Raw genomic sequence first — 115343 nt, 5'->3', positions numbered from 1 at the left:
ATTACTCATTTGGGCGGCTCCCAAATAGGATACAGGCTAAGCGCAAACTTTGATCCAGCTCTTCCAACCCTTGTGCTTATAAACTCCTTTACTACTTCATCGGAGCTTTTTTGCGCGCAGTTTTCAGATAGTAGCTTGAGCGGCAACACAAACTTGCTCGCCATTGAGCCTTATGGACATGGAGCGACTCGTACAAACAGCGAGCAGTTCACCTATTGGGATAGTGCAGCCGCTAACCTTCAAGTTCTGGAAAATCTCGAAATTCGCTCAGCGTTTGCCCTAGGCACATCGCAGGGCGGATGGATTGCGGCGCGCATGGCACTGCTCGCGCCAACCAAAATCAACGGGATTATTTTGCTTGGCACCTCGATGGATTATGAAAGCGCCGAAAGCCGAGAGATCGGCTGCTGGAACGCAGATCAATTCTGCAGTCCGTGGATATCGGAGTTAGCTGAGCAAGTCGGTACTGACTGGGCGTTGTCCGACCAATACTGCAATGACCTCATTGATCCAGCGTTCGGCGCAACCGTAGATGCGGAGATGCGTTCATTTTGGACGGCTCGCTTGAAAGAGAATTACAAGGGCGACGATGGTAGAGCGCGCCTACGCATGTGCACAATCAACTTGCGCGACCGAGATAGTTTGCGGGGTCGTCTGGATTCGATAACTTGCCCAGTCTTGTGGCTGCATGGCACAAACGACGTCGTATACTCTGTCTCGCATGCTGAAAAGGAAATCAAGATGTTCTCTCGTTCGCGCAACGCAGAACTGGCTTCTGTAGAAGGTGGACACCATTTTTTGAGCGCCACGAACCCCAACGAAGTTAATAAGCTTACTTTGGAATTTATCAATCGTTGGCAAGCGCATTTGGCGTAATCATTTGATAATAGACGGGGCAGTGTCTCAAGTGCTCTTAAAGTCATCTGTTAACGGGGCGCTTCAATTTGAGACTCAAAGGCTGCTCTGTACTTATCGACCAGGTAATCAACTTTATAGGTTTCCAGTGCTGGCTGTAGTGCCGAAGTAATTGCGCATACTGGCTCGTGCCAAGATACCAATGCCATGCAAGGCCAATATCAGAATGTATTAAGTTTTTTGCCCCCCCCCAAATGGGTGAGGGTCGTGCGCTCGAAGCGTAAAGAAGCATTTGAGTACGGGAATTTGAGAATGGACATTGATTGGCCGGATCTGTGTGAGCTGGACAGCGCGACGCTATTGGCAGCTTATAAAAGTCGGCATCTGTCACCTGTTGACGTTGTGCGTGCGGCGCTTGATCGTTGCACAAAAGTTCAAGATGCGTTGAACGCCTTTACATATATTGATTTCGATGGTGCGCTGACAGCAGCCAAGGCGTCTGAAAAGCGTTGGCGGAATGGGAAGCCGCTTTCGCTTATCGATGGTATCCCGACGACCCTTAAGGACATCTTCCACGTTGAGGGATGGAGCGTCCGCTATGGAAGTATGACAACGCCGGGAACGCCGAGCAATCAAGATGCACCGTCCGTTTCTCGGCTGCGCGAAGCCGGGGCAGTGTTCATCGGCCAAACTGCCGCTCCGGAATACAGCTGGAAAACGGTTACTGACAGCCCAGCGTTCGGTGTAACGCGTAATCCGTGGGATCCAACATGTACACCAGGTGGCTCTTCGGGAGGGGCGGCTGTAGCGGCCGCCTGCGGGGCGGGTGTGTTACACCTCGGTACGGACGGTGGTGGCTCCATCCGGATACCAGCGTCCTTCACCGGAGTTTTTGGGCTAAAGCCCAGTCACGGCCGCGTGCCTGTCTACCCGCCTAGTTCGTTCGGCACAGTTGCGCACATCGGTCCAATTACGCGTACTGTCGCTGACGCTGCGGCGATGCTTGGGGTTCTATCAGGTCGAGATTTACGTGATTGGACGCAACCGCCGATGGCGTTCCCGAACGTTTCTTTGGCGCCATTCACATGGAGAGGCAAACGAATTGGATACTGGCGTACACCCTGCATCGGAAACGTGGATGGCCAAGTGGCCACGGCTATTGAAGCAACACTCGTAGGTTTGGAAGCGGCAGGGGCGTCGGTGACTGAGATGCGGCTCCCTTATCAGGATGAGCTCCTCGAGATGTACAACCGACACTGGTATATCGGGGCGGCAAATCTTCTGACATCAATCAGCACGCGAAACCATGCCAACCTTGACCCAGGACTCGTCCGGGCCGCTATCGTTGGGCGCAGATACAGTGGGGTCGAGAGGCTGGAGGCAGAGGTTTGGCGGAACAGATATGGCTCGGCGATGGATAATTTACTTTCTGATTTCGACTTTATCATGTCTCCATCCGTCCCAATCCTTCCCTTTGAGGTGGGTAGAGACGTCCCTAGGTCCAGCGATGCAAAAAGTTGGACTGAATGGTGCTCATTTAGCTTCCCCATCAATCTCAGTCAGCAGCCAGCCTGTTCTGTGCCATGTGGCTTGAGCAAGGAGGGGCTGCCAATTGGTTTGCAAATCATTGGATCACGTGGAGCGGACTCAGACGTCCTCAGTGCAGCGCTCTGTTACGAGAGAGCATTTCCCGACCGACTTATACGATGAAAAGGACTATGTGCAATTGGACCCGGTCGTCAAAAAGGCGCGGCTGACCCAACTGCCCTTTGTCTGGGAAAGTACACTGCTCGAACAGGAACCCTGCTTCTGGAAGGAAGCGGGTGACGCGGGCCTGAGGGTGGGCTGGACATGTTCCAGTATCAGCAGCAGCGGCACCTTCAGCATGTTGACGCTCGCCCGCAACGAAGAGCCGCTCACCTTCAGCGAATTGAATGACAAAGAGCTGAAAATGCGCTGGCTGGCCGATGCCACTCACGTTGCACTGAGCCGCCTGTTCAAACCGCAGGAACTCGAGGAATCCTACTGGCGGTTGACCGCCCGGAAAATCGAGATCCTGCGCTGGACAGTCGACGGAAAAACCCAGTGCGAGATCTCACAAATTCTCTCGGTATCTTTCGACACTGTGAAGTTTCACAGTAAAAATGCTATCGCCAAGCTGGGCACTACCAATAAAACCGCAGCCGTGGTGAGAGCGACCGTTCTGGGCGTGCTGGGCTAAAGAGCCTGCTATCCTATCATCAGGCCGCATGGCGCTCATCCCGAAAGCCCCGGGGCGGGCTCCCAAACACAAAAGGAGAATAATTGTGTTCCCATTGGATATTTGGCTGACCTATACCGCCGCCTGTCTTTTACTGGTGCTTTCCCCAGGGCCAGATAACCTGCTGGCAATCGCCAGGGGGCTCAGCCAGGGAAGACTGGCGGCTGCCATCTCAGGCATGGCTTCGGGCACCGGAATCCTTTTTCACGTGACAACCGCCTCCCTGGGGTTGACGCTCTTGATGCAGACCTCAGTGCTGGCCTTCTGGATCGTCAAGGTGATCGGGGCCAGCTACTTGCTTTGGCTCGGTATCAAAGTCTTGCGCTCGCGTAGCCTGATCAACTTTCAGCCTGCCGCGCGCCAGCCCTTGAAAAAAATATTCCTCACCGGTTTTCTGTCTGCAGCACTGAATCCCAAGCCGGGCCTCTTTGTACTCGCATTCATTCCTCAGTTCGTCAACCCAAAGCTGGGCTCGGTCACGTTGCAAATGATGGTATACGGCGCCTGGTTCGCGGGTATAACCGCACTGGGCTTCGCCCTCATGGGGATTTTCGCGACGAGCCTTTCGACGTGGCTGCAACGCAAGCCCAAAGTGATCAACGGGTTAAACGTGGGGGCAGGATTGACCTTCGTTGTTTCCGGTTTTTCGATAGCAACCCTGACCCAAAAATAACGTGCTAATTTAGCTTGTCTGCCCATCGACACTTTATCGAGCTGAGCTCTACGAGGCGGAGCTTGCCTATTTTCGGAGTCGTTACTATGCCGACGGTGAATTGAGTGACCGTTTCCCTCACCTGCAACTCCGGCCCTCAGACCACCTTGATCTCGTTCAGGCAGTTATTGAAGGGGTGAACGACACCCCACGCGACCGAATGTTGGCTCTCCTGATGATCGTCTGGCGCCTACGCAACAATCTCTTCCACGGCGAAAAATGGGCCTATGAGCTTCGCGATCAGAGAGAGAACTTCAGTCATGCGAACAGCGTTTTGATGCGAATACTCGAACGCCATGGCCGGCTTGGCTAAGAGTCCAGCCGTCCTTGAGGACCGTTTCCTAGCCAAGTTGAACCAGCCCCCGCGCTCGATCCAGGCTTTAGGACCCCCGAATGCGCAGCGGGGTACCGTAAGCCTAGTGTGTCCAGCGCGGCTATTTCGGGTCGCCCTTCTAAATCCCCTGCCCCCTGCCATAAAGGCCTCCAGCATGTACGGAATGAGAGTCGCCGCATCGACAGTCTCGCCATACGCTTGACCGTGCAATGCCGCATAGCGGTCCAAGTCGGCTTTCAATCTCGCTGGACACAAGATGGTGCTTGACGCTCTCGGTCTTAGGGAGCGGCCCCAGTCGGAGCTTGGGCGACGTGCTCATCTTGAGATTCCCCGATCAAAGAACAGAGGCTGATACGGCCTCAGAATCAAATCGCGATTGATAATGACGCGGATCGGCAATCCGGGACGCTCAGTGAGCGCTGGCTGGATGCGGAGGTTGCGTCGGGTCATTTCCTGCCCGACGTCATTCACGCTGTCCTGCATGCTGTCACGCCCTGCGATGATGACGCGACCACCGTTTTGGCGATTCTCCGGTGCAGCCAACTCCGCGCCGACACCCAGCAATGTCGTCAACGCGGCACCTGCAAAGATGCGATCCCAGTGCCAATCGACACCATCCTTCAGGCCAGCGTAACCAGCCGGATCATACGGTTGTCTATCGACTATTTGGCCCCAGGACCAATCAGTGAGCTTTCGATCTGAACACCTGGCATCATTTGCTGCAGTCCTTCGATCAGCCTGTCCCCCGCTTCCGTCAAAGCTTCAAGCGGCATCGCTGGCAGACTCTCCAGAATGAACCACATGCTCTTCGCGTCAGCACCGAGACGGGTCCTGACACCTTGCCGCCAATTCCAGCGACGGCAGGTCACGCCTTGGTCATCGCGCCAGACAACCTCGCCGGCATCTGGATACTCGAAAGCAGGAGCACCCTCTTTCATAGTGTCAAAAGGTTCGGTGCCATCGGCGACTACCAGTCGTGGGGAGCCCACATAGGCTTCAATGTTTTCCCCGCCAACCGGGATGGCGTACTCAATGCTGATTGCGTTGTAGAGATCGACGATGGGATCCAGGCTAGGCAAGCTGCCGTCACGTAAAACTCGTTTGCGCAGCGCCTCTGCTGAACAAGGCGTGCGCTGCGGCTTGGCGCCAAACTTTCGGAACGTGTCAGTCCATGCGACCAAATGGGCTTCTCCCCAGCTCGGCCCGCCTTCCTGCACAGCCTTGCAAGCACGGTCCAGCGCAGCCTGGGCCACCTCAGGATGAGCCAGTGGTGCAGCTTCCACCACGATGCTCAGGGCCCTGAACTCCGGCGCCAGCTCGGCAACGGCTTGATCGATTAACGGCAGTACGGACAGCATCAAAAACCTCCAGGAATCTAAATGTCATTTCATGCTAGTCAGCGACGACCAGAAAAGTCAATATAATGACCAGTCTACTATAACGGCTGAGCCGATTGACGGAGCTGCTGATAAAGGTCGAGAATCCCAGCACATTTTTCCCATAACCCTCATCAATGACCGCGAATACCAGCTTGTCGACTACCCCAGGTGCTGATGCTCAAGCTGTCAGCCTAGCCGTTGCGCGCACGCTCAAACAGGCGCGCAAAGCCCAGAAGATCACGTTGGATGAGCTTTCCCGCCGCGCTGGCGTGAGCAAAGGGATGGTTGTCGAAATAGAGAAATGTACGGCGAACCCCAGTATCGGCATCCTTTGCAAAATCGCCGCAGCGTTGGGCCTGTCCGTTGCAGACTTCGTCAATGTGACCGAAGCCCCATCCGCCCATATCATCGACAGTAAAGATATTCCCACCCTCTGGACCGGGGATCAGGGAGGCACAGCGCGCCTTCTGGCGGGAACCTCCGGACCAAATATGATCGAGCTGTGGCGTTGGGAAATGCACCCAGGCGAATCTTACGCTTCACAGGGGCATCCTCAGGGCACGCTTGAACTGTTTCATGTGGAAAAAGGCACGCTGAAATGCGTGGTAGGAGAAACAGAGTTGGTCATCCCTTCGGGAAGCTCGGCAGTGGCGAAAACCGATGTGCCTCACTCCTATTCCAACGCTGGCAGATCCAAGTTGGTGTTCACCATGTCCGTGACGGAGCTGCATCAGTAGATACCGGCAGACTGGCAGCCCGTGAGCATCTGCAAAGTGGGCGAACCAGCCAACGCTGCTACTCCCATAACAGTGATGACACGCCGGTATTCAATCATCTCTCTCTTGGGCGCGTCGGGGATAGCGCAGTGCTTCAACCAAAAGGCTGAACGCCGGAGAGGCTTGAAGGCGACTGGGGTAATACAGGTGAAATCCGGCGAACGGCGGGCACCAGTCGTGCAACACCCGAATCAAGTCGCCCTTGGCGATATGCTGGTGAACAAGTGTTTCCGGCAGATACCCTACTCCTGCCCCGCTCCGGCAGGCATCGAGCGTCTGATAAACACCATTGACGACGAGTTGCCCGCTGACCTGAACATTCTTGGTGACACCTTCTTTCTCGAACTCCCAGGTATAGATACCGCCATGGGTGGGGAAACGCATGTTGATGCAGTTATGGCCGACAAGTTCGTCGGGTTCTCCAGGGGGCACATGCACCGCGAAGTAATCTGGCGTTGCTACCACGGCCATGCGCATGTCAGGGGCAATCCGTGTAGCAATCATCCCCTCTCCCACCGTGTCGCCATACCGAACGCCTGCGTCATAACGGTCGGCAACAATGTCGACCAGTCGTTAATCACAGTTCACCTCAACGTTGATGTCTGGGTACCGAGCCAGAAAGGTTTCCAGCACTGGCCATAACACCGTATGAAAGCTGAAGTCTGCGGCAGTGATCCGTAGGGTGCCAGCCGGCTTTTCTCGAAGCCCCAGCAGCTTCTGGAAATTGGCTTCCATGGCCTCAAAGTGAGGGTTCATGCCGTCGTAGAGCGCCTGCCCGGCATCGGTCAATGTGACACTGCGTGTGGTGCGGGTTAGAAGCCTCATCCCTAACCGTTCTTCGAATGCCTTGATGGTATGGCTCATCGCAGATTGAGACACGCGTAGTTGTGAAGCTGCCTTGGTGAAACTTCTTTCTCGCGCAACCGCAATGAAGACCAGTAGGTCGTTGGCGTTCTCACGCAGCATTTTGCTACTCCTTGACTATGGCGCTGATACCCCCTCGATCAAATAGACATCTGTCTTGGCTGAACGAGACCGACCAACCCCCTCCGGAAAATCGATCATCGAGGCGGCTGGGCGCTGAGTTGAACCGGATCGGTTTCAATCAGCACTCTGGACAGGATCATCGGCTGGGTCGTTGTCACATACTTCTGAAAATGCGCGGACGCAATATGGCTTCGATATGCCGCCTCATCGGCGTATATCTCGAAGAAGTGCAGCCGATTCGGATGATCCTTTTCCGCGACCGAATAAATCGCCAACACGCCGGGCTCAAGACGAACGGAGTCAGCCATTTCCTCTTTGACTGCAGCGTGATATGCCGCCAGTTGCGCCGGATCAATCACCAATTGCGCAATACGCACGACTTTTTCTGCCGGCGGTGCGGCGAGCACCGATCCCATCCAAAGACAACTCACAACAACAGTGGCGTGCAGGGCTGAAATCCGCATACATAGTTCTCTGATGGTTATTAGCGAAGTCATGCTACAGCGCACGCGCCAAAAGCATTCATGAGCAGACCAGATAACTGTTATGAGCCCAAAACATTTCGCGGGCAGCCTGAGCCCAACCTAGGATTGAAAAGTGTGAAGAGGCCTACCCTGCACGCTCAGGAGATCACCGCTTGGGATTCTTTGTGATTCACGATCCGGCGGGCTACGAAGCGCCGGTGCATGCCGACATACCCCACCAGGAGGTCATCTTCCTGGATGAAGTAGATTTGACCGCACCCGTCTGAGGTGCCCCTACAAATAAAAGTTCGGAGTCATCCATGCAGCTAAGCCGCACGAACCTGGCAGATATCATTTACTTTCTGGCCATCGCCCGGCATCAAAGCTTCAGAAAGGCCGGCCTGGAGGTAGGGATCAGTGCATCAGCACTTAGTCACGCCATGAAAGGCCTTGAGACGCGACTTGGCGTGCGATTGCTCAATCGTACCACCCGGAGTGTGACGCTTACGGCCGCTGGCGAGGAGTTGCAAGAACTGATCAGTTCTCCTGTCAACGCTATCGGGCAGGCGTTTGAGACCCTGAATCGACTGCGCGATGAGCCCGCCGGGCGTATCCGTCTAAACGTCTTGAGCGACGGTGCCAAACTGCTACTGGGGCCCGTCCTCCCGGTGTTTGTTGAGCGATACCCGGATATTGAGGTCGACCTCACCGTGACCAATAAAATGGTCGATATTATTGGCGATGGCCATGATGCAGGTATTCGTTTTGGCGGGACGGTTCCCGAAGACATGATCGCTCAGCGGCTATCGCCCGACGTGGCATGGGCCGTCGTGGGCGCGCCGGGTTACCTTGAACGATTCGGCACCCCGACGCACCCAAAAGATTTGCACGGGCACCGTTGTCTGCGGATACGACTGGGGAATTCGCGTCTCTATCACTGGCAATTTGCGAAAGATGGCCAGCAGATTGAGATTAACGCGCCGGGTGCTATTACGCTGGATGAGACGCGCATCGGTGTGGCTCTGGCAGCGCGCGGCGCAGGGCTGATGTATGTTCCAGCATCCATTGTCGAACCTCATGTCGAACAAGGTTCGTTGAAGCGCGTGCTGGAGGACTGGACTCACTACGACCCAGGCTTTCACATCTACTACTCAAGCTCCAGGCAAGTACCTGTCGGCCTTCGCCTGCTGATTGAGCTGATTCGCGAACTGGATCCCATGGGGCCACTCCCCTAGCGGCGTCAGCTCTCTTGTCGTTTAGTAAACACGTCGCCAAACACCGGTACCGCCGAAAACGCGTTGGGCCAGCCGGCATAGAACGCCAGATGCGTCAGCAGTTCGCTAGCCTCGGTCTGTGTCAGGCCATTGTCCATCGCGCGATTGAGGTGGTAACCGATCTGGGCAACCTGACCGTTTGCCACCAAGGTAGTGACGGTGATCAGGCTACGGTCCCTGGGCGCGAGCCCCGGCCGTAACCAAAGGTCGTTGAATAGCGCGCTGGTGGTGTACTGCACTAACCCCGGGGAAATGGCCCCCACGGATTTGTCGACATTCGCTGCACGTGAGTTTTCGGCAACCTGATCAATGGGTAGCAGCACGGGCGACACCGGCGCCAGTTGATCAGCGCCTATGCCGTGCCGGTTTAACACTTCCCTGGCCGCTGGCGCTGCGCCTGCGGCATTGCCCCAGCCCGAGTAGAACGCAAGGTGGTTGATTGCTTCGGACAGCTCCAAAGGCGTCACGCCATTGTTCAACGCCAAGTCGAAATGCGCGGCCATCTCTGCTGTTTGACCTCGCGCAACCAGTACAGCCACCGTTGCCAAGCTTCGGTCGCGGGGCGACAACTCGGGGCGTTTCCAGACGTCGCCGAGGAGTAACGAGTCGGTATTGTGCGCCATTATCGGTGAAGTGGCGCGTATGTCAGCTGATGTTGGCACGTTGGAAATCTCCTTGGTCAGCGCCGCTTCGTGGCTGGCGCAGGCAGTTAAACATATCGCGATGGCCGCTATTGAAACGGTCCGTACACTCATAATGAAGCCTCATGTTGGGCTTCGATAACAGGCTCCAGCCACTCGACATTTTTGCCGTCAAATGACTCTTGAATAGCCATGTGGGTCATGCCCGTCGTGCTGTTTACCCCATGCCAATGCTTGACCCCAGGGGGCGTCCAAATCACATCGCCAGGCTTGATCATCTGTTTCTCAGCCCCTTCTGCTAAACCCAACCGGCCCCCGTCGTGACGACCAATCCCTCTAACCAAACTAATGCACGGGGGTTAATTCAACTACCCGTTCCTCGGTTGATGTAACGATGAGCGTGGCTCAGCAATGCGTGCGTAAAACTAAATCGAATGCTGATCGGATGGTGACAAAAACTGACCGCCTTGGGCTGTAGATTCCGCCCCGTGACTACCCCAATCGTATGCCGGAGTTTGGAGACGCAATATGAAACGCATTGAGTACAGCAGCTATGGCGGGCCAGAGGTCATGCAGGTCCAGAACTTTGAGCTGCCTCCCCCTGGCGAAGGTGAAGTCGGTGTCAGCGTCAAGTATTCAGCGATCAATCCAATTGACTGGAAGCTGCGGATTGGACAAATGAAGATCGTTACTGGCAGGAAGTTCCCTCGCGCGATGGGAATGGACTTCTCTGGCACGGTTATATCCCTCGGCGCAGGCGTGACGCGGTTTAAAGTCGGTGACCCCGTGTTTGGCCTCGCCCGATTTAAAGAAAGCGGAGCGTTCGGCCACGCCGTTATCACAAAAGAGGCGTTTTTAGCCCATAAGCCGGATGACGTGTCATTCGAGCACGCCGCCTGCCTGGGCACCCCAGGTATAACTGCCTGGAACGGGCTTATAGACAAGGCCAAGCTGCGAGCCGGCCAGCATGTCTTCATCAATGGATGTGCCGGAGCAGTAGGCGAAGCGGCTGTACAAATAGCTCTGATGCAGGGGGCCGTCGTCTCGGGCAGCTGCAGCGACAGGGACATGCAGCGAGCAAAGTCGCTGGGTGTGCAGAATGTTTATGATTATCGGAACATGCAGCTATCGAGTGTTGCTAATCGATTCGACGTGGTTTACGACACTGCGGCAACGCTGCCGGTATCTAGAGGCGTTGCGACGCTAAAATCAGGAGGCGTATTTCTTGATCTGAACCCCGGCCCTGGCAAGTTTGTCCGCGCTTTTTTTGATCGCAGACTCAAAATGATCATAGGCTCACCGCGCGCCGAGATATTGGATAAGCTTGCCAAGGCTGCCAGCGAGAGGCACTACAACGTCCGAGTAGCGGAAACCGTTTCGATGTCCGAGGCGATTCGACTTATCACTGAGCTTGAGAAAGGCCTTAAGCTCGGCGGTAAAGGTATCATCGCGATGGAGTAGGCATGGCTAGGAGTCACCGTTTGTTTGAGCTAATGCAAGTGCTGCGCCGACATCGTAGAACGGTGTCGGGTCAGACACTTGCGCTGGAGTTGGGCGTTTCATTACGCACCATACGTCGCGATGTGGTGACCTTGCAGGGGATGGGCGCTGACATCGAGGGTGAGCCCGGCTTAGGTTATATTTTGAAACCTGGCTTTCTGTTACCCCCGCTTGCATTTACAGAAGAAGAAATTCAGGCACTTGTAGTCGGTGCCCAGTGGGTCAGTCGTCAGACTGACGATAAATTTGCCTTCGCGGTGAAGAACGCGCTGGCCAAAATTGACGCCGTGTTGCCTGCGGATATGCGTCACACCTTTGACGACGAAACGTTCTACGTGGGCGCCCACTCCCACCTTCCCACTTCAATCGACCTGAGTGAAATTCGGTTTGCATTGCGCGAACAGCGCAAACTGCTTATGACCTTGTCAATTCCCCACGCACCTGCAGATAAACAAATTGTCTGGCCGATCATGCTGGGCTTTATTGACGCAAAGCGCTTCCTGTCGGCGTGGTGTGAAGCAGACAACCGGTTTCGCGTGATTGCTATGGACGACATCGCAAAACTGGAAGTGCTTGCCGAGCGCTACAGTCGTACCCGGCGCCAACTTATTAAGGAATGGCGGGCTCATGAGGTCTTGCCTTGTAACCGCTCTGGCGAGGTATGCTGATCGGAGGAATAAAAGACGTCGGATGGTGCGCCTCTGGCGATAATGGCCCATCTGAGGGCATGCTTTGGATGGTTTGAAAAGAATGCCCCAGCATAATGCCCAATCAAAAAGTCGCGGCGTATTTGCCTGCCCCAATGAGCTGACTCTGGCGCCATGATGAGATCGGATAACCCCGTATCCTTCACCTGACCGGCAGATGGATATCCCTGATAGACGTAAGAGAAACGCCATGCTGAGCGCTTAGCGCCACTTCATCGAGCAACTGATCGGGCGGCAGTTGCAATGTCAGGATCTGTTGCTTCAGCCGTTCGTAGAGACCCTGCTCGCGCTTCACGACAACTCCGTCGGTTGCTTCCCAGCTCGCCCCAGCCCTTTACTGCCTCGAAATTGCCCCAGTCCCGCGACTGGGGCGATAAGGCCGTCACGCCCTCTGCAGCACTCAGGAGGCGTCGATCCAGATGGTTTTTATCTCGGTGTATTGGTCGTGCGCCCAGATGGATTTGTCCCGCCCACCGAACCCCGACTCCTTGTAACCACCGAAGGGCGTAGACGCATCCCCCTCTCCAAAACAGTTGACGGTCACAATGCCGGCGCGAATGCCGCGTGACAGCTTCAATGCATTGCGCAGGTTGCCGGTATACGCCGACGCAGCCAAACCGTAGGCCGTATCGTTGGCCAGTTCGATGGCTTCATCGAGGGTATTGAAGGTGGTGACACTCAGCACAGGGCCGAAAATTTCCTCTTGGAACAGGCGACTGCTACGCCCTACTCCGTCCAGGATAGTCGGCTCTACGAAGATATTATCAACGGTATTTCCGCCCGCCAGAACAGTCAGCTTTTCGTCCTTGGCATGGTCGATGTAGGACTGCACTTTCTCAAAATGCGCTTTGCTGACCATAGAACCCAAACGGTTGTCCGGGTCAAGGGGGTCGCCCATTTTCCAGTCTTTGAGGTGCACCTGAATACGCTCAAGCAACACGTCCTTGATGTCGGTATGAACGAGCAAGCGCGAAGATGCCGAGCAGTTTTCGCCCATGTTCCAAAAGGCGCCGTTCACGACGTGTTGCGCAACCTGGTCGATGTCCTCGGCGTCATTCATCACCACCGCTGGGTTTTTTCCGCCACATTCCAGCACGATGCGCTTGAGGTTGGATTCACTGGAGTACTTGAGGAAAATCCGCCCCGTTTCGGTCGAGCCGGTAAAGCTGACCATGGCCACGTCACCATGCCGGCCCAACGGTTCACCTGCCTCCTTGCCACCACCAGGCACCACGTTGAACACGCCGGCGGGAACGCCAGCTTGGTAAGCCAGCTCAGCAACTCGCAGCGCGCTCAGGGTGGTTTCCTTTGCCGGCTTGACCACGATAGAGCAACCTGCAGCCAACGACGGGCCGATTTTCCAGGCGAGCATAAGCAGCGGGAAATTCCACGGCAGCACCAGGCCCACCACGCCGATAGGCTCGCGTACCACCATAGTCACAGCGCCCGAACCCACCGGCGCAGTAGCGTCGTAGATTTTGTCGATCAGTTCGGCGTGCCAACGCAGCGTGTGGATCGTCTCCGGTACATCAACGTTCTGGCACTCGCGGATGGGTTTGCCGCTGTCCAGGCTTTCAAGTACCGCCAGTTCGTGCGAGTTGTCTTCCAACAACTGGGCAAAACGCAGCAGCACGCTTTTACGTGCAGCAGGTGAAAGACCCTGCCAGCGTGCATCTTCAAACGCTGCCTTGGCAGCCGCCACCGCCACGTTTACGTCTTGGGCATCACAGGCCGAAATCTCGGCCAGTACGTCACCGGTGGCCGGATTGGTGGTGGTGAACGTGCGGCCCGATTTCGCGCTGCGAAACTGGCCGTCGATAAACGCCTGAGTGCGAAACTCAAGCTTGCCGGCCAGTTCGCGGTAGGCTTCTTTACTCAGCAGACCAGCCATTTCAAGCACCTCCCACAATGTGCGCGACGTTTTGCTTAAGCGTTTGGATCACCGCTTTGAGCGCCTGCTTCTCGGACTCTTCCAGCGCCTGCAATGGCGCACGGACACCACCGGCACGCAAGCCGCTCAGTTCACTGCCATGCTTGATCGATTGCACAAACTTGCCGCCTTCAAGGAGGTCCATCAACGGCAGCAGGGCCGACATGATGCGGCGGCCTTTGTCGAAGTCTTTTTCAATCACGCAGGCCTCATACATCGCAACGTGTTCGCGAGGAATGAAATTGGAGCCGGCGCATACCCAGCTGCGAGCGCCCCAGGCGAAGAACTCCAGGGCTTGATCATCCCAACCGCACGAGATCTGGATCGAAGGATGGGCGCAGGCCAGGCGATGCAGCCGATTCATCTCCCCGGAGCTTTCTTTGATCGCTTCAATGTTCTTGCACTGCGCAATCGCTTCGAAGAACTCATCCCCCATGGCCACCCCCATACGCGCCGGGTAGTTGTAGAGCATGATGGGGAGGCCTGCTGCCTTGTCTACCGCCAGCACATGGGCGGCGATTTCTTTTTGAGTGGGCAAGGCATAAGGCGGAGAACCCACCAGGATCGCATCTGCCTTGATCGCCTTGGCTTGTTCAGCGAAGTACACCGAATCCTCGGTTCTGATCCCGCCAGTGCCGACAACCAGCGGCAGACGACCTTGCAGGACACTCTTCGCACGTTCAGCCACCGCCAGACGTTCAGCAGGCGTATGAGCGTAATACTCACCCGTGGAGCCGCCGATAATGACGCCGTGAACCTTGGACTCGACCAGGTATTCAAGCACTTCATCAAAGGCCGAATAATCAACTTGACCATCCGAAGAGAGCGGAGTTATTGCGGGGGTAAAAATGCCGTCAAAGTTCATGCTGTTTTCTCCAGTAATTCCAAGGTTGATCCAGGGATTGCTAATTTAACGAGGCGGCTTGTTGCAGGTTGAGTGACCGCGTTTCAGGCGCCAGCACCCAAGACAATACGAGCCCCACCAACGAAATGGCGGCGGCGACATACAGGGTCTCGGCGATCCCTAACTTGCTCAATGAGATAGGCACCAAGTAAGTGCCCGCGGCGGCACCGATGCGTGAGAGCGACGTGCCTACGCCGACCGCAAATGCGCGAATTTCTGTGGGAAACAGTTCATTGGGATACACCAGTGTGAGCACTTGTGCGCCGCCGATAAACAGGGCGTAAACAACGAAAAAGAACAGCACCAAAAGGCTCGGGCCCGCATGGCCGATGGCCAGACCCAACAACGCCAAACCTGAACACAGAAAACTGTAAATAAGCAGATTTCGCCGACCGATCGAATTGATTATCCGGGTGGAGATAATGCAGCCGATGACGAAGAACAATGTGATCGCAACCGAGCCCAGCGAGGCTGAATCACCGCTTATTTTCAGCGCCGCCAACACTTTGGGGGCGAATGCATAAACAGCGAACAGCGGCACGACGGAGCAGGTCCAGAACACCACCACAAACAACATGCGTTTACCGTAACCGGAATGCACAAAGTTTAAGATCGTGATCTTTTCGCCGGCAGGTTCCTCGGGCAGATTAGCCAGCGAGAAATGCTCGCCATACACCTGCTTGATAATCGCCTCGGCCTCAGCTGTTCGCCCCTGCTTGATCAGCCAACGCGGTGATTCCGGCGTGCCCAGACGCACGGTAAACAACAGGGCGCCGATCACTGCGGCGCTGGCCAGTACCAGTCGCCAGGCATCCGGACCCAATGCGTTGAACATGACTTCGCCGACGATGTAGGCCGTCGCAGCACCGGCGAACCAGAGGATGGTCAGCATCGCCAATCGTGGGCCACGGTATTTCTTGGGAAGGAATTCGACGAGTAAAGATGTTGCCACTGGGTATTCGATACCAACGGCAATACCCAACAACAACCGGAGGAAAAATATAACGACGGCCGACTCGGCCCAATATTGTGCCAAGGACGCGACGATGAATAAGGTAGGGCCCGCAAACAAGAGACGCTTTCGCCCCATGACATCGGTCAACCAACCGCCCAGGAAGCCACCGAAAAAAATTCCGATCAGTGCGGAGGCGGCAATCATGCCCTCCCAGAAATCATCCAGCGCCAGGGACTTTGACATATGTATCAGCGCGACGCCGATAATACTCAGAACGTATCCGTCAACAAAGGAACCGCCGCCTGAACGAACAGTCAATAGCCGATGAAACCCATTCAGCGGGACGTCTTCAATTGAAACAACAGCGCTCTTCATTTCTTGTCCTTATCCTTAGTGCTTGCAATAGCCAGCTAAAGTGACCTCAGCTTTCTCGACCGGCGCGGTACTGCCCCCATTTAAGGTTTGCGTTGACGCCCAACGAGAGAAACGGCTGCGGCGGGTTACTGTTCGGCCCTGGTGCGTTCAATAGAAAGTTGATCCGTTCATCACGTTGGCCAGCGAGCCAATCTGCAAGCAGTTGCCCTGTCACTGTGCCGCGGGTCACGCCCAGGCCATTGCAACCCAACGCGCCATAAACGTTGGGAGCCAACTCACCGAAGAAACCGTTATGGTTACGAGTCATGGCCAATGCACCGCCCCAGGTGTATTCAAAATTGACGTTGGGCAACATGGGAAAGCGTTTATCAAACGAGGCTTTATGTCGGCGTATGAATCGCTCGTTATATCGACTGTCACTGCGGCCGTCGGGATTGAAACTAAAGCTGTTTCTGATCAGCAAGCGGTTATCCGGTGTACGCCTGACGGTGGTCCCAAATGGATCAGCTGGGATCGCGCCCCAATACGGTTTTCCACCGAGTTGTGCCTGCTCTTCTGACGTCAATTGCCGCGTGATACTGCCGTAGGTATAGATGGGCAACATCCGGCCCTTGAGGAAACCAAAGCGCATGCCAAAAGAGTTGTTCGCCAGGATCAGATTGTCGGCGGTGATACTTCCATTGGCATGTTTCAGTACGGTTTTCGCACCGTACTCAACTTCGAGAATCGGCGTACGCTCATACAATGTCACGTTGGCTGGCAAATGGTCAGCGAGCCCTTTGACCAGTGCCGACGGCTGAAGCAACACGGCACCCGGTGTGTATAACGCCTTACGGTAGAAGTGCGTACCCAGATGATTGGGCAACTCATCTTGCTCAATCATTTGATAGGGTTGCTCCAACTTATCCAGCCCACGCCGATAGGCTTCGAGTACCGCGATCCCGCGGTCCTCCACGGCTGCCTGGTACTTGCCGCAGGCTTTCATCTGACAATCGATGCCGTGTTGATCGACCAAGTCGCGCAGAATGGACTGCCCCGCCAGATTGAGCTTCAGGCTAGACTTGGCAAGGGCGATGTCGCCGATGTAATCCTCAGCGCCGATATCATGGGGCAGATCGATAGCGAATCCGGCGTTCCTGCCGGATGGCCCAAGGCCCACCTCCTGAGCCTCAACCAGCACGACCTCGACATTCGGAAAGTTCAACGCCAGTTGCCGTGCTGCCGCCAGCCCGGTAAAGCCCGCACCAACAATCACCCAACGGGCAGTGCTGTGCCCCTCGTGGGCGGGTTTCGGCTTGCGCGGTCGGCTTAAATGAAACCAGCCACAGCTATTATCGTCGGCGGGTAGGGAGGTAACTTTCATAATAGTAGGACCGTAAAGTTGGATGCATTACCGGGTCCAACACAACACAATGCGCAGGACGAAATAAACTAAATAACTAACCGACTACACAACGGCCAAATGCGTTTCAAAAACCTGCCGCAATTGCATAGCGTTCCGAATTGCTAAAGTCGCTGGAATAATAGTTATCCCTGAACGTCATTGGCGGCAGGCCGAACAAATCCTTGAAGCGCTTATAAAAGTGCGGATAGCTGACAAAACCGGTAGCGAGTGCCACATCCGTCAACGAGCGATTACTTTGAATAATCAGTTGGCGGGCGCGGGTGAGTCGCAGCTCCAGATAGTAGCGGTTGGGCGCCGCGTTTAAATAGCGCGCAAACCTGCGTTCAAGCTGCCGACGCGAAACCCCCACGTGACTGGCGATCTCATCGATCTCCATGGGTTCCTCAATGTGGTTTTCCATCAGTGAGACCGCAACGTTCAGCGGCCGAGGAACCGGTTTAACCAGGCTGACAGCACCAAGGGTTACATCGTTGAATGGCGGCTTTTTGGGTTGATGTACACGTTTGATTTCGTCCACGAGGTCAGCATCGTGCTGTGAGCTGAGGTCCTGCATGATTGCCAGGGTCATATCCAAAGCAGATGAGGCACCGGCGCACGTCGCGCGCCGCTGGGCAAAGGTGTATTCGGCCTCCCCCGTTTTCACTTGGGGGTAATACTCGTTGATCAACGCACAGCTATCGGCATGACAGGCGCAATACTGGTCATCGAGCAGGCCCGCATCGGCCAGGTAAAACGCAGCATTCCATACACCAGCGACGACTCCCCTTCCCCCGGCCGTCTTTTTCAATACGCGGCGAATGGTGGGGTTGCTGGACAGCCTTACTCGCTGACCACCGATAACAAACAGCGCATCGTGATTGATTTTTTCAACGCTCAAAGTTTCCGAAGACAGCGGTATGCCGATATCACTTCCAACCAAACCGCCCAAGAGCGAATACGTCGATACTTTGTAGACGGTCTTACTGTTGATCAGGTTGCCGGTCGCCAGCGCGTCCATCGCTGTTGAGAGTGAGGTTAATGAAAAGTGGTCGAGCAAAATAAATGCCACCCGCACAACTCTTTCATGACCGACCGACTCGGTAGTTTGCTGAAATCCAATATTCTGTAACTTCAACGCGCTTTGGAAGGTATCCATTATCTTCGCCACCTGATCATTTTATTACGTAAAACAAACGCAGCCGGTCCCGCCTACGGCCAGCTCAATCGAGCTGGCCGTACTTTCCTTGCTGTTTTCTATTGCTTGGCTTCTGCGCGCGCGTCACTCAACCAGCCATCGTATTGCGCTTGGTGAGCCTTGATCCATTCGGCGGCATGGCGCTTGATGTCAGCGAGTGATTTCTCACCCTTTTGCATGCGCAGGTTCTGGGCACTTTCGTCGTCCGTGGTAATGCTGACTTCTGACAGAAACTTGCGAGCCACCGGATTCTTCTCGGCAAACTCTTTGTTCATTACAGCATTCACGGTATCCACTGGGAAACCGAGATTTTTACCCTGATAAAAGGTGTCTTTATTGTCTTTGCCATCAGGCAACGAGGTGAATGGAACTGGCAGCCATACGACGTCGCGCCCTTCCACCAGCACGCTGGAGATCCATTGCGGCACCCAGGTGAAATACAACACAGGTTTGCCCTGTTGGAACCTGGCGATAGTGTCAGCCATCAGCGCGAAGTAGGAACCCCGGTTGTCCACGACAGTTGGGCCCAGGCCATAGGCTTTCATGTGGTGTTCAACCATCACTTCGCAGCCCCAGCCGGGGTTGCAACCGGTCATGTCCGCCTTGCCATCGCCATTGGCGTCGAACAACTTCGCGATCTCCGGTTTCTTCAAATCCGAGAGATCCTTGATGTTGTAGGCTTCGGCTGTTTTCTTGTCGATCATGTAGCCCTGCAGCACGCCCTTCATGACCTGGCCAACTTTCACCATGGTGTCGTCGCCGCCGGCTTTCTTGTAAAAGCCCGCGTGCAGGTTCTCCCACTCATGGACAGTGAAATCCGCATCGCCATAGGAGAGCGCCAGGAACATCGCGGGATAGTCAACTTCCTTGGGGGCTTTTACGTCATAGCCAAGGTCTTTCAAGCCTGCAATGGCCACCTCACCGCGAAAACGTTCTTCAGCAATGGTCGGGAAAATAGGCGTGATGGAAACACCGTCACCCGGTTTGTTTGCATCAGCGGCATACGCTACCGAACATATAGTTGCACCCAACATGGAGGCCATCAGCGTCGCGACGACGGTTTGCTTAAGGTTTGCAAGTTTCATATTTCACCACGCTTGAATTTATAGTAGGTGAGCAGATGTGCTTAGTTAGTCACTGGGCGTGCTACGTTCTTTTTCTTCTTGAGTTTCATCACTAGGCCAACCGGCCCGGTTTCGTACCAACGCTGGCCGGTTGCCAGATCACTGCTGCGCTCGCCCATCGCTTGGGTCAAACGATCGAGGAAGACTGCCAGGAGTACCAGGCCGGCACCGCCGACGCTGGCCAGCCCCATGTCCAGGCGGCCGATGCCGCTCAATACCATCAGCCCAAGCCCGCCAACGGATATCATCGAAGCAACGACGACCATCGAAAGTGAAAGCATAAGTGTCTGGTTCAACCCGGCCATCATGGTCGGCGCGGCAAGGGGCAGTTGGACCTTCAACAGCATCTGGGTGGCGGTGCAGCCAAACGCACGTGCGGCTTCGACTTTATCGGCGGGTACCTGGCGGATGCCCAAGTTGGTCAGGCGCACCAAGGGCGCAACCGAGAAAATAATCGTCACTATGACGCCTGGAACGTTACCGATGCCAAACAACATCACCACAGGCACCAGGTAAACGAAAGCAGGCAATGTCTGCATCGCGTCCAACACCGGACGCACGATCACTTCCATTCGGTCGCTGCGGGCACAGAGGATGCCCAGGGGAATACCAATAACCGCACAGAAGAGTAATGAAGTCAGGACCAAAGCGAGAGTCACCATGGCATCGGCCCATACACCGATCAAGCCTAGTCCGGTCAATGTAGCGATACTGAAAATTGCGATTCGTTTACCGCCGATCTGCCAACTGACCAATCCGGCGATAAGAATGAATACTGTGGGGGGCACGGAAAGCAGGCCCCACTGAACACCATCAAGCACTTGGTCAACCGGCCAGCGAATCGAGCGGAAGACTTCCCGAAAATTATGCACCAGGTAAGTCAGTGCCGCTTCAACCCAAGCGCCCAATGGAACAGTGAAACTTTGGAACGGGTCCAAATAATTAAAGTCCGACATGATACTTCCTCGCCCTCAGAACTTGAGACTGCTCTGATTATTCAAATTAACTATTATTCAGGCAGCTCAGAAGATGGCCTTGGGAAATCGAGCCCTTATACAGGCCAACTTCATCCACCACCGGCATAGGCGTTGCGCAGGCCGCAACGATATGCAGAATCTCTCTGAGCGAAGCTTCTGCTCTTAAAGGGGTGTGACGACCAGGCTCATAGGTAATGCTGGTGTCCTGTTGAGCGATATCGCCCGCTTTCAGAATTCGACTGGTGTCGAATCCATTAAAGAAATCGCGCACGTATTTATTGATGGGGTTGCACAACAACTCACGCGGGGTGCCAATTTGCACCACCCGACCGCCTTCCATGATTGCGATGCGGTGGCCGATCCGTACGGCCTCTTCAATGTCGTGGGAAATAAAGATGATGGTGCGGTTCTGCTCGGCCTGCAGCTTGATCAATTCGCCCTGCATCTCGCTGCGAATCATTGGGTCAAGGGCCGAAAACGCTTCGTCCATCAACAGGATCGCCGGGTCATTGGCCAGGGCTCGGGCGAGGCCGACGCGCTGTTGCATGCCGCCGGAGAGCTGATGGGGAAAGCTGAATTCCTGACCAGCAAGGCCAACCTGGGTCAGCGCACCCATGGCGCGGCAGTAGCGTTCTTTCTCGGCGACGCCGCTGATCTCCAAACCAAAGCTGACGTTGTCGATGACGCTCATGTGCGGCATCAGTGCAAAGGATTGAAAGACCATACCCATGTCTTTCCTGCGCACTTGCAGAAGATCTTTATCCGCCAGACCAGTGATTTCCTTACCATTCAGAAAGATCGAGCCACTGGTCGGTTCAATCAAGCGGTTGAACAAGCGGACCATGGTTGACTTGCCGGAGCCCGACAGCCCCATGATGACAAAGATCTCGCCGCGGCGGACGGAGAAGTTCGCATCGAAGACGCCAATAGCTTGCCCGGTTTTTTTAAAGACCTCTTCTTTAGAGGCCCCATCAGCCAACAACTTCATTGCGAGGTCCGGCTGAGTGCCGAATACCTTATAGACATTTTTGACGGAAATTATTTCGTCGGAATTAGTCATACCTTGCCCCTTCGTGTTCAGCACTATTCGCTTTAAGCGATACGTAAACGATCGAAAATAGTTTTAAACGGCAGCGGTAATGAATAGGGAGTTTCACGACGGGTTTCCTTTTATTATTTTTCGGCCCCTAGGAAAGAGGGATGTTTCAAATTTAGTATTAACACACCGTCAATTCCAACTACATTTAGGGGGACAATTGGATAACGTCGGGTTATAGGTCGTCTCAAGCGGACAGTTTTCTGGCTGCGGCACCCAGGCGCGACCCGTTATGTCTCAAAAACGACCTGCACGCCGTTTTTACCGTCTGGCTTCAGTTACTCTCGCGTCGCTTCGTTGGGGAGCGGCTGCATGAGGAGAACGTAAGGATGTCAAAGCATGTCGACCCTGACAGCATTCTGCTGAAAATGCCGTCGTTGAGGGCCGTGAAAGCATTTGTAGCGGCTGCAAAGTACGAGAGCTTCACCCTTGGCGCCGAGGCGCTTTGTGTTTCGCAGGCGGCTATCAGCCGGCAGATTCGCGAGCTGGAGGAGTACCTGGGTGCGCAGCTTTTCAACCGCGTAGGGCGTGCTGTCGAACTGACTTCTGCCGGGGCAGTGTTCTTTGATGCCGCGCAGCTGTCATTTGTAAACATCGCCCAGGCAGCCGAGCGAATCCGCAGCAGCCAGTCCTCCAAAAAAATGCTGACCGTCTGCTGCTCCCCCGCCTTTTCCGCCCTATGGCTGTCAGACCACCTGCCCGAATTCATCAGACAAAACCCCGGCATTGAGTTGAACCTGGTCACGACGCAGAACTTCCTGACCATGGAGCCCGGGGTACAGCCGGACGTCTTCATTACCAAAATGGCCCGTGTCCGGGACGACTATAAAAGCTACCCGTTGTGCCATGACGTGATCTATCCCGTTTGCAGCCCGAAATTTTTGGAGCAACACCCGGAAATCTCGACGATCGAAGGTCTGAGAGACTCAGCCCTGCTGAACCTGAGCCCCTACGGACGATCCCAGGTAGCCGAGCACGTTGACTGGGGTGTCTGGTTTGCTTTTCAGTCGATTGACATTGATGATCGCCCGCAAGAAAGCCCCCAGATTTTCAATGCCAACGACTACAACTTGCTGATCAGCATGGTGCTGACCCACCAAGGTATTGCCCTGGGTTGGAATCACCTGGTTACCCGGCTGGTAGAGCGTGGGGTGTTGGTGCGACCGATCCAGCAGCAAGTTCAGCTGCGCAACAGTTCGCACTACTTGAGCTGCCGAGAAAACGCCGAGAACGAAGATGAGCTGCGCCGGTTTCGTGAGTGGCTCCTGGCCAAGTTCCCCCGCTGACGCCGCCTGCCTTAGAAGCATAGTCGTCATTTTTGTTATCGATTGCCCTACGAAAATGTTGCTGGAACGGTGAGCCCTCGCTGGGCCATCGTGCAGCGACACCATAATAATTTTCGTAAGGAATGCCCGGGATGTCACTGTTCGAATTTTGTCGCGATTTCGATCTCCAGCAAGCACCCGCCCACACGCAAGCCATACTCAGAAATAGCCTGCTGGATATCGTCGGTGTGATGGCCGGTGCGGCATCCAATGACACCAGCGAGATAATGCGCAGCTATGCGCGCCTCCACTACCCCGGTGGTGTGTACACCAGCCGGCTGATGTTCGATGGCCAGCGCGTGAGTATGCTTGGAGCCGCCTGGGCTGGCGGATTTTCCGCAGACAGCCTGGACGCTCACGAAGGGCACTTCAAATCCAAAGGGCACGCCGGCGCAACGGTGGTTCCGGCGTTGCTGGCCTTGACCGATGCATTGCACCACAACGGACAGGACATCAGCGGGCACGAATTTCTGTCGGCGCTGTGCATTGGCTATGAAACCGCGCTGCGCGCTGGCACTGCACTGATGGCAACCTCGCCCACCTACCACGCCTCTGGTGGTTTTACCGCCATGGGGGTGGTGTGTGCTGGAGCACGATTGCTTGAGTTTGATGAGCCAACCTTTCGGCACGCTTTGGGCATTGCCGAGTATTTCAGCGCACGCTGCCCAATGATGCGTGTGGTGCTGGCACCGACCATGTTGCGCGATGCACATGGAGCAGGTGTTTACGTTGGCTTGAATGCATTGTTGATGGCGCAGGCGGGTATGACCGGCGCACCCGCTGAAACCGTGGAGGACCCAAGCGTCGCGGCACATTGGGCCGCCATGGGGGAACACTGGGAAATTGATAGCCAGTACTTCAAGCCCTGGCCCGTGTGCAGATGGGCGCAACCCGCCTTGACGGCGATGCTTGAAATACAGCGCCAGCATCCCGAGTTGAGCGCTGACACCATTGAAACAATCCGTGTAGAGACGTTCTTCGAATCGATGTGCCTGCAGGGTCATACCCCACGCAACGCAGATGAAGCCCAATACGCGTTGGCGTTTCCGCTTGCAGCGCTGATTGTCAGAGGCAAAGTGGGGCCTGATGAGGTCACGGGGAACTCAATCACCGCACCCGATATTCTCTCGCTGAGTTCACGCATCGAGATTGTCGAAGCGGCGGATATTTCCGCGCGTTTCCCGGATGAAATTCTTTCCAGACTTACCCTTACCTTGCAAGACGGTACGATCATCGTCAGCCCTGTTACTGCGGCAAAAGGTGATCCGCATACCGCGATGACGGCCGCTGAACTGGATGGAAAATTCGACCTATTCAGTAGCCATCTTGGAGTTGAACGAAGCCTTGCGGTGAAGCACGCGATTCATTCATTGAGTCAGGCGCACTCAGCCATTACGACGCTGGAGCCTATATTTTCAAGGGTTACGCATTCCGAGGAAGGGGCTCATCGATAACCTGAAATTATTGATTGCCCCTACGAAATGTCGTTTGCGGGCGTCGCGACAGCCCCCTAGGCTGTCCTCTATCTAAAAAGAACATGAAGTTGTTGCACCTTTATTAAGCTGCCAACCGATACCAATCTTTTAGAGCACTATAAAAGTCACCGTTAAAGGTGAGCGCTCACGTTATTTATCCTGGGAGGATAAGATGGATAATAAAGAAACTGTGTTTGACCTGATTGCCCAACGTAAACCTTGGCACTCACTCCCGGGAAAGCTCTACAGCAGCGAAGGCGTCTATCGCCAGGACCTAGAGCAGATTTGGCACAAAGACTGGATCTTCGCGGGGCACACATTTGAATTGGAAAAGCCTGGTCAATACTTCACGCTGCAAGTGGGGGACTATCCTGTGGCTGTAGTGCGTGGCAAGGACGGCGAAGTGCGTGCATTTCACAATGCTTGCCGCCACCGCGGGGCAAAAATCTGTGAAGCCGACCATGGCAAAGTCGCCAAGATGGTGTGCCCTTACCACAAGTGGACCTACGAGTTGGACGGCAATCTGCTGTTCGCCGGGAACATGGGCCAGGATTTTGACAAATCCGAATACAACCTAAAAAGCGTTCATTGCGAAATCGTGAACACCTTTATTTATGTGTGTGTCGCGAACAAAGCACCGGATTTCGAGAGCTTCCGTACCGCCGTGACACCCTTTGTCGCCCCGCACAATCTCGATGATTGCAAAGTGGCCTTCGAGTCCAATATCGTCGAGAAGGGCAATTGGAAACTGGTCTTCGAAAATAACCGTGAGTGCTATCACTGCGACGGCTCCCACCCCGAGTTGCTGCAATCGTTCGTGGACAACCTTTCTGTGGGCGGTACCAGCGGCGGCGGCGACCCGGAGCTTTCCGCTTACTGGAACAAATGCGAAAAAGTCGGCTTGCCAAGTCGCTTGGTGATGGACATCAACGGCCAGTTCCGCATGACCCGCATCCCATTGTCCAAGGGCGCGGTGAGCTATACCATGGACGGTAAGCCCGCGGTCACCAGCCGCCTGGATACCACCGGCGAAGCGGATATCGGCGCACTGCTGTACTTCAACTATCCGTCGACGTGGAACCACTTCCTGGGGGACCACGCTCTGAGCTTCCGCGTGCTCCCCATCAGCGCGACGGAAACCTTGGTGACCACGAAATGGCTGGTGCTTAAAACCGCCGTAGAAGGCGTGGACTACGACATTGATCGATTGACCAAGGTATGGATCGCTACCAACGATCAGGACCGTACCCTCGTAGAAGGCACGCAGCGCGGTGTGACCTCACCCTCTTATGAGCCAGGCCCGTACTCCGAAACCGCCGAGACCGGTGTCTGCCAATTCGATGATTGGTATTGCGCCACTATGATGGAAAGGATCAAAGGGCCTATTCCCTTGAAGTCTGTCGGCTAAGAACGCCGCCTGATGGGTAAGCCTTTCAATAGGAAGGCTTACGCCTTAGCAACTCCTCGTTGTTTTGCCCACTGCTTCCCCTCCTTTCTCAGGCGCTCGAATGACCGCCGTCGACGGCATATTTACCTTTATTTAATAGTTATCCAGCCATAGACATACAGCCCGAAAAAACTACAGCGCAAACTCCGCCCGGATCAGCGTGCCCCCTTCGGCGCGGTTGCTGGCGGTGATGACTCCGCCATGGGCATGGCAGATTGCGCGGGCGATGGACAAGCCCAGCCCGCTGCCGCCTGAATAACGCGCCCTGGAGCGCTCCGCCCGCCAGAAGCGGTCAAATACGCTGTCCAAGTGCTGAACCTCGATACCTGGGCCGCGGTCACCGATCTCTAACACCACCCGGTCTTCGACTTTATGCGCCGTGACGCTCAATTCGCCCCCGCTAGCCGCGTAACGCAGCAGGTTATCCACCAGGATATTGATCACCTGGCCCAGGCGATCGCGATCGGCATGCAGACGAAACCCATCGGCAATGCTGACCTGCGCACGCACGCGGGCCTCATTCAGTTGCGGCTGGAACCAGGCCAGTCGTTCGGCGACCAGGGCCGCCAAGGAAAAATCGCTGCGCTCCAGCACCAACCGGCCGGCCCGGGCCATCGACAACAGGTGCAGGTCATCCACCAGTTTTCGCAGTTGATCGAGCTGGCGCTTGACCATGCCCAACTGCGCGGCATCGCTGGGGAACACCTCATCGAGCATGCCCTGCACCCGGCCCATGGCGGCGTTCAACGGCGTGCGCAGTTCGTGGGCGATGACCGCGCTGGACTCGCGTACATCGCGCTCATAGCGCTCCAGTTGCGTCGTCATGCTGTTGAAGTCGCCAATCAGTCGCTGCAGCTCATCGGGTGCGTCGCGATGAACCGGCAGGCGCGTCAGGAAATCACCGCCGGCAACCCGTCGCGCGCCCTGGGCAATCGCCGAGAACTGGCTGGACAAGGGCCGCGAAAACCACAAGCCACAGGCGATGATGATCGGAATAGCTGCCAGCACCAGGCAAGCCAGAATCAGCCAGTCGCGGTTGGCCATGTCCGGCAGGAAGAATTCCACCGGATAATATTCAGCAACCAGTTGGCGCAAGCGTGTCTCATTGAGCTGCGGCTCGACGCGCAGCTGCAGCAACTCCTCGCGCGCCGCTGGCGGCAGGTGCTGCAAAAAGTACTGGTCCGACAGTCTGAAGTTGATCCACATGCAGATTGCGATCACCACCACCGCGCCGATCGCCAACAGGCTCATGCGCATGCCGACCCAGCGCCACAAGGGTTTGTCGTTGACCCGTGAGTTCTCAAGCATGGTGCTCACCTGAATCGATAGCCGATGGAACGCACCGTCACCAGTACCCCGACGATGCCATGGGTTTCGAGCTTGCGCCGCAGGTTGTGCACATGGGCGTCGACAACGCGGGCCAGGGCTTCGCTTTCCGGCAAGCAGATTTCCAGCAGCTCATTACGGGTGAAGGCCTTGGAGGGGGTCTTCAGCAAGGTGACCAACAGTTTGAACTCCGTCGGCGTCAGGTCCAGCAACTGCGACGGCGCATCGCGGTATTCAATGGCCGCGGTAAAGGCGATGAGGTCCACTCGCAGGTTTTCATGACGCAGTAACTGTTCCACCGGTTGGCTGCCCGTGGTACGCCGCAACACCGCGTGCACCCGCGCCACCACCTCGCGTGGGCTGTAGGGCTTGACCACATAGTCGTCCGCGCCATAGCGCAAGGCGCCGAGTTTTTCCGGCTCGTCGCCCATTGCCGTGACCATGATCACCGCCGTATCACTGCTGCGCCGCACCGCAGACAACACCTCGGTGCCACTCAAGCGCGGCAGCATTACGTCGAGCAATATCAGGTCGGGCCGCCAACTTTTGTGCAGGTCCAGACCGCGCTGGCCATCTTCGGCCAGGGCGACCTCAAAACCGTCCCGACGCAGATAGGCTTCGAGAATGTTGGCGCTGTCGGCGTCGTCTTCGACGATGAGGATACGTTTTCCTGACACAAAGAAGCCTCTTGATGAAACCTTGATAATTCACGAACGGTTTATTGAAAGTCCGCGGGCAGTATTGCCCTACGCCCGGCTTTCGCGAGCCGATCCTATGCCGACCACTGCATCGCTGTCCAAGCCTATCCAGCTGCCTGAACGTCTTGGCGCGGTTTTGCTGTTGGTCGCCACGCTGTCCGGCGCACCGCTATTTTCCTCCGCTGAAAGGGTTTCACCATGAACTTGACCACTCCTCCTACCCGTACCGCGCTATGGGGCGCCGCCGCATTGATGGCCTGCACGCTCGCGGCCCCGGCACAGGCGGCCGACGCCAGCCCGGCAGCCGACAAAACCACCACTACCCTGGGCCTTGGCATGGGGATCACGCCGCGCTACATGGGCGCCGACCGCTACCGCGCGCTTGTGCTGCCGATGTTCAGCATCCAGCGCGGCGTGCTGTTCGCCGACACCACCCGTGGGCTGGGCCTGCAATTTCAATCCGACAGCGGCTTTGGCGCCAGCGCGGCGATCAACTACGACCTGGGTCGCAAGGAGAAGGACAGCGCCAGCCGCCCGGGTGACCGCGAGCTGAACGGCATGGGCGATGTCAACGGCGCCACCGTGGCCGACTTCACCCTCAGCCAGCAACTGCTTGACTGGCTGTCGGTCAGCGGCGAAGCCGAACTGCGCATGGCCGGCGAGCACCGTGGCAACCGTTACCGCTTTGGCCTGGAAGGCATCCTGATGCATACCGACAGCGACACCCTGGCCCTGGACATTGACGCCCATGCCGGCGATGGCCGCTACAACCAGACCTTCTTCGGCGTCAGCCAGGCACAGAGCCAGCGTTCGCTCTATGGAAAATACAGCGCCGATGCCGGGATCTACGCCTACTCCGCCGCCATGAACTGGCAGCACAGCCTGGACGCACACTGGTCGACGCTGGTCAGCCTGACGCTGACCCAGTACGCCGACCAGGCCCGTAACAGCCCGCTGGTCCGACGTGAGAGCGCCGGCCTGGGCATGTTCGCCATCAACTACACCTTCTGATAACGAGGCGCCAGGCATGCCGGGTTTTGCTCAATTGTTCCGTGCTTGGGGCCGTCTCCTGATGCTCGCCGCGCTGCCGCTGAGTATCGGTGTCCAAGCCTCCGCGTTCGTCCACCCAGGCCTGTTGCAGACCGAGGAGGACTTCATACGCATCCGCGAAAAACTGGCCAACCATAACCAGCCGTGGCTGGCCGGCTGGCAGAAGCTGATCGCCAACCGGCACGCCTCCCTGGCCTGGAACCCGAACCCGGTCGCGGTGGTGTATCGGGGCGCAGATGGCCGACATCCGGAAAACTACGCCAGGTTATTCAACGACGCTGCCGCCGCGTACGCCTTGGCCCTGCGCTGGCAGCTTTCGGGCGATACCGCGTATGCCGACAAAGCCGTAGCGATGTTGAACCAATGGTCCACCACCCTGACGGCGATTGAAGGCACATCGGATCGTTTCCTGGCATCCGGTTTGTATGGTTATCAACTCGCCAATGCCGCAGAGTTACTGCGCGGTTATTCAAGGTGGACGGCTGCGGACTTTCATCAATTCCAGCGCATGATGCTCACGGTCTTCTACCCGATGAATCATGATTTCCTGGTACGTCACAATAACGCGCTGGTCGACCACTATTGGGCGAATTGGGACCTGGCGAACATGAACTCGATGCTGGCGATTGGCGTACTGACCGACCGCCGCGATATCTATGATGAAGCGGTCAACTATTTCAAACATGGCGCTGGCAACGGTGCCATTGAGCACGTGGTTTGGAAGCTCTACGGCAATGGCTTGGGCCAAACCCAGGAAAGCGGGCGTGACCAGGCGCATACATTGCTCGATATCGCCTTGCTCGGCAGTTTCTGCCAAATGGCCTGGAGTCAGGGTGAGGACTTGTTCGGTTACCAGAACAACCGCGTGCTACAAGGCGCCGAGTACGTGGCCAAGTACAACCTGGGCCACGACGTGCCATTCACCCCCTTTATCAACAACGGTTTCAAGCAAACCGTTATCTCGCCAGAACATCGCGGCGACATCCGTCCGATCTGGGAACTGCTCTACAACCACTACGTCGTGCTTAAAGGCCTCAAGGCGCCGTACGTGAAAGCCTTCGCGCAGAAGGTCCAGGTGGAAGGTGGTGGCGGTGATTACGGGCCGAACAGCGGTGGCTACGATCAGTTAGGGTATGGAACCTTGCTGTATTCGTTGGGGGAATACGGGCTGTCCAACACTCAGCTGATGCCGTGAGGGTCTCAGTGCGCCCCTACGTCACTTCCTGACGCGGGGCGCGACCCAGCGACCAACCGAAGTTCATGCCCGCAGCCGCCAGCAGGATGGCGCTCGCTCCGATCACTTGCAGGACGCTGAGCGGATGCGCAAAGGCAACCCAGTCGACCAGGATGGCCACGATCGGATAGATGAATGATAGAGCCCCCACCAGCGCCGTGGGGACTTTCTGGATGGCGCTGTACAGCAAGGTGGACATGAGCCCGGTATGAACCACGCCGATAATGATCAGGTACGTCCAGGCGCCCTCCACCGTATCGACCCTGCCCACATCCACGAACGGGGCCAGGACCAGCGCACCGACCACCATCTGGATCAGCACGATCAGGTGCGCGGGCAGGTCCTTGAGGCGTTTGGTGATCGCTGCCGCCACCGCATAGAAGAAGGCTGAAGCCAGGGCCAGGCAGACGCCCAGCACGTAGTCGGCACCCGTGGCCTGGCCATTGCCCTTGGCGGATACGATCAGCATCAGGCCGGCGAAGGCCAACAGCAGCCAGCCGACCTTGGCGGCGCTGAGGCGTTCGGCAAAAAACAGCACGCCCAGGCCCACCAGCATGAACGGCTGGACGTGGTAGACCACCGTGGCAATGGCGATGGAGGAGTGTTTGTAGGCACTGAACAGCAGCACCCAATTGAGGATCAGCGCCAGCCCGCCCAGGCACACCAGCATGAACTGCCGGAGGCTGATCACAGAGCGGCGCAGTACCCCAAGCACCAGGCACGTCACCAGCATCGCCATGGCACCGAACACGCAACGCCAGAACACCACGGCCTCCGGGCTCTGCCCCGACATGACGACGAACCAGCCCACTGTGCCGGAGATCACCATGGCCGAGATCATTTCGAGGGTTCCGCAGGTTTGCGCCTTCATCACTCACTGCTTCCTTGCTCTCGACATTGCCGTAACCTGAGCCGCCATAGGCAGCCCAGCCGCAAAGTTGAACTTTATAATGAACTATCGAACGCTATACTGAACAAGGCGTTTAAAAGCGTCAACTCATTAAAGGATGATTTATAAAACAAATGACCGACATACCGAACACCATAAACACTCCGAGCCGAATCGACCTGCTGGCACTCTCCATCAAACGCGAGCGTCTGGCCGTCGGGCTTTCCTTGACCGAATTGGCGAAACGCGCCGGAGTAGCCAAGTCGACCTTGTCTCAATTGGAGTCGGGCATTGGTAACCCCAGCATCGAGACCTTATGGGCGCTGGCGATGGCAATGGGTTTGCAAGTCACCCGGTTCTTCGAGCAACCCCAGCAGACGCTGCGGGTGATCCGCGCCAACGAGGGCATGACCGCCTATGCCGAGACGGCCAATTACGCAGCGACACTGCTTGCCGATTGCCCTGCGGGGGTACAGCGCGACATCTACCGGCTGAGGGTGCAGCCCGGCGAAGTGCGGCTGTCTCAGCCTCACCCTTCTGGCACCGTAGAGCACGTAGTGTTGTGCAGTGGCAGCGCCCTTATAGGCCCGGCAAGCGGGCCTGTGTTGCTGAACGCTGGCGACTACATCAGCTACCTGGCAAATGTGCCGCATGTGTTCGAAGCATTCGAGGCGGATACCACGGCGGTGATGGTGATAGAGCATTCCTGAGAAGGAGGCCCTGGAGACGGCGGGGCTGCGTGGCTTGGGCGCCAGCACAGCCCCTGCCAGGCTTATTTGCCCGTGGTCAGCGCGTTGTAGCTGGTGAACAGGTTGCGGTAGTCCGGGATGTGGTTGGAGAACAACGTCCCCAGGCCTTCAATATCATTGCGCCAGTCGCGGTGCAGCTCACAGGCCAGGCCGAACCAGGTCATAAGTTGCGCGCCATTGGCCGACATGCGGGCCCAGGCCGATTGCTGGGTCAGTTCATTGAAGGTACCGGAGGCGTCGGTGACCACAAATACCTCGAAGCCTTCCGCCAGGGCTGACAGGGCCGGGAACGCCACGCACACTTCGGTCACCACGCCAGCGATGATCAGTTGCTTCTTGCCGGTGGCCTTGATGGCCTTGACGAAGTCTTCGTTGTCCCAGGCGTTGATCTGGCCGGGCCGGGCGATGTAGGGCGCATCCGGGAACAATGCCTTGAGCTCAGGCACCAGCGGGCCGTTGGGGCCGGTCTCGAAACTGGTGGTGAGGATGGTCGGCAGCTTGAAGTACTTGGCCAAGTCAGCCAGGGCCAGCACGTTGTTCTTGAATTTGTCCGGGTCGATGTCGCGGACCAGCGACAGCAAGCCAGCCTGGTGATCGACCAACAGCACAGCGGCGTTGTCTTTGTCCAAGCGAACGTAAGGTGTAGACATCATGATGCTCCTGATAGAAAGGGTGCCCATCGAAATGTGCGCACCGCAAAGAACCCAGCGTGTTTACTTGCGCTCTGAGTCTAGTGCTTCATGGTTGTTTGCCACTTCCTGGGCCTTGATGTAGCTCTCGATCAAAAGCTGGTAGTGCGGCATGGCCTGGGTATAGACATTCGCCCACGCCTGGGCATCCGGGCGGTTCCACGAACCTTGCAGCTCTGACAGCGTGCCCATGATGTCAATCGGCACCACCCCGGCTTGTGCCAGGCGCGCCACGGTCAGGTCGGTGGCCAAGCGTGAGTGGTTGCCCGAAGCGTCCACTACGGCAAATACCTTGTAGCCTTCATGCACCGCTGCAATGGACGGAAAAGCCAGGCAAACGCTGGTCAAGGTGCCGGCGATCACCAGGGTTTTCTTGCCGGTGGCTTTGACGGCGGCGTGGAACTCAGGATTATCCCAGGCATTGATTTCACCACGGCGGGCGACGTATTGGGCGTGCGGCGCTGCTTCGTGGATTTCCGGAATCAGCGGGCCGTTGGGGCCTTGGGGCACAGAAGCGGTGGTGATGACCGGAATGTTCAGCAAGGTGGCCGCCTTGGCCAACGCGATGGCATTGGCACGCAGTTGCGGCACTTCGATGTCCTTGACGATCTGGAACAGACCGCTCTGGTGGTCGATCAGCAGCATGGCTGTATCGGCAGCGTCAATGGTCGGCTTTTGCCCATTAAAGTTTGCTGTGTTACCTGATGCGCTCATTGGCATGTCCTCTTACGTGGAGGGGCCACCTTAGTCACCACACTGGCCGTTCGGTAGTGGCTGAATTAAGCTTCACCATCTCAAAACTGGAACGCTGCCGATGTTCGACCTGAACGAACTCTTCCTCTATGCCAAGGTTGTCGAACATGGCGGCTTTGCCGCGGCCGGTCGTGCCCTCGACCTGCCGAAGTCGACCTTGAGCCGCAGGGTCGGCCAACTCGAAGCAAGGCTGGGGGCCCGCCTGATACAGCGCTCCACCCGGCAATTCCAGGTCACCGATATCGGCCAGGCTTATTACCGGCATTGTGTTGCGATGATTGCCGAGGCGGAGTCGGCCGAGGACGTGATTGCGTTCAACAAGTCAGAGCCGCGTGGGGTCATTCGCTTGAGTTGCACCACTGCACTGCTCAACCACTGGGTAGCGCCGATGCTGGCAGAATTCATGGCACAGTGCCCTAGCGTCGAACTCAATGTAAAAAGCTTCAACCGCAAGGTCGATGTGATCAGCGAGGGCTATGACCTGGCACTGAGCCTGTGTTTTCCGCCACTGGAAAGCAGCGAGCTGGTCATGAAGGTACTGGGCAAAAGCCCACAGGCACTGGTGGCAAGCGCACCGTTTCTGCAGGCCCATCCCCTGCCCTTGCAACCTGCCGACATCGCCGGGCTGCCCACTATCAACTGGGGCAACCCGACGGCGCAGTACCTGTGGGAGTTGAACGGTCCGCAAGGCGCGACGGCGCAGGTCCAGCACACGCCGCGGCTGGTCAGCGACGACATGTCGACCCTGAAAAACGCTGCACTGCGTGGTGTCGGCATCGCCAATCTGCCGATCGCCGTCGTGGCCGATGAGATCGCCGATGGACGCCTGATTGCGTTGCTGCCTGAGTGGCAGCCTGCCGAAGGTGTGATTACCGTCGTCTTTGCATCCAGGCGTGGGCTGATGCCATCGGTGCGGTCCTTGATCGACTTCCTGGGCGAGGCGTTCGATGCACGAGATTCAGTCAAGTCCGGCTCCTGACGCTCACAACCGCACCCGCTCCGCTCTCAAGGTTGACGTGCAGAAAAAGCCAAAGACCAAAAGCCGCAAAGGTTCCTTGCACGCTCGGCAATAGTCTTTTGTCATCACGCCTATTGATAGCACCCTAACGAAACCCCCATGCTAGAGAGCTAAGTACGCGCTTATATCATTCCGAATGATAGTTACCTTTGCTTCATTCGATTCGTGACATACCACCTCGCCGCGCATGATCCGCCCATCTCAAATACATTGGCGGATGCACCTCATGGAACAGTCACTCAAACATTTGCGCTTCCCCTTGGCGATCCTGGCCGTGGTGGTGATGAGCGCCTGCGGCAAGACCCCGGATCAAGCGGCCGCCATGCCCCCAGCCAAGGTCAGCGTAGCCAAGGTACTGGAACAACCGGTCAACGAATGGGACGAGTTCACTGGGCGCCTCGAAGCGCCGGAAACCGTGCAGATCCGTCCTCGGGTCTCGGGCCAGATTGACCAAGTCGCTTTTACAGAAGGCGCTTTGGTCAAGAAAGGCGACCTGCTGTTCCAGATCGACCCTCGCCCCTTCCAGGCTGAAGTGCGTCGTCTCGAAGCCCAGCTCGCACAAACCAAGGCGGCCGCCACCCGCAGTGAAAACGAAGCGCAGCGCGGCGAACGCCTGCGCCAGAGCAATGCGATTTCCGCCGAACTGGCCGACTCGCGCACCACCGCCGCCCAGGAAGCCCGCGCTGCCATGGCCGGGATTCAGGCGCAGTTGGACCTGGCCCGCCTGAACTTGAGCTTTACCCGTGTCACTTCGCCGATCAGCGGCCGCGTCAGCCGTGCCGAAATCACGGCCGGCAACCTGGTGACCGCCGACACCACTGCGCTGACCAGTGTGGTCTCCACCGACAAGGTCTACGCCTACTTCGACGCCGATGAGCGTGTGTTCCTCAAGTACACCGAACTGGCCCGTGAAGGCCGTCGCGGCGCCACTACCCCGGTGTATCTGGGCCTGTCCAACGAAACCGGCAACCCGCACCTGGGCCAGATGAACTTCGTCGACAACCAGGTCAACCCGTCCACCGGCACCATCCGTGGCCGTGCGGTGTTTGACAACAGCAAGGGCGAATACACCCCTGGCCTGTATGCGCGCTTGAAGCTGGTCGGCAGCGGCACCTATTCCGCCGTGCTGATCAACGATGAAGCCGTCGGTACCGACCTGGGCAAGAAATTCGTGTTGGTGATGGAAGGCGACAAGCCGGCTTACCGCGCAGTGGAATTGGGGCCCAAGATCGAAGGCTTGCGCATCGTACGCAGCGGCCTGACCAAGGACGACACCGTGATCGTCAAGGGCCTGCAGCGTGTGCGCCCCGGCTCACCGGTCGCGCCGGAAACCATTCCGATGGCCAGCAAGGAAACCCTCGCCGCCTTGGCCCAACAACGACAAGCGCTTGAAGCCAGCAACCTGGAGCAAGTGGCGCCGGAAACGACTGCGCCCAAGCTCGCCAGCACTGCGACTCCACGCGGTTAAGGGATACGACTCAAGATGAATTTTTCCAAGTTCTTCATTTCGCGGCCGATCTTCGCAGCGGTGCTGTCGCTGTTGATCCTGATCGCGGGTGCAATCTCGCTGTTCCAACTGCCGATCAGCGAATACCCGGAAGTGGTGCCGCCGACTGTGGTGGTACGCGCCAACTTCCCGGGCGCCAACCCCAAGGTTATCGGTGAAACCGTGGCCGCGCCGCTGGAGCAAGCCATCACTGGTGTCGAGAACATGCTGTACATGTCCTCGCAATCCACCGCCGACGGCAAACTGACCCTGACTATCACCTTCGCCCTGGGCACCGACCTGGACAACGCGCAGGTGCAAGTGCAAAACCGTGTGACGCGGACTCAGCCAAAGCTGCCGGAGGAAGTGACACGCATCGGTATCACCGTGGACAAGGCTTCTCCCGACCTGACCATGGTGGTGCACTTGACCTCCCCGGATCAGCGTTACGACATGCTGTACCTGTCCAACTACGCGATCCTCAACATCAAGGACGAACTGGCCCGTTTGGGTGGCGTCGGCGATGTGCAGCTGTTCGGCATGGGTGACTACTCCCTGCGTGTTTGGCTGGATCCGAACAAGACCGCCTCGCGCAACCTGACCGCCACCGATGTGGTCACGGCGATCCGCGAGCAGAACCGCCAGGTGGCTGCCGGTGCCCTGGGCGCCCAGCCTGCGCCGAGTGACACCAGCTTCCAGTTGTCGGTCAATACCCAGGGCCGCCTGGTCACCGAGGAAGAGTTCGAGAACATTGTGATTCGCGCCGGCGCCAACGGTGAAATCACGCGCCTGAAGGACATCGCCCGGGTCGAGCTGGGTTCCAGCCAATATGCACTGCGCTCGCTGATCGATAACCAGCCCGCCGTTGCGATTCCGATTTTCCAGCGTCCCGGCTCCAATGCCATCGACATCTCCAATGATGTGCGCAGCAAGATGGCCGAGCTTAAAAAGAGCTTTCCGGCGGGGATGGATTACCGCATCGCCTATGACCCGACCATCTTTGTACGCGGCTCTATCGAAGCGGTGGTACACACCCTGTTCGAAGCACTGATCCTCGTGGTGCTGGTGGTGATCCTGTTCCTGCAGACCTGGCGCGCCTCGATCATTCCATTGGTGGCGGTGCCGGTGTCCTTGATCGGTACATTTGCGGTGATGCACCTGTTCGGGTTCTCGCTCAATGCCCTGTCATTGTTCGGCCTGGTACTGGCCATCGGTATCGTGGTGGACGACGCCATCGTGGTGGTGGAGAACGTCGAACGTAATATCGAGCTGGGCCTGGAACCGTTCCCGGCTACCGAAAAAGCCATGAGTGAGGTCACCGGTCCGATCATCGCCACGGCGCTGGTGCTGTGTGCGGTGTTTATCCCGGCCGCCTTTATCAGTGGCTTGACCGGGCAGTTCTACAAGCAGTTCGCCTTGACCATTGCGATCTCGACCGTGATTTCGGCGTTCAACTCGCTGACGCTGTCCCCTGCCCTGGCTGCCGTGTTGCTGCGCGCTCACGACGCGCCGAAGGATCGTTTCTCCAGGTTCCTCGACAAGCTCTTCGGTGGCTGGCTGTTCCGTCCATTCAACCGCTTTTTCGAAAAGGCCAGCCATGGCTACGTGGGCACCGTGCGCCGAGTGATTCGCGGCAGCGGCATTGCCCTCTTCGTATACGCCGGCCTGATGGTGCTGACATTCTTCGGGTTTGCCCACACCCCGACGGGTTTCGTACCGGCCCAGGACAAGCAATACCTGGTGGCCTTCGCCCAACTGCCCGACGCTGCGAGCCTGGACCGCACCGAAAACGTGATGAAGCGCATGTCGGAGATCGCCCTTAAACAGCCCGGCGTGGAAGCCGCGATTGCATTCCCTGGCCTGTCGATCAACGGGTTCACCAACAGCCCGAACAGCGGCATCGTGTTCGTGACCTTGAAGCCTTTCGACGAGCGTAAAGACGCGAGCATGTCGGCCGGTGCAATCGCCGGTGCGCTGAACGGCCAATACGCCAATATCGAAGAAGCCTACATGGCGATCTTCCCGCCGCCGCCGGTACAAGGGCTGGGCACCATTGGCGGGTTCCGCCTGCAGATCGAAGACCGTGGCAACCTCGGCTATGACGAGCTGTATAAAGAAGTGCAGAACGTCATCGCCAAGAGCCACGGGGTGCCTGAACTGTTCGGCCTGTTCACCAGCTACACGGTCAACGTGCCGCAAGTCGATGCCGCCATCGACCGCGAAAAGGCCAAGACCCACGGCGTAGCGATCAGCGACATCTTCGACACCCTGCAGGTCTACCTGGGCTCGTTGTACGCCAACGACTTCAACCGCTTCGGGCGTACCTATCAGGTCAACGTGCAAGCCGAGCAACAGTTCCGCCAGGACTCCGACCAGATCGGCCAGCTGAAAGTGCGCAACAACAAAGGCGAGATGATCCCGCTGGCAACCTTCATCAAGGTCAGCGACACCTCGGGCCCGGACCGCGTGATGCACTACAACGGCTTTATCACCGCTGAAATCAACGGCAACGCGGCACCGGGCTACAGCTCCGGCCAGGCCCAGGCTGCGATTGAAAAGCTGTTGAAGGATGAACTGCCCAACGGCATGACTTATGAGTGGACTGACCTGACCTATCAGCAAATCCTCTCGGGCAATACCGCGCTGTTCGTGTTCCCGCTCTGCGTGCTGCTGGCGTTCCTGGTACTGGCCGCCCAATACGAAAGCTGGAGCCTGCCGCTGGCGGTGATCCTGATTGTCCCGATGACGCTGCTGTCGGCCATTACCGGGGTGATCATCTCGGGCGGCGACAACAACATCTTCACCCAGATCGGCCTGATCGTACTGGTGGGCCTGGCGTGCAAGAACGCGATTCTGATCGTTGAGTTCGCCAAGGATAAACAAGCGGAGGGCCTCGACCCGCTGGCTGCGGTACTGGAAGCCTGCCGCCTGCGTCTGCGGCCGATCCTGATGACCTCGTTCGCGTTCATCATGGGTGTGGTGCCGTTGGTATTGTCCAGCGGTGCCGGTGCCGAGATGCGCCATGCCATGGGCGTGGCGGTGTTCTCCGGGATGATCGGTGTGACCTTCTTCGGTCTGTTGCTGACGCCAGTGTTCTACGTACTGATCCGGCGCTATGTGGAGCGCCAGGAAGCGCGCAAAGCGGCCAAGGCCTTGAAGCTGGAGACACAGCAATGAGTGTGAAAGTATTCCTGCCGAGCTTGCTGGTTTTGGCGCTCGCCGCCTGTGCCGTAGGCCCGGACTACAAGATCCAGCAGTTGGAGGCGGCCAATATCACCGCCGCCGCCGACAGCAAAAGCTACGACCATGCCAAGTACGAAGGCATCTGGTGGCAGCAATTCGACGACCCGACCCTCGACCAACTGGTGACCCAGTCACTGAGCGGTAACCGCGACCTGCGCGTGGCCTTCGCCCGCCTGCGAGCGGCACGGGCGATCCGCGATGATGCCGCCAACGACATCATGCCGGTGGTCACCTCCCGCGCCAGCAGCGATGTGGGCAAGGGCCAGATTCCCGGGCGGACCACCAAGCGCGTCAACAGCGAGCGCTACGACCTGGGCCTGGACATGGCCTGGGAACTGGACTTGTTTGGACGCATCCGCCGTAACCTGGAAGCCAGCGACGCCGACCAGCAGGTGGCCGAAGCCGACCTGTACCAACTGCAAGTCACCATGATTGCCGAGTTGGTAGATGCCTACGGCCAGCTGCGCGGTGCGCAACTGCGTGAACGCATCGCCCTGGACAACCTGAAGAACCAGCAGGAATCGCGCACTATCACCGTCAGCCTGCGTGATGCCGGCGTCGGTGATCAGCTCGACGTGGAGCGTGCCGATGCGCGCCTGGCGGCGGTGGAAGCCAGCGTGCCGCAACTGCAGGCCGAACAAGTGCGCGAACGCAATCGCATCGCCACCCTCCTCGGCCAGCGCCCCGACAAGCTGAGCGTGGACCTGAGCCCCAAAGACCTGCCGGCGATTGCCAAGGCGTTGCCGATTGGCGACCCAGGGCAATTGCTGCAACGTCGCCCGGACATTCTCAGCGCCGAACGCAAGCTGGCCGCCGCCACTGCACGGATCGGCGTGGCCAAGGCCGACCTGTTCCCACGGGTCAGCCTCAGCGGCTTCCTAGGCTTCACCGCCGGGCGGGGCTCGCAGATCGGTTCGGCCGCGGCGAATGCCTGGTCCCTGGGCCCAAGCATTACCTGGAACAGCAAGTGCTGCTGGCCCTGGAAGAATCCGAGAATGCCTTCAGCGATTACGGCAAGCGTCAACAACGCCTGGTCTCGCTGATCCGTCAAAGCGAATCCAGCCGCGCCGCCGCTGACCTCGCGGCGATCCGCTACCGCGAAGGCACCGTGGACTTCCTGGTATTGCTCGACGCCCAGCGCGAACGCCTGGCTGCCGAAGATTCCCAGGCCCAGGCCGAAGTGGATCTGTATCGCGGCATCGTGGCGATCTACAAGGCATTGGGTGGTGGTTGGCAGCCAGATACCGTAGTCGCCAGCAGCAAGTGATGTAAAGAGCTCCTTTGGTTGGTCGCATCCAGCCAATTTTTAGCCCTGCGATCCATTCGGTCGCGGGGCTTTTTTTGTCAGACCGTCCTAAAGTATTGAGAGTTGTTTCTGTAAGCCAAACAAGAAGGCTTTCGTAGGAATCTTCCTAATACCGCGCCGCGTAAGGCTCCCAGCCTTTACTGGATTTTATCGCAGCAGTCGTTTTCTCATTTTATGGATGCTCTGATACATAAAACCATGAACCGTATACTTGCGTAATAACGGCAACATGATCTTTACTCAAGTAAGCGTTGTTTGGTTTAGAAATTACGCGATCCTTCCCTGCTCAACTAGGATCTTCCTAATTGCTCTGAACCGAGAACGTTAAACAAAGCAGTGATTGCTTAATCAAAAACTGCAACTACCTCATCACTTACTAATGAGAATACAAAATGAAAAATCAAGAAATCATTGAGTATGCAGTAGAGCCGGACAATACTTTTTCTGCGCCCAACGAAAGTGAAGATATTTCTTTCTTCACTGACGTAGCTGACGACGAATTGATGCTTCAAGCTATTTTTAGCCGCTGTTAATCATTCGCCAGTTGGAGAATAAAAAAGGTCACTCAATTCGACTGACCTTTTTTAAAAATAGCGACTCATTAAGCAAGGAGTACTATTTTGTCAAATAAAAACATAAAACTTCTTGAAAGCATTGATGCTAGCAATGCAATGCTATTCCAAAAAAAATACCTCATGAACGAAAAGCCTGTAATTCTAAAAGGAATGGGTAAAGATTGGCCAGCGATTAGAAGATGGTCTGCAGATTTCTTCAGAAACACTTATGGACATGTAGAAGTGCCTGTCTGCTACTACAAGTCGAAACAGCAAGAGCCTTATAAGAAACAAGTTAAAATCCCCTTGAAAGACTATATAGACTTAGCAGAAGAAAATAAATTTACCAACAATAAAAACAATTCTGAGCCACCCTATCTGGGCGGATGGATCTTTCATAACGAATTTCCGGAGCTTCTGGATGATATAGATATGACGCTACCTTGCTTTCCGGATAATTGGCTATACAAACTACCGCCTTCTATTTCGATACCCCCGACAAATTTAATTATTGGCTATCAACAAGTATCAAGCCCTCTCCACACAGACTCGTTTTTTGTAAACTCCGTCCTAACTATGATTGTGGGTAAAAAAACAGCACGTATGGTGTCACCCCTCCACGCATCTGTAGTTTCAAATGGACAGAATTTATTCAACCCTATAATTGCTAATAAAGTGCTAAAGCAAGGTGCGGAGATTTTTGAAGGCACGGTATCGGCAGGTGATGCATTCTATATCCCTCCTGGATGGTGGCACAATGTAATTAATTGTGGGTTTACTATTGCCGTTCAAAATTTACATGTAGACACTTATAGATTTCCACTTTTTGAACAACAACTGCGAGGATTCGTTCTACCAATACTAAGTAAAATTGAGGATTTAGGAAGGAATGCTAGGGAAGAGTTATCGAAGACAGAAACACTACCCGCACCTTTATCTCATAAAATTGGCGGTTTTATTGAGCATGAAAAAAACTATGTTATGCACCTTAAAAAATCACTAAAGAAGTCTGAAGATTATCTACGCAGCTACTACCTATCAAGTTGAATTGGCAAGACATAAACACATGAATGACTCACGATTTTTGCGGCAATGTCATACAGGATTACTGAACGACAACCCAATGACGAATAATTTTTCTAGCACACTGGCACCGCACACGTAAGGAAATGGTATGACGGACAACAAACCCATCAGGATCGCCGTGGACGCACCTCCTGGACCATTGAAATCTCCTCGTAACTATGGTGCAGTGCAATTAGCAAGTCTGGGAGCGCTTCCTCCACGAGCACCATCATCTCCACCGCTACCAAATGTGAATATAGAAGGAGGCTGCGATATAAATATTGAGGACGAGGGGCATACATACACGCTTTCCCCTAAATCCAATAACATCTGCAAAAATAATAATATTACAGGACAAGACTATCTGAATGGGCTTATTCATTTGGCCAGTCATGATTTCATTGTTCGCCATCTAATTATGAGTAAAGCAAAACTAGGGTTGGCACAAGACGGCAGTGCTATTATCAGCTTTCAGGAAAGAGTTTCAGCCTTTGAAGGATTACTATCAGCTCCTACATGGATACCGTTTCGGAATGGCAAATGGCCTGGAGCACGACAAATCTGTGAAATTGCGCCTAATCGATGGGAGGCCATTTGCCCCAGCAATAGCATCCCTTCTATTCTTATAGAAGTTGTTCGTAATCCTGAGGAAAACGTCACTCTTTACGAAAAAGGAATTATTAATCAGACCGCGGATACTGCTACGCCATTTTACTCAACACCAGCCGCAGGCGGCCTGCGCATAGTTAAGAAAACCTCTCTTAGAGGTATTATTGTTTTTTCAGGCGAGCTTGTTGGAGATAACAAAAAGCCACTTCGCAAAGAAATTAATAATATTTTGACAAACACCAACTGCGGAGAACACGTAGGCTGGGCAAAGGCTATAACCCCATCGGATGACCCAGAACCGCTGAAAAACTTAACAACGCTAGATTGGTCGACTACAGCATCGAAAAACGGTCTTATTCTAGCTTTTTCCGATTATTATCCGAACGCAACAATAGCCTGGTCAATTGCGACAACTTTACATAAAAACGGCATATCGTGCACACCCGTGTCTGACAGCTATTCAAATCCAAAAATTAAAGCAGCTATGCGACTAATGATCGTTTCTGGGCCAACTGATGATGCTTGGGGAAGATATGCATCATTAATACTATGCCCCGTTTGGCGAAATCAATCACAAGCCCATAAACTTTATATCAGCACATTAAAATCGTCACTATTCAATAGCGCACATAGACAATTGCTCGATGATTTATTAAGCGATTCATGCCCAAGCGTGACAATTGGTGCCATTCCAAGCATTTGTTTGAGCAACGTTAATTTAAAAAACTAACCCACTGCAAGGCATATCATGAATATTATACATGCGGAAGTGGATTTACATATTCCTCCAATGAACAGCTCAAGCAAAGTCTGCCAAAATATCATTAAAACTTTCGGTCTATCTGAGGAAGGTTGGCGGGAGTCACTATTAAATTTAGACATACCTACAGAGGGGGTCATTCTAATAACAGGGGCAAGTGGCGTGGGGAAAAGCTTACTATTGAAAAATATTTCCCGGAATTTTTCAGCTACAAAAAAAATACCAAATGACATTGATCAAGAGAAGCCAATTGCGGACATTATTTCGTGTGATGATGCTGGTGAAGTCATCCGTTATCTTTCAAAATTTGGGTTAGGAGAGCCACGTATCCTGATTGGTCCTTTCTCTCAACTATCCGATGGTCAAAAAGAACGTTTCCTTATTGCTTCAGCTTTACTGAGCGGAGAAGGGCCACTTATCCTTGACGAATTCACTACACGATTGGATAGGTGTACAGCCCAAATTATCGCTATAAATTTAGCTAAAATTCTTCGCTCCAGCAAACAAAATGCTTTTATTGCAAGTTGCCATGACGACATCGTCGATTTTTTAAAACCTGACATCCATATCGTGCTCTGTTCAAATGGAAATCACCGCATCTATAATAAAAAACCAACAAACACAAATACATTAGATGACCTGGGAATAACGATAAAAAAAAGCACTATAGACGATTATAAAAAACTTTCCCGCTATCATTATGAGAATGACAATCTAAATGACATAGATATGCTAGCCCCTCTAGTTGACCATGTTGTCGCAGCATATTCTAAAGGCGAGGTGATTGGTGTTAATTTGTGTATCCGCCCATGGCCTAGAGCATTTGAGATATTTTCTGAGTTCTCAGAAATCAATAAATCTGTACTGCAATCTTTCCGCGTTATTATACATCCACAGTATCGTGGCATCGGACTAACTAAAGCGCTAGATGTAATCCCCAATCAGAATACGATAATACTATTATCATGGTCTGCGTTTTCTACCTATTACCCCTACCCTATTCTTGCAAACTATCAACGGTCAGATAGTCCATTTGAGATAATGAGCCACGCAGAGAGCTTGCTTCAAGCATTTATTGAACCGAGACAAAAAAACAAACGAAAGGCGCTTCACCTAATTGTGGAGTGTGGCCAGCTTTGTCAAGAGCTCACAAATGAAGAAGAAGAGCTACTGAAGACGCTAATAGTAAATGCGGCAAGTGAGAAGAGCTTACGCCTGACTCTATTTCAAAGAAAAATATCCGGTTTGGATACCTCGCCTGAATCCTTAAGGCTCATTAAATGTATTTTTCTAAAACTTTACTCCAGATCCAGCCATGAAGCTCTACCTATGTTATTAGCTGAAACGGTTTACAGGCCGATGGCTATGTTTGTTAAGCATTTAGGCTCAACGAAGTAACTGAGGACTTTTTCATTGTTTAATAAAATAGACAAATGGATGTTACGTGGTGATGTAGTCATTCTGAGCCATGACAATCAACTAAAACTGATTGCGGAGAACGGTGTAAAAAATATCAATTCTCTCAATTTGTATACCGCAAAGCTGCTTCATCTACTCAGTACAACAGGAACAGTATTGCAATTTGATAATGAGCTTGAGGGAAGCCTTCTTCGAGAACTAAAAGAAGCTAATCTCATTCATACTGCCCCACCTAGTGGGATGACTCCGTTACAGACTATGCAATGGTCGTGGAATGAAGCTGTCGCACCAAACCAAGAAATGAGTCAAAGAATAAGAAACTCATCCATAGTAGTTGTTGGTTGCGGAGGCACAGGATCGCTGGTCGCACAAAGCCTCGCGGGCTCAGGTGTTGGTTGTTTTATTTTGATTGATTTCGACAAAGTAACCACAAACAATCTTAATCGTCAATTTGTTTTTGGCGTACACGATATTGGCCAATATAAAGCAGATGTACTTGCCAGGCGACTGATCGAAAATCAACAAGTAGTGGAAGCTAGAGCTATTAAATGTGAGATAACCTCAAGCAGGCAGCTAGCGAAGTTGGCCAAGGAGGCAGATTTAATAATTTGTTGCGCTGACGAACCTAAGGGAGCTATTCAAGCTTACGTAGCCAATGCGGCATTAATAGCAGGCACATCAGCACTATTCGGTGCCGTAGGTATTAACAACGGCACCCTCGGGCCGCTTCTGAAAGATAGATCTTCATTTAAGGCCTATCTACGCTGGATTAGAGAGGTACAGAGTATTTGTAAAGAAATAATTATTCCGGCGCGTTTTCCGTCGAATGGTATAACCAATTCAATTGTCGCTAACCTCATAGCGTGGGAGGCTTTTCAATATTTGGCAAACATTGGTCACTCCAAAGTAAATGCGTGCACCTTGAGCTTAGACTTAAAATCTTTTAAATTCACAAAAAAACAGACCTTTAATTAAAATGAATAAATTAAATTTCCTAAAAAATAAAAACGATAATTTTTATTATTCATTATCAATATTTATGAATCTGGATGTTCAGAGAAGCTTATTCGTGCTCTATTTGCTTCAAATAGGTATCTCCCAAGGCGAGATAGGTGCTCTTCAGTCCTTTTTATTTTTTTCTGCCGTAGCTTTAGAGATTCCATCTGGCTTACTTGCAGATCGCTATGGTCGCAAGTTCTCTCTTGCCATTGGTTTTTTGGGGTTATTTTTAAGCGGCGTTGGTTTCTTGCTATTTTCCTCTTTTATTCCTTTCGCAATTATATTTTGCCTATTCGGTGCAAGTATTGCTATGGGCTCCGGTTCAGACCGGGCATTGCTATATGATAACTTACTAGCTGAACATCGAGCTGATGAATATCCTAAAATATTATCACGAGCCCGTGCTGTCGGTGCTGTGTCGCTAGGCTTATCTATGCTTCTCGGCGGAGTATTACAAGAGACTTTGTCCTGGAACAGCGTTTACATATTTTTTGCGATATCAAAATTTATTGGAGCTATTGTGGTCGCATTCACTCCCGAAACAAAGCTTCCGCCTGCCTCGCTGAACTTCCATGATAGATGTGAAATAGGAAACGAAACGACACCGGGGGTTTTTATATCTCTAATCAATTTTTTTCACTCCAAAAAAGGCGCTTTTCTTATGCCTTTATTTATTGGGTTTGCTCTATTCGAACTGTCAACAATTCCTTTATTCATCTATGGGCAACCATTTTTTGCAATGCAGGGGTTAAATGTGACTATCATTGCCGGTATCTATGCATCCGTTGAAGGTATATCAGCAGTGATGTTCATGATTGCTGGGGTTGTATGTTCTAAATTCACGCTGGGAAAAATTGCCTTCGCTACTACTGGCGTTGTAACTTTTCTTCTTGTTATTTTGGCAATGAATATCGGGGTTATTACTTCAATTATCATTTTTCTTATAATCATGTCGCTTCCTGCTATATATGAAACCTCATATGAAACATATATCCATAATAATGTTGAGTCGCGCATCCGAGCATCTTGCCTCTCTGTTGCCAATTTAATAAATGCAGTAATTATCGGAATCTCTTACGCCCTTTTCGGAGGGCTATTAGATATGTATGGATTCTCGTTAACTTTGATCATAATTGCATGCGTCTGTTTTGTTGGCCTGCTGGGTGTGAGCGCAACTTTGCTGTTAGATCAACAAAAACCATTTAAAAACTAGAATTTTTGAATTAACTCAGGTTTGTAGGCACTCGCTATTCTCGTTGGGTACGCGATTCAAACGGCATGGGTGATGGTACCCTCCCGATTTATTTAAAAAGCGCCAGTCATCCTGATGCGTCGTCCGCGTCGATAACGTATACCTATACCGCTTTTAATTGAGCACTAGCTTGGTGGATTCATGGTTAGCGAAGATCCTTTTAAAACAATGAACACCTCAAACAAACCTGTCGCCGCCCATGCCTTAACTATGCCCCTACCACCTACGTAGCATCATTAATTATCAAGCTCCGATAATGCCCCGGATTCGACCCCGACCGCTTGCGAAACGCCTTATAGAACGAACTCGCATCGGCGCACCCAAGCCGCGTTGCAATCTCGGCAAAGCTGATGTGCGGTTCCGCCAGCCACACATCGCCAGTTCCTTGCGCACGCTGTCCTTGAGGCCCTGATAGGTCTGCCCTTCTTCCACCAGGCGTCGGCGCAATGTGGAGGCGGAAAATGCATAACGTGGCCGCAAGCTCGTCGGTTTCAGGCCAGGCGTCGGGAGGTATCTGCCGAAGGTCATGCTGGATGCGGGTAGCAAGGCTCTAAGGATCGCGGTACTTGACCAGAATATTGGCCGGCGCATGGGCCAGGAAATCCGGCGTAGCCAATGTTCCCACGGGGCAGCCTCAGCGGCTTCCTCGGCTTCACCGCCGGGCGGGGTTCGCAGATCGGTTCGGCCGCGGCGAATGCCTGGTCCCTGGGCCCAAGCATTACCTGGGCCGCATTTGACCTGGGCAGTGTGCGTGCGCGTTTGCGAACAGCAAGTGCTGCTGGCCCTGGAAGAATCCGAGAATGCCTTCAGCGATTACGGCAAGCGTCAACAACGCCTGGTCTCGCTGATCCGTCAAAGCGAACAGACGTGAAAGAAGACACTTTGAGGTGGCACCGGGGGATGATAGACGCCAATCACGCAATAGGTGCATTGGCCTACTTCGTCAATTCTTCCAGAAGTGATTTAAAGATTCATGAGCAGGCTTGAATCCAAGGTGTTTGGACAGTGCGCTAGGACGGTTTTTAACGCACTGCCATTGCAGGCCTTCAGCGCCCGTATTTGGCGGTACCTGAGTAGGATTTCACATCAGGATCGGAATTTAACATAGCGACTCGATAGGTACCAAACGATCCAGAGTATGAAGCGCTGCTCCCAAAGCTTATCGCAACAGATTGCCAAGAAGCGCCCAACTGCTTTTGAATAATCAACTGTGGCGCCCGCCCTCCTCCCGTGGAAGCTGAGACATCAATAGTCGCACCCGCACATCCATTAGCGGAGGTTATAGCTGAGAGGCACAAGGGCATTTCCTGCGACACCGATAGCGTTTGCCCGCGCACGATAGTGAATTAGCCAAGCCTCGACGGAACCATTTCGAAAGTGACCGCCACCTATTACGTACTTGCATAGGACGCTGGCATGTAGGCTCTTCACCAGGACGGTTCACTAAGGAGTTACCATTGAATATTAACGCAACCCACTCTCCACCGCTCCCGCCGACCTATGACACGCCTGATATTCAAAATGACGATCAAACCACAGCTTCGGCCAAGAGCAGGCAAAAGCGTGGCGTCGCTGACACTGCTTACCTTTGGCCACAGGGCGCCACGATAAAAATAGGCATGGTTGGCACGACGCGAAAAGAAGAAGAATTGATCAGAGAAAACATTAAAAAATGGGCTCCCTATGTAAATCTAAACTTTGAATTCATCGCCGACCCCAAAGACGCAGATGTAAGAATTGAAGTCGATCCTTATAGCGAAGAAGGGTATGCCTGGATAGGCACAGAAAATACACTTCATCCAGACGCGAAAGCTCATGTCACCATCGGCACAAACGCCTCCCCGGAACACATAGCCGATACGGTCATGCATGAGTGGGGGCATGTGCTCGGTCTAAAGCATGAACATGAGCACCCATATAGAAACCTGGACGATCCTGATTTAGAAGACACGCCACCTCTTCCCGACGATGGCTCACTCACATTAAGTCCCTATGACAACGATTCAATAATGCACTACACCTTCGAGACTGACAGTGACGGAGAGTCGGTCTTTAGGCCGAAAACAATATCAGAAGAAGACAAGAAATTTGTAAGCACCCTTTATCCCCCCTTTACTAAGAAGCCCCCAAACCTTGCCAGCAACCATCCTTTGCAAAACCCAGCGACTTAATACTCGACGCCCATCGCTAACGTCGGGCAGACGCATGCACTGGTCGTCGGCAGCACGTAAAGAAAGGGTTGATTGGGCGCATCGAATCATTTTTTAGCCCCGAGGATGGGCTCTTGGCGACTGAGGAGTCCGTAGCCGCCGGCACACTCAAACTTGATGAAAAAAATTATCAATCTGAAGAGGTATCTTCTTCCAGAAGTAATTTAAAGCTCAATGCGCGAGCTTGAGCCCAAGGCGTTTTATCAGTGCGTTAAGGAGGATCTTGGCGCACTGTCTACACATCGGTTAGAGCCGACTCGGCTCGTTCAAGATCAAACTCCGATAGTGCCCGGGATTGGACCCTGACCACTTACGAAAAGCCTTGTAGAACGAACTCGCATCGGCAAACCCCAGCCGCGTGGCGATTTCGGCAAAGCTGATCTGCGGTTCCGCCAGCCACACAATCGCCAGTTCCTTGCGCACGCTGTCCTTTAGGCCCTGATAGGTCTGGCCTTCTTCCGCCAGGCGTCGACGCAATGTGGACGCGGAAATGCACAACGTAGCCGCAAGCCCGTCGGTTTCAGGCCAGGCGTCGGGAGGCATCTGCCGAAGGTTATGCTTGATGCGGGTAGCAAGGCTCTCGGGGTCGCGGTACTTGACCAGAATATTGGCCGGCGCATGGGCCAGGAAACGTTGGAGCTCCTGCGGGCTGCGCTTGATCGGCAGGTCCAGGCAGTCCGCAGAAAAGATCATGCGGGTACGGGGTCGATCAAAGCGCAGGTTATCGGAAAACATCACCTGGTAATCGTCACAGAAGTCCGGCTGCGCACAACGCAACTCGATGGCAAGGATTGGGATTCGACGCCCTGCCAGCCAACAGGCAACGCCGTGCACGATCATCCAGTAGGTGAAATAGGTGAACCCACGCTTGGGCTCCGGCTCGGGTTCGAGCAGGACGATCTCCGCCAGGCTCTGTTGGCGAACCAACTGCGCGGGCATGCGCTCGAACATCAGCGACAGAAACTCCAGGCCGGTCTCCAGGCCCGCAGCCAGGTTGGGTTGGGTCATGGCGGCGCGACACAGGAACGCCAGGCTGCCGGATTTGAGTTTGCGCGGGTCCATGCCAAAAAACTCATCGTCCGTGCGCCGCGCCAGCAAGCGCCACAGGCGCGCATAGGCCGTGGCCGCAACCCGGGCGCTTGGCTGCTCCAGTAATGCGGGATCAATCCCGACCTTGCTTAACGCCTCAACGGTGGCCGCCCCAGGCGCACAGCTCTGCAACAGGGCTTCACGCACGAGGTGGATTGAGATGGTGTCTTTTTCCGACATGAGCTGTTGGCCAATCCGACGGCTACTTCAGTGGCGTGCATCATAAAGGCGGTTGCGCTTCGCCACCACCGTTCAGCCCAGGTTCAGCAAAGGTCAATATTTCTTGTTTAGCAATGAGTATCATTATGTTACAACTTAGCTTCCTAACTAGTTACGCCCCCGGTGCCCGATGCTCGTTCCGTTTTTAATCATGTTGCGCGAAGGCATTGAAGCCGCCTTGATCGTTGGCATCATCGCCAGTTACCTGCAGCAGACCGGCCGTGGCCAGTGGATGCCGGCGGTGTGGATCGGCGTATTCCTGGCCGCGGCCCTGGCGTTGCTGGTGGGCGGCGGTCTGGAACTGGTCAGTGCGGAATTTCCGCAAAAGCAGCAGGAATTGTTCGAAGGCATCGTCGGCCTGGTTGCCGTGGGCATCCTCAGCTCTATGGTGTTCTGGATGCGCAAGGTGGCGCGTTCGATCAAGCATACCCTGCACGAATCCCTCGACCATGCGCTGGCAGGTTCCAGGCACCAGGTGATCGCGTTGATCGCCATGGTGTTTTTCGCCGTGGCCCGCGAAGGTCTGGAGACGGTATTTTTCCTGTTGGCCGTGTTCCAGCAGAGCGAAGGCCCGGGCGCACCGATCGGTGCCCTGCTCGGCCTGATCCTGGCCATCGTCGTCGGTTTCCTGATCTATTCCGGCAGCATGCGCCTGAACCTCGGCGCGTTTTTCCGCTGGACCGGCCTGTTCATCCTCGTGGTGGCCGCCGGCATTCTCGCCAACTCGGTGCAGGCCCTGCACGAGGCCGGCGTGTGGAACCACTGGCAGACCGTGCTGTTCGATTTCAGCGCTGCGCTGCCGATGGACAGCCCGTTGGGCTCAGTACTGGCCGGCATGTTCGGCTACCAGGAGGCGCCGACGGTCAGCACCCTGGGTGCCTATGTGATTTACCTAGTGGTGGCGTTGGTGATGTTCTTCATGCCCTCGCCCCCCGCCAAGCCCGTTGCCAAGACCTCTTCCGTTTCCAGCCAGTAAGGACCGTCCCTTGTCCAACCCAACCCCTCAATCGGCCCCTCCGTCCCGAGCCTTGCGCTGGGGCGTGGCCGGCTCGGTGGTGGTGATGATCGCCGCCGGTGGCCTGTTCTACTACGCCTCGCAACTGGCCGCTACCAAACGCCAGGTCAACCACAATGAAATCGCGGTGACGATCCACGCCCACGCCTGTGAGCCCAACGCCCTTACCGTACCGGCCGGACGTGCGAGCTTTCGTATCATCAACCGCTCCGACCGTGCTGTGGAATGGGAAATCCTCGATGGCGTGCTGGTGGTCGAAGAGCGGGAAAATATCGCACCGGGCCTGAGCCAGGTGATCAACGCCAATCTGCAGCCCGGCGACTACGCGATCACCTGTGGCCTACTGAGCAATCCCCGTGGCTCGCTGCACGTGACGCCGACCGCTGAATCCGACGCCCAGGCCAAGGCCAAGCCGTCAATGGTGGCGTTTATCGGTCCGCTGTCGGAGTTCCGTGTGTACCTGAGCGGCCAGGGCGGCGCCCTGATCAAGGCCGCAGCCGCCCTGCAACAGGCCATCGACGCCGGCGACCTGGCACAGGCACAGGCGCTGTATGCGCCGGCCCGTGAAGCCTATCAGCGCCTGGCGCCGGCAGCCCAGCGCCTGGCCGAGCTGGATAACGCCATCAACGCCCGCGCCGATTACTTTGAAAAACGCGAGCAGGATCCTGCGTTCAACGGCTTCCACCGCCTTGAATACAGCCTGTTCCAGCAACGCAGCCTCGATGGCCTGGCGCCTGTCGCTCAACGCTTGGTCGCCGACGTCACCACCCTCAAGCAACAGCTGCTGGCCCAGTCCCTGCCGCCGGAGCAATTGGTCAGCATTGTGGTGCGCAACCTCAACAGTCTGGCGGATGTACGCGCGGTCAGCGGTGAAGAGGAGCGCTACAGCCATATTGACCTGAATGGATTTGCCGCCAACCTGCAGGTCGCCCGCAAGGTGGTCGACCTGATGCGTCCATTGTTGACCAAGTCCGCCGCCGACCTGCTGCCCCACATCGACAGCGCGCTCACCGCCTTCGATGCCGAGCTCAATGGATTGAAGGTCGACAACCACTACGCCCGTTACGACAGCGTCACCGACGATCAGCGCAAGCAGATCGCCGACAAGGCCAAGGCACTGGCCGCCGCACTCGATGGAATCGACCCCGCCCTTGGCCTTTCCGGCCTGCAGTGAAGACGACCGCACTATGAGTGATACACCACAGTTTGATCTCCAACGCCGCCGCGTCCTGCTGGGCATGGCCGCCACTGGCGCGGCAATTGCCGGCAGCAGCTTGAGTTGCCCGGCCATGGCCGCAGCGGCCGAGCAGGTGACCAGCGCACCGCGCAGTGACAAGACCCATGACCGCCAGGCGTTTTTCGGCCAGCACCAAAGCGGCATCGTCACACCCCGCCCGGCCTGCGGCATGGTCGTGGCGTTCGATGTACTGGCCAGCGACCGTGAAGATCTGGAGCGGCTGTTCCGTACCTTGAACGAGCGCATCGCGTTCCTGATGAGCGGTGGCACCGTGCCCCAAGTCGATCCGAAATTGCCACCTACCGATTCCGGCATCCTCGGTCCGGTGGTGTCGCCGGATAACTTGACCATTACCGTGTCGGTGGGGGAGTCGTTGTTCGATGAGCGCTTCGGCCTCAGGGCGGTCAAACCCAAGCGCCTTAGTCGCATGGTCGGCTTTCCCAACGATGCGCTGGAACCGGCGCAATGCCACGGCGACCTGAGCCTGCAGTTCAGCTCAAATACGCCGGACACCAATATCCACGCCCTGCGCGACATCGTAAAGAACCTGCCCGACCTGCTGCTGGTGCGCTGGAAACAGGAAGGCAGCGTGCCGCCCCAGGCACCGGCCAAGCCCGGCGAGCCTGCGCAGAGTGCGCGCAATTTCCTGGGTTTTCGCGATGGTTCGGCCAACCCGGACTCCAACGATGCCAAGGCCATGGACCAGATCGTCTGGGTCCAACCCGGCAGCGACGAACCGGCCTGGGCCGCCCATGGCAGTTACCAGGCCGTGCGTATCATCCGTAACTTTGTCGAGCGTTGGGATCGCACCCCGCTGCAAGAACAGGAAAGCATCATAGGCCGCGTCAAACCCACGGGCGCCCCCATGGATGGCCAGCATGAAACCCAGGTTCCGGACTACAGCAAAGACCCGGAAGGCAAGTTGACCAAGCTCGACGCCCATATCCGCCTGGCCAACCCGCGCACCCCGCAGACCCAGGCCAACCTGATCCTGCGCCGGCCCTTCAACTACTCCAACGGCGTCAACAAAAACGGTCAGCTGGACATGGGGTTGTTGTTCATCTGCTACCAGGCCGACCTGGAGAAAGGCTTTATCAGCGTGCAAACCCGGCTCAACGGCGAGCCCCTGGAGGAATACCTCAAGCCGGTGGGTGGCGGCTATTTCTTCACCTTGCCAGGCGTCACCGGGCCCAAGGATTTCCTTGGGCGCACGCTGCTCGCCGCAACGTCTTCCCAAACCACTGCCAAGACCTAAAACAAACCAGAGCGGAATGCCCCCCATGAAGAAGTCGTTTATCGCGTTGCCGTTGTTAATGAGCCTTGCGCCGCTGGCTGCCTTCGCTGCTACCGCGCCGCTCGACCTGGTAGGCCCGGTATCGGACTACAAGATCTACGTTACCGAGGAAATCGGCGAGCTGGTCACCCAGACCCAGGCGTTCACCGACGCTATCAAGAAAGGCGACCTGGCCACCGCCAAGCAGCTCTATGCGCCGACCCGCGTGCACTATGAGGCCATCGAGCCGATCGCCGAGCTGTTCAGCGACCTCGACGCGTCCATCGATTCGCGTGTCGATGACCATGAAAAAGGTGTGACGGCCGAAGACTTCACCGGCTTTCACCGGATTGAATACGCGCTGTTCGCGCAGAACTCGACCCAGGGCCTGGAGGCACTGACGGCCAAGCTCAACACCGATGTGAATGATCTCCAGACCCGCGTCGACGGCCTGACCTTCCCGCCGGAAAAAGTCGTCGGCGGCGCCGCCGCGCTGCTGGAAGAAGTCGCCGCTACCAAGATCTCCGGCGAGGAAGATCGCTACAGCCATACCGACCTGTATGACTTCCAGGGCAACATCGATGGCGCGAAGAAAATCGTCGACCTGTTCCGTGGCCAGATCGGCCAGCAAGACCAGGCCTTCCTGGCCAAGGTCGACAAGAACTTCGCCACCGTCAACAAGATCCTGGCCAAGTACAAGACCCAGGATGGCGGCTTCGAGACCTACGACAAGGTCAAGGACAACGACCGCAAGGCGCTGGTCGGCCCGGTCAACACCCTGGCTGAAGACCTGTCGATGCTGCGCGGCAAGTTGGGCTTGAACTAAGCGCTTCGCGCAAAAAAAACACCCAGGTCCCGTGGAGGGGCCTGGGTGTTTTTTTACCCGTGGCTTATTCGGCTACAGGATGCGGTACAGCAAACGCTCGATGCGCACCCGGCTGACCCGGCGCAGGAACTTGCCCACCGCTGGCGGATAATCCACCAGCGTCTGCAACTGCTGGTAACCCTGGATACGCGTGGTGTGCTGGAAAATCTGCGTCAACTCGGTACGCCGCGGCGCCAGCCATTGGCCTTTGGGATCGTCGATCAACAAGCCGTTTTCCAGATCGAGGCGGAACGCCCGAGGGTTGAGGTTGTTGCCGGTAAGCAAAGTGTAGCGCTGGTCAACCCACAAGCCTTTGAGGTGGTAAGTGTTGTCGCCATCGTGCCACAGGTGCAGGTTCAACTGGCCGCTGTCGATCATTGGCTGGTGTCGCTTGGCAAAACGCCGCAGGCTGATCTCGTACAGGTACGGCAATGCCGCAATCACCTTGAACGGCTCGCTGGGCGGAATGTAGAAGTCGTTGGCGGTCTTGTCGCCGACCACGATGTCGATCTTCACCCCACGCGCCAAGGCGCGGTTGATCTCGCGGGTCACCGGCAATGGCAGGTTGAAGTAAGGCGTGCAGATGATCAGTTGCTGCTGGGCGCTGGCGATCAGCTCGAGGATCACCCGGCTCAGCGGGTTATTCTTGCCGACACCGAGCAACGGGCTGACTGACAGGTGGCCGTTTGGCAACTGCCCTGCCGTGGTGTCATAGGCCGCATGCTTGAGGCGGCTGCGCAGGTCGCCGATGTCATTGCGCAGGCTGCGGGTGGTGGGCGGGTTCGGCAGGTCCAGGCGATGCACCGCCTTGGACGCGACCAGGCCATGTTCCACCAGGTGCTGCATCGAATCGGCCAGGGCCTGGCTGTGGATCAGGTGGTAACGGTCGAAGCGGTATTTGTCGAACTTGTGCAGGTACACATTGTTCAGGCTGGCACCGCTGTACACCACGCTGTCATCAATGACAAAGCCCTTGAGGTGCAACACGCCGAACAGCTCGCGGGTTTGCACTGGCACGCCATACACCGGCACTTCGCTGGCGTGGCTTTGCGTCATCGCCTGGTACCAGGCGCTGTTGCCCGGTTGCTTGCCGGCGCCGATCAACCCGCGCTGGGCCCGCAGCCAGTCAACCATCACCACGATATCCAATTCGGGTCTTGCAGCCTTGGCAGCGTGCAGGGCGTCGTAGATTTCCTGCCCCGCTTCGTCCTGTTGCAAGTACAGCGCAACAATGTAGATACGCCGCGTGGCCTGGGCGATTTTCTCCAGCAGGCAGCGACGATACGCGTCAGCGCTGGGCAGCACCTCGATGGCCTCGGGGGACAATGGAAAACCGCGCAGCTTGGGCAACAGGGAACGTTTGAAGAACGTCGGCATAGGGCTCGCAATGGGTCGAATCCGAAGAGGCCCCGAGCTTACACCATGGGGCGGCTCAGGTCTCGTCATCGACAAATGAAAAACGCCGCTTGACCATGAAGAACGATCGTTCTACTTTGTTCGGCATGAATGATATAGCCAGCAGTGAAACCCGCGACATTATCCTCGACGTGACCGAGAAGTTGATCTATCGGCATGGCATTGCCGCCACCGGCATGGACTTGCTGGTGAAAACCGCCGGCGTGTCGAGAAAAAGCATCTATCGCTACTTCGCCAACAAGGACGAGTTGGTGATTGCCGCCCTGCAACGCCGCGACGAGCGCTGGATGCAATGGTTGCGCGACGAAGTAGAGCGTAGTGAAGGCAGCGGCGAGCGCCTGCTGGCGCTGTTCGACGCCCTCAGGCGCTGGTTCGGCTCGGCGGACTTCCGTGGCTGCGCCTTTATCAATACCAGTGGTGAAACCGGCAACGCGCAAGACCCGGTTCGCCTGCTGGCCAAAGCGCATAAACAAAAACTGTTCGAGTACGCACTTGAGCTGTGCCAAGCACATGGCACCCCCGACCCGGAACGGCAGGCCGCGCAACTGCTGATCCTGATCGATGGCGCCATTACCGTTGCCCTGGTCATGGGCGATTCAACAGCTGCCGATAATGCGCAATGCATGGCGCGAACGTTATTGCAACTTTGAACCCCACTGGCCAGGCAACTTTCGATCTAACTTAATTGTATTCAGGAGCCGCCCAATGTCAGCACAAACAGAAGTCCGTCCGCCCCTGCCGCCGTTTACCCGCGAGTCGGCCATTGAAAAAGTCCGCTTGGCCGAAGACGGCTGGAACTCCCGCGACCCGCAGCGCGTGTCCCTGGCCTACACCCTGGACACGCAGTGGCGTAACCGCGCTGAATTTGCCCACAGCCGCGAAGAAGCCAAGCAGTTCCTGGCGCGCAAATGGGCCAAGGAGCTGGATTACCGATTGATCAAGGAACTGTGGGCGTTCACCGGCAACCGCATTGCCGTGCGCTATGCCTATGAATGGCACGATGACTCGGGCAACTGGTTCCGTTCCTACGGCAATGAAAACTGGGAGTTCGATGAGAACGGCCTGATGGCCAACCGCTTTGCCTGCATCAACGACAGGCCTATCCAGGAAAGCGAACGCAAGTTCCACTGGCCGCTGGGTCGTCGCCCGGATGATCATCCGGGGTTGTCGGACTTGGGCCTGTAACACTCCCGTTCTGCAACCAGGTGAGATTCAAATGTGGGAGGGGGCTTGCCCTCTCCCACACGAGCGTAATCAGTCCTGATTGAGCCCGACCCGATACAGCACGCCATCATCTTCATCGGTCAGCACATACAGAAAGCCATCCGGCCCCTGCCGCACGTCGCGAATCCGCGCTTTCAACTCGCCCAGCAAGCGTTCCTCATGAACTACTTTGTCGCCATCGAACTGCAACCGAATCAGTTCCTGGCTGACCAGCGCGCCAATAAACACGTTGTGCTGCCAGGCCTTGAAGCGGTCGGCATCATAGAACGCCATGCCGCTGATGCCCGGGGACTTCTCCCACACATGGTGCGGCGCCACAGTGCCTTCCACCGTCTTGCCCTTGGCTTCGGGAATAGGCAGCAGGGAATAGTTGATGCCATGGGTCGCCAGCGGCCAGCCATAATTCTTGCCACGCTCGATGATATTGAGTTCATCACCGCCACGGGGGCCGTGTTCGTTTTCCCAGATCGTGCCGCTCCACGGGTTCAGCGCCAGGCCTTGGGGGTTGCGCTGGCCGTAGGACCAGATCTCGGGACGTACACCGGGCTGGCCGACGAAGGGATTGTCATCGGGTACGCGGCCATCCGGATAGATGCGCACGACCTTACCCTGCAATTTATCCAGATCCTGGGCCGTCGGGCGGTCGTTGTTCTCTCCCAGGGTCACGAACAGGTAGCCGTCACGGTCAAACGCCAGCCGCGAACCAAAATGATTGCCGGTGGACAGCTTGGGCTCCTGGCGCAAGATGACCTTGAAATCCTTCAGGCCGCTCAAGTCGTCAGCCAGACGCCCGCGCCCTACGGCGGTTCCGGCTTTACCGCCTTCACCGCCCCCTTCGGCGTAAGACAGGTAGACCATACGGTCCTGCTTGAAGTCCGGCGACAGCACCACATCGAGCAAGCCGCCCTGCCCTTTGGCCCATACCTGCGGCACGCCCTTCAATGGCGCGGAAAGCTTGCCGTCCGGGCTGACAAAGCGCAGGTGCCCGGGACGCTCGGTCACCAGGAAACCTTGCTGGTCGGGCAGGAACGCCAGCGCCCACGGGTGGTCCAGGCCCTTGGCGATCGGCGTGGCGGTGACGCTGCCTTGCTCACTGGGAAATTGCTGGCTACCGGCGGCGTGTACCGCGCTCAACGGCAGAAGCACGGTGGCGCACAATGCGGCCAACAGGGTTTTGCGTAGCAACATAAGACGATTCCTTAGCGGCGATTGCCGTTGGCATCATAGGTGGGCGCTTTGGGTTCGGTGGCCGGACGGCTCGGGGCCGCTTCCTGCCTCGGATAACGGTTGCCGATGCCGCCGTTTTCCACAGTCGGTCGGGGGCTGGTCGGGGTAGTCTGGATTCCACGAACAGCCGGCGCATTGGGCTGGGTGCCCTGCATACTGTTGGGGTTGGCGCGATGAATCGGGCTGTTATTGGTGTCGTAACGGCCCGGCAGGTTTTGCGCCTGGGCCAATGGCGCCAGGGCCAGACCCAGCGCGAGTACTGCAAGATGACGTACACAACGGTTCATGACCAAACCTCTCTATGCCGAGTACTACCTGCGTTCGATAACACGCTACCCCGAGGGTTCGCGTTGTGACACTAAATAGTTTCTCATCAGGTGTAACACGATCTGTCCGAGCATCTGCTCGTCGAAACTTTTGTCCTGGCCCATGAGTCACCAGAACACAGTCTCTTCGTTAAGGAGTTGCATCTATGCCGCGGGCAATCTGGAAAGGCGCCATCAGTTTCGGCTTGGTTCACATCCCGGTATCGCTGGTCTCGGCCACGTCATCCCAGGGTGTCGATTTCGACTGGCTGGACAAGCGCAGCATGGACCCGGTGGGCTATAAGCGCATCAACAAGACCACCGGCAAGGACGTCACCAAGGAGAATATCGTCAAGGGCGTCGCCTATGAAAAAGGTCGCTACGTGGTGCTCAGCGAAGATGAAATTCGTTCGGCCCACCCCAAGTCGACCCAGACTATCGAGATCATCGCCTTCGTCGCCAGCGACCAGATCCCCCTGCAAAACATCGACACGCCGTATTTCCTGGCCCCGGACAAACGCGGCGGCAAGGTCTATGCGCTGCTGCGTGAAACCCTGAAGAAAACCGGCAAGGTCGCCCTGGCCAATGTCGTGCTGCACACCAAACAGCACCTGGCCGCGTTGATGCCGTTGGAGTCGGCCCTGGTGCTGGTGATGTTGCGCTGGCCTGCCGAAGTGCGCAGCCTGGATGAGCTGGAACTGGGCAGCGATGTGACCAAGCCGACTTTGGCCAAGGGCGAACTGGACATGGCCAAGCGCCTGGTGGAAGACATGAGCGCCGACTGGCAGCCCGATGAGTACCGCGACAGTTTCCAGGACAAGATCATGGCGCTGGTGGCGAAGAAGGCCAAGGCTGGCAAGATCGAAGATGTAGAAACGGCCGAGGGCAGCGAAGAGCGCAAATCTGCCGACGTAATCGACCTGACGGAATTGCTCAAGCGTAGTCTGGCGGGCAAACCGGCAGCCAAGAAGCCCGCCGCAAAAAAGTCCAGTAAAAAAGCCTCTTGAGTCCGCCATCGGTTGGAGAATGACATGGCAAAGCCCCTGAGCGAGTACAACCGCAAACGCGATTTTGAGATCACCGCCGAACCGGCCGGCAGTTCACCAGCCACAAAGCGCAAAACCTCGGCCCTGAGTTTTGTAATCCAGAAGCATGATGCGCGCAATCTGCACTATGACTTTCGCTTGGAGCTCGACGGTGTGCTGTTGAGCTGGGCCGTGCCCAAGGGCCCGAGCCTGGATCCGACCCAGAAGCGCCTGGCGGTGCATGTCGAGGACCATCCCCTGAGCTACGGCAGTTTCGAGGGCAGCATTCCCGCCGGCCAATACGGCGCCGGGGATGTAATCGTGTGGGACCGTGGCTTATGGCAACCCCATGACGATCCGCACAAGGCCTACGCAGCCGGCAAACTCAAGTTCACTCTGGTTGGCGAGAAACTCTCGGGGGACTGGGCCCTGGTGCGCACCCGGCTCAAAGGCAGCGGTGACAAGGAGCAATGGTTGCTGATCAAGGAAAAAGACCAGCAGGCCCGCCCGTCGGTCGACTACGATATCGTCCAGGCCCAGCCCGACAGTGTGCTCAGCGACGCCTCGGTGGGCAAAGTCAAGGCCGCCAGCAAAACCAGGAAAGCTGCAAAACCCAAGAAAGCAACCTCCGCCCTTCCAGACCAATTCTCCCCGCAACTGGCAACCCTGGTCGACCGCGCCCCTGCTGGCGACTGGCTGTACGAGATCAAATTCGACGGCTACCGCATGCTGGCACGTATCCGCGACGGTGAGGTGCGCCTGTTTACCCGCAACGACAACGATTGGACCGAGCGCTTGCCGCGCCAGGTGAAAGCCTTGGAGGCGCTCAAGCTCAAGGACAGTTGGCTGGACGGTGAAGTGGTCAGTCTCAACGCCGACGGTCTGCCGGATTTCCAGGCGCTGCAGAATGCCTTCGATATTGGCCGCAGCCTGGATATCGTCTATTACCTGTTCGATGCGCCCTTCCTTGATGGGCAAGACCTGCGCAACGTGGCGGTAGAAGAACGCCGGGCCGCCCTCAAGTCGGCGCTTTCCGGCAGCCGTAGCAAGCTGCTGCGCTTCTCCGAAGCTTTCGCCGCCAACCAGCGCGATATCTTCGAAAGTGCCTGTGACCTGGCCCTCGAAGGTGTGATCGGCAAGCGCGCCGGCAGCCTCTACGTATCAAGCCGCAGCGCCGACTGGATCAAGCTCAAATGCCGCTTGCGCCAGGAGTTCGTGATTGTCGGCTACACCCGCCCGCAAGGTTCGCGCAGTGGGTTTGGCGCACTGTTGCTGGCGGTCAACGACGACAACGGGCTGGTTTACGCCGGGCGTGTAGGCACCGGCTTTGATCAGGCGGCGCTGAAGAGCATCTACGCCAAACTCACCGCCCTTGAACGCAAAACCTCGCCATTGGAAAAGCCACTGACCAACGCTCAGGCCCGAGGCGTGCATTGGGTTGAGCCGACGCTGGTGGGCGAAGTGCAATTTACTGAATGGACCCGTGAGGGTGTGGTGCGCCAGGCGGCGTTTCTCGGTTTACGCACGGATAAGCCCGCCGCACAGATCATCCATGAACAACCACGCACGGCAAAATCCCTGGAGAAGCCCAAGAAGCCCAAGGCAAAAACCACCGAGAGTGGGGTGAAAGTCACCCACCCCGAGCGCGTCATCGACACACAAAGCGGCACGCAGAAACAGCAACTGGCACAGTTCTATGCCGGCATCAGCCAATGGATCTTGCCATTCCTGCGCAGCCGGCCCGTGTCGCTGCTCAGGGCACCAGAAGGCATTGAGGGCGAACAGTTCTTTCAGAAGCACTCCGAGCGCATGGCCATTCCCCACATCAAGCAACTTGACCAGGCGCTGGACCCTGGGCACGCGCGCCTGATGGAAATCGACAGCCAGGACGCGTTGGTCGGCGCTGTGCAAATGGGCACCGTCGAGTTGCATACCTGGGGCGCCACGACGGACAAGATTGAAACCCCCGACCTGTTCGTGCTGGACCTCGACCCGGATCCGGCCTTGCCGTGGAAAGCCATGCTGGAGGCGGCACAGTTGACCTTATCGGTACTCGATGAGCTGGGTTTGCAAGCCTTCGTCAAGACCAGCGGCGGCAAAGGCCTGCACCTGATAGTACCGCTGGCCCGGCGCGATGGCTGGGACACCGTGAAAGCATTCGCCAAGGCAATGGCCCAGTTCATGACCCAGCAGCTGCCGGAGCGTTTCACCGCCACCAGCGGCCCAAAAAACCGCGTGGGCAAGATCTTTATCGATTACCTGCGCAACGCCCGCGGCGCCAGTACCGTGGCAGCTTATTCCGTGCGGGCGCGGCCGGGCTTGCCGGTGTCGGTGCCGGTCAGTCGGGATGAATTGAAAGACTTGCGTGGCGCCCAGCAGTGGACCGTGGCGAACCTGCACGAGCGGCTGCAGGGTCTGAAGGAGGATCCGTGGGCCGGCTACGCCAATCGACAGAAGATCAGCAAAAAGATGTGGGACAGGCTGGGCGCGAAGCCACCGCAGTGATTCGCGCCCGGTACCAGGTTCAGATAAAAATGAAGATCAGCGCCAAACCGGCAAAAATCGCCCATTTTTCCAAGTAGTAACGTGTGCGGTTACGCTTCTTGAGTTCTTTGCCGCGCAGGCGGATCTTGTACAGGCGGGTAAAGGCACGGTTCAGGCCACCGGTCTTGTCACCCTCGTCATTGGGCGAACCCGCCGCCGCCATCACGTTGCGACTGAACCAGCGGTTGAACGCCGCCGCCCAGCGGTATTTCATCGGGCGTTCGATATCGCAGAACAGGATGATGCGGTTTTGCGCGGTGGTATTTTCCGCATAGTGGATGTAGGTCTCATCGAACATCACCGGCTCGCCGTCGCGCCAGTAATAACTCTCACCATCCACATTGATGTAGCAGCCCGGGTCGTTGGGCGTATCCAGCCCCAAGTGGTAGCGATAGGAGCCTGCGTACGGGTCACGGTGGCGCACCAGCTTGGAGCCTGGCGGCAGCTCGGCGAACATGGCGGCCTTGATCGAGCCGATGCTTTGCACCAACTCGGTGGTGCGTGGGCATAGCTTCATCGCCGAGGGGTGGCTGTCGCCGTACCACTTGAGATAGAAGCGTTTCCAGCCCGACTTGAAGAACGAGTTGAAACCCACGTCGTTGTACTGGTCCGAACGCTTGATCTCCCCTGCCCTCATCAGGTTCTGGCCTTCCTGGCGGATTTGCTCCCAATGTTCCTGCAAAGGGCTCAGCTCCGGAAAGTCGCTGGGTGAGAGATAGGGGCGGCTTGGCTGCTTGGAGAACAGGTACAGAAAGCAGTTGACCGGCGCCAGGAACGTCGAGTGATCGCTAAGCTGGCGCCCCAGCTTGTGCCGCACCCGGCCGCGCAGGTGTACATACGCAATGGAGGCAACGTAGAGAGCAACAATGATGAGTTTCAAGGGATTCGTCACAAGTCAGGGAGAGAACAGGCTGCACCTGCGGGCCCACAACGGCCGAGGATGATAAGCAGCACCTGAATTCACAATTCACATACAGGCGGCACGACCGGTCGGGCAACCCCTCGGCGTGGAACCACTGGCCGTTATTTAGCCACACTTTGTAACCAAAGGTTAACTAAGAATTGTGAAAACCTGTCCACTGATTGTGCTGGGGGTATGAGCAGGCGGGCCTTTGCGCCCGCCTGTTTCTGGGCAGTCACAATTACAAGGACTCGTCTTTACCCTCGCGACGGGCAAAACTGCTATCACCCAATGCCGTATGAGGTAACGCCTGGCTACGGCTACGGATGAAGTAGCGGATCAGCGCGATCATCAGACCAAGCAGCATGCCACCGACCAGACTCAAGGCGATCACCAGCGGTTTTTTCGGCTTGACCGGCGACAAAGGTTCCTGGGCACGGCGGTCGATCGTCACCAGCTTCAGATTGCTCATGTCAATGTTCAAGCCGCGCAACCTGGCGACTTCAGCGCGAAGCGGCTCTACGTCCTGCAGGAAGATGTCTTCATTGCCCCGCTTGCGCAACACCTCGACCTCGCGGTTGCTTTCCAGCAGTTGCAACTCCTTGCCGATCTCGGCAATGCGCGGGTTGGTGAAATCATCGCTGGTACGCTGTTGCAATGCGGCGCGTTCGGCCTCCAATGCTTCAGTGCCCATGAAATACAGCGGGATCTTCTGATTGTTCACCTCGGTGCGCATGACCTGGCCCGAACTGCGCGTGGCGTCGGCCATGGAGGACGGCGTGGTCGGTGTGCGGATACCCATGGACTTGGCAATGCTGATGGCTTCCGCCAGCTCGGCCAGGCGATTGGTGCGCTCCATCTTCATCTGCAGGCGCAGCGCGCTGAGTTCGTCCTGTAGCTGGGCGCGCTTGAGACGGTCAGCCTCAAGCAGCTTGGCAATCTTGGACTCCTTGTCGGTATCGTAGTTGGAGCGGGCGGCGTCGATCTTGCCCTTGAGCTCGGTCAAGCGGTTATTGACGATGACCTTGAGATCGGCACCGACTTGCTGGCGTTCCGCGGCAATGGCGTAGTCCACAAAACCGTTGAGGATCGCGACGCCATCGACGTCGGCCGGGTATTGCAGCTCCAGGCGGATATAGTTGCTCAGCGAATCGGATTTCTTCGGGTCGGGCAGGATCAGATTGACGGAATTGCGGTTGAACTCCTCAAAGCTCTGCTCAAGGCTTTGTCCCGGTTTTTTGAACGCCTTGAACAACTCTTCATGGTCCTTGAAGAAGCCTAGACGGGCCTCGTAGGAATCCAACTGGGCGCCTACCTTCAGCAACGCATCAGCGGGAGGCAACTTATAAACTTCCGAACGGTTCAAGGCATCCAGTTCGTTGATTGCCGCAGGTCGCAGCACACTGCTGACTTCATACGTCTTGGGCGCCAGGAAGGCATACCCCGCACCTAATACACCTGCCAAAAGCGTACAACCGATGACGAGCTTCTTTTGCCGCCAAATGGCGTGAAACAGTTCAAACAGATCAATTTCATCAGACGCTGCGGAAGGCGGGAGTGGGGAAGTTCGATTCAAAATAAGAACACCTTAAAATAATACTAAAAGGCCATCATTCTCAGAAGTCCGAATGACTTCAAAAATCAGGGACAACGCCCTGGCTGCGGCGGACCAATGGCGATCTGACCACTTAGTCCGCTGAAATATCCCACAGCTTGGAGGATTATTTCGGTTTTATATCGATGAGTAGTCCAAATGAAACAGCCATGTCGGACTAACCTCAATACCATCGTAGTCAATACAACATGAAAATGCTGTCAAATACCTGTCTTATAAAGAAAAAATCAGCGTCCCCGCTTTGTGGCCTCACCCTCGGTACAATTGAATACGTCTTGGATCATCAATAAGGAATTTGCATGTCACCTCTGTCAACCGCTGACTTTCACGCTCTTCAAGGTGCCTGGGAACAAACGGCCCTCGAAGACGGTGGCGTACTCAACCCCGACGACGCTCACAGTGCGCCGGGTGCTATCACGACTATCAACGCAGACCGCTTCGAAGTTGTTACGGTAACCGGCGATATATTGCTGGCTGGCCGGTTTGCGCTGGACGCCGATACCGCGCCCAAGAGCATCACTTGGATTGACGCCATCGGCGATGATGCAGGCAAGCGGTTACCCGCCAGTTACCGGCTCGAAGGCGACGATTTTGTATTTATTGCAGCGGACGAAGGCATGCCCAGGCCAACGGTATTCAGCACCGGCCCAGGGCAAACCATGCGCACCTTCGTGCGGCGGCGGTGATCGACGCGTTTATCCGATTCGATCACGGTATTTTCACGAGACCTTCACTTTCCGCCCGTTAGAGTCGGGCCTACCTACTCCAGTAAATCACTTGGCCCGCCTCTCCTCGCGGGCTTTTTTTTGCGTGAGCCAAACGCTGTCATTCGACCGGCTTGGTGGCCGTGAGGGTAAAGCACAGGGGCAATTGCGCTGCCTGATGTTCATATTGATCGTAGAGTTCTTCCCGATTGGAGTGCGGGTATTCCCGCAAATGACCAATCTGCATGTGCGCAGCGATTGCCCCGCTGACCACGTTGCCCAGGGTGTGCACATACCAATAGGATGTCGGTCCGGCCAGTTCGCCCTGCCCTTCATAGACAATGGATTCCTGCAGCACAAAAGGCTCACGCTGGAAGTAAGAGCTGGCAGGCAGCAACGGGTTGGCCGCCCGCGGGTCGAACACCTCAAGGAAGGGATGGGTTTCGTACATCACCAGCGTGCCGCCAGGTCTCAGCACACGGGCGACATGCTGCATGAACAACGCCACATCCGGCATCCAGCCCAGTACACCAATGGTCACCAGGGCGATATCGAATTGCGCGTGCAAGCGCTCCGGCAAAGCGTGGATGTCACTCTCTATGAACTCGGGGCTATGGGGCGAGACTGCAGCCAGTTCCCGCGCCTGCCCAAGAAACGCCCCGGATTGGTCGATCCCCACCACCGAACGCGCGCCCAGGCTATACAACGACAGGCTTTCGCGCCCGTTGTTACAACCCAGTTGCACCACATCCTTGCCAGCCACACCGACCTCTTGCAGCACCGCGGTAATGGTGGGATCAAGGCAGGAGAAATCAGGCTTGGCGACCTGGCCCAGAAGCGTCGACCAGGTCGCGGTGTCTTTGTGCAGCCGGGCAGACTCATCCCAGGCGTTCTTGTTGCTGGCAATCGCCTCTTGCGCTGAGGGCATGTCCATTGCTTCTCCAGAAAGTCAGTACTGCGGGCTTGGGAAAGTAAGACAAATACCTGCAGGATGAAACCCTCGGCTTCGGCGAAACTTATCGTCGAGCTTGCAGGTCATTACCCCAACGTGTGTTCGGCCCCCGGACGCCGCTCTCGAAGAACGCACCGTGGCCCATCCCTCAGACCTGCGCATTGCCTTATCCCTGGACAGCCTGAACTTCTTCCTCGCGGATGTGCGCGACGGTCTCGGGCCGTACCTGGCGATTTACCTGCTGGCGGTCCATAAATGGGACCCCGCCAGTATCGGCGTGGTCATGACCCTGGCTGGCATCGCCGCGTTGATCACCCAGGGCCCGGCGGGGGCGTTGATCGACCGAACGCGCAGCAAGCGTGCAGTGATTGCCATCGCCGCGCTGCTGGTGACCGCCAGTTGCCTGCTGCTGCCCTTCGTCAGTTCATTTGGCTGGGTGGCGCTGACCCAAGCCGCCAGCGCCGTAGCCGCCTCTGTATTTGCCCCGGCCATTTGCGCCATCTCCCTTGGCATCACCGGCCCCCGTGCCTTTACATCGCGCACCGGGCGCAACGAAACCTTTAACCACGCAGGCAACGCCGTGGCCGCATTGCTGGCCGGAGGCCTGGCGTATCTGTATGGGCCAGTGGTGGTGTTCTACCTGATGGCGTTTATGGCAGTGGCCAGTGTCATCGCCGTGAGTTGCGTGCCGGCCAAGGCGATTGATCATGAGGTAGCCCGCGGCTTCGACCCCGCCCATCACAACGACCATGAGCCGCCCTCGGGCCTGAAAGTCCTGCTGGCCAACCGCCCGCTGCTGCTGTTCGCCGTCTGCTGCGCGCTGTTTCACCTTGCCAATGCCGCGATGCTGCCACTGGTCAGCCAGAAGTTGGCGCAGATCAACCTGCAGATGGCGACACCGCTGACCTCAGCCTGCATCGTCGCTGCGCAGTTGGTGATGGTGCCGATGGCCTGGCTGGTAGGGCTCAAGGCCGATGTATGGGGGCGCAAGCCACTGTTACTGGCTGGCTTTTTGATCCTGCCGCTGCGCGGCGTGCTCTATACCCTGTCCAGCGACCCCTATTGGCTGGTAGCAGTGCAAATGCTAGATGGCATCGGTGCCGGTATTTTCGGCGCGCTGTTCCCTGTCATCGTCAAGGACCTGACCCAAGGCACCGGGCGCTTCAACGTCAGCCTGGGCGCCCTCTCCACCGTGTTCGGCCTGGGCGCGGCGCTGAGCAACAGCCTGGCCGGTTTCGTAGTGCAGCAGGCTGGCTACAACGCGGCTTTCCTGACGCTGGCCGGCGTGGCAGGCATTGCGTTGCTGCTGTTATGGCTGGCCGTGCCGGAGACGTTGGCGAAACCATCCTTCGCTCGCCATACAACTGTTGCCTGACATATGCGACAATGCGCGCCAAATTCCAACACACATCCAAAATTTTCCGCTCAGCGACCGGGTTTCGCGCCTTGATGTCGCTGTTGACGCATGCCTGAAGGCACCTGCCGTCACGCTCGCAACCCATTGATAGGTAAAGTAATTGATCTCCACAGCTAACATCACCATGCAGTTCGGCGCCAAGCCGCTCTTCGAGAACGTCTCGGTCAAGTTCGGCGCCGGCAACCGCTATGGCTTGATTGGTGCCAACGGTTGCGGCAAGTCGACCTTCATGAAAATCCTCGGCGGCGACCTTGACCCGTCCGGCGGCCAGGTCATGCTGGAGCCGAATGTGCGCCTGGGTAAACTGCGCCAGGACCAGTTCGCCTATGAAGAATTCACCGTGCTCGACACCGTGATCATGGGCCACGAGGAGCTGTGGAAGGTCAAGGCCGAGCGCGACCGTATCTACTCGCTGCCGGAAATGAGCGAAGACGACGGCATGGCCGTGGCCGAGCTGGAAACCGAGTTCGCCGAGATGGACGGCTACACCGCCGAATCCCGCGCCGGCGAGCTGTTGCTGGGCCTGGGCATTCCCCTGGAACAGCACTTCGGCCCGATGAGCGAAGTGTCCCCTGGCTGGAAACTGCGCGTATTGCTGGCCCAGGCGTTGTTTTCCGACCCGGAAGTGCTGCTGCTCGACGAACCGACCAACCACCTGGACATCAACACCATCCGCTGGCTGGAAAACATCCTGACCCAGCGCTCCAGCCTGATGATCATCATCTCTCACGACCGTCACTTCCTGAACAGCGTGTGCACCCACATGGCTGACCTGGACTACGGTGAGTTGCGCCTGTTCCCGGGCAACTACGACGAGTACATGACCGTGGCGACCCAGTCCCGCGAGCAACTGCTGTCGGACAACGCCAAGAAGAAAGCGCAGATCTCCGAACTGCAATCCTTCGTCAGCCGCTTCTCGGCCAACGCCTCGAAAGCCAAGCAGGCGACCTCCCGTGCCAAGGCGATCGACAAGATCCAGTTGGCCGAAGTCAAGCCTTCAAGCCGCGTCAGCCCGTTCATCCGTTTCGAACAGACCAAGAAGCTGCACCGCCAGGCGGTGATCGTCGAGCGTATGGCCAAAGGCTTTGACGGCAAGCCGCTGTTCAAGGACTTCAGCTTCCAGGTTGAAGCCGGCGAGCGCGTGGCGATCATCGGCCCGAACGGCATCGGCAAGACCACCCTGCTGCGTACCCTGGTCAACGAACTGACCCCGGATGCCGGCAGCATCAAGTGGACCGACGCTGCAGAACTGGGCTACTACGCTCAGGATCACGCGAGTGACTTCGAAAACGACATGAGCCTGTTCGACTGGATGGGCCAGTGGACCCAGGGCGAGCAAGTGATCCGCGGCACCCTGGGGCGCATGCTGTTCTCCAACGACGAGATCCTCAAGTCGGTCAAGGTGATCTCCGGTGGCGAGCAAGGCCGCATGCTGTTCGGCAAGCTGATCCTGCAAAAGCCAAACGTGCTGATCATGGACGAACCGACCAACCACTTGGACATGGAATCCATCGAGGCGCTGAACCTGGCGCTGGAGAACTACCCGGGCACGCTGATCTTCGTCAGCCATGACCGTGAGTTCGTATCGTCCCTGGCCACCCGCATCATCGAGTTGAGCCCGAGCGGCGTGATCGACTTCAGCGGCACCTATGACGACTACCTGCGTAGCCAGGGCGTGGTGTTCTAAGAACAGCGCTTGGCTGCAAGAAAAAAGCAGGTCCAAATGTGGGAGGGGGCAAGCCCCCCCCGCATTTGATAGCGGGTTATGCCATCATGGCCGTACCGCCCGCCAGCGAACGAGTGCCATGTCTGCCTCCCCCTCCTCCCTGTCGATCACCCTGCAGATCGTCTCCATCGTCTTCTATACCTTCATCGCCTTTATCTGCATCGGCCTGCCGATTGCGGTGATTCCAGGCTATGTGCATGAACAACTGGGTTTCAGCGCGGTAGTGGCCGGTATCGCCATTGGCTCGCAATACCTGGCCACGCTGCTCAGCCGCCCGATGGCCGGGCGGATGTCGGATAACGTCGGCACCAAGCGCGCGATTGTGCTGGGTTTGGCCGGCATCCTGATCAGTGGTGTGCTGACCTTTATCGCCACGCTGCTGGAAAGCCTGCCGAGCTTGAGCCTGGGGATTCTGATCGTCGGCCGTTTGTTGTTGGGCGTGGCCCAGGGCCTGATCGGCGTGGGCACCATCAGTTGGTGCATGGGCGCGGTAGGCGTCGAACATACCGCGCGTTCGATTTCCTGGAATGGTATCGCCTCCTACGGCGCCATTGCCATTGGTGCGCCATTAGGCGTGGTGATGGTCGCGGAATATGGCTACATCAGCCTCGGTATTGCGCTGTCAGTGCTGGCGGCGTTGGGCCTGGTGCTGATCCGCAATAAGCCTTCAGTGCCCGTGGTGCGCGGTGAGCGGCTGCCGTTCTGGGCGGTGTTCGGGCGAATCGCACCGTTCGGCACCAGCCTGTGCCTGGCCTCGATCGGCTATGGCACGCTGACAACCTTTATCACTCTGTATTACCTCAATCGTGGCTGGACCGGTGCGGCGTACTGCCTGACGGTATTTGGCGTGTGTTTTATCCTGTCGCGCCTGGTGTTTATCTCCGCCATCAGCCGCTTTGGCGGGTTCACCGCCGCCATCGGCTGCATGCTCATCGAAACCCTGGGCCTGACCCTGTTGTGGCTGGCGCCGTCCACCGGCGCGGCCTTGATCGGCGCCGGCCTGACTGGCTTTGGCTTGTCGCTGGTGTACCCGGCGCTGGGGGTGGAGGCCATCAAGCAGGTGCCGGACAGCAGCCGCGGTGCGGGGTTGAGTGCCTATGCGGTATTTTTCGACCTGGCCCTGGCGATTGCCGGACCGCTGATGGGCGCCGTGGCGTTGAACCTCGGCTACGGCTGGATCTTTTTCTGCGCGGCCTTGCTGTCGGTCAGTGCACTCGCCCTCACCGTACTGCTCAGGCGCCGCGCCTACTGATCAGCGGTCTGCAAGCCGGCGCGGGTCACCTCGCCGAGGGTATGGCTGAAAAAGCGCCCGGCCTCGGAGACCATGTCGCGATGGATACCTTCCCGGTCAACCCCATCGGCATCGGTGCAGATCGCCGGCATCGTCGCCAGTTGATTACTGTCACACGGCGCCATGAACACAAAGTGCCCTGCCCCGGCCAACAGCTTGAAATCCGGCGGCTGCGGCAGCTTACGCGCCAGGGCGGCGGCGTTCTTGTCCACCGCCACCAACTGGTCGCCGTCGCCACTGTAGAGCAGCACCGGCACGTGCACGTCCGCCAGGGTATGGCGACCAAACATCAGGCTCAGCGGCGCCATCAGCATCAGGGCATGGATACGCGGGTCGGCCTGGGGCTGCAAGTCATCGCGGTCGACCACCAGCTCGCCGTTGGTGGTGCAGGCATCGCGGTCCTCGGGGCGTTGCTGGCAGTAGCGGCGCAGGCGCTCGAAATCAGGCTTGGCGCCCGCGAGGATCAGCGCCGTTTCGCCACCGGCTGAATAGCCGATGACGCCGATCTGATCAATATCGACGAAAGGCGACAGCATCGGGTCGGCCAGCGCGGCGGTAATGGCCTGGGAAATCTGGATCGGCCGGCCATACAGGTTGCTCACGGTGCCCAGGCGGCTGTGGTCCTTGTAGTTGTCGCCAGGGTGCAGCACTGCCACCACCACAAACCCCTTGCGTGCCAGGGAAGTAGCCAGGTCGTGCAAGGCCAAAGGCGTCCCGGTATTGCCATGGGACAGCATCAGCATCGGGAAACGGCCGATGGCGACCTTGGAATCTTCGCTGGCGGCGACCTGATACGCGCCCAGTGGCGTGGTGTGCTCGGCCTCGGTGGAAGGGTAAAACGCAATGGCTTTCATCGGCTGCGAATCCAGCGGGTCGAGCACACTCATGCGATGAAAGCCCACACTCCAATGGGGGTGCGGTGCCGGGGCGGCATGCACTGAAAACAGGCCGCCGAGCAGGGAGAGAGCCAAAACAGCACAAAGACGCATCATGGGGACGTCCACCTTTGCTGCGCAAAAACCGGCATGGCGAATAAAAGCCCAGGGTATTGGAGCAATGGTTGCATAACCTGGGCCATAAACAAAAAAACTCCGTACTCCGCTCGCGTTCAGGCGATCAGAATACAGAGTTTAGGCGCCCGGCCTCAGAATGAAACCGGGAAAGATGCTATTTACAAAAGCCTTACGCAGCTGCGAACAACTGCTGGTTGATGCGCGCGTTGGCATCGCTCAACGCTTTGCTGCGAGCTTCATCACCGTAGGCCAGGCCTTCGGCGCGAACGATTTCGATATTGGTGATGCCGAAAAAGCCGAATAGCAGCTTCAAGTAGCCTTCATGGGCGGCGCCCGAGGCCTGGTCCGCATGCAAGCCTCCAGTGGTGGAGACGATGATGACTTTCTTGTTGCCGCACAGGCCTTCCGGGCCGGCTTCGGTGTAGCGGAAGGTCTGGCCGGCGACCGCGATACGATCGATCCAGGCTTTCAACTGGGTAGGAATGGTGAAGTTGTACATCGGCGCACCCACGACCACGGCATCGGCAGCCAGGAATTCAGCCAGCGACGTTGCACTCAGTTCAGCCTCGTGTTTTTGCGCCGCATCGCGCAGTTCTTCGGCCGTACCCAATGCGCCCAGGGTGGCACCGGAGAAGTGGTTGATGCCTTCGCTGGCCAGGTCACGGTAAGTCACTTCCACGCCCGGTTCAGCCGCTTGCCACGCCTTGACCACACCGGCGCTGAGCTGGCGGGAAGCGGAGTTGTCGCCGAGGATGCTGGAATCGATATGCAGTAGTTTCATGGTGGATCTCCGAGGTGGGATCGACAGTGGCGATCAGATGGTGGTGATGCTACGCATGAAACCAATGGTCGATAAGCCAGCTAAAATGCGATAGTTTGTCCCACTGACAGGACAATAGGCCCAGCATGCAAGACCTCAACGACCTCTACTATTTCGCCAAAGTCGTCGAAGCCGGCGGTTTCGCTGCGGCCGGGCGGCTACTCGGGATTCCCAAATCCAGGCTGTCACGGCGCATCGCCGAATTAGAAGAACGCCTGGGCGCCCGCCTGTTGCAACGCACTACCCGGCAACTGACGCTGACCGCCGTCGGCGAGCGCTACTTGCGCCATTGCCAGGCCATGTTGCTGGAAGCGGAGATGGCCGATGAGGCCGTGGCGAGCATGTCCAGCGAGCCCCGTGGGCGCCTGCGGGTCAGTTGCCCGGTGGGCCTGGCCCAACACATCCTGCCGGAACTGGTGGCCGGGTTTCTTGCCGCGCATCCGTTGGTGCAGTTGGATATGACCCTGGTCAACCGCCGCGTCGACCTGGTGGCCGAAGGCATTGACGTGGCCCTGCGCGTACGCGAACTGGGCGATGAAGACCCGCTGCTGGTGACCAAGCGCCTGCGCCAGGCCCAGACCGTACTGGTCGCCAGCCCCGCGCTGATGCGTGAGCGGCAGGTACATACCCTCGACGACCTCAGGCAACTGCCCGTACTTGGTGCACTTGAGGCGGATCGCATGGTGCATCAGCGCATCCTCGACCCTCAGGGCAACCCCTACGACCTGGTGATGGAGGCCCGGCTGGGCATCGAAGACTTTATCGTGCGCAAGGCCAGCGCCATCATGGGTCTGGGCTTCACGGTGCTGCCGATGATGTATTGCGAGGAAGAACTGGCCAGTGGCCGCCTGGTGCAATTGCTGCCGCAATGGTCATTGCCGGGCGGCTGGTTGCAAGCCGTGTACCCGCATCGACGTGGTGTGTTGCCAGCCATCCGCGCCTGGATCGACTACCTGGAAGAAGGCTTCAAAGGCTGTGGAGACCGTTTGCTATGAGCCTGAGCGAAGCACAAGTCGCCGCGTTCTGCCTGGGCCTGCCTGGTGCGCGGGAAGACTACAAATGGGGCGGCGTGCGCGTGTTCTCGATTGCCGGCAACAAGATGTTCGCCCTGCAGAACCTGCGTGGTGAATCGCTGGCGTTCAAAGTGGACAAGGACCTGTTCCTGGGCCACGTCGACCGCCCGGGCATCCACCCGGCGCCTTATCTGGCCCGAGCACAGTGGATCATCATGAACACGCCCTACCCGCTGGGCGCCGACGAGCTGCGCGGCCTGTTGCAGCGCTCCCACCAATTGGTGGTGAGCAAGCTGCCCAAGCGCACCCAGGTCGGGCTCAGGCTAGATGGCTGACTGGGCGACGACACATGGTGTGAACGGCAGCGCCCGCTCAATGACGCGCGCCGCTGCTAACGCCAGGTGCTCGTGCCACGGCCGAGCGACGATCTGCACGCCCAACGGCAGGCCCCCGGCATCCGTTCCCGCACGCACCACTACACAGGGCCAGCCGACCAGGCTGTAGGGCAAGGTATGGTTGAACAGCCCTGGCCGAAGCTCTTCCAGGCGTGGCGCCGCGGCGGCGTCGACCGGGCACAGGATAAGGTCGTAGCTCGCCATGAATTCCAGCATGGCACTGCGAAACCGGTCCCAGTCTGATAACAACTGGACGGACTGCGCGCCCGTTCCCGCGCTCATCGACCAATAACGCTCGGTTATACCGCGAGCGCTACTCAGTACCGAGGGAAAAGCCGTGTGAACCAACGCGCCTGCGCTTTCCAGGTGACCGGCGACAGCCTGCAGCATGGCCTCGGTGATCGAGTCAACGGGCTCAATGCCGCCGTCGCTGTACCACGCGATCTTCAAGCCGCTGACGCCGTGAACGGGCGCATCGTGCAGGGGCATTGGAATTACCCCTGAATCGCGCCCATCCTCACCAGCAATCACCCGGAGCACCAGCGCCAGGTCGTCCACATGCCGGGCCATCGGGCCGATCTGGCTGCGAGGGTCGCTCAAACCGCCTGGGTGATCAAAAACGCCGGTATTAGGAACTCGGCCGCTGGTGGGCTTCAACGTGCAGATACCACAAAAATGCGCGGGCACCCGCAGGCTGCCGCCGGAATCACTGCCCAGCCCCAAGGGTGAGAGGCCTGCGGCAATCGCCGCCGCTTCGCCACCGCTGCTGCCGCCAGGGCCATGGGAGAGCGCATGGGGATTGCGCGTCGCGCCGTAGACAGGGTTGTCGGTCACCCCACCGCCACCACCCGGCGGGCAGTTACTCTTACCCAGCAGAATGCCACCGGCGGCCTTCATGCGTGTGACCACCACGGCGTCCTGCTCCGGCAAATAGTCAGCCCGATCAGTCAGGCCCACTGCCGATATCACGCCCTGGGTATCGAACACATCCTTAACGGTAAATGGCACGCCATGCAGCGGGCCCCGGCAGTTGCCTTGAGCCAGTGCACGATCCGCCGACCAGGCATCGGCCAGCGCCGCCTGCGTGCGCACTTGCACCAGGGCGTTAATCGGTGGATTGAGCGCTTCAATGCGGGCGAGATAGGCCGACACAACAGCCGTGGAGGTGAGCTTGCGTTGCCGGATCAGCGTCGCAAGCTCAGTCGCCGAGTGGCGTAGCAATGAATCAGAGCATGACATTCTTATTATTCCAATGCGTGCCAGTGCGTTGAGCAGGTCCCTACAAAATCGACAACAGCGTACCGCCCAGCACTAGCTGATCCAACCAGAACACCTGGTGCAACAGCACGATGACCCAGAACAGCACCTGATAGGACACCTTGCGCGTCTTGTGCCGGAACACCTGCTGGGCGATCAACCCACCCGGCCAACCGCCTGCCAGCTCGACGGCATGCAGGATGTTTTCCGGGGTGCGCCAGCCTTCGGTCTGCGCCTTGCGCTTGTCGCTCCAGTACAGGAAAAACGCCACCACGCTGACCACGCCATATGCCGCTAACGGGATCACCGTCTCACCGCGATACCACAGCAAAGCCGAGCCCAACAGCGGCGCGGCGCACAGCAGCACAAAAATAAATGCTTTCAGGCGTGGGTGCTGGATGCTCATGGCTTGACCGCTGTCCAGTCGATCCAGCCGAACTGCCAGGTCGCCAGGATCACCAGGCCGAAGGCGATCCGATACCAGGCAAACGCTGCGTAGCTGTGGCTGGCGATGAATTTGAGCAATGCCTTGACCGCGATCATCGCGAAAATGAACGAGGTGACAAAGCCAATGGCGAACACCGGCAGGTCGGCCGGCTGGAACAGGTCACGGTACTTGTAGCCCGAGTACACCGCCGCACCGACCATGGTCGGCATGGCCAGGAAGAACGAAAACTCGGTGGCGGTCTTGCGCGACAGGCCAAACAGCAGGCCGCCGATAATCGTCGCACCGGAGCGCGAAGTACCCGGGATCATCGCCAGGCACTGGGCCAGGCCGACCTTGAGGGCGTCTTTCCAGGTAATGTCATCCACGGTTTCAGCGCGCACCGCGTGCTGGCGGCGCTCGGCCCACAGCATGATCACGCCCCCCACCACCAGGGCGGTGGCGACGGTGATCGGGTTGAACAGGTAGTGCTTGATCAGGTCGGCAAAAATCACCCCCAATACCACCGCCGGCAACACGGCAATGATCAGGTTGACGGTGAAGCGCCGGGCCTTGGGCTGGGTCGGCAGGCCGATGACCACGTCGAGGATCTTGCGGCGAAACTCCCAGACCACCGCGAGGATCGCACCGAGCTGGATGATGATATTGAAGGCTTCGAAACGTTCGCCGCCGAAATTGATCAGGTCGGCGACGATGATCTGGTGGCCGGTGCTGGAGATCGGCAGGAACTCCGTCAGCCCCTCGACGATGCCGAGAATCAATGCCTGTATGGCGGTCCAAAAATCCATGCTGTCTCCAAAGGTCACGCGCGGGGCATGCCTCTTAAGTTTTTTTAAAGTTCACTGACGACGAGCGCACTCAAGCGCCCGCGGTTGATTCTCAACGCCGGTCTGCAAAAATTCCGTGAAAAATCAGGCAGTACTCAGGTTTTCCGATTCCGGGCCGAAAGCCTATCAGACACGCCGGAAATCTCGAAGCAGCACCACAATTATAAAGAGCATGGAGTGACAGGACGATGAACAGTTTGCGCAGCATGTCGATCAGCCGCCGCCTTTGGCTGATCCTGATAGTCGCCGTGTTGATGCTGTTGGCCTTGGGGCTGCTGATGCTCAACCAGATCCGTGGCGACCTTTACCAGGCCAAGCGCCAACAGACCCAGCATGTGGTGCAGACCGCCAGCGGCGTGCTCAGCTATTACCAGAACCTGGAAAAGACCGGCGTACTGACCCGTGATGCCGCGCAGCAGCAAGCCCTCAGCGCAGTGCGCGGGCTGCGCTATGACCACGATGATTACTTCTGGATCAACGACCTCACCCCCGTGATGATCATGCACGCGGCCAACCCCAAGCTCGATGGCCAGAACCTCTCGGCGATTCGCGACCCGGACGGCTTTGCCGTATTCAACGAGTTCGTGAGCCTGGCCAAGGCCAAGGGCGCCGGTATCGTCAACTACCGCTGGCCGAAGCCTGGGGCCGAAGCACCGGTGGAGAAAACTTCGTATATCCAGCTGTTCGAACCCTGGGGCTGGATTATCGGCTCCGGCGTCTATGTGGATGATGTGCAGGCCGAATTCAACGCTCAGGTGTGGAAAGCCTCGTTCATCGTGCTGGGCATCGTGCTGGTCATGGGGCTGCTGGTATCACTGATTGCCCGCAGTATCGTGCAGCCGTTGCAGGCGGCGGTGAACGCCATGGGCAATATCGCCAGCGGCGAAAGCGACCTGACCCGCAGCCTCGACACCCACGGCAGCGACGAGCTCACCCAACTGGCCCGGCATTTCAACAGCTTCACCGCCAAGTTGCGCCAGGTGGTCGGCCAATTGCAGGTATGCGCGACCGCCCTGGGCCAGTCGTCCACGGAGCTCGGCCACAACGCCAGCCAGGCCCACGACCGCAGCCAGCAGCAATCGCAGCAGATGGAGCTGGTGGCTACCGCTATCAATGAAGTCACCTACGGCGTGCAGGACGTGGCGAAGAATGCCGAACATGCCGCCAGCGAAATGCGCGATGCCCAAGCCCAGGCGCAACAGGGCCAGGTCAACATCGACGGCAGTTTGCAACAGATCGATCAGCTCTCCAGCACCATCAGCCAGGCCGTAGAGGTGATTCGCACGCTCTCCAGCGAAAGCACTCAGATCGGCGGCGTCCTGGAAGTGATCCGCTCCATCGCCGACCAGACCAACCTGCTCGCCCTCAATGCCGCCATTGAAGCCGCCCGCGCCGGCGAACAGGGTCGTGGGTTTGCGGTGGTCGCCGATGAAGTGCGCCTGCTGGCCCAGCGCACGCAGAAATCCACCGCCGAAATCCAGGCAATGATCGAGCGCTTGCAAGGTCACTCGGAAGCGGCGGTCAAGGTCATCAGCGACAGCCACAGCGCCTCGCAACTGACCATCGAGCAGGCCGGCCAGGCGGGGGCCAGCCTAACCGCCATCGGCCAGGCGCTGCACAACCTCAACGGTTTGAACGCCTCGATTGCCAGCGCCACCCTGCAACAGGCCCATGTGGTCGAAGATATCAACCAGAACGTCACCCAGGCCGCAGGGTTGTCCCACAGCACGGCGCTGGCGGCGGAACAATCCAGCGTGGCGAGTGGGCAGTTGCGTGGGCTGAGTGAGCAGCTTGATGGGTTGCTGCGCCAATTCCGAATCTAGCGCCGGCAACTGTGGGAGGGGCGGTGCGATGTATGCCCATTGCACGCAAGTTTGAAGATCGCTGGCCTCTAGGTACAATCACCGCCCTCTCCCACTTCCCAAGGATCCACCATGTCCGGGCTTGAACTGTTCGCCGCCGCCCTGGGGGTGATCGCTGTCTGGCTGACGGTCAAGCAGAACCCCTGGTGCTGGCCCATCGGCCTGGTGATGGTGCTGCTCTACACCTGGGTATTCTTCGAGGTAAAACTCTACTCCGACATGCTGCTGCAGGTGGTCTACGCCGCGTTGCAAGTCTATGGCTGGTGGCAGTGGACCCGCGCCGGCAAGGTCAGGCAGGGTCGCCAGGTCACCCGCCTGGGGGTACCTGCGATCATGACCAGCCTGGCCGTGGGCACCGTTGGCAGCCTGTTGCTCGGCGCCGCCATGGCCCACTGGACCGACGCCGCACAGCCATGGCTCGACGCGGCCCTTACCGGTTTCAGCCTGGTGGCGCAAATGTGGATGGCGCAAAAACGCCTGCAGTGCTGGCCGTTGTGGATTGTGGTGGATGTAATATTCGTCGGGCTCTTCCTCTACAAAGGCCTCTACCTCACCGCCGCGCTCTACGCGTTGTTCACCGCCATCGCTGTGCAAGGCTGGCGTGAATGGCGCGCCGACCCGGCGTTACAGCCATGAAGGTGGTAGTGCTGGCAGGCCCGGAATCCAGTGGTAAAAGTTGGCTGGCTGCCGAGTTGCACGCACACTTCGGCGGGCTGATGGTCGGCGAGTACGTGCGCTATTTCATCGATCACCATCAGCGTGACACCTGCCTGGCGGATATCCCGGCGATTGCCCGTGGCCAGCTGGAATGGGAAGACACTGCCCGCGCCGAACGCCCTGGCCTGCTGGTGCTCGACACGCACCTGCTGGCCAACAAACTGTGGAGCCAGACCCTGTTCGGCGACTACCCCGGCTGGCTCGACAGCGAACTGCTGGCCCGGCATTACGACCTGCACCTGCTGCTCTCTCCCGAGGATGTGCAATGGTGCGCCGACGGCCAGCGCTGCCAGCCGGAGCTTGAAGACCGCCGCGCGTTTTTTCAGGCGAGCCTGGACTGGATGCAGCAGCATCGACAGCCGGTGCTGGTGATTCGCGGAAGCTGGCAAGACCGCCGCACGGCGGCATTCGCTGCAGTAGAGCGACTGCTCGCCCAACCCGCATAGCAACGCACCGCCACCTGCACCGACCGTCGGGTCAACGCAGTCCATCGCTGTGACCGCCAGTCAACCTTTCAAAGGAGACTGGCCTATGAATATGCGCATCGTTGCCCGCCTGATCAATTTGCCCGAGAACCGTGGCGTTCGCGTCGAAACGGCGGCGCACCCGCTGTTACTGGTACGCAGTGGAGGCCAGGTACGCGCCTTCCAGGCCGATTGCCCCCATGCCGGCGCGCCACTGGAAGAAGGGGTTATCTGCCAAGGCCGCATCGTCTGCCCCTGGCACAAGGCAACCTTTGCCGTGGCCAATGGGGCGGTGCTCGAACCGCCAGCCTTAGTGGCGCTCAAGCAATATCCGGTGCAGGTTCGCGATGGTGTGGTCAGTGTCGGTGACGCGCCAGTTGACCCTGCACCCTCCGCCGTGGTCGATGACTCGCGTTGCTTCGCGGTGATCGGCGCGGGAGCGGCCGGTACCGCAGCGGTCGCCACCTTGCGCCGCGAGGGTTTTACTGGGCGCCTGCTGTGGATCGACCGCGAATCGGCGCCGGCCTACGACCGCACCGCCTTGAGCAAATTCGTGATCGCAGGGCAAATGGCGCCGCAGGATACGCCACCCCTGCTGGAAGACGCGCCCTTCGACACCCTCGGTATCCAGGGTGAGGTGCAGCGCCTGGATGCCGCTGCCAAACGCATCGAACTGGCCGACGGCCGCCACTTCGACTACGACGCTGCGCTGCTTGCCACCGGCGGCCAGCCGCAGTCACTGGATATTCCCGGGGCCGTGCTGAGCAACGTCTTCGTGCTACGTAGCCGCGAAGATGCCGCACGCATCGACGCGGCCGCAGAGTCGGCAGCCTGCGCAGTGATCATCGGCGACAGCTTCATCGGCCTGGAAGCGGCATCGGCCCTGCGCCAGCGCGGCCTGGTGGTGCAAGTGGTCAGCCGCCATGACGTTCCACTTGCCGCGCAATTGGGCCGACGCATCGGCGGCGCCCTGCGACAGTTGCATGAAGACAATGGCGTGATCTTCCACAGCAATACCGAGCCGGTGAGCCTGGACGGCCACGGCGCGGTCGGTACGGTACTGCTGAAAAACGGTAAACGACTGGCTGCCGATCTGGTGGTGATCGGTGTCGGCGTAACGCCTGCCACGGGTTTTATCGAGGGTGTCAGTAAAGCCGAGGACCAGTCGCTGCTGGCCGATCACCACCTGCAAGCCGCCCCTGGGTTATGGGCTGCCGGCGATAACCTGACCTTCCCTTGGAACCATCAGCCAACACGCATCGAACACTGGCGCCTGGCCCAGCAGTTGGGGGTGCTGGCGGCACGCAACATGCTCGGCGCCGCCCAGGCCTACGCCGACGTGCCCTTCTTCTGGACCTACCACTTCGGCAAGACCTTCGAGGTACTCGGCCATGGACAGCACTGGAACCGCCTGCACATCGAAGGCGACTTGCAGCAACACCACTTCATCGCCCTGCTCTGCCATGACGATCAGGTGCAAGCCGTGGTCGCCTGCGAATACCCGCAGGCGATGGCACGCCTGTCCCAGCATATGCAGCATCCGCTGAACAAGGCCGAGGCCCTTGGATTGATTCGCGAAGGTTAGCGCTTTTTGCGCGTACCCAGCTGAATCCAGGTCGGCGCGTGGTCGCTGGCGTGGGCTTCATTGCGGACCCAGGCATCGACGCCGGCGTCTTTCAAGTACGGCCCGAGCGCGGGGTTGAGCAACAGGTGGTCGATACGCAGGCCGGAGTTTTTCTGCCAGTGCTGGCGGAAGTAATCCCAGAAGGTGTAGACACGTTCTTCGGGATACAGGTGGCGCAAGGAATCGGTCCAGCCCTGCTCCAGCAATCGCTGGTAGCAGGCACGGCTCTCGGGCTGCAACAAGGCATCCTTGAGCCAGGACCGCGGGTTGTAGATGTCCAGGTCGGTGGGCACCACATTGAAATCCCCCGCCAGCAACACTGGATGCTCACTGGCTTGCAGGGCCTTGGCATAGTCGATCAGGCGCTCGAACCAGGCCAGTTTGTAGTCGAATTTCGGACCCGGTTGCGGGTTGCCATTGGGCAGGTAGAGGCAGCCGACCAACACGCCATGCACTGCCGCTTCGATATAGCGGCTCTGGGTGTCGCTGTCATCGCCGGGCAAACCACGCCGGCTTTCCAAGGGCTGCGCATCCCGCGCCAGGATCGCCACGCCATTCCACGACGCCTGGCCCAGGCAGATCGCGCCGTAGCCGGCGGTTTCAAACTCGGCATAGGGGAACAGGCTTTGCGGCGCCTTGAGTTCCTGCAGGCAGACGATGTCCGGTTGCTCGCGCTGCAGCCAGTGCAACAAGTTAGGCAGGCGCGCGCGGATACCGTTGATGTTGAAGGTGGCGATTTTCAGCGCTTTCATCGGCTTGGATCCTCTTCCAGGGCTCTTGGGGTAGAGCCTGGAAGGGACCCGGATGTTCCTTTAATACCCCAAGGACAAGCCCGTATTACGTCGTGGGTCGTTCGCCCCATAGAAGCGGTTGTTGCCCACCGGCTTGCCGTCCAGGGACGGCGCCCCCACCAGGATCGCCGCCAGGTGATTTGCATCCTGGGGGCCGGCAAACTTGTGGCCCCAGCTTTCGAGGATTTTCTGGGTGTCCGGGCTGACGGCGAAGGTCTCCAGGTTGGTGGTGTCAGGCATCCATTGCTGGTGAAAGCGCGGTGCATCCACGGCTTCCTGGATGTTCATCTTGTAGTCGATGACATTCAGGATGGTCAGCAAGGTAGCGGTAATGATGCGGCTACCCCCCGGCGTACCGACCACCATCACCGCCTTGCCATCCTTGGTGACAATGGTCGGGCTCATCGACGACAGCGGCGCCTTGCCCGGCGCGATGGCGTTGGCCTCACCCTGGACCAGCCCGTACATGTTCGGCACGCCGACCTTGACGGTGAAGTCGTCCATTTCATCGTTGAGGATCACCCCGGTCTTGCTCGCCATGACGCCGGCACCGAACCAGTCGTTGAGGGTGTAGGTCACCGAAACCGCGTTGCCCCACTTGTCGACAATGGAATAGTGGGTGGTGTTATTGCCTTCATGGGGCGACACCCCCGGCTTGATCGCCTGGGAATCCCCGGCCTTGTGCGGCTCGATGGCGTCACGCAGTTTCGCCGCGTAGTTCTTGTCGAGCAGGTGTTCGATCGGGTTCTTCACGAAATCCGGGTCGCCCAGGTAGCTGTTGCGGTCCACATAGGCATGGCGCATCGCTTCGATCTGGTAGTGCAGGCCTTGGGCCGAGTGATAGCCCAGATCGGCCATCGGGTAGCCTTCGAGAATGTTCATGATCTGGCAGATCACCACGCCGCCCGAGCTGGGTGGCGGTGCCGACACCACGTGGTAGCCACGGTAATCGCACTCGATGGGCGCCAGCTCGCGGGTCTTGTACTTGTCGAGGTCGGCCTGGGTAATGATGCCTTTGCCGGCCTGGCTGGAGTCCACCAGGGCCTTGGCCACCCAACCTTTATAGAACCCGTCGGTGCCCTTGGCGGAGATTTCCCTGAGGGTCTTGGCCAGGTCTTTCTGCACCAGTTTCTGGCCCACCTGCAGCGGTTGGCCGTTGTGCAGGAAGATCCCGCGCAAATCCTGGTCTTTTTCGAACTCGCCGGTGGCGGTATGCAACAGGTCGATATCGCCCTGCTCCAGTTCAAAGCCGTTTTCCGCCAACTTGATCGCAGGGGCTATCACCTGGTCACGCTTGAGCGTGCCGTATTTGCTCAGGGCCAGTTCCATGCCGGAAACGGTGCCCGGTACGCCAACCGCCAGATGGCCTTTGGCACTCAGGCCCTCGACCACGTTGCCGGCCTTGTCCAGGTACATATCGGCAGTCGCCGCCAGCGGGGCTTTTTCGCGGAAGTCGAGGAAGGTCTTGCGCCCGTCGGCCAGTTGCACAGTCATGAAACCGCCGCCGCCGAGGTTGCCCGCCGCCGGGTACACTACGGCCAGCGCGTAGCCTACGGCCACTGCCGCGTCCACCGCGTTGCCCCCGGCCTTGAGTACATCCACGCCAACATGCGTGGCCAGATGCTGGGCCGTCACCACCATGCCATTTTCACCGGCGACCGGGGCCTGTGACGCGGCTTGCACGCCGCTGAGCGTCAACACCAGCACCGTGGCAATCAAGGTGCGGCTCAAAGGTAGGTATTTCATCCATGGCTACTCTGGTTATTGAGATGCACCAAAATAGCCCCTCGCGGATTTATTCCCCAGCGCAATGGCGTTTTTATTACAGAACCTGTCGGTGGTAGAACGGGCCCGAAAAAGCCCATGCTATATTTCGCGCCCTGAGTGTCTAGCAAGGCCCTATAGATGGCGATCAAGAAGAGTGGTATCCGCGCCCAACAGGCCGACCAGACGCGGGCGCGCATCCTGCAGGCGGCGGTCAAGGTGTTCACCCGCGACGGCTATTCCGGCGGGCGCGTCGACAGCATTTCCAAGGCCGCAGACTCCAACGACCGCATGCTCTATTACTACTTCGGCAGCAAGGAACGACTGTTCACCTGCGTGCTGGAGCATATCTACGAGCAGTTCAACCAGGCCGAGAGCAAGCTCAAGCTGGACCTTGCGGCACCGGCCCAGGCCCTGCGCGAGCTGGTGGCGTTTATCTGGAACTATTACGTCAAGCATCCCGAATTCGTGGCGATCCTGAGTATCGAGAACCTGCATCAGGGCAAGCATGCCCGGCAGTCCAGCGAAATGCGCCGGTTGTCCGGTGAGGCGGTCGGCGTGCTGCGCCCGATCATCGAGGCCGGCCAGGCCCAGGGCGTGTTTCGCCAGGACATCGACCTCAAGCATGTGTACTTGATGATTGCTTCGCTGTGCTACTTCTACAACTCCAACCGCCATACCCTCAGTTCGTTCCTGGGTGAAGACCTGTCGAACAAAGGCCAACAGCAGGATTGGCTGGCATTTATCACCGACCTGGTGCTGCGCGGCGTCATGCCTGACAGTGTGTCAGCCGAGGGTTTTATTAACTGAACTACTGCCATCGGGGGGCAAGTCGAATCGCTGCGCCACCGCCCCCTCGCACAATCAATGGCTGCCGGGGTTGGCACGCAAGTGGGCGACCTTCTGTTCCAGCCCTTGCCACTGTGGCGCGTTCGGCGCAAATTGCCCGCGCAAGTAGGCCACCAGATCCGCCACCTGGGTATTCGACAAGCTGTCCTTGAACCCCGGCATATACCCCAGGTCGCGGGTCGCCGGCTGGGGGATGCCTTGCAAAATCACCTTGATCAAATTATCCGGCTGGTCGCTGAACACATTGGTGTTGGTCGCCAATGACGGGCTGACCCCAAACAGTTTCGGCCCCAGCCCATCGGCATGGCAGGCTTTGCATGAACCTTCGAAGACGCGTCGGCCGTTCAGATTCGATACAGCCGCTGCTGCGACCTGTGCCGGCGCTGCTGCTTCGTGATTGAGCGAAACCAGGTACACCGCCATCGCACGAATATCCGCCTTCGGCAGCTTCGACAATTCGCTCACCACTGGCCCCATCGGGCCCGCCGCCACACCATGGGCGTCGGAATAGCCAGTGCTCAAATAGGTAAACAGCTGGTCTTCGGTCCATGGCGTCGGGGCCTTGGACAACCCCGTCAGCGCCGGGGCTTCCCAACCATCTACCACACCGCCGGCGAGGAATGCCTTGCCGCCCTTTTGCGCCCCCATCAGGTTGCGCGGCGAATGACACGCGGCGCAGTGTCCCAGGCCATTGACCAGATAATTGCCGCGATTCCATTGTTCACTGCGCTCAGGCTGCGGGGTGATTTCGCCGCGCCTCAGGTTCAGTGCATTCCACCCCGCCATCAAGGGTCTGAAATTGAACGGAAACTTCATCGCGTTCGGCGTTGGTGCGTGGCTGACCGGCGCCTGGGACATCAGGTAGGCATACAGCGCCTGCATGTCCGCCTCGTTGATATTGCGAAACGCCGTATAGGGAAACGCCGGATACAGGTTACGCCCGTCGCGCCCGATGCCGTCACGCATTGCCCGTTCGAATGCCGGGTACGACCAGGCGCCAATGCCGGTGTTCACATCCGGGGTGATGTTGCTGCTGTACAAGGTGCCGAACGGCGTCTGCATTGCCAGGCCGCCGGCATTGGGCGCTCCGCCCGGCGCCGTATGGCACACCGCGCAGTCGCCGACCGCCGCAAGCAGGCGCCCGCGCTCCAGGGTGGCTTTGGACCAGGTGCCGGGGCTTGGCGGTGCGATAGGCGCGATTTCGCTGTGCAACGGCCAAGCCGTGGCCAGCAGTGCTCCGAGAGTCGCGAACAGCGCGCCGAACCACCATTTGCGGCGTTTTTGTGGCGACTTGGCCGGCTCAGCCAAGGTGCCGGCATTCAATGCCGCCAGTACTCGCTCCGGGGTGATCGGCAACTCGCGAAAACGAATACCGGTGGCGTCATAGATCGCATTGGCAATCGCCGCCGCACTGGGTACCGACGCCGATTCACCGGCGCCCATGGGCGGCTGGTCCTGGCGCGGCATCATCAGCACATCGATCTTCGGCACCTCGGGGAAGGTCAGGATCGGGTAACCGCCCCACTCCTTGCTCACCACTGTGGATTCCTCGAAGGTCACCCGCTCCTTCAACACACGGCTGGTGGACTGGATCACATTGCCGTGAATCTGATGCTCAACTCCCGCCGGGTTGATCATCATCCCTGCGTCATGGCCGATCACCACCCGCGTCACCGATACATCGCCGGTGTGTTTATCGATGGCCACGTCCGCTACCCATGCGGCCCAGGCCGCGCCGAAGCCGGGAAACTTACTGTGGATGTAGCGCGCATAGGCAAAGCCGCGGCCACGTAACAGGTGGTCATCGCTGGCGGTTTGCATCGGCGCGGTGCGTGGGGACCAGGCGGCGCGTTCGGCGGTAGATTTCACCAAGTCGATGGCGCGCGGGTCCTTGAGGTAACGCAGGCGGTATTCCACCGGATCGACGCCGGCGGCGAAGGCCAGTTCATCGATATAGGATTCGTGGGCAAAGGTGTTGGGCAAAGCCGACACGCCACGCATCCACGAGGCCCGCACGATAGGCGCCATGTCATTGATGGTTACGCGCATATTGTCGATGTCATAAGGCGGGATCGAGGTGCGGTCGCCCATTTCGAACATCGCCGCCACCGGTTCGACGCGGCCGGTCAGCAGCAGTGCCAGGGTCGGCGCGCCGTTGGACGGGTAGCTGGTTTCGAAGTCATAGGCGGCGATGCTGCCATCGGCGTTCAAGCCACCGTCCACCTCCATCAATTGCGCGGTGCCCTTGGGCTCCCATAGATGTTCCTGTTCACGGGTCAATTGCACGCGCACTGGCTTGCCCACCGCCCGGGACAACAACAAGGCGTCGGCGCACACATCGTCGGCACAGTTGCGCCCGTAACAGCCGGAGGCTTCCATGCGGATCACCTCGATCAGGGCTTCATCGCATTCCAGCAGCCAGGCCAGGTCGGCACGCAGCAGGTGCGGGTTCTGGCTGCCGGACCATACGCGGCTGCCGTTGTCCTGATAATCCGCCACCGCGCAGGATGGGCCGATGGAGGCGTGCATCTGGTAGGGCCACAGGTAAGTGCGCGGCATACGCTGGCTGGCAGTGGCCAGGGCGGCGTCGACCTCGCCCTGATCAAGCACGGTGCGGCGCACGCGCTGGTTAGCGCGAATGGCCTGCGCCACGTCGCGCATATCCGGCGCCGCGTGAGCCCACGGTTTCCATTGCACCTGCAGCTCGGCGGCAGCCTTGATCGCCTGTTCTTCGCGCAACGCTACTACGCCGACAAAATCCCGGATCACCACCACCGCGACGATGCCGGGGATATGGGCGATGGAGGCTTCGTCCACACTCAACAGGCTATTGCCGACAAACTCCCCACAGTCGAGCCCCGCATACGGCGGGCGCACCACCCGGCCATGGAGCATGCCCGGCACGCGCATGTCGTGCACGTAGGTCAGCTCGCCGGTGGCTTTGCCGGGGATGTCCACGCGGGCCGTATCCTGGCCGACCAGGCGGTAGTCCGCGGTGGCCTTGAGCGGCGCGTTGCCGCTGATGCGCACTTGGTCATGCTGGCCGCTGACCAACTCGGAATAGGTGGTGGTGCGCCCATCGGCGGCGTGGATAACACCGGCCTCGAATTTGAGGCTGGCGGTACTGACGCCCCAGCGTCCTGCCGCCCGCGCCAGCAAAAAGCGTCGCGCCTCTGCCGCTGCGTTGCGCAGGGGCACAGCGGAAATCTGCAAGGTCGCACTGGCAATGGTCGCGCCCTGGTTCGGCGCACGCGCGGTATCGCCCAGCACCATCCTCACCTGGTCCATGCCCAGGTCCAGCTCTTCGGCGACGATCTGCGCCAATGCCGTACGCACGCCGGTACCCAGGTCCACATGGCCATTGAACGCATACACCAGGCCATCATCGTTCACGGCGATAAACAGCCCCAGCTCCTTGGGTTTCACCGTGGGCGTGCCGCCCTTGGCCACCGGCCCCGAAGGCGGCAATACATCATCGACAATCAACAATACACCGGCCTTGGCCAGCCACTGCTCACGGGAAAGGGTCGTTTCGGTCATGATCATCCATCCACGTTCATAAGGCGTGCCGCACGCAATACCGCGCGCAGGATCTCGATATGAGTGCCGCAGCGGCAAAGGTTGCCCGACAGCTCGTTGCGTACCTGGGTTTCACTGGGCTTGGGGTTGCGGTCGAGCAGGGCCTTGGCGGTCATGATCATGCCGTTGAGGCAGTAGCCGCATTGCGCGGCCTGCTCGTCGATGAACGCCTGCTGCACCGGGTGCGGCGCATGGCGCGTACCCAGGCCTTCAAGGGTGACGATCCTGCGCCCTGATGCACCCGACAGCGGGAACACGCAGGAACGTGCGGCCACGCCATCAATGATCACGGTGCAGGCACCGCACTCTCCCAGGCCACAGCCGTACTTGGGGCCATTGAGTTGCAGGTCGTTGCGCAGTACCAGTAACAGCGGTGTATCCGCCATGGCGCTGACTTCGCTTGTCTGGCCGTTGACCTCAAGCGTTACCGTGATGGGTTGGCTGGTCATTCGCTTCGCCTGTGCCGGTTGATGAAGTGCCTACTACATCAAACAGTCAAAAAAAATGTCGCGGACCTGGGGCCTCGCGACACACTCGACTGGTGAAGTGGCTACTACATCAACACAGAGCAAAAACGATGCCAGCGCAGGTTATTCCTGGGGATCGTCAATCATCTTGCGCAGCAGAAACAGGACCGCCACACGCTCGGCGGGGTTGAGATTGCTCATGGTCAATTCGCTGATCTGGGCCGCACGCGGTGCGGTTTGCGCGACCAGTTCGGCGCCTGAGGCAGACAAGTCGACTACTACCTTGCGCTTGTCTGCAGGGTCCGGGTCCAGGGTAATCAGCGCCTTGGCCTTGAGACGTTCGACGATACCGCGGATGGTCGCCTGGTCCACGGCGGTGGCCTTGACCAATTCAGTGAGGGAGCTTGCACCCTGATCGCGCAACGCACACAAGGTCACGAACTGCACGGCGGTGAGCTGGGAGTCGCCGACATTCTGCTGGAATATCGCCAAGTGGCGCTGGTAGGCCTTGCGCAGCAGGTGGCCGACTTGTTCAGAAAAAACGTAGGAATCAGGCACGGCGGGCTCGGTGGGTGGTTTGGATGGGTGGCATGATGGCGGGGTTAGTGAACGGACTCAAGATGCCCTTGAAGAATCACGCTCAACCTGTGGGAGGGGGCTAGCTCCCGATGGCGGTGGGTCAGGTATTGATGCACTCACTGACACGCCCTCATCGGGAGCAAGCCCCCTCCCACACTTGGATCTCTATATCTATCAGCTCCCACACGGATACTCAGCGTGCCAGCGATCGCGCTGGCGCGACCACATCGCCACCCAGCACCACCGCCTCATCGTCCAGATATACATCACAGTTGCGCAGCGGGATATCCATATGGCACGGCGTCTTGCGCGTGCCGCCCACCTCGGTATTCGGCCCGGTGGAGAACAGGAAGTTGCCATAGAACGCCCGCGCATCCATGCACATGCCGTCGTTCTTGTCGTGCAAGCCCATGGCCGTCCATTGCGCCCGTGGTTGCAGGCCCCAGCCAATATGGGAGATGCCGTACACCTCGGGGTCGTCGAAGTACTTCATGTAGTCGCTCAGGTACTGCGCCTCGAACCCACCGTGAATCCGCGTAATAAAGCCCTTTTCGATTTCCAGGGTGATCTTTTCACGGGTGTAGGTCTTGAACGGCAACAGGATGTCGCCGATGTCCAGCACCAGCACGCCCTCGGCGGTTTCTTCATTGGGCCAGGAGAACAGGAAGCCGCTGGGCCAGTGGTCCCAGCGCCCCGGTTCATCGGCGAAGCCGTACTCGGTCACCGACGGGTATTGGCCTAAAGCAGCGCGGAAGTCGCTGCCGGCGCGGGACTTGACGTGGATCGAGCGCGCCTTCTTCAGCAGCTGTTCGGCGGCCAGTACACGCACCTTGTCCTCTTCGCTCGGCAGCATGCGTGCCAGCACTTCCGGCGGCTCGACGGCAAGCAGGATGCGCGTGCCGGTCTTGAGGATCTGCTCCTGCTCCGGCGAGTGCAGCAGCATCATGGTGTCGACGATCAAGTCCGCCGCCTCCAGGGCACGCTGGGCGGCAATATTGCCAGTGAGCGCGGTGTCGCCGCAGTAGGCAGTCATGTCGTTGCCCATCGCCCGCGGATGGTTGAACGACGGCAATTCCACCGCATACACCTTGGCCCCCAGGCGCTGCGCCGCATCCATGGCGGCACGCACAGTACGCGGGTCGGAGTAATGGCTCTTGAGCACCGCGACGCTCTGGGTCGGGTCGACCTTGGACAGCTTCAACACGTGTTCAAACATCTGGGTCAGTTCACAGTCGCTTACCGGCATTTTCCTGTCTCCTGAGGGGCTGCACCCTGTTCGGGCAGCGCGCTTCAACTTAGTGCATTTTTATAGCGTATACACCATTTAAGAATGATGAGACCTGATTTGCAGACGGACTGCAAGTGCCAGATAAAAACGTTACCAATCCACACATATTCAATATTCATTAGCCACAGCTGGTTACACCAGCCTATAAATACCAAAAAATAAATTTCCTCACACAGGCTTCCCATTTTAAAAAATGAGCGTATACACTTTAAAAACCTTGCGGACAGACGCCGCCTGAATTCAAAAAGAGAGGATCACGCCCCATGGGAAGCACACAAAAAATCGCCATAGTCGGCGCCGGCCTGGGCGGTGCCGCTGCGGCTACCTTGCTGCAGCAAGCCGGCTTCAGCGTAGATGTCTACGAACAGGCGCCGGAGTTCTCCCGCTTGGGCGCGGGGATCCACATGGGGCCCAACATCATGAAAATCTTCCGCCGCATGGGCATCGAGAAACAGCTGGACCTGATGGGGTCGCACCCTGAGCACTGGTTCAGCCGCTGCGGCGAAAGTGGTGATTACCTCTCGCGTATCCCGCTCACCGGCTATGGCGCCTCTTACATCACCGTGCACCGTGGCGACCTGCATGCGTTGCAGATGTCCACGCTGCAGCCCGGCACCCTGCACTTCAACAAGCGCCTGGAAACCCTCGAAGAAACCGATACCCAGGTGCGCCTGACCTTCGCCGACGGCACGGTGACCTATGCCGACATCGTAATCGGCGCCGACGGCATCAATTCGAAGATTCGCGAAGAACTGCTGGGGGTGGAGAAACCCTTGTACAGCGGCTGGGTGGCGCACCGCGCATTGATCCGAGGCGAGCAACTGGCCAAGTACGACCTCAAGTTCGAAGACTGCATCAAGTGGTGGACCGAGGATCGCCACATGATGGTCTACTACACCACAGGCAAGCGCGACGAGTACTACTACGTGACCGGCGTACCTCATGCCGAATGGGACTTCCAGGGCGCCTTCGTCGACAGCAGCCGCGAGGAAATGTTCGAAGCCTTCAAGGGCTACCACCCCACCGTGCAAGCGCTGATCGAATCCACCGACAGCGTGACCAAGTGGCCGCTGCGCAACCGCAACCCGTTGCCGCTGTGGAGTCGCGGTCGCCTGGTCTTGCTCGGCGACGCCTGCCACCCGATGAAGCCACACATGGCCCAGGGCGCCGGCATGGCCATCGAAGATGCCGCCATGCTCACCCGCTGCCTGCAGGAAACCGGGATCAGCGACTACCGCAACGCCTTCGAACTGTATGAAGCCAACCGCAAGGAACGCGCGTCCCGGGTACAAGCGGTGTCCAATGCCAACACCTGGCTACGCACCCAGGAAGACCCGGCCTGGGTGTACGGCTACGACCTGTATGCCCAGGAGCTGAAGTCGGGGGTGGCCGCATGAGTACCTTTCTCCATGGCGGCAACGTGCAGGCCAATGGCATTCGCCAGCACTATCTGCGCTACGGCGGCACAGGCCCGGCGCTGATCCTGATCCCGGGCATCACCAGCCCGGCGATTACCTGGGGCTTCGTCGCCGAGCGCCTGGGTGAGCAGTTCGATACCTACGTGTTGGATGTACGCGGGCGCGGGCTGTCGTCCACCGGGCCGGAACTGGATTACAGCGCCGACACCTGCGCCGAGGACATTGGCGCATTTGCCGACGCACTGGGCCTGGACAGCTACCACCTGGTCGGCCATTCCATGGGTGCGCGCTTTGCCGTGCACAGTGCGATCAAGCACCCGCAAGGCGTCAACCGCATGGTGTTGATCGACCCGCCGGTGTCCGGTCCTGGCCGGCGGGAATACCCGAGCAAACTGCCCTGGTATGTCGACTCGATCCGCCAGTCACTGATTGGCATGGATGCCCAGGCGATGCGCGCCTTCTGCGCCACCTGGACCGATGAGCAGCTGCAACTGCGCGCGGAGTGGCTGCACACCTGCTACGAACCGGCCATCGTGCGTGCCTTCAATGACTTCCACACGGTGGACTTCCACCAGCACCTGCCCCACCTCAAGGCCCCTGCCCTGCTGATGGTGGCCGGGCGCGGCGGGGTGATCCTCGATCAAGACATCGCCGAAATCCAGGCCCTGCAACCGAGTATCCAGGTCGCGCGCGTGCCGAATGCCGGGCACATGATCCCGTGGGACGACCTTGAGGGCTTTTTCGATGCCCTTGGCGACTTCCTCACCCAACAATAAGGACACCCCCATGCTCAAGCCCTACCGCATCGGCCAGATCGTGCCCAGTTCCAACACCACCATGGAAACCGAGATCCCGGCCATGCTCAACGCGCGCCAGGCGATCCGTCCTGAACGTTTTACCTTCCACTCCAGCCGCATGCGCATGAAGCAAGTGCGCAAGGAAGAACTGGCGGCGATGGATGGCGAGTCCGACCGTTGCGCCATCGAATTGTCAGACGCCAAGGTCGACGTGCTGGGGTACGCCTGCCTGGTGGCGATCATGGCCATGGGCCTGGGCTACCACCGCAACTCCGAACAGCGCCTGCGCCAGGCTACGGCTGACAACGACGCCAATGCCCCGGTGATCACCAGCGCAGGCGCCTTGATTGAAGGCTTGAAGGTGATGGGCGCCAAGCGTATCGCGATTGTTGCGCCCTATATGAAACCGCTGACCGAGCTGGTGGTGAACTACATCCGCGCAGAAGGCTTTGAAGTCGTCGACTGGCGCGCCCTGGAGATCCCGGACAACCTCGAAGTGGCCCGCCACGACCCGGCCAACCTGCCGGCCATCGTTGCCGGCATGAACCTGGAAGGCGTCGACGTGATCGTGCTGTCGGCCTGCGTGCAGATGCAGTCGCTGCCGGTGGTGGCCAAGGTCGAGGCGCAAACCGGCAAACCTGTGCTCACCGCCGCCATCGCCACCACCTACGCCATGCTCAAGGCCCTGGACCTGGAACCCATCGTTCCCGGGGCCGGAGCCCTGCTTTCCGGCGCCTACTGAGGAAATTGAAATGAGTGAACAATCCGCCGACGCCAACTATCAGGGCGTGTGGGGCAACCGCATCGGCTTCGGCAACAAAGCCGCGCTACTGATGATCGACTTCATGCAGGGCTACACCCGCGAAGGCGCGCCACTGTTCGCGCCCGGCGTGGTCAGCGCCGTGGCTGAAAGCGTCGAACTGCTGGCCTGTGCACGCCGATACGGGATTGCGGTGGTGCACACTAATATCCGCTACCATCCCGGCCATTTCGCCGACGGCGGTATCTGGGTAAAAAAGGCCCCGGTGATGAAAGACATGATCGAAGGCAACCCACTGGCGGCGTTCTGCACCGAGGTATTGCCCCAGCCTGATGAAGTGGTGATCAGCAAACAGTACGCCAGCGCATTTTTCGGCAGCAGCCTGGCCCCGATGCTGCACGCCCAAGGTATCGATACCGTGGTGCTGGCCGGCTGCTCCACCAGCGGCTGCATCCGCGCAACGGCGGTGGACGCGGTGCAGTACGGGTTCCGCACCATTGTCGTGCGTGAATGCGTCGGCGACCGCCATCCGGCGCCCCACGAAGCCAACCTGTTCGATATCGACAGCAAGTACGGTGATGTGGTGAGCAAGCAAGACGCGATGCGCCAATTCAAGGAGCAATGACGTTTCATCCGGAACCGCGCCATAGAGTGCGGTCCTGCACAAAACTGTGAGCCGCCGAGGTTGATAACCTCGGCGCAGCTTTCAGTCTTCTGACACTGCCTTTGGACGTCGCTTTAACAGCACGCCGAAGTGCTGGAACAAAAGCGGCTGTATAAAAACCATAAGTCACCGCCAGGAGACACCCCATGCCCATTGCGAATGCTGTGCCCGCGACTACAGTCGCCGACCCCGTCACCACGCTCTACCACAAGATCACCTGGAAGCTGATCCCGTTCCTGTGTTTCTGTTATCTGGCTGCCTACCTGGACCGCATCAACATCGGCTTCGCCAAGCTGCAGATGCTCGACCAGTTGCACTTCAGCGAAACCGCCTTCGGCCTTGGCGCCGGCTTGTTTTTCGTCGGCTACATCATCTTTGAAGTGCCCAGCAACCTGGTGCTGGAGCGGGTCGGCGCGAAGATCTGGATCGCGCGCATCATGATCACCTGGGGCTTGCTCTCGGCCTGCACCATGCTGGTCACCTCCACCACCCAGTTCTACATCCTGCGTTTTTTGCTCGGTGCCGCCGAAGCCGGTTTCCTGCCGGGGGTGCTGTATTACCTGACCACCTGGTTTCCCACTCACAGGCGTGGGCGCATCATCGCGCTGTTCATGATCGGCCTGCCGCTGTCCAGCGTGATCGGCGGTCCGCTGTCTGGCTGGATCATGGGCCACTTCGACCAGATGGCCGGGCTGCGCGGGTGGCAATGGCTGTTCCTGATCGAAGCGGTACCCAGCGTGTTGCTTGGGGTGCTGACGTTCTGGGCGCTGCCCAACAGCTACCAGCAAGCCAAATGGCTGTCGGATGAGGAAAAGGCCCTGCTGGAAAACGAGCTGCGCAAAGACGACGCCGATGGCGTCGGCAGCAAGCACAGCTTCCGTGACGGTTTCTTCAACCTCAAGGTGTGGATGCTCGGCGGTATCGACTTCTCGATACTGCTCAGTGCCTATGCCATGGGCTTCTGGATGCCCACCTTCATTCGCAATGCCGGGGTCACCGACACCTTCCATATCGGCATGCTCACCGCGCTGCCCAGCGTGGCCGCACTGCTCGGCATGCTGCTGATCGGCGCCAGTTCCGACAAGCACCGCGAACGCCGCTGGCACATCATCGTGCCGTTTTTCATCGGCGCAGCGGCGATGGCCACCAGCACTTTCTTCACCCATAACGTAGCTGCCACCGTGGCGTTGTTCGCGATTGCCTCAGCCGCCATCATCGGTGCCGTGCCGGTGTTTTTCAGCCTGCCGGCGACCTTTCTCAAAGGCACTGCCGCGGCCACCGGGTTTGCCCTGGCCTGTTCGGTTGCCAATATCGCAGGCCTGGTGAGCAACTCGCTGATGGGCGTGGCGATCGACCTAACCGGCAGCAGTGCGGGCGCGCTGTGGTTTTTTGCCGGCTGCCTGATGCTCAGCAGTTTGCTGGTGATTGCGCTGCCAGCGAAACTGGTGAACCGTTGAGCGCTTGAGCCGCACACGCCTGCAAGATCTCCAACAGCTTCAGGGCCAGGTCCGTGGCCTGCCCTGGCGTTGCCACATTGGTGAACCCCATCAGCAATCCCTGCTCGCCCCCGGCTTCGAGGGTCCAGCCGGACAAGGGTTGAACGCCCAGGCCGGCCATGTTGGCGGCCTCTGCAACCTGCACATCCGGCACCTGCACGCGCAATCGCGCAAGCAAATTGATCCCGCCGGCCTGCTCATCCACCTGCAGAAACGCTGCACAATGCGCCTGCAGCGCTTGCACCAGCATGGCCCTGCGCTGCGCATACAAGCCGCGCATCTTCTTCAAATGCCGAGTGAAGTGCCCCTGCTCCAGAAAGTCCGCCGCCGTCAGCTGCAGTAGCTGTGCACTGCGCTGCTGCAACACCTTGGCACTGTGCTGAAATGTGTCGATCAATGCCGCCGGCACCACCAGGTAACCCAAGCGCAAACCGGGAAACAGCATCTTGCTGAAGCTGCCGGCATAGATCACCCGGTCATCGGCGTCCTGGCTCTTTAGCGCAGCCAAGGGCTGGCCCTGGTAGCGAAACTCGCTGTCATAATCATCCTCGACCACCCAACTGGCCTGCGCCCGAGCCCACCCCAGCAAGGCCCGTCGCCGCGTCGGGCTCAGAGCCACCCCCAGCGGGCTCTGGTGCGCCGGTGTGACGATCGCCAGTCGCGCCTGCTCGCCGCGCTGGATGCCCTGCTGCACATCCAGCCCATCGTGATCCACAGGCACCGGCACCAGCGTCACCCCCTGATGGCGCAACAATTGTCGTGCATGCAGGTAGCCCGGGTCTTCGAACCAGCAAGCCTGTCCCGCCATGCCCAATGCATCGCACAGCAGTGTCAGGCACCCGGCGTAGCCGGCACACACAAACACTTGGCTGGGCGTGCATTCCACGCCGCGGTACAACGCCAGGTAGCTGGCAATCGCCACACGCAATGCCTGGGCTCCCTGTTCGTCGCCCATCGCCAGGCTGTCGGCATCGATGCGCCGCACTTGCCGGGTGACCAGGCGTGCCCACAATTTACGCGGGAAGGCATCCAGCGCTGGCAAGCCCATTTGCAGTGGGCGCGGCCCGCTGACCAGCGATGGCTGCCTGGGCAATGGCTTTAACTTGACCGGTGCCAGCGTTGCGGCAATCACCGTACCGGCCTGCCCACGGGCCTGGAAAAAACCTTCGCTGACCAGCAACTGATACGCCGCCTCAACGGTACCCCGCGCCACCTTGAGTTCCTGGGCCAGTGCGCGAACCGAAGGGACACGCTCGCCAGGGCGCAGTTGGCCCTGGTCGATAGCCAGGCGAAAGCGCCGATAGATTTCCTGGTATTTGGGCAGTGACGGCATCGTATTCAGCTCGTTGGCAAGACGGATGGGAGTCTGATCATGTCCCAACCCACTTGTCCAATCATGCCCCTGTCGACGGGCAACTGCCGCCGCGAAAATGGCGCATCCCCCAAACCTACAAGGATCGCACCATGAAACACCGTCTCGATTACGCCCTGGCCGCCCCCGATGGCTACAAAGCGCTAGGCTCCGTGCACAGCTACATCCACCGCTGCGGCCTGGAGAAAGAACTGATCGACCTCGTGTACCTGCGGGTCTCGCAGCTCAATGGCTGCGCCTATTGCCTGGACTCCCATTCCCGCGATCTGCTCAAACAGGGGGTGAGCCTGGAAAAGATCATGTTGCTGGCCACCTGGCACGAAGCGCCAGTGCTGTTCACACGCCGTGAAAGCGCGGCGCTGGCCTGGGCCGAGGTAGTCACGCAGGTCGCGCAAAGCCAGGTCCCGGATGCCGACTACGCCGCCGTCGCGGCTGTATTCAGTGACAAGGAAGTCGCCGACCTGACCCTGGCAATTTCCTTGATGAACGCGCTGAACCGCGTCGCCATCAGCTTTCGCAAGGTACCGGCAGCGATCAAGGCGCACCTGGAGAACCTCAACCATGAATGAGCACGTCGAGTTCCAGCTGATGGAAACCGTGGCCGACTGCATGGTCAGTTTCGACATCATGCGACAATTACGTCCGCACCTGACCGACGCCAGCGCCTTCGCCGGGCAGGTCCAACGCCAACGGGAAAACGGCTACCACTTGCTGGCCGCCCGCGAGCACGGACGGGTGATTGGCCTGGCCGGTTACCGCCTCACGGAAAATACCCTCTACGGCCGCTTTATTTATGTCGATGATCTGGTCGTGGACGCCCCCCTGCAACGCAGGCGCCTGGGTGAACAGCTGCTTGAGCAGGTACGCCAGGCAGCCCGCGCCTTGGGCTATCGTTACCTGGTGCTGGACACCGGCATGCATATGGCCCTGGCCCAGCGTTTCTATTTCCGCCAGGGCTTGCTGCCGCTAGGCATGCACTTTTCCCAGGACCTCAGCCAATGACCCGCGCCCTGTTACTCAGTTTCAGCCCCCATGGCAAAGCCGCGCAGACGTTCAAGCTGGCCCGCGCCCTGCTCACTGACCTGGTGCCCGACGCCCAGGTCAGCGAACGCGACTACGGTAGCCAGGCGTTGCCAGCGCTGACCCGTGAGTACGCCACTGCACTGACGACACCAGGCGGCCTGAATGCCGATGCGATGGCGCTGTCCGAACAGTTGATCGTCGAACTGCAAGCCTGCGAGCTGTTGATCCTCTGTACCCCAGTGCACAATTTCACCGTACCGGCGGCGCTGAAGGCATGGATCGACCACGTGGTGCGTATACACCGCAGCTTTACGCTCAATGAACAGTTCGCCAAAGTCGGCCTGCTGGGGGATCGGCGCACCTTCGTGCTGGTGAGTTCCGGCAATGCGCGCAAGGGGCATGAGCCTGACTTTCTTACGCCGTACCTGACCGCCATCCTGGCCACCGTGGGCATTCACTCCGTGGAGTTCATCTACCTGGGCGCCATGGTCCGCGGCGAAGCAGCCGTGAACCGTGCCCTGGAGCAGGCACACCGGCAGTTGTCCGCGGCAATCAGCGCTGGCCTATAAGGTGAATGGCGCTAGAATCAGCGCCATTCTTTCGCCTCCGCCCTGACATGAGCCTTCCATGAGCTTTGATTTCGACACCCTCCACTCGCGCCTCGGCACCGGCAGTACCAAGTGGAGCCGTTACTCGCAAGACGTTCTGCCGATGTGGATCGCCGACATGGACATCGCCGCGCCACCCGCCGTATTGCAAGCCCTGCATGCACGACTCGACCAGCAGATCCTCGGCTACAGCATGGCCGGCGGCGACGTGCGCGACGCTATCGTCGCCGACCTGTGGGCCAAGTACGCCTGGCGCGTGCAACCTGAAGAGCTGCTGTTCCTGCCCGGCGTCGAACCTGGTTTCAACATGGCCCTGCATGCCTTTGTCCAACCCGGCCAGGCGGTGGTGTTGCAAACCCCCAACTATCGGCCGATTCGCCTGGCCCCCGGCCATTGGGGCCTGCCGCGCATCGAAGTGCCATTTGGACTGATCAATGGCGAATACATCACGCCAATGCCCGCCATGCGCGAGGCATTGAGCGGTGCCGGCGCACTGCTGCTGAGCAACCCGCACAACCCCATCGGCAAGGTCTTCCCCCGCGAAGAACTGCTGGCGGTGGCCAACGCTTGCCTGAAACACGGCGCACTGATCATCAGTGACGAAATCCACGCCGAACTGTGCTTCGACGGCCGCCGCCACATTCCCACCGCCAGCCTCAGCCCCGAGATCGCCCAACGCACCATCACCCTGATGTCGGCGAGCAAGGCCTATAACGTCGCCGGCTTGAAGACTTGCTTTGCCGTGGTGCAGAACGCCGAGGTGCGCGAGCGCTTCAACCAGGCGCGCTGCGGCATGGTCGACAGCGTCAGCCCTCTGGGCCTGGAAGCCACCCGCGCCGCCTACAGCCAATGCGGCGACTGGCTCGCTGCACTGGTGCAGTACCTGCAGGCCAACCGCGACTACCTGCTCGATGCGGTAAAGACCCGCCTGCCCGGCGTGGTGATGCACGCGCCCCAAGGCACCTTCCTGGCGTGGCTCGATTGCAGTGCCCTGGGCCTGGACGACCCGCAGCAGTTTTTCCTGGAACAGGCCAAGGTCGGCTTGAGTGCGGGAATCGAGTTTGGCGATGACAGCCAGCAATTCGTGCGCCTGAATTTCGGCTGCCCGCGGGCGATGCTCGAGGAAGGTGTGCGGCGCATGGAAATCAGCTTACAAAAGCGCTGACGCCGGCCGGAACCCCACCGGGGCGTTTCAACACACATGTGGAGCAGCCGCCCATTGTGCTGTTGAAGACCCCGGAGCCGTCCGCCCATGATCCTGCCGCCCCACACCCAGCCCTCGCCGGTCTGGGATTTCAAACCCATCACCGGCGAAAAACCCGCGGCGATGCCGTCCTACTCGATTTTCGAGCCGGCGCCTCCCCAGGTGACGAATAGCCGCCGCCCCTCGATGGCCCGTCAGAAAGCCGACTACAAGCAACTGCTGCAAACCACACACGCTGCGCTGCCCAACGTGCGCGACGAGGCCAAGCAATGGGCCGAGGACATGGTGTTCACGTTGACCGGTCGCAAGATAGATGCCGACACTATTTTCTTGAATCGTTTCCAGCAAGCACAAAGCGCCAACACCGTCACCGGCTGGGAGCACGTCGGGGAAGAGCCGACGGTTTCCCAGGCGCTGCCGGACGCACTGTTAAGCAACTTCAACGAACACGACTCGCTCCCGGGCGTGCTTGACCAGCAAGCCGGCTTGTACCAGGCAGGCAGTGGGCAAAGCACAAAAGGCGGCTATGGCGCCCATAACCAGTTTGCGCTGACGCCTTCGCAACTGATGCATGAAAGCTGGAAAAGCGACTTTCAAACGCACATGACCCAAAAGCTCGAGAGTTTCTGGCGCGATCATGGCGATGACTACCGCACCCTCTTGAAAGGCGAGTTTGTCTACCAGGCCCGCCAACAACTCAAGGCCTACGAACGTGCCTCGCCGGCCGAGCGCGCGCAGATGCCAGCCGAACAGCGTTTCACCCGTGATGACTACCGCCTGGTCATGGGCGCGGCCTCCAACCTGCCGTTGGCTGACAACCAAGCCCTGACCGTCGAGCAACTGCGTGCGCAAGCGCCGGTCAAAGGCGTGGTATTGACCCACCTATTGGATATCAACGGGTTACCCGCCAACGATATCCTGCGCTTTACCGCCATCGATGACGGCCCTGCCCGGCAACTGCGTGACCGTCGTGACGGTGTGCAGATCCTCTATATCCCCGGGCATCAACCCGCGTTCGTGCGTTTTGACTCCCTGACCGCGATGGATCAATGGGTAGCCGCACAAGGTCGGGACGCCGATAAGCGCAAGGCGCTGGAAGGCCACTTCGCCCTCAGGGACCGGCAAGACAATGAGGTCGGGTTCTGGAGCGATGTCAAAGCCTTCATCACCGGCGACCACCAATCGAACAAAGGCGTCGACACTGCCCTGCGTTACTTGGCCAGCGGCTACTGGGACAGCATCGAAGGCACCGTCATCGACAGTGCCAACGTACGCATTCAGGGCGACGTATTCAGCGTGATCAAAGACGCCACGCAAAAACGCATGTCCCGCGATGCCGATGTCATGATCAAGTCCAACAGCGAGGTCACCCGCGATACCTGGCTTAACGATTTGACGGTGGCCGCAGGCCTGGCGGCCAAGTTCGCGGTGATTGGCGAACCGATCGTCGTCGGTATAGCTGCCGCTACCGGTTTTGTAGAAACCGAACTAGGCGTAGAGAAATCGATCACAGGCGATACTCAAGCTGAGCGAAAAAACGGTAGCGCTGCGGCACTCGATGGAGCGCTCAATGAGCTGTTCTCCATCGGGGGCGGCACCGCGAAGGAGCCTGCCTTTGAGCGCCCCACCACGATTACCGTCAGCCAGGACCTGTTCGCCGATGGCAAACAGGCGCTGGTCATCGAGCATCCGCTGCGCGCCACTGCCTATACCCTGCCACGGACCAACGGCTACGACCTGGTGGACCGCAACCGTGTCTATCGCTACCTTTACAGCAAGCCGGGCGAGCTTACCGACCTGGAGTCAGCTGCACACACCGCCCCGCTGGAAGGCTTCGAAGCGTTTTGCCCAGTGCCTGCGCTGGGTGGGCGGGTGCGCCGCGGCGCCAATGATGAATGCTTCGCCAAAGTCATTGCAGACCTGGCCGACGCCGAACGTGCGCTGCAAGCCTTGGAACACGTGCGGTTGTTTCCGTCCAAGGGCGGGCTGTTCAAGCGTGTACGCACGGTGGTCTATGAAAGACGCCTGCACGAATGGGTTGAAGGCGAGACCGGCGCCAAGTTGGTGCCAGTCGCCAATGGCGAACGCATCACCTACAGGTCACAGGTACAGGGCCAGATCATCGTAGACCCGGGTTTCGGTTTTTACGCCGGCCATGGCGCGGGCGCCCTCGCTGAAGACACGCGGGTAGTCAAGCTCAACAGCATCAGCAAGGCCAGCGATGACCAACGCCAAGTCAGGGGTGTGGTGGTCACCAGTGGCAGCCAGCGATACCTGGTGGTGGAAGCTGACACCGCTGAGTTTTATTACGCACCGCTGGGCAGCGCACAAACCGGCGATATCACCTTCAAAAAGTGCGGGCCTATGGAAATGGGCCTCGCCCAGGGTTACCGCCAGTTCATGAGCGCTCACCACCCTGTGCAGCTCGTGGATGCGGACTTCATTGCCCTGCCCCCCCTCAAGAAGGTTTATAAGCAGCTGAAGCGCGCAGGTTTTCGCGAAGCTGACATTAATGAGCTTAAACAGCAATGCAAGGGCATGAGCCCCGAGCAGCAACGGGAAGTGGCTTACCAATTGCAGCAGGCCAACGCCATCCTGAAGCCGGATGTGGCGTTGCGCCCCCACCGTGTCGCCCCCTTGCAAACGCCCCCTGGCTTTGTGCAATGGCCAGCGAAACGTCAAAACCAGTTCTACGCCGAGCACGCCAAGGACACCGTCAATCAAGCCCTCAAAGCCACCGGATTGGGGCCTGGCAACCAGGTACGCTCAGCTGCTGATGTGGCCAGGGCTGATGCGGCAACCTTTACCTTGGGCTGGTTGCGGCGCACTACTGATCTCAAGGCCCCCCATGCAGGCGACCTGATCATGAAGACCGGCGCAGGCAATTGCGGCGAAATGGCGATCCTGGCCAGGGAAATTCTCAACACGAGTGGCACCAGGGCCGCCGAATGGCATGCAGGCAATGCGCACGCCTTCACCGTCGTCGGAGGCCCGACAGGTCCTGTGAAGCCCACCGTGGACTTTTCAGAACCGGCCTGGGCCAACGCCTGGGTGGTCGATCCATGGGCTGATATCGCCTGCCCGGCCTCCGACTACATGGCTCAATTGAAGGCAACCATGGCCAAATGGGACAAGGCCGGCTGGAAAATCCGAGAAGGTATCAAGCGCAACATGAGCCCCTTGGACCCGGACTGGCTGGACACGCTTATCAACCAGCCCAAGCAGCCCTACGGCTCGCAGGTGGATTCCGTCACGCCAGTGATTGCCCGCTTCCCGCTCAAGCCGACCAATACCGTGCATGTCCCCATGGGTGAATCGACGACCTTGGACACCGGCAACGAAGCGCTTTCCACCCGCAGCCTCACCGACTGCTCGGCCATTGCCGTGCTTACCGACTGGGACGGTGCTCGCTACCAGACCCGCACGCTGATGCACGTCACCGGCAGTAACCTGGAACTGGGCCTGCGGGGTGATACCCAGGCACTGCTGGACCAATTGCAAGCATCCTTGAACAATGGCGGGCGCGTTATCCTGGTGGGAGGCATCAGTTCAGACTCTCTGCAAGGCATGGCCACCACTATCGGGCAATCGTTCCAGGGCGGGCAACCGCTCAGAGACTTGCTCCAAGCGCGAGCGGGCGTCTCAGTGACACTTGCCAGTTCCCTGGGCATCACCATCAATGCCGATGGCACGTTTGAGCTGATCGAAGGCAGCGGCAAGGGCGTATTTCCAGTGGATCAAGTCAGGGAGATTTTCGATCGGGTTGATTGACGAGCAGCGCTACGCCCCCTACCTGCGCTGTCCGCCTACGGCAACGCCTACAACTTGGCGATGGACACTTCGGTGGACTTCACAAAAGCGATCACTTCACTGCCTACTTTCAATTCCAAGTCACGCACAGAGCGCGTGGTAATGACGGACGTCACAATCCCGGACGCGGTCTGCACGTCGATTTCCGACACCACTTCCCCCAGCAGGATCTCCTTGATCACGCCCTTGAACTGGTTGCGCACGTTGATCGCTTTGATGGTCATGTCGGCTTTCCTTTTGGCTGTTGGGTCAATCCGCACGAATGCGCAGGCCCTCAAAATGCGCTGCACGCAGGAATATTAAAAGGAATAAATAACTATTTATCTATTCCTTATAAATATATAGGACATGCCAGCCCCGCATGCTGGGGATCGCCGATCCGGTAGTGAACAGCGACCTATCAACGCACATCTTGTGCGTTGACCAACCTTGTTACACCCCATATAGTGTGCCCACAAACAGAACAGACCACTACATAGTGTGCAGTATCGGTATTTACCGACCACACTACGCGCAGTATTTCAATGCCTAGTAGCCTGCAAACCGCACATTTTTTTGCACGGTTTTACACACCGTCGGAACAGATCAGGAAGGAGTATTTCAATGCTGAGTTGGGATGAAGTCGACAACGAAGACACCGGTGCAGCGGTGATCAAGGGCGCCAACGCCGGCCATGCGAGCGAAGCCAACATGGACCGCCTCGACGGTGCCGGCGCCGCCGCCGCCATCGAAGCCCGCGCCGTCACTGCCAGTGATTCGGCCGCCATCGTGCGCGCCAAGGCTGCCCTGGACAAACTCGACGTCGCCGAAGGCCTCGCCGAGCTGGAAGGCTCCGCTGCCCGCGTCGCCGTCGACGAAAAGCGCATGATCAACTGCCGCGCCGACCTCAACCAGCTCGTACCCTTCAAGTACGACTGGGCCTGGCAGAAATACCTCGACGGCTGCGCCAACCACTGGATGCCGCAAGAGGTCAACATGACCGCCGACATCGCCCTGTGGAANACCTGATCTGTTCAACCATCCTTTACCCTATCGCTGGCCGCATTTCAAGTACGACTGGGCCTGGCAGAAATACCTCGACGGCTGCGCCAACCACTGGATGCCGCAAGAGGTCAACATGACCGCCGACATCGCCCTGTGGAAAACCCCCGAAGGCCTGACCGACGACGAACGCCGCATCGTCATGCGCAACCTCGGCTTCTTCTCCACCGCCGACTCGTTGGTCGCCAACAACCTGGTGCTGGCCGTGTACCGCCTGATCACCAACCCGGAATGCCGCCAGTACATCCTGCGCCAAGCCTTCGAAGAAGCGATCCACACCCACGCCTACCAGTACTGCATCGAATCGCTGGCCATGGATGAAGGCGAGATCTTCAACATGTACCACGAGATTCCTTCGGTAGCTAAGAAAGCGGCCTGGGGCTTGAAGTACACCCGCTCGATCTCCGATCCGAAGTTCGAAACCGGCACCGTCGACACCGACAAGGAACTGCTGCGCAACCTGGTCGCCTACTACTGCGTACTGGAAGGCATCTTCTTCTACTGCGGCTTCACCCAGATCCTGTCCATGGGCCGTCGCAACAAAAGGTCGCCTACTACTGCGTACTGGAAGGCATCTTCTTCTACTGCGGCTTCACCCAGATCCTGTCCATGGGCCGTCGCAACAAAATGACCGGCGTGGCCGAGCAGTTCCAGTACATCCTGCGCGACGAGTCGATGCACCTGAACTTCGGTATCGATGTGATCAATCAGATCAAAATCGAAAACCCGCACTTGTGGGATGCCGAGATGAAGGAAGAAGCGACCCAGATGATTCTGCAGGGCACGCAGCTGGAGATTGAATACGCGCGCGACACCATGCCGCGCGGTGTGTTGGGCATGAATGCTGCGATGATGGAAGACTACCTCAAGTTCATTGCCAACCGTCGTCTGTCGCAGATTGGCTTGAAAGAAGAGTACCCAGGCACGACTAACCCGTTCCCGTGGATGAGCGAGATCATGGATTTGAAGAAAGAGAAAAACTTCTTCGAAACCCGCGTGATCGAGTATCAAACTGGCGGCGCGTTGAGCTGGGATTGATTCAACAGATCACATTTATGCCCAATCAAACCATCAAGACCCCTTGCGTCGGACTCTGCTCCACCGTCTACGGTGATTTGGTCTGTCGAGGCTGCAAGCGTTATCACCACGAAGTGATCCAGTGGAATGGCTACAACGCCGAGGAAAAACAGGCGGTGTGGCTGCGCCTCGAACAATTGCTGGTGCAGGTAATGGCCAGCAAGCTGGAAGTCTTCGACCCGCAGCGCCTGCGCCAGCAGTTGGAAGCGCGCAAGATTCGCTTTATGCCGCACCAGTCGCCGTATTGCTGGGCGTACCAGCTGATTGCCCGGGGTGCGCGAGTGATTTCCAAGCTGGATGCCTATGGATTGGCATTGCTGCCGGAGTTTCGCGAGCGCCACCTGGCGGAGCTGCGGGATGCGATAGATCGGGAGTTTTTCCTGCTGTCGGAGGCGCATTACGAGCGTTATATCGCCCCGGTCTTCCTGAAAGACGCATTCGGGCCCGCCCTGATCGCCACGTTCTAACTAACACCAGGGGCCAATATGGGAGGGGCTTGCTCCCGATAGCGATGTGTCAGTAACAAATAAACTGACTGATCCACCGCTATCGGGAGCAAGCCCCCTCCCACATTGGATCTACGTCAATCAGCAAGCCCACGGCGATCCTGACCCAGACCAAAAAAGCCACGTTGTGCCCACGCCCCCCCCAAACCCCACGATTGTGTTTAAAATGCCGGCCGCTCGCTGACTGACGCTAAACGATGACCCCAGAAGCACTCGCTACCTTGCACGCCCACCTGCTCACCACCCTGGCCGACGCGCCGGTGGAAACCCGGCGCCTGTTCCATGGCCGTGGCCGCTGCTGGCCGGGGTTGGAACAACTGACAGTGGATTGGCTGCAAGGCGTGGTGCTGGTGGCCTTGTTCAAGGAAACCGAGCAACTGGAAGCCTTGAGGCAGATGCTGCTGCAGATCGACTGGGCCGGCGTTGGTGTACGTACCGTGGCCCTGCAACATCGTTACCTGCCGCAAGGCACCACCGAGTGGCTGGTGGGCGATGCCATTGACGAGCTGACCATCACCGAAGGCGGCCTGCGCTATTTGATCGACCTGGGTAGAAAACAGAACAGCGGGCTGTTCCTCGACATGCGCTACGGGCGCAACTGGGTGCGTGAACAGGCCAAGGGCCAACGCGTGCTCAACCTGTTCGCCTATACCTGTGGCTTCTCGGTGGCTGCCATCGAGGGCGGCGCTAACCATGTGGTGAACCTGGACATGGCCCGTGGCGCGCTCAGCCGGGGTCGCGACAACCATCGCCTGAATGGGCATGACTTGGGCAAAGTCACCTTCCTGGGCCACGACCTGTTCAAGTCGTGGGCAAAGGTCACCCACAGTGGCCCCTATGACCTGGTGATCATCGACCCGCCGTCGTTCCAGAAAGGCAGCTTCCTGCTGAGCAAGGACTACCAGCGTGTGCTACGGCGCTTGCCGGATCTGCTCACGGCACAAGGTACAGTGCTGGCGTGCATGAACGATCCGGCGTTCGGCGAAGACTTCCTGATCGACGGCGTAACCCGCGAAGCGCCGGGCCTGCGCTTTGTGCAGCGCCTGGAAAACCCACCGGAATTCCCCGACATTGACCCGCAGAGTGGCTTGAAGGCACTGGTTTTCCGTCAGGGTTGATGCCGAAATGTCCTACCCTTGCTACCCTAACGGATACGCCGGGGTGGTGAACCTTATCCCCCCCTTCCCGGTCGATACCTGCATTCCCTGGCCAGACTCGACGGCGTTACGTTGTCGGCTGCCCCGTTTGACCTTTTGGAGAACCGCCCGTGATATCGACCCTGCATGTAGCCAGAATCAAAGCCTGGGGCGCCCACGGCTTTACCGCCACGGGTGTGGTCTTGGCCTTCCTGGCCACCCTGGCGCTGCTGGAAAACTCCCCCAAGGCATGCCTGCTGTGGCTGGGCCTGGCGCTGGTAGTGGATGGCGTCGACGGCTCCCTGGCCCGCCGGCTCAATGTCAGCACGGTACTGCCCAGCTTTGATGGCTCGGTCCTGGACCTGGTGATCGATTACCTCACCTACGTATTTATCCCTGCACTGTTTATCTACCGCTACATCGACCTGCCGGAATTTACTCATCTGTTTACGGTGTCGGTGATTCTGGTGTCGTCGCTGTTCTGCTTCTGCAACGTGAACATGAAAAGCAAGGACAACTACTTCGTCGGCTTCCCCGCCGCCTGGAACGTGGTCGCCCTGTGCGTGTACATCATCCAGCCTGACGCCTGGGTCACCTTGCTGACCGTGATCGGCCTGGCATTGCTGACCGTGACGCCGATGAAGTTCCTGCACCCGTTCCGGGTCAAGCGCTTCATGCCGATCAATATCGCGGTGACCACGATCTGGCTGTTGTGCAGCTTCCTGATGGTGGTGGATTACCCCAACACTAACCCGTGGACGTTTGGCTTATGGTCGCTGATGTCGGCGTATTTCCTGGGGATTTGCATCTGGCGTACGGCGCTGGAGTGGATCGGAACCCACAAATAACCAAGCGGACACGGTAAAAATGTGGGGGGGGCTTGCCCCCGATAGCGGTGGATCAGTCAGCGTATTGGTTACTGACACACCGCCATCGGGGGCAAGCCCCCTCCCACATTTGGTTATGCGTGCATTCGGCAGGTAAGATGGCAGCCTTTCGCATAGCGCACCCCCAACAATAAGCCCTGCCCATGCCCTTCGAACTCAGTGTTGACCTCACTACGCTGGCCATCCTGGCCGTCGTCGCCTTTATCGCCGGTTTCATCGACGCCATCGCCGGCGGTGGCGGCTTGCTGACCACCCCCGCGTTGCTCACCGCCGGTATGCCGCCTCACCTGGTACTGGGTACCAACAAACTCAGCTCCACCTTCGGCTCGGCCACCGCCAGTTTCACCTTTTACCGCCGCAAGCTGTTCCACCCGCGCCAATGGGTGCACGCCATCGTCGGCACCTTGGTCGGCGCGCTGACGGGCGCAGTGGTTGCCCACTACCTGCCCGCCGAGGCCTTGAACAAGATGCTGCCGGTGATCGTCTTCGCCTGCGGCGTGTACCTGTTGTTCGGCGGCACGCCAAAGGCGCCACTGGACGTGGATGCGCCGATCAAGAAGAAGTGGCAAGCCACCCAGGGTTTTGGCCTGGGCTTCTACGACGGCGTGGCCGGCCCCGGCACCGGGGCGTTCTGGACCGTCAGCACCATGCTCCTGCACCCCATCGACCTGGTAAAGGCCAGCGGCGTAGCGCGCAGCATGAACTTCGTCAGCAACGCGGCGGCGCTGACGGTGTTTATCATCAATGGCTCGGTGGATTGGATTGTCGGCCTGGCGATGGGTGTGTCGGTGATGGGTGGCGCATTCTTTGGCGCCCGCAGCGCAATCAGCGGTGGCGCCAAATTCATTCGCCCGGTGTTTATCACCGTGGTCCTCGGCCTGACGGTGCGCCTAGCCTGGCAGCACTGGTTCAGCGTGGCCTAGGCGGCGGGCCACGTAGAGGTCGATCAGGTATCGCGCAATCGAACGTGACGCCGGCAACGGTGGCAGCTCATGGATATTGAACCACTGCGCGTCTTCGATCTCGTCGACCTGGGGCACGATATCGCCACCGGCGTACTCGGCATGAAAGCCCAGCATCATTGAATGGGGAAACGGCCAGCACTGGCTCCCCATGTACTCGATGTTCTTAACCTCCACCTGCACCTCTTCGCGCACTTCGCGGATCAGGCAGTCTTCGGCCGACTCACCCGGTTCGGCAAAGCCGGCCAAGGTGCTGTAGACCCCGGTCACAAAGCGTGGCGAGCGTGCCAGCAGAATCTCATCGCCACGGGTCACCAGCACGATCATGCTCGGCGAAATCCGTGGGTAGCTGCGCAGGTCACAGGCCTGGCAGTACATCGCCCGTTCCCGCGGCACCTGGACCATGGCCTGGCCGCAACTCCCACAGAACCGATGCTCTCGCGCCCAGGTGCCGATCTGCGCGGCATAGCCCAGCACCTTGTACAGGGTGTGATCGCCTTGCAGCATGAAGCCACGCAGGCCTTGCCAACTGCACCCGGGAACCTCTGCCGGCGCATTGAGCTCCAGCAGGTACACCGGCTCGCCGTCGAGGTGGCCAATGCCGTGCTCGGCAAACACCGACAGGTCCTGGCGCTTAAGCCATTCACGCGGGAATAGCGGGCCATTGGTGTCGTGCAAAAAGCCATCGCGGCTGCGGGCAACAGCCCAGCCGCCCGGGGTGTCGTTGTCCAGCAGCGTTGTGGTAATCCAGCCTGGGGTCATGTCAGTCAATCCACGAATTCGGGTTTCTGCTTGCTCATATGGGCCGCGATGGCCACGCGCAGGTCGTTGGATTGCAACATAGCCGAGTTCCAGGTGGCAACGTATTCCAGGCCGTCATTGATGGTGTGGTCGCGCATGTAGCTGATCATCGCCTTGGTGCCGGTCACGGCAATCGGCGATTTGGCGGCGATTTCCTCGGCGATCTGCATGACCCCGGCCAACAGGCTTTGCTGATCGGCAAACACCCGGTTGACCAGGCCGATGCTGCGCGCTTGCTCGGCGCCGAACTGGCGACCGGTATAGGCCAGCTCACGCAGCATGCCGTCGCCGATGATGCGTGGCAGGCGCTGCAAAGTGCCGACGTCGGCGGCCATGCCGATGTCGATTTCCTTGATCGAGAATTGCGCGTCCTCGGCGGCGTAACGCATGTCGCAGGCGCTGATCAGGTCGATGGCGCCGCCGATGCAATAACCCTGGATCGCCGCCAGCACCGGCTTGCGGCAGTTGTCGACTGCATTGAACGAAGCTTGCAGCTCGAGGATCTTGCGCCGCAGCAGGCGTGCGTTGCGTCCCACGTCTTTGCCGAGCTCATTGGCCACCGAAGCCAGCAGCATCAGGTCGATACCCGAGGAAAAGTGCTTGCCATTGCCGCTGAGCACCACGACGCGCACGGCATCGGTATCTTCGACCCATTGGAAGATCTCGATGATTTCGCTCCAGAACGCCGCGTTCATGGCGTTGATCTTTTCCGGGCGATTGATCTGCACATGGGCAACGTTGCCGTTGAGTTCGACAACGAAGGCTTGGTATTCGGACATGGCAGTGATCCCTGACTGGCGATTGAGGAAGGCCAGACTATATCAAGGGTGCGCCACGGCGCATCGGCCAAAAGCGGGACCGGCCGCGCAAAAGACGCTGGATAAAATGCCGCGTACACGCCATCCTGCGCGCTTTAAGCCGCCTGACCCGCGGCGTTCGACGCTCAAGGATATGCCATGCACGCCCAGCCCCTCACATCCGCCGAATTAGACCTGATCGACGAAACCCTGCTCAAGTACGGCGATGACCATTCGGTGCTGAACCTGGCCGAACTAGACGGCTACTTCACCGCCCTGGTGTCTGGACCGGCCCAGGTTGACGTGGCTCAATGGTTCCCAGCCATCTGGGGTGGGCAGAACCCGGAATGGGAAAGCATGGACGAGGCCCAGGGTTTTCTGGAACTGTGCGTGCGCCATATGAATACCTTGGCTGCGCAGTTGGCCAGCGATTCCCAGGCGTTCAAGGCGCGCTTCGATGAAACCGAGCATCAGGGCCAGGCGGTGACCCTTGCCGAGGAATGGTGCTTTGGCTACGTGCGAGGCGTGACGATCGCCAACTGGCCTCAATTGCCCGCCGAACAAGCCGGGCAATTGGAGAGGATCTCCTGGTGCGCTGAGCAGGACAATTTCGAATTGCCGGCGGACCTGGATGTAGACGCCCATCAGCAGCGGGTCAGTGCAATCGAACCGGCTGCGCGGGCGCTGCATGACTACTGGCTGAGCCAGCGCTGAGGCGGGCTTATTTCGTCTACAAACGCTAGCCGCAGACCTGTGGGAGGGGACCACTAAAAAGTCATGCCGATCACCAGCTCACTCGACAAACATGGCGTGTTTGCCTGATTATTCGGGTCCGCACGTCGGCCACTCCATGCCACCTCGCCTTGACCAGGAGCCTTGTCCCTTGAGTTCGCAGAAAACCGTGACCGTTACACCGCCCGACTTTCCCCTCAATGGCAAGGTTGCGCCCCCCGGCTCCAAGTCCATTACCAACCGCGCCCTGTTGCTGGCGGCATTGGCCAAGGGCACCAGCCGCTTGAGCGGTGCGCTGAAAAGCGACGATACCCGCCACATGTCGGTCGCCCTGCGCCAGATGGGCGTAAGCATCGATGAACCGGACGACACCACCTTCGTCGTCACCAGCCAAGGTTCGCTGCAATTGCCGGCCCAGCCGTTGTTCCTCGGCAACGCCGGCACCGCCATGCGCTTTCTCACTGCGGCCGTGGCCACCGTGCAAGGCACCGTGGTACTGGACGGCGACGAGTACATGCAAAAACGCCCGATCGGCCCGTTGCTGGCTACCCTAGGCCAGAACGGTATCCAGGTCGACAGCCCCACCGGCTGCCCACCGGTGACCGTGCACGGCGTGGGCAAGGTGCAAGCAAAGCGCTTTGAAATCGATGGCGGCCTGTCCAGCCAGTACGTATCAGCCCTGCTGATGCTCGCAGCCTGTGGTGAGGCGCCGATTGAAGTGGCGCTGACCGGCAAGGACATTGGCGCCCGTGGCTACGTGGACCTGACCCTCGATTGCATGCGCGCATTCGGCGCCCAGGTCGAAACCGTGGACGACACCACCTGGCGCGTGGCCCCGACCGGCTACACCGCCCATGACTACCTGATCGAACCCGACGCGTCCGCCGCCACCTACCTGTGGGCCGCCGAAGTGTTGACCGGTGGACGTATCGATATCGGTGTCGCGGCACAGGACTTCACCCAGCCGGACGCCAAGGCCCAGGCCGTGATCGCCCAGTTCCCGAATATGCAGGCCACGGTAGTGGGCTCACAAATGCAGGACGCCATCCCGACCCTGGCCGTCCTCGCCGCATTCAACAACACCCCGGTGCGTTTCACTGAACTGGCCAACCTGCGCGTCAAGGAATGTGACCGCGTACAGGCGCTGCACGATGGCCTCAATGAGATCCGCCCAGGCCTGGCGACCATCGAGGGTGATGATCTGCTGGTCGCGAGCGACCCTGCCCTGGCCGGCACCACGTGCACGGCGCTGATCGATACCCACGCCGACCATCGCATAGCCATGTGCTTTGCCCTGGCCGGTCTGAAAGTCTCGGGCATTCGCATCCAGGACCCGGACTGCGTGGCCAAGACCTACCCTGAGTATTGGAAAGCCTTGGGTAGCCTTGGGGTTCAGTTAAGCTACTGACCCTTGCGACTCGCCGGAAGCGCCTATGACCCTTCGCCAACCCTGCCCACCTGGCGCCTGTGTCTGCAACCGTGAACAACTGCTGGAGGCTGCCGGCGCTGACCTGCGCATCCTCCAATTGACGCGACAGCAGGAAAAAATCCTGCTCGAGCGCCTTGAAAACCTCAAGAGCCTGCAAGACCTGGAACATATGCAACGGCGGATGTACGAGCAACTCGGCATCCGCGTGCATATCGCGCCGGGGCACACCGAGGTCAAGAGCATGCGCGGGATCCAGATCGTCATCGACGAACTGCCGGGCATGTGCCGCAAGACCCGGCAAGCGATCCCGGCATCGATCCGCCGCGGCCTGGAGAAACGGCCGGAGATTGCCTACCGTTTGCTGGATGCCCACGACCTGTTTCGCGACGTTTGAATCATCCGGCTACCGTCTCGCGCTGAAACACCCCCGCCCTACCGCCCTGGCCCTGTGCAGATGCGCTTGGGCAGCACCGCTTTCCGAATCCAGCAGCAGCTCGGATGTCAGCACCTGCGCCCCGCAGTAATCAAAGATGCCGTAGTCGATCTGGGTGCGCATGGCCTTGGCATAACCGTGTCGATCAAAAGCGCTTTCATCCGCGCCACCGAGGGCCAGCAGGTGCACCTGCAAGTGCCGCAATTTTTTCTCCACCGCTGTGTCAGGGCCATAGTCGATCGCCCAGCCATTGACAAACACGCGGTCCACCCAGCCCTTGAGCAAGGCCGGCATTGACCACCAGTAGATCGGGAACGCCAGCACCAGGGCGTCGGCGCGCTCGATGCGGGCCTGTTCGGCCACCACGTCGGCTGGCGGCGTTGCGTGATTACGGTGCACCTGGTGATCAGCGGCGGTGTAGCGAGGGTCGAAGCCTTCTGCGGCAAGGTCGGCGATTTCAAAAGTGTGGCCGGCGGCGGTCAAACCGGCACCGACCTGGGCGGCCACGCTGTGGGTGAGGGATTGCGGGTCGTGATGGGCAACAACAATCAGTGCGTGCATGACTTTGACTCCCTTTTGGCTTAATCTACTTTTAGTAAGTTACGTCGAATAAGTTACTTTTGGTATATAAGCATGTCAAGCACTGAATCCCCTTCCCCGCGTCGGCGTTTATCCCGTGAAGGTCGCCTGCGCCAGTTACTCGATGTGGCCTGGCAACTGGTCCGCGCAGAGGGCACCGACGCCCTGACCCTGGGCCGTCTGGCAGAACTGGCGGGCGTTACCAAGCCGGTGGTCTACGACCACTTCACTACGCGTGCAGGGTTACTGACCGCGTTGTATGCAGATTTCGACGAGCGTCAGGACCAGGTGTTTACCGATGCCATTCAGACCAGCAACGCAACCCTGGAGGACCGGGCCTGGGTGATCGCCTCGTCCTATGTCGATTGCGTGTTGTTGCAAGGCCGGGAAATCCCGGGGGTGATTGCAGCGCTGAGCGGTTCGCCGGAGCTGGAGGCGCTCAAGCGTGAATATGAGGCGATCTTCCTGAAGAAATGCCGCGACGCGCTGGCCCCCTTCGCCTCAGGTGGCAGTATTTCCCAGGCTGGCCTGCGGGCCATGCTCGGCGCAGCAGAAGCGTTGTCCCACGCGGCGGCCAATGGCGAAATCAGCCGCGAGGAGGCGCAACAGGAATTGCTGGCGACCATC

Annotated in this window: 101 protein-coding genes and 10 pseudogenes (2 of these 111 only partly in view); 66 read left to right on the top strand and 45 right to left on the bottom strand. The window is 58.4% G+C overall.

Going from position 1 to position 115343, the window contains the following annotated elements; all coding sequences use genetic code 11:
• The 4 genes from ASD70_RS05915 to ASD70_RS05900 form a co-directional block, all read left to right on the top strand.
• A protein-coding gene (locus ASD70_RS05915; RefSeq protein ID WP_056845910.1) for an alpha/beta fold hydrolase crosses the window boundary here: on the top strand, positions 1-876 show its 3' portion. 24 nt of this gene lie to the left of the window's left edge; the window shows 876 of its 900 coding nt (coding positions 25-900); its start codon lies off the left edge, out of view; it ends in the stop codon at positions 874-876.
• Between the two features lie 186 nt (positions 877-1062).
• Complete coding sequence (locus ASD70_RS05910) at positions 1063-2565, top strand: amidase (protein WP_201783016.1); 1503 nt, start codon at positions 1063-1065, stop codon at positions 2563-2565.
• A gap of 16 nt (positions 2566-2581) precedes the next feature.
• Positions 2582-3076 (top strand): LuxR C-terminal-related transcriptional regulator, encoded by a 495-nt coding sequence (locus ASD70_RS05905; protein WP_056845909.1) that lies wholly within the window; start codon positions 2582-2584, stop codon positions 3074-3076.
• An 85-nt stretch (positions 3077-3161) separates the two neighbouring features.
• Positions 3162-3788: a LysE family translocator gene (locus tag ASD70_RS05900; protein ID WP_056845942.1), complete on the top strand. Its 627-nt coding sequence runs from the start codon at positions 3162-3164 to the stop codon at positions 3786-3788.
• A gap of 478 nt (positions 3789-4266) precedes the next feature.
• Here the strand turns inward: ASD70_RS05900 and ASD70_RS05895 are convergent.
• The 3 genes and pseudogenes from ASD70_RS05895 to ASD70_RS05885 form a co-directional block, all read right to left on the bottom strand.
• Positions 4267-4480, bottom strand: a pseudogene (locus tag ASD70_RS05895) (DUF2274 domain-containing protein); the annotation flags it as partial.
• A pseudogene (locus ASD70_RS05890) lies at positions 4477-4806 on the bottom strand (TrbI/VirB10 family protein); the annotation flags it as partial. The pseudogenes ASD70_RS05895 and ASD70_RS05890, both read right to left, overlap by 4 nt.
• A 17-nt stretch (positions 4807-4823) precedes the next feature.
• Positions 4824-5519: a B3/B4 domain-containing protein gene (locus tag ASD70_RS05885; RefSeq protein WP_056845907.1), complete on the bottom strand. Its 696-nt coding sequence runs from the start codon at positions 5517-5519 to the stop codon at positions 4824-4826.
• A gap of 155 nt (positions 5520-5674) precedes the next feature.
• Here ASD70_RS05885 and ASD70_RS05880 point away from each other — a divergent pair, with 155 nt between their 5' ends.
• Positions 5675-6277 (top strand): XRE family transcriptional regulator, encoded by a 603-nt coding sequence (locus tag ASD70_RS05880; protein ID WP_056845906.1) that lies wholly within the window; start codon positions 5675-5677, stop codon positions 6275-6277.
• Between the two features lie 90 nt (positions 6278-6367).
• Here the strand turns inward: ASD70_RS05880 and ASD70_RS05875 are convergent.
• Positions 6368-7282 (bottom strand): annotated as a pseudogene (locus tag ASD70_RS05875) (LysR family transcriptional regulator).
• Positions 7283-7377: 95 nt separating this feature from the next.
• Positions 7378-7767 (bottom strand): putative quinol monooxygenase, encoded by a 390-nt coding sequence (locus ASD70_RS05870; protein WP_056845905.1) that lies wholly within the window; start codon positions 7765-7767, stop codon positions 7378-7380.
• 320 nt (positions 7768-8087) lie between these two features.
• Between ASD70_RS05870 and ASD70_RS05865 the strand changes: the two genes are divergently transcribed.
• Positions 8088-9002, top strand: a complete 915-nt coding sequence (locus ASD70_RS05865) for a LysR family transcriptional regulator (protein ID WP_056845904.1) — start codon at positions 8088-8090, stop codon at positions 9000-9002.
• A 5-nt stretch (positions 9003-9007) separates the two neighbouring features.
• Here ASD70_RS05865 and ASD70_RS05860 read toward each other — a convergent pair whose 3' ends face one another.
• Both ASD70_RS05860 and ASD70_RS05855 read right to left on the bottom strand, forming a co-directional pair.
• Entirely contained in the window at positions 9008-9796 is a 789-nt protein-coding gene (locus tag ASD70_RS05860) for a carboxymuconolactone decarboxylase family protein (protein WP_056845903.1), read from the bottom strand.
• Positions 9793-10013, bottom strand: a pseudogene (locus ASD70_RS05855) (AraC family ligand binding domain-containing protein); the annotation flags it as partial. The pseudogene ASD70_RS05855 and the gene ASD70_RS05860, both read right to left, overlap by 4 nt.
• A gap of 197 nt (positions 10014-10210) precedes the next feature.
• Here ASD70_RS05855 and ASD70_RS05850 point away from each other — a divergent pair.
• Together ASD70_RS05850 and ASD70_RS05845 are read left to right on the top strand one after the other, a co-directional pair.
• Entirely contained in the window at positions 10211-11143 is a 933-nt protein-coding gene (locus ASD70_RS05850) for an NAD(P)-dependent alcohol dehydrogenase (protein WP_056845902.1), read from the top strand.
• Between the two features lie 2 nt (positions 11144-11145).
• A complete protein-coding gene (locus ASD70_RS05845; protein WP_056845901.1) occupies positions 11146-11850 on the top strand; it encodes a helix-turn-helix transcriptional regulator in 705 nt (234 codons plus the stop codon).
• A 181-nt stretch (positions 11851-12031) separates the two neighbouring features.
• On the opposite strand, the gene ASD70_RS28180 is transcribed toward ASD70_RS05845, so the two are convergent.
• The 9 genes from ASD70_RS28180 to ASD70_RS05805 form a co-directional block, all read right to left on the bottom strand.
• Positions 12032-12184, bottom strand: coding sequence for a GntR family transcriptional regulator (locus ASD70_RS28180; RefSeq protein WP_080944608.1), 153 nt, complete (start codon positions 12182-12184; stop codon positions 12032-12034).
• 105 nt (positions 12185-12289) lie between these two features.
• Positions 12290-13780 carry an aldehyde dehydrogenase gene (locus tag ASD70_RS05840; protein ID WP_056845900.1) on the bottom strand — a complete coding sequence of 497 codons (1491 nt, stop codon included), beginning with the start codon at positions 13778-13780 and terminating at the stop codon, positions 12290-12292.
• A 1-nt stretch (position 13781) separates the two neighbouring features.
• Positions 13782-14684: a dihydrodipicolinate synthase family protein gene (locus ASD70_RS05835; RefSeq protein WP_056845899.1), complete on the bottom strand. Its 903-nt coding sequence runs from the start codon at positions 14682-14684 to the stop codon at positions 13782-13784.
• A gap of 40 nt (positions 14685-14724) precedes the next feature.
• Positions 14725-16053: an MFS transporter gene (locus ASD70_RS05830; protein ID WP_056845898.1), complete on the bottom strand. Its 1329-nt coding sequence runs from the start codon at positions 16051-16053 to the stop codon at positions 14725-14727.
• 46 nt (positions 16054-16099) lie between these two features.
• On the bottom strand, positions 16100-17419 hold the full coding sequence (locus ASD70_RS05825; RefSeq protein ID WP_056845897.1) for an NAD(P)/FAD-dependent oxidoreductase: 1320 nt from the start codon (positions 17417-17419) through the stop codon (positions 16100-16102).
• 103 nt (positions 17420-17522) lie between these two features.
• Positions 17523-18593 carry a GlxA family transcriptional regulator gene (locus ASD70_RS05820; RefSeq protein WP_056845896.1) on the bottom strand — a complete coding sequence of 357 codons (1071 nt, stop codon included), beginning with the start codon at positions 18591-18593 and terminating at the stop codon, positions 17523-17525.
• A gap of 98 nt (positions 18594-18691) precedes the next feature.
• A complete protein-coding gene (gene proX / locus ASD70_RS05815) occupies positions 18692-19717 on the bottom strand; it encodes a glycine betaine/L-proline ABC transporter substrate-binding protein ProX (RefSeq protein WP_046068045.1) in 1026 nt (341 codons plus the stop codon).
• 41 nt (positions 19718-19758) lie between these two features.
• Positions 19759-20712: a glycine betaine/L-proline ABC transporter permease ProW gene (proW, locus tag ASD70_RS05810; RefSeq protein WP_046068044.1), complete on the bottom strand. Its 954-nt coding sequence runs from the start codon at positions 20710-20712 to the stop codon at positions 19759-19761.
• A gap of 46 nt (positions 20713-20758) precedes the next feature.
• Positions 20759-21793, bottom strand: a complete 1035-nt coding sequence (locus ASD70_RS05805; RefSeq protein WP_046068043.1) for a quaternary amine ABC transporter ATP-binding protein — start codon at positions 21791-21793, stop codon at positions 20759-20761.
• Positions 21794-22158: 365 nt separating this feature from the next.
• On the opposite strand from ASD70_RS05805, the gene ASD70_RS05800 reads away from it, so the two are divergent.
• The 3 genes from ASD70_RS05800 (at position 22159) to ASD70_RS05790 (ending at position 26037) form a co-directional block, all read left to right on the top strand.
• Entirely contained in the window at positions 22159-23115 is a 957-nt protein-coding gene (locus ASD70_RS05800) for a LysR substrate-binding domain-containing protein (RefSeq protein ID WP_046068042.1), read from the top strand.
• Positions 23116-23246: 131 nt separating this feature from the next.
• Complete coding sequence (locus ASD70_RS05795) at positions 23247-24608, top strand: MmgE/PrpD family protein (RefSeq protein WP_046068041.1); 1362 nt, start codon at positions 23247-23249, stop codon at positions 24606-24608.
• 193 nt (positions 24609-24801) lie between these two features.
• Entirely contained in the window at positions 24802-26037 is a 1236-nt protein-coding gene (locus ASD70_RS05790) for an aromatic ring-hydroxylating oxygenase subunit alpha (RefSeq protein WP_056845895.1), read from the top strand.
• A 171-nt stretch (positions 26038-26208) separates the two neighbouring features.
• Here ASD70_RS05790 and ASD70_RS05785 read toward each other — a convergent pair whose 3' ends face one another.
• Both ASD70_RS05785 and ASD70_RS05780 read right to left on the bottom strand, forming a co-directional pair.
• Positions 26209-27384 (bottom strand): sensor histidine kinase, encoded by a 1176-nt coding sequence (locus ASD70_RS05785; protein ID WP_056845894.1) that lies wholly within the window; start codon positions 27382-27384, stop codon positions 26209-26211.
• Positions 27385-27389: 5 nt separating this feature from the next.
• Complete coding sequence (locus tag ASD70_RS05780; RefSeq protein WP_046068038.1) at positions 27390-28079, bottom strand: response regulator; 690 nt, start codon at positions 28077-28079, stop codon at positions 27390-27392.
• A 219-nt stretch (positions 28080-28298) separates the two neighbouring features.
• On the opposite strand from ASD70_RS05780, the gene ASD70_RS05775 reads away from it, so the two are divergent.
• Positions 28299-29111, top strand: a complete 813-nt coding sequence (locus ASD70_RS05775; protein WP_046068037.1) for a MipA/OmpV family protein — start codon at positions 28299-28301, stop codon at positions 29109-29111.
• Positions 29112-29172: 61 nt separating this feature from the next.
• Positions 29173-30345, top strand: a complete 1173-nt coding sequence (locus ASD70_RS05770; RefSeq protein ID WP_199525541.1) for an alginate lyase family protein — start codon at positions 29173-29175, stop codon at positions 30343-30345.
• A gap of 16 nt (positions 30346-30361) precedes the next feature.
• On the opposite strand, the gene ASD70_RS05765 is transcribed toward ASD70_RS05770, so the two are convergent.
• Positions 30362-31255: a DMT family transporter gene (locus ASD70_RS05765; RefSeq protein WP_056845893.1), complete on the bottom strand. Its 894-nt coding sequence runs from the start codon at positions 31253-31255 to the stop codon at positions 30362-30364.
• Between the two features lie 152 nt (positions 31256-31407).
• On the opposite strand from ASD70_RS05765, the gene ASD70_RS05760 reads away from it, so the two are divergent.
• Complete coding sequence (locus ASD70_RS05760; RefSeq protein ID WP_056845892.1) at positions 31408-31983, top strand: helix-turn-helix domain-containing protein; 576 nt, start codon at positions 31408-31410, stop codon at positions 31981-31983.
• 62 nt (positions 31984-32045) lie between these two features.
• Here ASD70_RS05760 and ycaC read toward each other — a convergent pair whose 3' ends face one another.
• Positions 32046-32672, bottom strand: coding sequence for an isochorismate family cysteine hydrolase YcaC (gene ycaC / locus ASD70_RS05755; RefSeq protein WP_046068033.1), 627 nt, complete (start codon positions 32670-32672; stop codon positions 32046-32048).
• 63 nt (positions 32673-32735) lie between these two features.
• On the bottom strand, positions 32736-33425 hold the full coding sequence (locus ASD70_RS05750) for an isochorismatase family protein (protein ID WP_046068032.1): 690 nt from the start codon (positions 33423-33425) through the stop codon (positions 32736-32738).
• A 100-nt stretch (positions 33426-33525) separates the two neighbouring features.
• Between ASD70_RS05750 and ASD70_RS05745 the strand changes: the two genes are divergently transcribed.
• The 10 genes and pseudogenes from ASD70_RS05745 to ASD70_RS05725 all read left to right on the top strand — a co-directional run bounded on the left by ASD70_RS05745 (position 33526) and on the right by ASD70_RS05725 (position 47136).
• The gene (locus ASD70_RS05745; RefSeq protein ID WP_046068031.1) at positions 33526-34443 is read left to right on the top strand and encodes a LysR substrate-binding domain-containing protein; all 918 of its coding nucleotides are present in this window, start codon (positions 33526-33528) and stop codon (positions 34441-34443) included.
• A gap of 265 nt (positions 34444-34708) precedes the next feature.
• Entirely contained in the window at positions 34709-35950 is a 1242-nt protein-coding gene (mexE, locus tag ASD70_RS05740) for a multidrug efflux RND transporter periplasmic adaptor subunit MexE (protein WP_056845941.1), read from the top strand.
• 15 nt (positions 35951-35965) lie between these two features.
• Entirely contained in the window at positions 35966-39145 is a 3180-nt protein-coding gene (locus ASD70_RS05735; RefSeq protein WP_056845891.1) for an efflux RND transporter permease subunit, read from the top strand.
• Positions 39142-40478: pseudogene (locus ASD70_RS05730) on the top strand (efflux transporter outer membrane subunit). The gene ASD70_RS05735 and the pseudogene ASD70_RS05730 overlap by 4 nt, the downstream one beginning before the upstream one ends.
• A 431-nt stretch (positions 40479-40909) precedes the next feature.
• Positions 40910-41050 (top strand): hypothetical protein, encoded by a 141-nt coding sequence (locus tag ASD70_RS28870; RefSeq protein WP_156382910.1) that lies wholly within the window; start codon positions 40910-40912, stop codon positions 41048-41050.
• A gap of 87 nt (positions 41051-41137) precedes the next feature.
• Positions 41138-42118 carry a cupin-like domain-containing protein gene (locus ASD70_RS28175; protein ID WP_082561409.1) on the top strand — a complete coding sequence of 327 codons (981 nt, stop codon included), beginning with the start codon at positions 41138-41140 and terminating at the stop codon, positions 42116-42118.
• Between the two features lie 127 nt (positions 42119-42245).
• Positions 42246-43475, top strand: a complete 1230-nt coding sequence (locus tag ASD70_RS28865) for a hypothetical protein (RefSeq protein ID WP_156382909.1) — start codon at positions 42246-42248, stop codon at positions 43473-43475.
• A gap of 18 nt (positions 43476-43493) precedes the next feature.
• The gene (locus ASD70_RS28170; protein ID WP_082561408.1) at positions 43494-44903 is read left to right on the top strand and encodes a hypothetical protein; all 1410 of its coding nucleotides are present in this window, start codon (positions 43494-43496) and stop codon (positions 44901-44903) included.
• Positions 44904-44942: 39 nt separating this feature from the next.
• Entirely contained in the window at positions 44943-45899 is a 957-nt protein-coding gene (locus ASD70_RS28165; protein WP_082561407.1) for a HesA/MoeB/ThiF family protein, read from the top strand.
• Position 45900: 1 nt separating this feature from the next.
• Entirely contained in the window at positions 45901-47136 is a 1236-nt protein-coding gene (locus tag ASD70_RS05725; RefSeq protein ID WP_236708688.1) for an MFS transporter, read from the top strand.
• A gap of 262 nt (positions 47137-47398) precedes the next feature.
• On the opposite strand, the pseudogene ASD70_RS28160 reads toward ASD70_RS05725, so the two are convergent.
• Positions 47399-47776, bottom strand: a pseudogene (locus ASD70_RS28160) (helix-turn-helix transcriptional regulator); the annotation flags it as partial.
• 14 nt (positions 47777-47790) lie between these two features.
• Between ASD70_RS28160 and ASD70_RS28155 the strand changes: the two are divergent.
• Both ASD70_RS28155 and ASD70_RS05720 read left to right on the top strand, forming a co-directional pair.
• Positions 47791-48037: pseudogene (locus ASD70_RS28155) on the top strand (TolC family protein); the annotation flags it as partial.
• Between the two features lie 595 nt (positions 48038-48632).
• Positions 48633-49346, top strand: a complete 714-nt coding sequence (locus tag ASD70_RS05720) for a zinc-dependent metalloprotease family protein (protein ID WP_056845889.1) — start codon at positions 48633-48635, stop codon at positions 49344-49346.
• Between the two features lie 285 nt (positions 49347-49631).
• Here ASD70_RS05720 and ASD70_RS05715 read toward each other — a convergent pair whose 3' ends face one another.
• Entirely contained in the window at positions 49632-50654 is a 1023-nt protein-coding gene (locus tag ASD70_RS05715) for an AraC family transcriptional regulator (RefSeq protein WP_046068026.1), read from the bottom strand.
• 169 nt (positions 50655-50823) lie between these two features.
• Between ASD70_RS05715 and efeU the strand changes: the two genes are divergently transcribed.
• Genes efeU through efeO (ASD70_RS05695) form a run of 4 tightly spaced genes read left to right on the top strand, consistent with a single transcriptional unit; the run spans position 50824 to position 55044 of the window.
• Entirely contained in the window at positions 50824-51669 is an 846-nt protein-coding gene (gene efeU / locus ASD70_RS05710) for an iron uptake transporter permease EfeU (protein ID WP_056845888.1), read from the top strand.
• 10 nt (positions 51670-51679) lie between these two features.
• Positions 51680-52882, top strand: a complete 1203-nt coding sequence (efeO, locus tag ASD70_RS05705; RefSeq protein WP_056845887.1) for an iron uptake system protein EfeO — start codon at positions 51680-51682, stop codon at positions 52880-52882.
• Between the two features lie 13 nt (positions 52883-52895).
• Positions 52896-54200 (top strand): iron uptake transporter deferrochelatase/peroxidase subunit, encoded by a 1305-nt coding sequence (gene efeB, locus ASD70_RS05700; protein ID WP_056845940.1) that lies wholly within the window; start codon positions 52896-52898, stop codon positions 54198-54200.
• 25 nt (positions 54201-54225) lie between these two features.
• Positions 54226-55044: an iron uptake system protein EfeO gene (gene efeO, locus ASD70_RS05695; protein WP_056845886.1), complete on the top strand. Its 819-nt coding sequence runs from the start codon at positions 54226-54228 to the stop codon at positions 55042-55044.
• Between the two features lie 72 nt (positions 55045-55116).
• Here the strand turns inward: efeO (ASD70_RS05695) and pssA are convergent, their stop codons facing one another.
• The gene (gene pssA, locus ASD70_RS05690; RefSeq protein WP_046068022.1) at positions 55117-56460 is read right to left on the bottom strand and encodes a CDP-diacylglycerol--serine O-phosphatidyltransferase; all 1344 of its coding nucleotides are present in this window, start codon (positions 56458-56460) and stop codon (positions 55117-55119) included.
• 125 nt (positions 56461-56585) lie between these two features.
• On the opposite strand from pssA, the gene ASD70_RS05685 reads away from it, so the two are divergent.
• Together ASD70_RS05685 and ASD70_RS05680 are read left to right on the top strand one after the other, a co-directional pair.
• The gene (locus ASD70_RS05685) at positions 56586-57149 is read left to right on the top strand and encodes a TetR/AcrR family transcriptional regulator (RefSeq protein ID WP_056845939.1); all 564 of its coding nucleotides are present in this window, start codon (positions 56586-56588) and stop codon (positions 57147-57149) included.
• Between the two features lie 55 nt (positions 57150-57204).
• Positions 57205-57684, top strand: a complete 480-nt coding sequence (locus tag ASD70_RS05680; protein WP_046068021.1) for a nuclear transport factor 2 family protein — start codon at positions 57205-57207, stop codon at positions 57682-57684.
• Positions 57685-57753: 69 nt separating this feature from the next.
• Here ASD70_RS05680 and ASD70_RS05675 read toward each other — a convergent pair whose 3' ends face one another.
• Positions 57754-58911: a PQQ-dependent sugar dehydrogenase gene (locus ASD70_RS05675; RefSeq protein WP_056845885.1), complete on the bottom strand. Its 1158-nt coding sequence runs from the start codon at positions 58909-58911 to the stop codon at positions 57754-57756.
• Positions 58912-58922: 11 nt separating this feature from the next.
• Positions 58923-59237 (bottom strand): hypothetical protein, encoded by a 315-nt coding sequence (locus ASD70_RS05670; RefSeq protein ID WP_046068019.1) that lies wholly within the window; start codon positions 59235-59237, stop codon positions 58923-58925.
• A gap of 185 nt (positions 59238-59422) precedes the next feature.
• Between ASD70_RS05670 and ku the strand changes: the two genes are divergently transcribed.
• Together ku and ligD are read left to right on the top strand one after the other, a co-directional pair.
• Positions 59423-60262: a non-homologous end joining protein Ku gene (ku, locus tag ASD70_RS05665; protein WP_046068018.1), complete on the top strand. Its 840-nt coding sequence runs from the start codon at positions 59423-59425 to the stop codon at positions 60260-60262.
• 24 nt (positions 60263-60286) lie between these two features.
• Positions 60287-62785 (top strand): DNA ligase D, encoded by a 2499-nt coding sequence (gene ligD / locus ASD70_RS05660; protein ID WP_056845884.1) that lies wholly within the window; start codon positions 60287-60289, stop codon positions 62783-62785.
• A 19-nt stretch (positions 62786-62804) separates the two neighbouring features.
• On the opposite strand, the gene lpxO is transcribed toward ligD, so the two are convergent.
• Positions 62805-63704 carry a lipid A hydroxylase LpxO gene (lpxO, locus tag ASD70_RS05655; protein WP_056845883.1) on the bottom strand — a complete coding sequence of 300 codons (900 nt, stop codon included), beginning with the start codon at positions 63702-63704 and terminating at the stop codon, positions 62805-62807.
• Between the two features lie 262 nt (positions 63705-63966).
• Entirely contained in the window at positions 63967-65301 is a 1335-nt protein-coding gene (locus ASD70_RS05650) for an LPS O-antigen chain length determinant protein WzzB (RefSeq protein ID WP_056845882.1), read from the bottom strand.
• A 338-nt stretch (positions 65302-65639) separates the two neighbouring features.
• Between ASD70_RS05650 and ASD70_RS05645 the strand changes: the two genes are divergently transcribed.
• The gene (locus ASD70_RS05645; protein ID WP_046068014.1) at positions 65640-66026 is read left to right on the top strand and encodes a TIGR03067 domain-containing protein; all 387 of its coding nucleotides are present in this window, start codon (positions 65640-65642) and stop codon (positions 66024-66026) included.
• A 139-nt stretch (positions 66027-66165) separates the two neighbouring features.
• On the opposite strand, the gene ASD70_RS05640 is transcribed toward ASD70_RS05645, so the two are convergent.
• Positions 66166-66978 carry a class I SAM-dependent methyltransferase gene (locus tag ASD70_RS05640; RefSeq protein WP_046068013.1) on the bottom strand — a complete coding sequence of 271 codons (813 nt, stop codon included), beginning with the start codon at positions 66976-66978 and terminating at the stop codon, positions 66166-66168.
• A 154-nt stretch (positions 66979-67132) separates the two neighbouring features.
• On the opposite strand from ASD70_RS05640, the gene ASD70_RS05635 reads away from it, so the two are divergent.
• From ASD70_RS05635 to ASD70_RS05625, 3 genes are all read left to right on the top strand, one after another.
• Positions 67133-68371 carry an MFS transporter gene (locus tag ASD70_RS05635; RefSeq protein ID WP_056845881.1) on the top strand — a complete coding sequence of 413 codons (1239 nt, stop codon included), beginning with the start codon at positions 67133-67135 and terminating at the stop codon, positions 68369-68371.
• 142 nt (positions 68372-68513) lie between these two features.
• Positions 68514-70100, top strand: a complete 1587-nt coding sequence (locus tag ASD70_RS05630; protein ID WP_080944606.1) for an ABC-F family ATPase — start codon at positions 68514-68516, stop codon at positions 70098-70100.
• A 118-nt stretch (positions 70101-70218) separates the two neighbouring features.
• On the top strand, positions 70219-71391 hold the full coding sequence (locus ASD70_RS05625) for an MFS transporter (protein WP_046068010.1): 1173 nt from the start codon (positions 70219-70221) through the stop codon (positions 71389-71391).
• On the opposite strand, the gene ASD70_RS05620 is transcribed toward ASD70_RS05625, so the two are convergent.
• Positions 71385-72422 carry an alpha/beta hydrolase family protein gene (locus ASD70_RS05620; protein ID WP_046068009.1) on the bottom strand — a complete coding sequence of 346 codons (1038 nt, stop codon included), beginning with the start codon at positions 72420-72422 and terminating at the stop codon, positions 71385-71387. The genes ASD70_RS05625 and ASD70_RS05620 overlap by 7 nt on opposite strands.
• 190 nt (positions 72423-72612) lie before the next feature.
• On the bottom strand, positions 72613-73224 hold the full coding sequence (locus ASD70_RS05615; protein WP_046068008.1) for an FMN-dependent NADH-azoreductase: 612 nt from the start codon (positions 73222-73224) through the stop codon (positions 72613-72615).
• Positions 73225-73349: 125 nt separating this feature from the next.
• Here ASD70_RS05615 and ASD70_RS05610 point away from each other — a divergent pair, with 125 nt between their 5' ends.
• Both ASD70_RS05610 and ASD70_RS05605 read left to right on the top strand, forming a co-directional pair.
• Positions 73350-74258, top strand: coding sequence for a LysR substrate-binding domain-containing protein (locus tag ASD70_RS05610; protein ID WP_056845880.1), 909 nt, complete (start codon positions 73350-73352; stop codon positions 74256-74258).
• Positions 74255-74611, top strand: a complete 357-nt coding sequence (locus tag ASD70_RS05605; protein ID WP_046068006.1) for an MmcQ/YjbR family DNA-binding protein — start codon at positions 74255-74257, stop codon at positions 74609-74611. The genes ASD70_RS05610 and ASD70_RS05605 overlap by 4 nt, the downstream gene beginning before the upstream one ends.
• On the opposite strand, the gene ASD70_RS05600 is transcribed toward ASD70_RS05605, so the two are convergent.
• From ASD70_RS05600 to ASD70_RS05590, 3 genes are read right to left on the bottom strand one after another with little or no spacing between them, the layout of a single operon-like run.
• Positions 74600-75910 carry an amidase gene (locus tag ASD70_RS05600; RefSeq protein ID WP_056845879.1) on the bottom strand — a complete coding sequence of 437 codons (1311 nt, stop codon included), beginning with the start codon at positions 75908-75910 and terminating at the stop codon, positions 74600-74602. The two genes, ASD70_RS05605 and ASD70_RS05600, sit on opposite strands and share 12 nt — an antisense overlap.
• A 40-nt stretch (positions 75911-75950) precedes the next feature.
• The gene (locus ASD70_RS05595; RefSeq protein WP_046068004.1) at positions 75951-76334 is read right to left on the bottom strand and encodes a DUF1294 domain-containing protein; all 384 of its coding nucleotides are present in this window, start codon (positions 76332-76334) and stop codon (positions 75951-75953) included.
• Entirely contained in the window at positions 76331-77161 is an 831-nt protein-coding gene (locus tag ASD70_RS05590) for an undecaprenyl-diphosphate phosphatase (RefSeq protein ID WP_046068003.1), read from the bottom strand. The genes ASD70_RS05595 and ASD70_RS05590 overlap by 4 nt, the downstream gene beginning before the upstream one ends.
• Positions 77162-77388: 227 nt before the next feature.
• Between ASD70_RS05590 and ASD70_RS05585 the strand changes: the two genes are divergently transcribed.
• From ASD70_RS05585 to ASD70_RS05570, 4 genes are all read left to right on the top strand, one after another.
• A complete protein-coding gene (locus ASD70_RS05585; protein WP_056845878.1) occupies positions 77389-79023 on the top strand; it encodes a methyl-accepting chemotaxis protein in 1635 nt (544 codons plus the stop codon).
• Between the two features lie 111 nt (positions 79024-79134).
• Complete coding sequence (gene pnuC, locus ASD70_RS05580) at positions 79135-79698, top strand: nicotinamide riboside transporter PnuC (RefSeq protein WP_046068001.1); 564 nt, start codon at positions 79135-79137, stop codon at positions 79696-79698.
• A complete protein-coding gene (locus tag ASD70_RS05575; RefSeq protein WP_056845877.1) occupies positions 79695-80225 on the top strand; it encodes an AAA family ATPase in 531 nt (176 codons plus the stop codon). The genes pnuC and ASD70_RS05575 overlap by 4 nt, the downstream gene beginning before the upstream one ends.
• Positions 80226-80310: 85 nt before the next feature.
• On the top strand, positions 80311-81828 hold the full coding sequence (locus ASD70_RS05570; protein ID WP_056845876.1) for an FAD-dependent oxidoreductase: 1518 nt from the start codon (positions 80311-80313) through the stop codon (positions 81826-81828).
• Here the strand turns inward: ASD70_RS05570 and xth are convergent.
• Positions 81825-82619 (bottom strand): exodeoxyribonuclease III, encoded by a 795-nt coding sequence (xth, locus tag ASD70_RS05565; RefSeq protein WP_056845875.1) that lies wholly within the window; start codon positions 82617-82619, stop codon positions 81825-81827. The genes ASD70_RS05570 and xth overlap by 4 nt on opposite strands.
• 60 nt (positions 82620-82679) lie before the next feature.
• Positions 82680-84404 (bottom strand): gamma-glutamyltransferase, encoded by a 1725-nt coding sequence (gene ggt / locus ASD70_RS05560; protein ID WP_056845874.1) that lies wholly within the window; start codon positions 84402-84404, stop codon positions 82680-82682.
• A 159-nt stretch (positions 84405-84563) separates the two neighbouring features.
• Between ggt and ASD70_RS05555 the strand changes: the two genes are divergently transcribed.
• Positions 84564-85232 (top strand): TetR/AcrR family transcriptional regulator, encoded by a 669-nt coding sequence (locus tag ASD70_RS05555; RefSeq protein WP_056845873.1) that lies wholly within the window; start codon positions 84564-84566, stop codon positions 85230-85232.
• Between the two features lie 54 nt (positions 85233-85286).
• On the opposite strand, the gene ASD70_RS05550 is transcribed toward ASD70_RS05555, so the two are convergent.
• From ASD70_RS05550 to ASD70_RS05535, 4 genes are all read right to left on the bottom strand, one after another.
• Positions 85287-88811, bottom strand: coding sequence for a molybdopterin cofactor-binding domain-containing protein (locus tag ASD70_RS05550; protein ID WP_056845938.1), 3525 nt, complete (start codon positions 88809-88811; stop codon positions 85287-85289).
• A 2-nt stretch (positions 88812-88813) separates the two neighbouring features.
• Positions 88814-89299 (bottom strand): (2Fe-2S)-binding protein, encoded by a 486-nt coding sequence (locus ASD70_RS05545; RefSeq protein ID WP_046067992.1) that lies wholly within the window; start codon positions 89297-89299, stop codon positions 88814-88816.
• Between the two features lie 141 nt (positions 89300-89440).
• Positions 89441-89875, bottom strand: coding sequence for a MarR family winged helix-turn-helix transcriptional regulator (locus tag ASD70_RS05540; protein ID WP_056845872.1), 435 nt, complete (start codon positions 89873-89875; stop codon positions 89441-89443).
• A 214-nt stretch (positions 89876-90089) separates the two neighbouring features.
• Complete coding sequence (locus tag ASD70_RS05535) at positions 90090-91142, bottom strand: 2,5-dihydroxypyridine 5,6-dioxygenase (protein ID WP_043049868.1); 1053 nt, start codon at positions 91140-91142, stop codon at positions 90090-90092.
• A gap of 305 nt (positions 91143-91447) precedes the next feature.
• On the opposite strand from ASD70_RS05535, the gene ASD70_RS05530 reads away from it, so the two are divergent.
• From ASD70_RS05530 to ASD70_RS05510, 5 genes are all read left to right on the top strand, one after another.
• On the top strand, positions 91448-92581 hold the full coding sequence (locus ASD70_RS05530; protein ID WP_056845871.1) for an FAD-dependent monooxygenase: 1134 nt from the start codon (positions 91448-91450) through the stop codon (positions 92579-92581).
• The gene (locus ASD70_RS05525; protein ID WP_056845870.1) at positions 92578-93378 is read left to right on the top strand and encodes an alpha/beta fold hydrolase; all 801 of its coding nucleotides are present in this window, start codon (positions 92578-92580) and stop codon (positions 93376-93378) included. The genes ASD70_RS05530 and ASD70_RS05525 overlap by 4 nt, the downstream gene beginning before the upstream one ends.
• A 10-nt stretch (positions 93379-93388) precedes the next feature.
• On the top strand, positions 93389-94141 hold the full coding sequence (locus ASD70_RS05520; protein ID WP_043049871.1) for a maleate cis-trans isomerase family protein: 753 nt from the start codon (positions 93389-93391) through the stop codon (positions 94139-94141).
• A 10-nt stretch (positions 94142-94151) separates the two neighbouring features.
• Positions 94152-94784, top strand: coding sequence for an N-carbamoylsarcosine amidohydrolase (locus ASD70_RS05515; protein ID WP_046067988.1), 633 nt, complete (start codon positions 94152-94154; stop codon positions 94782-94784).
• A 185-nt stretch (positions 94785-94969) separates the two neighbouring features.
• Entirely contained in the window at positions 94970-96280 is a 1311-nt protein-coding gene (locus tag ASD70_RS05510) for an MFS transporter (RefSeq protein WP_046067987.1), read from the top strand.
• On the opposite strand, the gene pdxR is transcribed toward ASD70_RS05510, so the two are convergent.
• Positions 96231-97652: a MocR-like pyridoxine biosynthesis transcription factor PdxR gene (pdxR, locus tag ASD70_RS05505; RefSeq protein WP_056845869.1), complete on the bottom strand. Its 1422-nt coding sequence runs from the start codon at positions 97650-97652 to the stop codon at positions 96231-96233. The genes ASD70_RS05510 and pdxR overlap by 50 nt on opposite strands.
• A 131-nt stretch (positions 97653-97783) precedes the next feature.
• On the opposite strand from pdxR, the gene ASD70_RS05500 reads away from it, so the two are divergent.
• From ASD70_RS05500 to ASD70_RS05480, 5 genes are all read left to right on the top strand, one after another.
• A complete protein-coding gene (locus ASD70_RS05500; RefSeq protein ID WP_056845868.1) occupies positions 97784-98260 on the top strand; it encodes a carboxymuconolactone decarboxylase family protein in 477 nt (158 codons plus the stop codon).
• Positions 98253-98693: a GNAT family N-acetyltransferase gene (locus ASD70_RS05495; RefSeq protein ID WP_056845867.1), complete on the top strand. Its 441-nt coding sequence runs from the start codon at positions 98253-98255 to the stop codon at positions 98691-98693. The genes ASD70_RS05500 and ASD70_RS05495 overlap by 8 nt, the downstream gene beginning before the upstream one ends.
• Entirely contained in the window at positions 98690-99283 is a 594-nt protein-coding gene (locus tag ASD70_RS05490) for an FMN-dependent NADH-azoreductase (protein ID WP_046067983.1), read from the top strand. The genes ASD70_RS05495 and ASD70_RS05490 overlap by 4 nt, the downstream gene beginning before the upstream one ends.
• A gap of 58 nt (positions 99284-99341) precedes the next feature.
• A complete protein-coding gene (locus tag ASD70_RS05485) occupies positions 99342-100487 on the top strand; it encodes a MalY/PatB family protein (protein ID WP_046067982.1) in 1146 nt (381 codons plus the stop codon).
• Positions 100488-100574: 87 nt separating this feature from the next.
• Entirely contained in the window at positions 100575-104297 is a 3723-nt protein-coding gene (locus ASD70_RS05480) for a dermonecrotic toxin domain-containing protein (protein ID WP_056845866.1), read from the top strand.
• Between the two features lie 47 nt (positions 104298-104344).
• Here ASD70_RS05480 and ASD70_RS05475 read toward each other — a convergent pair whose 3' ends face one another.
• On the bottom strand, positions 104345-104560 hold the full coding sequence (locus tag ASD70_RS05475) for a TOBE domain-containing protein (RefSeq protein WP_003173733.1): 216 nt from the start codon (positions 104558-104560) through the stop codon (positions 104345-104347).
• 379 nt (positions 104561-104939) lie between these two features.
• On the opposite strand from ASD70_RS05475, the pseudogene ASD70_RS05470 reads away from it, so the two are divergent.
• The 7 genes and pseudogenes from ASD70_RS05470 to ASD70_RS05445 form a co-directional block, all read left to right on the top strand.
• Positions 104940-105236: pseudogene (locus tag ASD70_RS05470) on the top strand (ribonucleotide-diphosphate reductase subunit beta); the annotation flags it as partial.
• Positions 105237-105337 (top strand): annotated as a pseudogene (locus tag ASD70_RS29910) (ribonucleotide-diphosphate reductase subunit beta); the annotation flags it as partial. It lies immediately after the preceding pseudogene.
• A gap of 1 nt (position 105338) precedes the next feature.
• Positions 105339-106415 (top strand): annotated as a pseudogene (locus ASD70_RS05465) (ribonucleotide-diphosphate reductase subunit beta); the annotation flags it as partial.
• Between the two features lie 17 nt (positions 106416-106432).
• The gene (locus ASD70_RS05460; RefSeq protein ID WP_046072439.1) at positions 106433-106921 is read left to right on the top strand and encodes a DUF1289 domain-containing protein; all 489 of its coding nucleotides are present in this window, start codon (positions 106433-106435) and stop codon (positions 106919-106921) included.
• Between the two features lie 236 nt (positions 106922-107157).
• Positions 107158-108078: a class I SAM-dependent methyltransferase gene (locus ASD70_RS05455; protein ID WP_056845864.1), complete on the top strand. Its 921-nt coding sequence runs from the start codon at positions 107158-107160 to the stop codon at positions 108076-108078.
• 149 nt (positions 108079-108227) lie between these two features.
• A complete protein-coding gene (pcsA, locus tag ASD70_RS05450) occupies positions 108228-108944 on the top strand; it encodes a phosphatidylcholine synthase (RefSeq protein ID WP_046067979.1) in 717 nt (238 codons plus the stop codon).
• Positions 108945-109126: 182 nt separating this feature from the next.
• A complete protein-coding gene (locus ASD70_RS05445) occupies positions 109127-109906 on the top strand; it encodes a TSUP family transporter (RefSeq protein ID WP_056845863.1) in 780 nt (259 codons plus the stop codon).
• On the opposite strand, the gene nudC is transcribed toward ASD70_RS05445, so the two are convergent.
• Together nudC and ASD70_RS05435 are read right to left on the bottom strand one after the other, a co-directional pair.
• Positions 109874-110707: an NAD(+) diphosphatase gene (gene nudC / locus ASD70_RS05440; RefSeq protein WP_056845862.1), complete on the bottom strand. Its 834-nt coding sequence runs from the start codon at positions 110705-110707 to the stop codon at positions 109874-109876. The genes ASD70_RS05445 and nudC overlap by 33 nt on opposite strands.
• Before the next feature lie 5 nt (positions 110708-110712).
• Positions 110713-111525, bottom strand: a complete 813-nt coding sequence (locus tag ASD70_RS05435) for a crotonase/enoyl-CoA hydratase family protein (protein ID WP_046067977.1) — start codon at positions 111523-111525, stop codon at positions 110713-110715.
• 177 nt (positions 111526-111702) lie between these two features.
• On the opposite strand from ASD70_RS05435, the gene ASD70_RS05430 reads away from it, so the two are divergent.
• The 3 genes from ASD70_RS05430 (at position 111703) to ASD70_RS05420 (ending at position 114098) form a co-directional block, all read left to right on the top strand.
• The gene (locus tag ASD70_RS05430; protein ID WP_056845861.1) at positions 111703-112257 is read left to right on the top strand and encodes a UPF0149 family protein; all 555 of its coding nucleotides are present in this window, start codon (positions 111703-111705) and stop codon (positions 112255-112257) included.
• Between the two features lie 169 nt (positions 112258-112426).
• A complete protein-coding gene (locus ASD70_RS05425; RefSeq protein WP_046067975.1) occupies positions 112427-113683 on the top strand; it encodes a 3-phosphoshikimate 1-carboxyvinyltransferase in 1257 nt (418 codons plus the stop codon).
• Between the two features lie 25 nt (positions 113684-113708).
• The gene (locus tag ASD70_RS05420) at positions 113709-114098 is read left to right on the top strand and encodes a hypothetical protein (RefSeq protein ID WP_046067974.1); all 390 of its coding nucleotides are present in this window, start codon (positions 113709-113711) and stop codon (positions 114096-114098) included.
• A 9-nt stretch (positions 114099-114107) separates the two neighbouring features.
• Here the strand turns inward: ASD70_RS05420 and ASD70_RS05415 are convergent, their stop codons facing one another.
• A complete protein-coding gene (locus ASD70_RS05415; protein WP_056845860.1) occupies positions 114108-114698 on the bottom strand; it encodes an NAD(P)H-dependent oxidoreductase in 591 nt (196 codons plus the stop codon).
• A 72-nt stretch (positions 114699-114770) separates the two neighbouring features.
• On the opposite strand from ASD70_RS05415, the gene ASD70_RS05410 reads away from it, so the two are divergent.
• Positions 114771-115343, top strand: partial view of a TetR/AcrR family transcriptional regulator gene (locus ASD70_RS05410; protein ID WP_046067972.1) — the 5' portion only. The gene runs 30 nt beyond the window's last position; the window shows 573 of its 603 coding nt (coding positions 1-573); it begins with the start codon at positions 114771-114773; its stop codon lies beyond the right edge, outside the window.

The organism is Pseudomonas sp. Root569 (genome assembly GCF_001427465.1).
Classification (GTDB): domain Bacteria; phylum Pseudomonadota; class Gammaproteobacteria; order Pseudomonadales; family Pseudomonadaceae; genus Aquipseudomonas; species Aquipseudomonas synxantha.
This window is presented reverse-complemented; position numbering and strand designations above follow the sequence as displayed.

What these genes read in the sequence shown, in the direction of transcription:
- ASD70_RS05910 (WP_201783016.1), top strand. Translation starts at nt 1,063, where the DNA reads ATGCAAGGCCAATATCAGAATGTATTAAGTTTTTTGCCCCCCCCCAAA.
- ASD70_RS05885 (WP_056845907.1), bottom strand. Translation starts at nt 5,519, where the DNA reads ATGCTGTCCGTACTGCCGTTAATCGATCAAGCCGTTGCCGAGCTGGCG.
- ASD70_RS05880 (WP_056845906.1), top strand. Translation starts at nt 5,675, where the DNA reads ATGACCGCGAATACCAGCTTGTCGACTACCCCAGGTGCTGATGCTCAA.
- ASD70_RS05870 (WP_056845905.1), bottom strand. Translation starts at nt 7,767, where the DNA reads ATGCGGATTTCAGCCCTGCACGCCACTGTTGTTGTGAGTTGTCTTTGG.
- ASD70_RS05865 (WP_056845904.1), top strand. Translation starts at nt 8,088, where the DNA reads ATGCAGCTAAGCCGCACGAACCTGGCAGATATCATTTACTTTCTGGCC.
- ASD70_RS05860 (WP_056845903.1), bottom strand. Translation starts at nt 9,796, where the DNA reads ATGAGTGTACGGACCGTTTCAATAGCGGCCATCGCGATATGTTTAACT.
- ASD70_RS05850 (WP_056845902.1), top strand. Translation starts at nt 10,211, where the DNA reads ATGAAACGCATTGAGTACAGCAGCTATGGCGGGCCAGAGGTCATGCAG.
- ASD70_RS05845 (WP_056845901.1), top strand. Translation starts at nt 11,146, where the DNA reads ATGGCTAGGAGTCACCGTTTGTTTGAGCTAATGCAAGTGCTGCGCCGA.
- ASD70_RS05840 (WP_056845900.1), bottom strand. Translation starts at nt 13,780, where the DNA reads ATGGCTGGTCTGCTGAGTAAAGAAGCCTACCGCGAACTGGCCGGCAAG.
- ASD70_RS05835 (WP_056845899.1), bottom strand. Translation starts at nt 14,684, where the DNA reads ATGAACTTTGACGGCATTTTTACCCCCGCAATAACTCCGCTCTCTTCG.
- ASD70_RS05830 (WP_056845898.1), bottom strand. Translation starts at nt 16,053, where the DNA reads ATGAAGAGCGCTGTTGTTTCAATTGAAGACGTCCCGCTGAATGGGTTT.
- ASD70_RS05820 (WP_056845896.1), bottom strand. Translation starts at nt 18,593, where the DNA reads ATGGATACCTTCCAAAGCGCGTTGAAGTTACAGAATATTGGATTTCAG.
- proX (WP_046068045.1), bottom strand. Translation starts at nt 19,717, where the DNA reads ATGAAACTTGCAAACCTTAAGCAAACCGTCGTCGCGACGCTGATGGCC.
- proW (WP_046068044.1), bottom strand. Translation starts at nt 20,712, where the DNA reads ATGTCGGACTTTAATTATTTGGACCCGTTCCAAAGTTTCACTGTTCCA.
- ASD70_RS05805 (WP_046068043.1), bottom strand. Translation starts at nt 21,793, where the DNA reads ATGACTAATTCCGACGAAATAATTTCCGTCAAAAATGTCTATAAGGTA.
- ASD70_RS05800 (WP_046068042.1), top strand. Translation starts at nt 22,159, where the DNA reads ATGTCAAAGCATGTCGACCCTGACAGCATTCTGCTGAAAATGCCGTCG.
- ASD70_RS05795 (WP_046068041.1), top strand. Translation starts at nt 23,247, where the DNA reads ATGTCACTGTTCGAATTTTGTCGCGATTTCGATCTCCAGCAAGCACCC.
- ASD70_RS05790 (WP_056845895.1), top strand. Translation starts at nt 24,802, where the DNA reads ATGGATAATAAAGAAACTGTGTTTGACCTGATTGCCCAACGTAAACCT.
- ASD70_RS05785 (WP_056845894.1), bottom strand. Translation starts at nt 27,384, where the DNA reads ATGCTTGAGAACTCACGGGTCAACGACAAACCCTTGTGGCGCTGGGTC.
- ASD70_RS05775 (WP_046068037.1), top strand. Translation starts at nt 28,299, where the DNA reads ATGAACTTGACCACTCCTCCTACCCGTACCGCGCTATGGGGCGCCGCC.
- ASD70_RS05770 (WP_199525541.1), top strand. Translation starts at nt 29,173, where the DNA reads ATGCTCGCCGCGCTGCCGCTGAGTATCGGTGTCCAAGCCTCCGCGTTC.
- ASD70_RS05765 (WP_056845893.1), bottom strand. Translation starts at nt 31,255, where the DNA reads ATGAAGGCGCAAACCTGCGGAACCCTCGAAATGATCTCGGCCATGGTG.
- ASD70_RS05760 (WP_056845892.1), top strand. Translation starts at nt 31,408, where the DNA reads ATGACCGACATACCGAACACCATAAACACTCCGAGCCGAATCGACCTG.
- ycaC (WP_046068033.1), bottom strand. Translation starts at nt 32,672, where the DNA reads ATGTCTACACCTTACGTTCGCTTGGACAAAGACAACGCCGCTGTGCTG.
- ASD70_RS05750 (WP_046068032.1), bottom strand. Translation starts at nt 33,425, where the DNA reads ATGAGCGCATCAGGTAACACAGCAAACTTTAATGGGCAAAAGCCGACC.
- ASD70_RS05745 (WP_046068031.1), top strand. Translation starts at nt 33,526, where the DNA reads ATGTTCGACCTGAACGAACTCTTCCTCTATGCCAAGGTTGTCGAACAT.
- mexE (WP_056845941.1), top strand. Translation starts at nt 34,709, where the DNA reads ATGGAACAGTCACTCAAACATTTGCGCTTCCCCTTGGCGATCCTGGCC.
- ASD70_RS05735 (WP_056845891.1), top strand. Translation starts at nt 35,966, where the DNA reads ATGAATTTTTCCAAGTTCTTCATTTCGCGGCCGATCTTCGCAGCGGTG.
- ASD70_RS28870 (WP_156382910.1), top strand. Translation starts at nt 40,910, where the DNA reads ATGAAAAATCAAGAAATCATTGAGTATGCAGTAGAGCCGGACAATACT.
- ASD70_RS28865 (WP_156382909.1), top strand. Translation starts at nt 42,246, where the DNA reads ATGACGGACAACAAACCCATCAGGATCGCCGTGGACGCACCTCCTGGA.
- ASD70_RS28170 (WP_082561408.1), top strand. Translation starts at nt 43,494, where the DNA reads ATGAATATTATACATGCGGAAGTGGATTTACATATTCCTCCAATGAAC.
- ASD70_RS28165 (WP_082561407.1), top strand. Translation starts at nt 44,943, where the DNA reads ATGTTACGTGGTGATGTAGTCATTCTGAGCCATGACAATCAACTAAAA.
- ASD70_RS05725 (WP_236708688.1), top strand. Translation starts at nt 45,901, where the DNA reads ATGAATAAATTAAATTTCCTAAAAAATAAAAACGATAATTTTTATTAT.
- ASD70_RS05715 (WP_046068026.1), bottom strand. Translation starts at nt 50,654, where the DNA reads ATGTCGGAAAAAGACACCATCTCAATCCACCTCGTGCGTGAAGCCCTG.
- efeU (WP_056845888.1), top strand. Translation starts at nt 50,824, where the DNA reads ATGCTCGTTCCGTTTTTAATCATGTTGCGCGAAGGCATTGAAGCCGCC.
- efeB (WP_056845940.1), top strand. Translation starts at nt 52,896, where the DNA reads ATGAGTGATACACCACAGTTTGATCTCCAACGCCGCCGCGTCCTGCTG.
- efeO (WP_056845886.1), top strand. Translation starts at nt 54,226, where the DNA reads ATGAAGAAGTCGTTTATCGCGTTGCCGTTGTTAATGAGCCTTGCGCCG.
- pssA (WP_046068022.1), bottom strand. Translation starts at nt 56,460, where the DNA reads ATGCCGACGTTCTTCAAACGTTCCCTGTTGCCCAAGCTGCGCGGTTTT.
- ASD70_RS05685 (WP_056845939.1), top strand. Translation starts at nt 56,586, where the DNA reads ATGAATGATATAGCCAGCAGTGAAACCCGCGACATTATCCTCGACGTG.
- ASD70_RS05680 (WP_046068021.1), top strand. Translation starts at nt 57,205, where the DNA reads ATGTCAGCACAAACAGAAGTCCGTCCGCCCCTGCCGCCGTTTACCCGC.
- ASD70_RS05675 (WP_056845885.1), bottom strand. Translation starts at nt 58,911, where the DNA reads ATGTTGCTACGCAAAACCCTGTTGGCCGCATTGTGCGCCACCGTGCTT.
- ASD70_RS05670 (WP_046068019.1), bottom strand. Translation starts at nt 59,237, where the DNA reads ATGAACCGTTGTGTACGTCATCTTGCAGTACTCGCGCTGGGTCTGGCC.
- ku (WP_046068018.1), top strand. Translation starts at nt 59,423, where the DNA reads ATGCCGCGGGCAATCTGGAAAGGCGCCATCAGTTTCGGCTTGGTTCAC.
- ligD (WP_056845884.1), top strand. Translation starts at nt 60,287, where the DNA reads ATGGCAAAGCCCCTGAGCGAGTACAACCGCAAACGCGATTTTGAGATC.
- ASD70_RS05645 (WP_046068014.1), top strand. Translation starts at nt 65,640, where the DNA reads ATGTCACCTCTGTCAACCGCTGACTTTCACGCTCTTCAAGGTGCCTGG.
- ASD70_RS05640 (WP_046068013.1), bottom strand. Translation starts at nt 66,978, where the DNA reads ATGGACATGCCCTCAGCGCAAGAGGCGATTGCCAGCAACAAGAACGCC.
- ASD70_RS05625 (WP_046068010.1), top strand. Translation starts at nt 70,219, where the DNA reads ATGTCTGCCTCCCCCTCCTCCCTGTCGATCACCCTGCAGATCGTCTCC.
- ASD70_RS05620 (WP_046068009.1), bottom strand. Translation starts at nt 72,422, where the DNA reads ATGATGCGTCTTTGTGCTGTTTTGGCTCTCTCCCTGCTCGGCGGCCTG.
- ASD70_RS05615 (WP_046068008.1), bottom strand. Translation starts at nt 73,224, where the DNA reads ATGAAACTACTGCATATCGATTCCAGCATCCTCGGCGACAACTCCGCT.
- ASD70_RS05610 (WP_056845880.1), top strand. Translation starts at nt 73,350, where the DNA reads ATGCAAGACCTCAACGACCTCTACTATTTCGCCAAAGTCGTCGAAGCC.
- ASD70_RS05605 (WP_046068006.1), top strand. Translation starts at nt 74,255, where the DNA reads ATGAGCCTGAGCGAAGCACAAGTCGCCGCGTTCTGCCTGGGCCTGCCT.
- ASD70_RS05600 (WP_056845879.1), bottom strand. Translation starts at nt 75,910, where the DNA reads ATGTCATGCTCTGATTCATTGCTACGCCACTCGGCGACTGAGCTTGCG.
- ASD70_RS05595 (WP_046068004.1), bottom strand. Translation starts at nt 76,334, where the DNA reads ATGAGCATCCAGCACCCACGCCTGAAAGCATTTATTTTTGTGCTGCTG.
- ASD70_RS05590 (WP_046068003.1), bottom strand. Translation starts at nt 77,161, where the DNA reads ATGGATTTTTGGACCGCCATACAGGCATTGATTCTCGGCATCGTCGAG.
- ASD70_RS05585 (WP_056845878.1), top strand. Translation starts at nt 77,389, where the DNA reads ATGAACAGTTTGCGCAGCATGTCGATCAGCCGCCGCCTTTGGCTGATC.
- pnuC (WP_046068001.1), top strand. Translation starts at nt 79,135, where the DNA reads ATGTCCGGGCTTGAACTGTTCGCCGCCGCCCTGGGGGTGATCGCTGTC.
- ASD70_RS05575 (WP_056845877.1), top strand. Translation starts at nt 79,695, where the DNA reads ATGAAGGTGGTAGTGCTGGCAGGCCCGGAATCCAGTGGTAAAAGTTGG.
- ASD70_RS05570 (WP_056845876.1), top strand. Translation starts at nt 80,311, where the DNA reads ATGAATATGCGCATCGTTGCCCGCCTGATCAATTTGCCCGAGAACCGT.
- xth (WP_056845875.1), bottom strand. Translation starts at nt 82,619, where the DNA reads ATGAAAGCGCTGAAAATCGCCACCTTCAACATCAACGGTATCCGCGCG.
- ggt (WP_056845874.1), bottom strand. Translation starts at nt 84,404, where the DNA reads ATGAAATACCTACCTTTGAGCCGCACCTTGATTGCCACGGTGCTGGTG.
- ASD70_RS05555 (WP_056845873.1), top strand. Translation starts at nt 84,564, where the DNA reads ATGGCGATCAAGAAGAGTGGTATCCGCGCCCAACAGGCCGACCAGACG.
- ASD70_RS05550 (WP_056845938.1), bottom strand. Translation starts at nt 88,811, where the DNA reads ATGACCGAAACGACCCTTTCCCGTGAGCAGTGGCTGGCCAAGGCCGGT.
- ASD70_RS05545 (WP_046067992.1), bottom strand. Translation starts at nt 89,299, where the DNA reads ATGACCAGCCAACCCATCACGGTAACGCTTGAGGTCAACGGCCAGACA.
- ASD70_RS05535 (WP_043049868.1), bottom strand. Translation starts at nt 91,142, where the DNA reads ATGCCGGTAAGCGACTGTGAACTGACCCAGATGTTTGAACACGTGTTG.
- ASD70_RS05530 (WP_056845871.1), top strand. Translation starts at nt 91,448, where the DNA reads ATGGGAAGCACACAAAAAATCGCCATAGTCGGCGCCGGCCTGGGCGGT.
- ASD70_RS05525 (WP_056845870.1), top strand. Translation starts at nt 92,578, where the DNA reads ATGAGTACCTTTCTCCATGGCGGCAACGTGCAGGCCAATGGCATTCGC.
- ASD70_RS05520 (WP_043049871.1), top strand. Translation starts at nt 93,389, where the DNA reads ATGCTCAAGCCCTACCGCATCGGCCAGATCGTGCCCAGTTCCAACACC.
- ASD70_RS05515 (WP_046067988.1), top strand. Translation starts at nt 94,152, where the DNA reads ATGAGTGAACAATCCGCCGACGCCAACTATCAGGGCGTGTGGGGCAAC.
- ASD70_RS05510 (WP_046067987.1), top strand. Translation starts at nt 94,970, where the DNA reads ATGCCCATTGCGAATGCTGTGCCCGCGACTACAGTCGCCGACCCCGTC.
- pdxR (WP_056845869.1), bottom strand. Translation starts at nt 97,652, where the DNA reads ATGCCGTCACTGCCCAAATACCAGGAAATCTATCGGCGCTTTCGCCTG.
- ASD70_RS05500 (WP_056845868.1), top strand. Translation starts at nt 97,784, where the DNA reads ATGAAACACCGTCTCGATTACGCCCTGGCCGCCCCCGATGGCTACAAA.
- ASD70_RS05495 (WP_056845867.1), top strand. Translation starts at nt 98,253, where the DNA reads ATGAATGAGCACGTCGAGTTCCAGCTGATGGAAACCGTGGCCGACTGC.
- ASD70_RS05490 (WP_046067983.1), top strand. Translation starts at nt 98,690, where the DNA reads ATGACCCGCGCCCTGTTACTCAGTTTCAGCCCCCATGGCAAAGCCGCG.
- ASD70_RS05485 (WP_046067982.1), top strand. Translation starts at nt 99,342, where the DNA reads ATGAGCTTTGATTTCGACACCCTCCACTCGCGCCTCGGCACCGGCAGT.
- ASD70_RS05480 (WP_056845866.1), top strand. Translation starts at nt 100,575, where the DNA reads ATGATCCTGCCGCCCCACACCCAGCCCTCGCCGGTCTGGGATTTCAAA.
- ASD70_RS05475 (WP_003173733.1), bottom strand. Translation starts at nt 104,560, where the DNA reads ATGACCATCAAAGCGATCAACGTGCGCAACCAGTTCAAGGGCGTGATC.
- ASD70_RS05460 (WP_046072439.1), top strand. Translation starts at nt 106,433, where the DNA reads ATGCCCAATCAAACCATCAAGACCCCTTGCGTCGGACTCTGCTCCACC.
- ASD70_RS05455 (WP_056845864.1), top strand. Translation starts at nt 107,158, where the DNA reads ATGACCCCAGAAGCACTCGCTACCTTGCACGCCCACCTGCTCACCACC.
- ASD70_RS05445 (WP_056845863.1), top strand. Translation starts at nt 109,127, where the DNA reads ATGCCCTTCGAACTCAGTGTTGACCTCACTACGCTGGCCATCCTGGCC.
- nudC (WP_056845862.1), bottom strand. Translation starts at nt 110,707, where the DNA reads ATGACCCCAGGCTGGATTACCACAACGCTGCTGGACAACGACACCCCG.
- ASD70_RS05435 (WP_046067977.1), bottom strand. Translation starts at nt 111,525, where the DNA reads ATGTCCGAATACCAAGCCTTCGTTGTCGAACTCAACGGCAACGTTGCC.
- ASD70_RS05430 (WP_056845861.1), top strand. Translation starts at nt 111,703, where the DNA reads ATGCACGCCCAGCCCCTCACATCCGCCGAATTAGACCTGATCGACGAA.
- ASD70_RS05420 (WP_046067974.1), top strand. Translation starts at nt 113,709, where the DNA reads ATGACCCTTCGCCAACCCTGCCCACCTGGCGCCTGTGTCTGCAACCGT.
- ASD70_RS05415 (WP_056845860.1), bottom strand. Translation starts at nt 114,698, where the DNA reads ATGCACGCACTGATTGTTGTTGCCCATCACGACCCGCAATCCCTCACC.